This window comes from Phytohabitans kaempferiae, assembly GCF_042433955.1.
Lineage (GTDB): Bacteria > Actinomycetota > Actinomycetes > Mycobacteriales > Micromonosporaceae > Phytohabitans > Phytohabitans kaempferiae.
Genome location: NZ_JBHLUH010000058.1, coordinates 1 through 112,487 on the forward strand (window position 1 = coordinate 1; position 112,487 = coordinate 112,487).

General features: G+C 74.4%; 85 protein-coding genes and 2 pseudogenes. 47 read left to right on the forward strand and 40 right to left on the reverse strand.

The window, feature by feature from the left end; all coding sequences use genetic code 11:
* Window positions 1-92 precede the first annotated feature (92 nt).
* The 4 genes from cysT to ACFFIA_RS26745 are packed head-to-tail and all read left to right on the forward strand — an operon-like array spanning window position 93 to window position 3,210.
* Complete coding sequence (cysT, locus tag ACFFIA_RS26730) at window positions 93-938, forward strand: sulfate ABC transporter permease subunit CysT (protein WP_377255324.1); 846 nt, start codon at window positions 93-95, stop codon at window positions 936-938.
* Entirely contained in the window at window positions 931-1,767 is an 837-nt protein-coding gene (locus tag ACFFIA_RS26735; RefSeq protein ID WP_377255326.1) for a sulfate ABC transporter permease, read from the forward strand. The genes cysT and ACFFIA_RS26735 overlap by 8 nt, the downstream gene beginning before the upstream one ends.
* A 58-nt stretch (window positions 1,768-1,825) precedes the next feature.
* The gene (locus ACFFIA_RS26740; protein ID WP_377255330.1) at window positions 1,826-2,791 is read left to right on the forward strand and encodes a sulfate/molybdate ABC transporter ATP-binding protein; all 966 of its coding nucleotides are present in this window, start codon (window positions 1,826-1,828) and stop codon (window positions 2,789-2,791) included.
* Complete coding sequence (locus tag ACFFIA_RS26745) at window positions 2,791-3,210, forward strand: RrF2 family transcriptional regulator (RefSeq protein WP_377255332.1); 420 nt, start codon at window positions 2,791-2,793, stop codon at window positions 3,208-3,210. Before ACFFIA_RS26740 ends, ACFFIA_RS26745 begins: the two co-directional genes overlap by 1 nt.
* Before the next feature lie 34 nt (window positions 3,211-3,244).
* Here the strand turns inward: ACFFIA_RS26745 and ACFFIA_RS26750 are convergent.
* Window positions 3,245-4,105, reverse strand: a pseudogene (locus ACFFIA_RS26750) (EamA family transporter); the annotation flags it as partial.
* Between the two features lie 40 nt (window positions 4,106-4,145).
* Here ACFFIA_RS26750 and ACFFIA_RS26755 point away from each other — a divergent pair.
* Window positions 4,146-4,640, forward strand: coding sequence for a MarR family winged helix-turn-helix transcriptional regulator (locus ACFFIA_RS26755; RefSeq protein ID WP_377255335.1), 495 nt, complete (start codon window positions 4,146-4,148; stop codon window positions 4,638-4,640).
* A 35-nt stretch (window positions 4,641-4,675) separates the two neighbouring features.
* A complete protein-coding gene (locus ACFFIA_RS26760) occupies window positions 4,676-5,356 on the forward strand; it encodes a BON domain-containing protein (RefSeq protein WP_377255338.1) in 681 nt (226 codons plus the stop codon).
* Here the strand turns inward: ACFFIA_RS26760 and ACFFIA_RS26765 are convergent.
* Window positions 5,340-6,383, reverse strand: a complete 1,044-nt coding sequence (locus ACFFIA_RS26765; protein WP_377255341.1) for a LuxR C-terminal-related transcriptional regulator — start codon at window positions 6,381-6,383, stop codon at window positions 5,340-5,342. The genes ACFFIA_RS26760 and ACFFIA_RS26765 overlap by 17 nt on opposite strands.
* 339 nt (window positions 6,384-6,722) lie before the next feature.
* On the opposite strand from ACFFIA_RS26765, the gene ACFFIA_RS26770 reads away from it, so the two are divergent.
* The 3 genes from ACFFIA_RS26770 (at window position 6,723) to ACFFIA_RS26780 (ending at window position 8,411) form a co-directional block, all read left to right on the forward strand.
* Entirely contained in the window at window positions 6,723-7,082 is a 360-nt protein-coding gene (locus ACFFIA_RS26770; RefSeq protein WP_377255344.1) for a hypothetical protein, read from the forward strand.
* A 162-nt stretch (window positions 7,083-7,244) separates the two neighbouring features.
* Complete coding sequence (locus ACFFIA_RS26775; RefSeq protein ID WP_377255347.1) at window positions 7,245-7,922, forward strand: BON domain-containing protein; 678 nt, start codon at window positions 7,245-7,247, stop codon at window positions 7,920-7,922.
* A 63-nt stretch (window positions 7,923-7,985) separates the two neighbouring features.
* On the forward strand, window positions 7,986-8,411 hold the full coding sequence (locus ACFFIA_RS26780; RefSeq protein ID WP_377255350.1) for a DUF2267 domain-containing protein: 426 nt from the start codon (window positions 7,986-7,988) through the stop codon (window positions 8,409-8,411).
* Window positions 8,412-8,473: 62 nt separating this feature from the next.
* On the opposite strand, the gene ACFFIA_RS26785 is transcribed toward ACFFIA_RS26780, so the two are convergent.
* Window positions 8,474-8,686: a DUF6458 family protein gene (locus ACFFIA_RS26785; RefSeq protein ID WP_377255353.1), complete on the reverse strand. Its 213-nt coding sequence runs from the start codon at window positions 8,684-8,686 to the stop codon at window positions 8,474-8,476.
* A gap of 126 nt (window positions 8,687-8,812) precedes the next feature.
* Here ACFFIA_RS26785 and wrbA point away from each other — a divergent pair, with 126 nt between their 5' ends.
* On the forward strand, window positions 8,813-9,442 hold the full coding sequence (wrbA, locus tag ACFFIA_RS26790) for an NAD(P)H:quinone oxidoreductase (RefSeq protein ID WP_377255356.1): 630 nt from the start codon (window positions 8,813-8,815) through the stop codon (window positions 9,440-9,442).
* Complete coding sequence (locus ACFFIA_RS26795) at window positions 9,439-9,903, forward strand: YflT domain-containing protein (RefSeq protein WP_377255359.1); 465 nt, start codon at window positions 9,439-9,441, stop codon at window positions 9,901-9,903. Before wrbA ends, ACFFIA_RS26795 begins: the two co-directional genes overlap by 4 nt.
* 1,530 nt (window positions 9,904-11,433) lie before the next feature.
* Here the strand turns inward: ACFFIA_RS26795 and ACFFIA_RS26800 are convergent.
* Both ACFFIA_RS26800 and ACFFIA_RS26805 read right to left on the reverse strand, forming a co-directional pair.
* The gene (locus ACFFIA_RS26800; protein WP_377255362.1) at window positions 11,434-12,966 is read right to left on the reverse strand and encodes a sigma-70 family RNA polymerase sigma factor; all 1,533 of its coding nucleotides are present in this window, start codon (window positions 12,964-12,966) and stop codon (window positions 11,434-11,436) included.
* Between the two features lie 82 nt (window positions 12,967-13,048).
* Window positions 13,049-15,079, reverse strand: coding sequence for a serine hydrolase (locus ACFFIA_RS26805; RefSeq protein ID WP_377255365.1), 2,031 nt, complete (start codon window positions 15,077-15,079; stop codon window positions 13,049-13,051).
* Between the two features lie 159 nt (window positions 15,080-15,238).
* Here ACFFIA_RS26805 and ACFFIA_RS26810 point away from each other — a divergent pair, with 159 nt between their 5' ends.
* On the forward strand, window positions 15,239-15,820 hold the full coding sequence (locus ACFFIA_RS26810) for an LURP-one-related family protein (protein WP_377255368.1): 582 nt from the start codon (window positions 15,239-15,241) through the stop codon (window positions 15,818-15,820).
* A gap of 159 nt (window positions 15,821-15,979) precedes the next feature.
* On the opposite strand, the gene ACFFIA_RS26815 is transcribed toward ACFFIA_RS26810, so the two are convergent.
* Genes ACFFIA_RS26815 through ACFFIA_RS26825 form a run of 3 tightly spaced genes read right to left on the reverse strand, consistent with a single transcriptional unit; the run spans window position 15,980 to window position 17,281 of the window.
* A complete protein-coding gene (locus ACFFIA_RS26815; protein ID WP_377255371.1) occupies window positions 15,980-16,492 on the reverse strand; it encodes a class I SAM-dependent methyltransferase in 513 nt (170 codons plus the stop codon).
* Window positions 16,489-16,854, reverse strand: coding sequence for a DUF2255 family protein (locus tag ACFFIA_RS26820; RefSeq protein ID WP_377255373.1), 366 nt, complete (start codon window positions 16,852-16,854; stop codon window positions 16,489-16,491). Before ACFFIA_RS26820 ends, ACFFIA_RS26815 begins: the two co-directional genes overlap by 4 nt.
* Window positions 16,855-16,888: 34 nt before the next feature.
* Window positions 16,889-17,281 carry an SRPBCC family protein gene (locus ACFFIA_RS26825; RefSeq protein WP_377255566.1) on the reverse strand — a complete coding sequence of 131 codons (393 nt, stop codon included), beginning with the start codon at window positions 17,279-17,281 and terminating at the stop codon, window positions 16,889-16,891.
* On the opposite strand from ACFFIA_RS26825, the gene ACFFIA_RS26830 reads away from it, so the two are divergent.
* The 6 genes from ACFFIA_RS26830 to ACFFIA_RS26855 all read left to right on the forward strand — a co-directional run bounded on the left by ACFFIA_RS26830 (window position 17,201) and on the right by ACFFIA_RS26855 (window position 21,504).
* A complete protein-coding gene (locus ACFFIA_RS26830; protein ID WP_377255376.1) occupies window positions 17,201-17,590 on the forward strand; it encodes a hypothetical protein in 390 nt (129 codons plus the stop codon). The genes ACFFIA_RS26825 and ACFFIA_RS26830 overlap by 81 nt on opposite strands.
* A 96-nt stretch (window positions 17,591-17,686) precedes the next feature.
* Window positions 17,687-18,508, forward strand: coding sequence for an alpha/beta fold hydrolase (locus ACFFIA_RS26835; RefSeq protein WP_377255379.1), 822 nt, complete (start codon window positions 17,687-17,689; stop codon window positions 18,506-18,508).
* A gap of 44 nt (window positions 18,509-18,552) precedes the next feature.
* A complete protein-coding gene (locus ACFFIA_RS26840) occupies window positions 18,553-18,894 on the forward strand; it encodes a hypothetical protein (RefSeq protein ID WP_377255382.1) in 342 nt (113 codons plus the stop codon).
* Between the two features lie 309 nt (window positions 18,895-19,203).
* On the forward strand, window positions 19,204-19,878 hold the full coding sequence (locus ACFFIA_RS26845) for a TetR/AcrR family transcriptional regulator (protein ID WP_377255385.1): 675 nt from the start codon (window positions 19,204-19,206) through the stop codon (window positions 19,876-19,878).
* Window positions 19,879-19,891: 13 nt separating this feature from the next.
* The gene (locus ACFFIA_RS26850; protein ID WP_377255388.1) at window positions 19,892-20,962 is read left to right on the forward strand and encodes a YndJ family transporter; all 1,071 of its coding nucleotides are present in this window, start codon (window positions 19,892-19,894) and stop codon (window positions 20,960-20,962) included.
* A complete protein-coding gene (locus ACFFIA_RS26855; RefSeq protein ID WP_377255391.1) occupies window positions 20,959-21,504 on the forward strand; it encodes a DUF1990 domain-containing protein in 546 nt (181 codons plus the stop codon). The genes ACFFIA_RS26850 and ACFFIA_RS26855 overlap by 4 nt, the downstream gene beginning before the upstream one ends.
* Before the next feature lie 43 nt (window positions 21,505-21,547).
* On the opposite strand, the gene ACFFIA_RS26860 is transcribed toward ACFFIA_RS26855, so the two are convergent.
* The 3 genes from ACFFIA_RS26860 to ACFFIA_RS26870 form a co-directional block, all read right to left on the reverse strand.
* Window positions 21,548-21,742: a hypothetical protein gene (locus ACFFIA_RS26860; protein ID WP_377255394.1), complete on the reverse strand. Its 195-nt coding sequence runs from the start codon at window positions 21,740-21,742 to the stop codon at window positions 21,548-21,550.
* A gap of 80 nt (window positions 21,743-21,822) precedes the next feature.
* Entirely contained in the window at window positions 21,823-22,524 is a 702-nt protein-coding gene (locus tag ACFFIA_RS26865; protein WP_377255397.1) for a 4a-hydroxytetrahydrobiopterin dehydratase, read from the reverse strand.
* 2 nt (window positions 22,525-22,526) lie between these two features.
* Window positions 22,527-22,787 carry a hypothetical protein gene (locus tag ACFFIA_RS26870; protein ID WP_377255400.1) on the reverse strand — a complete coding sequence of 87 codons (261 nt, stop codon included), beginning with the start codon at window positions 22,785-22,787 and terminating at the stop codon, window positions 22,527-22,529.
* A gap of 310 nt (window positions 22,788-23,097) precedes the next feature.
* On the opposite strand from ACFFIA_RS26870, the gene ACFFIA_RS26875 reads away from it, so the two are divergent.
* Window positions 23,098-23,388, forward strand: coding sequence for a DUF2795 domain-containing protein (locus ACFFIA_RS26875; RefSeq protein WP_377255403.1), 291 nt, complete (start codon window positions 23,098-23,100; stop codon window positions 23,386-23,388).
* Window positions 23,389-23,397: 9 nt separating this feature from the next.
* On the opposite strand, the gene ACFFIA_RS26880 is transcribed toward ACFFIA_RS26875, so the two are convergent.
* Complete coding sequence (locus ACFFIA_RS26880; RefSeq protein WP_377255406.1) at window positions 23,398-23,742, reverse strand: DUF3140 domain-containing protein; 345 nt, start codon at window positions 23,740-23,742, stop codon at window positions 23,398-23,400.
* A 70-nt stretch (window positions 23,743-23,812) separates the two neighbouring features.
* Here ACFFIA_RS26880 and ACFFIA_RS26885 point away from each other — a divergent pair, with 70 nt between their 5' ends.
* Window positions 23,813-24,799, forward strand: coding sequence for an AEC family transporter (locus tag ACFFIA_RS26885; RefSeq protein WP_377255409.1), 987 nt, complete (start codon window positions 23,813-23,815; stop codon window positions 24,797-24,799).
* A 48-nt stretch (window positions 24,800-24,847) separates the two neighbouring features.
* Here ACFFIA_RS26885 and ACFFIA_RS26890 read toward each other — a convergent pair whose 3' ends face one another.
* The gene (locus tag ACFFIA_RS26890; RefSeq protein WP_377255412.1) at window positions 24,848-25,333 is read right to left on the reverse strand and encodes a universal stress protein; all 486 of its coding nucleotides are present in this window, start codon (window positions 25,331-25,333) and stop codon (window positions 24,848-24,850) included.
* Window positions 25,334-25,360: 27 nt separating this feature from the next.
* Window positions 25,361-26,944, reverse strand: coding sequence for an MDR family MFS transporter (locus tag ACFFIA_RS26895; protein WP_377255560.1), 1,584 nt, complete (start codon window positions 26,942-26,944; stop codon window positions 25,361-25,363).
* A 187-nt stretch (window positions 26,945-27,131) separates the two neighbouring features.
* Here ACFFIA_RS26895 and ACFFIA_RS26900 point away from each other — a divergent pair, with 187 nt between their 5' ends.
* Window positions 27,132-27,731 (forward strand): TetR/AcrR family transcriptional regulator, encoded by a 600-nt coding sequence (locus ACFFIA_RS26900; protein WP_377255415.1) that lies wholly within the window; start codon window positions 27,132-27,134, stop codon window positions 27,729-27,731.
* Here the strand turns inward: ACFFIA_RS26900 and ACFFIA_RS26905 are convergent.
* Window positions 27,724-28,314, reverse strand: a complete 591-nt coding sequence (locus ACFFIA_RS26905; RefSeq protein WP_377255418.1) for a hypothetical protein — start codon at window positions 28,312-28,314, stop codon at window positions 27,724-27,726. The two genes, ACFFIA_RS26900 and ACFFIA_RS26905, sit on opposite strands and share 8 nt — an antisense overlap.
* A 273-nt stretch (window positions 28,315-28,587) precedes the next feature.
* Here ACFFIA_RS26905 and ACFFIA_RS26910 point away from each other — a divergent pair, with 273 nt between their 5' ends.
* The 3 genes from ACFFIA_RS26910 (at window position 28,588) to ACFFIA_RS26920 (ending at window position 32,977) form a co-directional block, all read left to right on the forward strand.
* Complete coding sequence (locus tag ACFFIA_RS26910; protein ID WP_377255421.1) at window positions 28,588-30,759, forward strand: bifunctional diguanylate cyclase/phosphohydrolase; 2,172 nt, start codon at window positions 28,588-28,590, stop codon at window positions 30,757-30,759.
* A 438-nt stretch (window positions 30,760-31,197) separates the two neighbouring features.
* Window positions 31,198-32,022 (forward strand): hypothetical protein, encoded by an 825-nt coding sequence (locus tag ACFFIA_RS26915; RefSeq protein WP_377255424.1) that lies wholly within the window; start codon window positions 31,198-31,200, stop codon window positions 32,020-32,022.
* Between the two features lie 319 nt (window positions 32,023-32,341).
* Window positions 32,342-32,977, forward strand: a complete 636-nt coding sequence (locus ACFFIA_RS26920) for a hypothetical protein (RefSeq protein WP_377255427.1) — start codon at window positions 32,342-32,344, stop codon at window positions 32,975-32,977.
* An 869-nt stretch (window positions 32,978-33,846) separates the two neighbouring features.
* Here the strand turns inward: ACFFIA_RS26920 and ACFFIA_RS26925 are convergent.
* Complete coding sequence (locus ACFFIA_RS26925; protein ID WP_377255430.1) at window positions 33,847-34,518, reverse strand: GntR family transcriptional regulator; 672 nt, start codon at window positions 34,516-34,518, stop codon at window positions 33,847-33,849.
* A 77-nt stretch (window positions 34,519-34,595) separates the two neighbouring features.
* Between ACFFIA_RS26925 and ACFFIA_RS26930 the strand changes: the two genes are divergently transcribed.
* From ACFFIA_RS26930 to atzF, 5 genes are read left to right on the forward strand one after another with little or no spacing between them, the layout of a single operon-like run.
* Window positions 34,596-36,134, forward strand: coding sequence for an ABC transporter ATP-binding protein (locus ACFFIA_RS26930; RefSeq protein ID WP_377255433.1), 1,539 nt, complete (start codon window positions 34,596-34,598; stop codon window positions 36,132-36,134).
* Window positions 36,131-37,189, forward strand: a complete 1,059-nt coding sequence (locus ACFFIA_RS26935; protein ID WP_377255436.1) for an ABC transporter permease — start codon at window positions 36,131-36,133, stop codon at window positions 37,187-37,189. The genes ACFFIA_RS26930 and ACFFIA_RS26935 overlap by 4 nt, the downstream gene beginning before the upstream one ends.
* Window positions 37,186-38,115, forward strand: coding sequence for an ABC transporter permease (locus ACFFIA_RS26940; protein WP_377255438.1), 930 nt, complete (start codon window positions 37,186-37,188; stop codon window positions 38,113-38,115). Before ACFFIA_RS26935 ends, ACFFIA_RS26940 begins: the two co-directional genes overlap by 4 nt.
* A 10-nt stretch (window positions 38,116-38,125) precedes the next feature.
* Window positions 38,126-39,268 carry a BMP family ABC transporter substrate-binding protein gene (locus ACFFIA_RS26945; RefSeq protein ID WP_377255441.1) on the forward strand — a complete coding sequence of 381 codons (1,143 nt, stop codon included), beginning with the start codon at window positions 38,126-38,128 and terminating at the stop codon, window positions 39,266-39,268.
* Window positions 39,265-40,902, forward strand: coding sequence for an allophanate hydrolase (gene atzF, locus ACFFIA_RS26950; protein WP_377255444.1), 1,638 nt, complete (start codon window positions 39,265-39,267; stop codon window positions 40,900-40,902). Before ACFFIA_RS26945 ends, atzF begins: the two co-directional genes overlap by 4 nt.
* Window positions 40,903-40,959: 57 nt before the next feature.
* On the opposite strand, the gene ACFFIA_RS26955 is transcribed toward atzF, so the two are convergent.
* Entirely contained in the window at window positions 40,960-41,523 is a 564-nt protein-coding gene (locus tag ACFFIA_RS26955; RefSeq protein ID WP_377255447.1) for a DNA mismatch repair protein MutL, read from the reverse strand.
* A 77-nt stretch (window positions 41,524-41,600) separates the two neighbouring features.
* Here ACFFIA_RS26955 and ACFFIA_RS26960 point away from each other — a divergent pair, with 77 nt between their 5' ends.
* From ACFFIA_RS26960 to ACFFIA_RS26995, 8 genes are all read left to right on the forward strand, one after another.
* Complete coding sequence (locus ACFFIA_RS26960; RefSeq protein WP_377255450.1) at window positions 41,601-42,296, forward strand: response regulator transcription factor; 696 nt, start codon at window positions 41,601-41,603, stop codon at window positions 42,294-42,296.
* A complete protein-coding gene (locus ACFFIA_RS26965) occupies window positions 42,293-43,567 on the forward strand; it encodes a sensor histidine kinase (RefSeq protein ID WP_377255453.1) in 1,275 nt (424 codons plus the stop codon). The genes ACFFIA_RS26960 and ACFFIA_RS26965 overlap by 4 nt, the downstream gene beginning before the upstream one ends.
* A 46-nt stretch (window positions 43,568-43,613) precedes the next feature.
* A complete protein-coding gene (locus ACFFIA_RS26970) occupies window positions 43,614-44,387 on the forward strand; it encodes a lytic polysaccharide monooxygenase (RefSeq protein WP_377255456.1) in 774 nt (257 codons plus the stop codon).
* 4 nt (window positions 44,388-44,391) lie between these two features.
* Window positions 44,392-44,994: a DUF305 domain-containing protein gene (locus ACFFIA_RS26975; RefSeq protein ID WP_377255459.1), complete on the forward strand. Its 603-nt coding sequence runs from the start codon at window positions 44,392-44,394 to the stop codon at window positions 44,992-44,994.
* Between the two features lie 197 nt (window positions 44,995-45,191).
* Entirely contained in the window at window positions 45,192-45,932 is a 741-nt protein-coding gene (locus tag ACFFIA_RS26980; RefSeq protein WP_377255462.1) for an SDR family oxidoreductase, read from the forward strand.
* 100 nt (window positions 45,933-46,032) lie between these two features.
* The gene (locus ACFFIA_RS26985) at window positions 46,033-46,221 is read left to right on the forward strand and encodes a hypothetical protein (RefSeq protein ID WP_377255465.1); all 189 of its coding nucleotides are present in this window, start codon (window positions 46,033-46,035) and stop codon (window positions 46,219-46,221) included.
* A gap of 89 nt (window positions 46,222-46,310) precedes the next feature.
* Window positions 46,311-47,111 carry an SDR family oxidoreductase gene (locus ACFFIA_RS26990; RefSeq protein ID WP_377255468.1) on the forward strand — a complete coding sequence of 267 codons (801 nt, stop codon included), beginning with the start codon at window positions 46,311-46,313 and terminating at the stop codon, window positions 47,109-47,111.
* 70 nt (window positions 47,112-47,181) lie between these two features.
* Complete coding sequence (locus tag ACFFIA_RS26995) at window positions 47,182-47,979, forward strand: M4 family metallopeptidase (protein ID WP_377255470.1); 798 nt, start codon at window positions 47,182-47,184, stop codon at window positions 47,977-47,979.
* A 78-nt stretch (window positions 47,980-48,057) separates the two neighbouring features.
* Here the strand turns inward: ACFFIA_RS26995 and ACFFIA_RS27000 are convergent, their stop codons facing one another.
* Entirely contained in the window at window positions 48,058-48,429 is a 372-nt protein-coding gene (locus ACFFIA_RS27000) for a hypothetical protein (protein ID WP_377255473.1), read from the reverse strand.
* Window positions 48,430-48,711: 282 nt separating this feature from the next.
* On the opposite strand from ACFFIA_RS27000, the gene ACFFIA_RS27005 reads away from it, so the two are divergent.
* The gene (locus ACFFIA_RS27005; RefSeq protein WP_377255475.1) at window positions 48,712-49,053 is read left to right on the forward strand and encodes an ArsR/SmtB family transcription factor; all 342 of its coding nucleotides are present in this window, start codon (window positions 48,712-48,714) and stop codon (window positions 49,051-49,053) included.
* Window positions 49,054-49,070: 17 nt separating this feature from the next.
* Here ACFFIA_RS27005 and ACFFIA_RS27010 read toward each other — a convergent pair whose 3' ends face one another.
* From ACFFIA_RS27010 to ACFFIA_RS27020, 3 genes are all read right to left on the reverse strand, one after another.
* On the reverse strand, window positions 49,071-49,694 hold the full coding sequence (locus ACFFIA_RS27010) for a hypothetical protein (RefSeq protein WP_377255478.1): 624 nt from the start codon (window positions 49,692-49,694) through the stop codon (window positions 49,071-49,073).
* The gene (locus ACFFIA_RS27015; protein ID WP_377255480.1) at window positions 49,694-51,193 is read right to left on the reverse strand and encodes a hypothetical protein; all 1,500 of its coding nucleotides are present in this window, start codon (window positions 51,191-51,193) and stop codon (window positions 49,694-49,696) included. Before ACFFIA_RS27015 ends, ACFFIA_RS27010 begins: the two co-directional genes overlap by 1 nt.
* A 238-nt stretch (window positions 51,194-51,431) precedes the next feature.
* On the reverse strand, window positions 51,432-52,640 hold the full coding sequence (locus ACFFIA_RS27020; protein WP_377255483.1) for a PucR family transcriptional regulator: 1,209 nt from the start codon (window positions 52,638-52,640) through the stop codon (window positions 51,432-51,434).
* 659 nt (window positions 52,641-53,299) lie between these two features.
* On the opposite strand from ACFFIA_RS27020, the gene ACFFIA_RS27025 reads away from it, so the two are divergent.
* On the forward strand, window positions 53,300-53,620 hold the full coding sequence (locus ACFFIA_RS27025) for a TraR/DksA family transcriptional regulator (protein ID WP_377255486.1): 321 nt from the start codon (window positions 53,300-53,302) through the stop codon (window positions 53,618-53,620).
* A gap of 406 nt (window positions 53,621-54,026) precedes the next feature.
* Here the strand turns inward: ACFFIA_RS27025 and ACFFIA_RS27030 are convergent, their stop codons facing one another.
* From ACFFIA_RS27030 to ACFFIA_RS27065, 8 genes are all read right to left on the reverse strand, one after another.
* Window positions 54,027-55,037, reverse strand: a complete 1,011-nt coding sequence (locus ACFFIA_RS27030; RefSeq protein WP_377255489.1) for an ABC transporter substrate-binding protein — start codon at window positions 55,035-55,037, stop codon at window positions 54,027-54,029.
* Entirely contained in the window at window positions 55,034-55,915 is an 882-nt protein-coding gene (locus ACFFIA_RS27035) for an ABC transporter ATP-binding protein (RefSeq protein ID WP_377255492.1), read from the reverse strand. The genes ACFFIA_RS27030 and ACFFIA_RS27035 overlap by 4 nt, the downstream gene beginning before the upstream one ends.
* On the reverse strand, window positions 55,908-56,975 hold the full coding sequence (locus tag ACFFIA_RS27040) for a FecCD family ABC transporter permease (protein WP_377255495.1): 1,068 nt from the start codon (window positions 56,973-56,975) through the stop codon (window positions 55,908-55,910). Before ACFFIA_RS27040 ends, ACFFIA_RS27035 begins: the two co-directional genes overlap by 8 nt.
* Entirely contained in the window at window positions 56,972-58,015 is a 1,044-nt protein-coding gene (locus ACFFIA_RS27045) for a FecCD family ABC transporter permease (protein ID WP_377255563.1), read from the reverse strand. Before ACFFIA_RS27045 ends, ACFFIA_RS27040 begins: the two co-directional genes overlap by 4 nt.
* 144 nt (window positions 58,016-58,159) lie before the next feature.
* Window positions 58,160-60,178, reverse strand: a complete 2,019-nt coding sequence (locus ACFFIA_RS27050; protein ID WP_377255497.1) for a multicopper oxidase family protein — start codon at window positions 60,176-60,178, stop codon at window positions 58,160-58,162.
* Complete coding sequence (locus ACFFIA_RS27055; RefSeq protein WP_377255500.1) at window positions 60,175-69,627, reverse strand: non-ribosomal peptide synthetase; 9,453 nt, start codon at window positions 69,625-69,627, stop codon at window positions 60,175-60,177. Before ACFFIA_RS27055 ends, ACFFIA_RS27050 begins: the two co-directional genes overlap by 4 nt.
* A gap of 14 nt (window positions 69,628-69,641) precedes the next feature.
* Entirely contained in the window at window positions 69,642-70,070 is a 429-nt protein-coding gene (panD, locus tag ACFFIA_RS27060; RefSeq protein WP_377255503.1) for an aspartate 1-decarboxylase, read from the reverse strand.
* A 252-nt stretch (window positions 70,071-70,322) separates the two neighbouring features.
* A complete protein-coding gene (locus tag ACFFIA_RS27065; RefSeq protein ID WP_377255506.1) occupies window positions 70,323-71,117 on the reverse strand; it encodes a siderophore-interacting protein in 795 nt (264 codons plus the stop codon).
* 147 nt (window positions 71,118-71,264) lie between these two features.
* Between ACFFIA_RS27065 and ACFFIA_RS27070 the strand changes: the two genes are divergently transcribed.
* The 3 genes from ACFFIA_RS27070 to ACFFIA_RS27080 are packed head-to-tail and all read left to right on the forward strand — an operon-like array spanning window position 71,265 to window position 75,569.
* On the forward strand, window positions 71,265-73,007 hold the full coding sequence (locus ACFFIA_RS27070; RefSeq protein ID WP_377255509.1) for an ABC transporter ATP-binding protein: 1,743 nt from the start codon (window positions 71,265-71,267) through the stop codon (window positions 73,005-73,007).
* Entirely contained in the window at window positions 73,004-74,815 is a 1,812-nt protein-coding gene (locus ACFFIA_RS27075) for an ABC transporter ATP-binding protein (protein ID WP_377255512.1), read from the forward strand. Before ACFFIA_RS27070 ends, ACFFIA_RS27075 begins: the two co-directional genes overlap by 4 nt.
* Before the next feature lie 10 nt (window positions 74,816-74,825).
* A complete protein-coding gene (locus ACFFIA_RS27080; protein ID WP_377255515.1) occupies window positions 74,826-75,569 on the forward strand; it encodes a class I SAM-dependent methyltransferase in 744 nt (247 codons plus the stop codon).
* Window positions 75,570-75,702: 133 nt separating this feature from the next.
* On the opposite strand, the gene ACFFIA_RS27085 is transcribed toward ACFFIA_RS27080, so the two are convergent.
* From ACFFIA_RS27085 to ACFFIA_RS27125, 9 genes are all read right to left on the reverse strand, one after another.
* Entirely contained in the window at window positions 75,703-89,688 is a 13,986-nt protein-coding gene (locus tag ACFFIA_RS27085) for a non-ribosomal peptide synthetase (RefSeq protein WP_377255518.1), read from the reverse strand.
* A complete protein-coding gene (locus ACFFIA_RS27090) occupies window positions 89,685-100,397 on the reverse strand; it encodes a non-ribosomal peptide synthetase (protein ID WP_377255521.1) in 10,713 nt (3,570 codons plus the stop codon). The genes ACFFIA_RS27085 and ACFFIA_RS27090 overlap by 4 nt, the downstream gene beginning before the upstream one ends.
* Window positions 100,394-100,612, reverse strand: coding sequence for an MbtH family protein (locus ACFFIA_RS27095; RefSeq protein WP_377255524.1), 219 nt, complete (start codon window positions 100,610-100,612; stop codon window positions 100,394-100,396). The genes ACFFIA_RS27090 and ACFFIA_RS27095 overlap by 4 nt, the downstream gene beginning before the upstream one ends.
* Window positions 100,613-100,649: 37 nt before the next feature.
* Entirely contained in the window at window positions 100,650-101,282 is a 633-nt protein-coding gene (locus ACFFIA_RS27100) for an isochorismatase family protein (protein WP_377255527.1), read from the reverse strand.
* Window positions 101,279-101,527 carry a phosphopantetheine-binding protein gene (locus tag ACFFIA_RS27105; RefSeq protein ID WP_377255530.1) on the reverse strand — a complete coding sequence of 83 codons (249 nt, stop codon included), beginning with the start codon at window positions 101,525-101,527 and terminating at the stop codon, window positions 101,279-101,281. Before ACFFIA_RS27105 ends, ACFFIA_RS27100 begins: the two co-directional genes overlap by 4 nt.
* Entirely contained in the window at window positions 101,521-103,239 is a 1,719-nt protein-coding gene (locus ACFFIA_RS27110) for a (2,3-dihydroxybenzoyl)adenylate synthase (protein ID WP_377255532.1), read from the reverse strand. The genes ACFFIA_RS27105 and ACFFIA_RS27110 overlap by 7 nt, the downstream gene beginning before the upstream one ends.
* A gap of 3 nt (window positions 103,240-103,242) precedes the next feature.
* Window positions 103,243-104,403, reverse strand: coding sequence for an isochorismate synthase DhbC (gene dhbC / locus ACFFIA_RS27115; RefSeq protein ID WP_377255535.1), 1,161 nt, complete (start codon window positions 104,401-104,403; stop codon window positions 103,243-103,245).
* 74 nt (window positions 104,404-104,477) lie between these two features.
* The gene (locus ACFFIA_RS27120; protein WP_377255537.1) at window positions 104,478-105,233 is read right to left on the reverse strand and encodes a 2,3-dihydro-2,3-dihydroxybenzoate dehydrogenase; all 756 of its coding nucleotides are present in this window, start codon (window positions 105,231-105,233) and stop codon (window positions 104,478-104,480) included.
* A 229-nt stretch (window positions 105,234-105,462) separates the two neighbouring features.
* The gene (locus tag ACFFIA_RS27125; RefSeq protein ID WP_377255540.1) at window positions 105,463-106,821 is read right to left on the reverse strand and encodes an acyltransferase family protein; all 1,359 of its coding nucleotides are present in this window, start codon (window positions 106,819-106,821) and stop codon (window positions 105,463-105,465) included.
* A gap of 228 nt (window positions 106,822-107,049) precedes the next feature.
* Here ACFFIA_RS27125 and ACFFIA_RS27130 point away from each other — a divergent pair, with 228 nt between their 5' ends.
* A complete protein-coding gene (locus tag ACFFIA_RS27130; RefSeq protein ID WP_377255543.1) occupies window positions 107,050-108,042 on the forward strand; it encodes a helix-turn-helix transcriptional regulator in 993 nt (330 codons plus the stop codon).
* A 37-nt stretch (window positions 108,043-108,079) separates the two neighbouring features.
* Here ACFFIA_RS27130 and ACFFIA_RS27135 read toward each other — a convergent pair whose 3' ends face one another.
* Window positions 108,080-108,505 (reverse strand): VOC family protein, encoded by a 426-nt coding sequence (locus tag ACFFIA_RS27135; protein WP_377255546.1) that lies wholly within the window; start codon window positions 108,503-108,505, stop codon window positions 108,080-108,082.
* Window positions 108,506-108,727: 222 nt separating this feature from the next.
* Window positions 108,728-108,922, reverse strand: a complete 195-nt coding sequence (locus ACFFIA_RS27140; RefSeq protein WP_377255549.1) for a hypothetical protein — start codon at window positions 108,920-108,922, stop codon at window positions 108,728-108,730.
* 86 nt (window positions 108,923-109,008) lie between these two features.
* Here ACFFIA_RS27140 and ACFFIA_RS27145 point away from each other — a divergent pair, with 86 nt between their 5' ends.
* The 4 genes and pseudogenes from ACFFIA_RS27145 to ACFFIA_RS27160 form a co-directional block, all read left to right on the forward strand.
* Complete coding sequence (locus ACFFIA_RS27145; protein ID WP_377255551.1) at window positions 109,009-109,959, forward strand: hypothetical protein; 951 nt, start codon at window positions 109,009-109,011, stop codon at window positions 109,957-109,959.
* A 171-nt stretch (window positions 109,960-110,130) separates the two neighbouring features.
* Window positions 110,131-111,390: a S1 family peptidase gene (locus tag ACFFIA_RS27150; protein WP_377255554.1), complete on the forward strand. Its 1,260-nt coding sequence runs from the start codon at window positions 110,131-110,133 to the stop codon at window positions 111,388-111,390.
* Between the two features lie 73 nt (window positions 111,391-111,463).
* Entirely contained in the window at window positions 111,464-111,904 is a 441-nt protein-coding gene (locus ACFFIA_RS27155) for an META domain-containing protein (protein ID WP_377255557.1), read from the forward strand.
* 387 nt (window positions 111,905-112,291) lie between these two features.
* A pseudogene (locus ACFFIA_RS27160) lies at window positions 112,292-112,487 on the forward strand (hypothetical protein); the annotation flags it as partial.

A 112,487-nucleotide genomic window follows, 5' to 3' on the forward strand; every position in this document is an offset into this window, starting at 1 on the left:
GCACGAGCGAGCGAACCAGGAGGCACAGTGAGCGAGCGAGTTGGCGCGGCGGCGCCTTCAGCGCCGCACGAGCGAGTGGACCAGGGGGCGGAGTGACCTCCGCGACCCTCGCCCCGGACCGGTCGGGCTCAGCGCGCCGATCGGCCCGGGGCGGCCGCCTCACTCGCGCCTCCGGCCTCGGCCTGGGGATCGCGATGCTGTGGTTCAGCCTGCTCGTGCTGATCCCGCTGACGGCCGTCGTGGTGACCGCCTCCGAGGGCGGCTGGAGCCGCTTCTGGCAGGCGATCACCAACGAGCAGACCGCCGCCGCGATCCGGCTCACGGTCGGCACCGCGTTCGGCGTCACGCTGGTCAACATCGTGATGGGCACGCTGATCGCGTGGGTACTCGTACGGGACCGGTTCTTCGGCAAGCGCCTGCTGGAAATCCTGATCGACATCCCGTTCGCGCTGCCCACGATCGTCGCCGGCCTGGTGCTGCTGTCCCTGTACGGCCCGACGAGCCCGCTCGGCATCGACATCCACAACACGCGGATCGCCGTCTTCATGGCGTTCCTCTTCGTCACGCTGCCGTTCATCGTCCGCACCGTGCAGCCGGTGCTGGCCGAGCTCGACCGCGAGGTGGAGGAGGCGGCGGCCTCGCTGGGCGCCAGCCGGTTCACCACGTTCCGGCGGATCATCCTGCCCAGCCTGACCCCGGCGATCGCCGCCGGCGCCGCGCTCTCCTTCGCGCGGGGCGTCAGCGAGTACGGCTCGCTCGTGCTCCTCTCCGGCAACCTGCCGATGCGCACCGAGGTCACCTCGGTCCGCATCCTCAGCAGCATCGAGAACGACAACCTGGACAGTGCCGCCGCCGTCGCCTCGGTGCTGCTCGCCATCTCGTTCGCGGTGATCGTGATCCTCGACGTCATCCAGCGGAAGGTGATGCGCCGTGGCTGAGCCGGTGACCGCGTCCCGGCCGCGCACGCCGCGCGGCCCGGGCCGCTACGTGGCCCGCGTGATCGTGATCGCGTACCTGTTCTTCCTCGTCGCGTGGCCGCTGTCCCTCGTCGGGCAGAACACGTTCGAGGGCGGGCTGGACAACCTCCGGGGCATCCTGGAGGACCCGGACGTCGTACACGCGCTGCGGCTGAGCCTCCTGGTCGCGGTGCTCGCCGTCGTGATCAACACGCTCTTCGGGGTCGGCGTCTCGCTGCTGCTGGTCCGCTACCAGTTCCCCGGCAAGCGGCTGCTCAGCGCGCTGCTCGACGTACCCCTGTCGGTGTCCCCGATCGTCGTGGGCCTCGCGCTCGTGCTGGTGTACGGCGGCCGCACCGGCTGGTTCGGCCCCACGCTGGAGAGCGCCGGCTTCCAGGTCATCTTCGCCACGCCCGGCATCGTCATGGCGACGGTGTTCGTGGCGCTGCCACTGGTGATCCGCGAGGTCGTGCCGGTCCTGGAGGAGGTCGGCGACGAGCAGGAGCAGGCCGCGCGGAGCCTCGGCGCGGGCGGGTTCCAGACGTTCTGGCGGATCACCCTCCCCGCGATCAAGTGGGGCGTCATCTACGGCGTGGTGCTGAGCCTGGCCCGGTCGCTCGGCGAGTTCGGCGCGGTGAAGGTGGTCTCCGGCAACGTGCTCGGCGAGACCCGCACGACCACGCTCGTGGTCGAGGAGAAGTACCTCAACTTCGACAAGGGCGGCGCCTACGCCGCCGCGTTCCTGCTCGCCCTCGTCGCGGTCGCCGCGATCGTCGTCGTCTCCGCGCTCCGGCCCAAGGAGCACAAGTGAGCGCCGCGCGAGCCGGCGGGCGAGCCACCACATACAGGTCTGCGAGGCGAGGACGGCCGTGAGCATCGAAATCACCAACGTCGGCAAGCGATTCGGGAGCTTCGTCGCGCTCGACGACGTCTCCGTGAGCATCCCCTCCGGGCAGCTCACCGCGCTGCTCGGCCCGTCCGGCGGCGGCAAGTCCACACTGCTGCGGATCATCGCCGGGCTGGAGCAGGCCGACACCGGCCGTGTGGAGATCGAAGGCGTCGACGCCACCAACCTGCCGCCGCAGAAGCGCAACGTCGGCTTCGTCTTCCAGCACTACGCCGCGTTCAAGCACCTGTCGGTACGCCGCAACGTCGCCTTCGGACTGGAGATCCGCCGACGCCCCAAGGCGGAGATCCGCGAGCGGGTCGACGAGCTGCTCGCGCTGGTGCACCTGGAGCAGTTCGCCGACCGGCTGCCCGCGCAGCTCTCCGGTGGCCAGCGGCAGCGGATGGCGCTGGCCCGCGCGCTCGCGGTGGAGCCGACGGTGCTGCTGCTCGACGAGCCGTTCGGCGCACTGGACGCCAAGGTCCGCAAGGAGCTGCGTGACTGGCTGCGCCGCCTGCACGACGAGGTGCACGTGACCACGGTCTTCGTGACGCACGACCAGGAAGAGGCGCTCGAGGTCGCCGACGAGATCGTCGTGATCAACGAGGGGCGGATCGAGCAGATCGGCTCCCCCGACGAGCTGTACGACGCGCCCGCCAACGACTTCGTGATGCGCTTCCTCGGCCCGGTCACGCAGCTCGGCGAGCGGCTCGTACGCCCGCACGACCTGGTCCTGCACACCGGCGACGCGGAGCCGGGCGCGGTGACCGGGCGGATCACGCGGATCACCCGGATCGGCTTCGAGATCCGGGTCGAGGTGACCACCGACGACCAGGTCGTCGTCGTGACACTCACGCGGACCCGCTTCCGTTCGCTCGACCTCGACGAAGGCGCGACCGTGCGGGTCGCGCTGGCGCCGGAAGCGCTCGCCGCGACCGTGGAGGCATAGTGCACATCTCCGCCCGGAGCGACTACGCCCTCAGGGCACTCGTCGCCACCGCTGGCTTCTCCGACGGAGGTCCGGTCTCGGCCACGAAGCTGGCCGAGGCGCAGGCGATCCCGCTGGGCTTCCTGCACGACATCCTGTCCGACCTGCGCCGTGCCGGCCTGCTCACGAGCCAGCGCGGCACGGACGGCGGGTACACGCTGGCCCGCCCGCCGTCCGAGATCACGGTGGGCGACGTGCTGCGCGCGATCAACGGCTCGTTGAGCACGGTCCGCGGGCTCCCGCCGGACCAGGTCAACTACCACGGGGTGGCGAGCAGCCTGCCGGAGCTGTGGCTGACCCTGCACGAGGCCATCGCGGACGTCGTGGACCGGACGACGCTGGAGGACCTGCTGCCGTCGCAGTGGCGGGCGACCGCCTGACCCGGGCGGCCGCCTGCCCGGCCAGCACGCCGGCGAGGACGAGCGCGATCCCGGCGACCTGGGCCGAGGTGAGCGCCTCGCCTGCGACGGCCGTACCGAGCAGGACGCCGGTCACCGGGTTGAGCAGCCCGACCAGCCCCACGGTCGCGGCGCCGAGGTGGCGCAGCCCGGCGAACCAGGCGGCGAAGGCGATCGCGGTCGCGACCACGGTGACGTACGCGAAGCCCCACAGCGCCGGCGCGTCCAGTGCCGGCGGCGCGCCCTCGACCGCGACCGCGAACGGCAGCAGCAGCACTCCCCCGGCAACGAGCTGCCACGACGTACCGGCCAGCACGTCCACGTCCCGCCCCCAGCGCTTGGTGAGCACGTACCCGAGCGACGACATCACCATCGCCGTCGCCGAGGCGGCGACACCCCGCCAGTCGACCGGCCCCGAGCCGCGGAAGAGCATCAGCCACACGCCGGCGAGGCCCACCACCGCGCCGGCCACCGTGAGCGCGCGCGGCCGCTCGGCGATCAGGGCCCAGGCGATCAGCATCATCATCACCGGCGCGGCCGCCATGATCGTCGAGGCGACGCTGGTGGCGAGGAGCTGCGAGGAGAGGTAGATCAACACGAAGAACGCGCCGACGTTGAGCGCGCCGAGCAGCAGCGAGCGCCACCACCACGCGCCCCTCGGCCGCCGCCGGCTCAGCGCGAGCAGGAGCAGCCCTGCCGGCAGCGCCCGGATCGCGGCGCCGTAGAGCGGGGCGTCCGGCGGCAGGTACTCGCGGGTCACGAAGTAGTTGCTCCCCCACGCGACCGGCGCGACCGCGCAGACCAGCGACCACCGCCAGACGGCGCCCGAGCCCCGGCCGGCCCGCTCCCCCTCGGCCGGCACCGCGCGAGTCACCATGATCCCGATAATAGCTTCCCAGGAAGGTATCCTGTCTCGTGTGACCGATCACGTGTCCCGCATCCAGCGGGAGTGGGCCCGCGAGCGCCCCGACCTCGACGTCTCCCCGCAGGGGGTGATCGGGCGGCTGCACCGGCTCGCCGCCCTCCTGACCGAGGAGCTGTGCGTGGTGTACCGCCGGCACGGGCTGAGCGAGGGCGAGTTCGACGTGCTCGCCACGCTGCGCCGGGCCGGCGAGCCCTACGAGCGGGCGCCCGGCGAGCTCGCCGCGTACACGATGGTCACCACCGGCGGCATGACCAAGCGGATCGACCGCCTCGAGCGGGCCGGCCTGGTGACCCGGCGGCGCAGCCTCCGCGACGGGCGCGGCCGTGTGGTGGCGCTGACCGAGGCCGGACGGGAGCTGATCGACCGGGCGTTCACCGAGCACATGCACAACGAGCGGCGGCTGCTCTCCGCCCTCAGCCCGGAGGAGGCGGCCCAGTTGGAGGCGCTGCTGACGGCCTGGCTGGCCCGGGCCGCCCCCGGCGGGTGATGGAGCCTCACCCGGTCGCGCCGGAACATGCCGGCATGACGACGACACCGGAGGTACGTACCGACGAAGAGGTCCAGCGGGACGTCCTGGCGGAGCTGCGCTGGGACGCGCGCGTGCAGCCCAACGAGGTCGCCGTCGCGGTGGGGGACGGCATCGTGACGCTCGCCGGCTGGGTGGACAACTACGTCAAGCGGTGGGCGGCCGAGCGGGCGACCCAGCGGGTACGGGGCGTGACGGCGGTCGCCAACGAGATCGAGATCCGCCCGCCGGGCGGCGGGGGTGCGCCCACCGACGCGGACGTCGCCGGCGCGGCGGCCCGCACGCTGGAGTGGAACGCGCTGGTCCCGCCGGGCCAGATCGAGGTCACCGTCTCCGACGGCCGGGTGATCCTGCGCGGCGAGGTCGAGTGGGAGTACGAGCGCCGCGAGGCCGAACGCTCGGTGCGGGCACTGGCCGGCGTGCGCGGCGTGACCAACTCGATCGCGGTACGGCCGCGCCAGCGCACCGAGCCGAAGGCCCTGGAACAGCGGATCGCGCAGGCCCTCAGGCGCAGCGCGGAGACCGACGCCGAGCGGATCATGGTGGAGCAGGACGGCGACAAGGTGATCCTGCGCGGTGCCGTACGGTCGTGGCCGGAGCGGCGGGACGCGGAGCGGGCGGCCTGGTCGGCACCGGGCGTGCGCTACGTGGAGAACAACATCAGGATCGGCCCGTAGCCAGCTCGATCGGCACGTAGAGCCCCTGCCGCAGCGCGCGCAGCACCGCCTGCGTGGCGCTCGGCGCGCCCAGCCGCGCCTGGATCGCCTCCAGGTGGGCGGCGACGGTGCGCGGCGGCACCGCCAGGGCGGCGGCGATCCGCGGCAGCGACCAGTCTTCGATGAGCCGCCCGAGGATCTCCAGCTCGATCCGGCTCAGCCCGTGCAGCGGGCCGGGCGGCGACAGCACCGCGACGCCGGCCAGGTGGCGCGGCACCGAGGCGGTGCGGGCGAGCACCGTGACCCGCAGGTGCCGGTCGCTGCGCGCCACGGCGGGACAGCGCGACGCCGGCTGCGGGCACAGGAACGTGCTGTGGTCCTGGCGGCCCGCGTGTGCCGCGGCCGCCCGGAGCACCGGCGAACCGGGGCGCAGCAACGGATGGCCGGGCAGGCCGGGCAGGGGCAGCGTGCCGTCGGCGGCGGTGAGCACCACGCCGGCCCGCGCGTCCCGCACGATCAGCGCGGCGGCGCCCAGCGAGCGCATCGGATCCAGCGCCCGGCTGACGGTGCTGACCAGGCTGGTGAGCAGGTCGCGGGCCGCCGCGGTGGGATGGTCGTCGGTGTCGGTGCTGAGCCCCAGCACCCCGAGGTAGCGCCCGTCGTCGGCGAACAGCCCGGTGGCGAGCCCGTTACGGAAGCCGGCGGGCTTGAGAAACTCCGCCCACGAACGCACCTCGTCCAGCGGCACCGCCGCCTCGCTGAGCCGGATCGCCCGCCGCTCGCGGGTCAGGCCGACCAGCTCCACGTCGGCGACTCCGGCGGGACCGCTCATGTGCTGGTCGAAACCGTCGGGATGGCCGCGGCTGACCAGCGGCGACTGCTCGCCGTGTCGCGGGTCGAGCAACGAGACCCAGGCCGCGCTGTATGGCACCAGCCGGTGCAGCGGCTCCAGCAGCGCCTCGGCCCGCTCGGTCAGGTCGCCCCCGCCCGAGGCGATCGCGACGATCTCGCGGACCACGCGCAGCGCGCCCAGAGTGCGGTCGGCCACGGTCACACCTCGCTTTACCCGCGGTAGGTTACCGCCAGTCCGCGCCTCGAGCCGCCCAATCCCGCGGGCACGCTGTGAATATACGGCCCGCCGTGCGGCGTCGATGGCATCTATCAGGAGTTTGCCGGCGCGAACCGGGATACCAGAGGCCAGCGCGTACCGGCGATGATGTCGCGAACGGCCGTCCTCTTTGCTCAGACGCGGGTGCACCGCCGTGTCGTCCGTCCGAAGTGGATCAACTCAGCGGCGGTCGCGGCGCCGCCACGACGCGGGGTCGGCGCCATGGATCGGTAATCCTACGGATTGGCAGGCCACTCCGGACAGTGTGGAATCAGTCACGTGCTGCAAATGGTGGTCGACTCCCGCGAACTTGTCGAGCAGGCGTGCCGGTCCATCCGCGCCGATCCGTGGTTGGCACCGGCACTGGGGATGGCGCGTCACACCGCGCGCGATTCGTTGAAGAACGCGCTGACCCTGCTGGTCGGCGGCACGCTGGCCCGGCGGGCCGAGCACGCCGTGGCGGGTTTCATCGCCTACCTGGGGCCGCGCGGCCTCACCAACGACGAATACGACCGGCTGGCGCACTACGTCCTCTCCGCGGCGCTTGCCCGGAGGGTCGGTCCGGAGCGGCTGATCCTCATCGGCGCGGCGCTCACGACCGTCCGCATGGCGCTGCTGCCCGGCACCTGCCGCCGCTGACCGTCCCGCACTCCCCCGCGGCGCCGATCCCGCCTCCTCATCGCCGACGGTGCCCTCCGCCCGGATGAGCCCCGGATCACCCGTCCCGCGCGAGCCCGCCTCACCTCATCCCACGCCAGCCTGGACGGTGCACAGGTCATCTTCGTGGGAAGGACGGATCGCATGACCACCGCCGTTGCTATACGTAGCGACGAGGAAATCCAACAGGACGTGATGGCGGAGATCCGGTGGGATGCCCGGCTCCAGCCGAACGAGGTCGGGGTCGCCGTCAAGGACGGGATCGTCACCCTGACCGGCTGGGTCGACACCTTCATCAAGAAGTGGGCCGCCGAACGCGCGGCCCAGCGGGTACGCGGCACACGCGCGGTGGCGAACGACATCGAGGTGCGGCTGCCGAGCTCCGCCGAGCGCTCGGACTCCGACGTCGCGGCGGCCTCCACGCGCGCCCTGGAGTGGGACGCCCTGGTGCCGACCGACCGGATCGACCTGACCGTCTCCAAGGGCTGGATCACCCTGCGCGGCGACGTCGAGTGGGAGTACCAGCGCCGGGCCGCCCACCGCGCGGTCCGCGGGCTCTCCGGCGTGCGCGGCGTGACCAACCTGATCTCGGTACGCCCGCGGGTCCAGCCAGCTCCCGACGAGTTGCAGCGCCGGATCCAGGACGCGCTGGTGCGCAGCGTCGAGACCGACGCCAACAACCTCCAGGTCCGGATCGACGAGGGCGGGGTCACGCTGACCGGCATCGTGCGGTCGTGGATGGAGAAGCAGGAGGCCGAGCGGGTCGCCTGGTCCGCGCCGGGCATCACCTCGGTGATCAACCGGATCACCATCGAACCCTGACCGTGTACGCGAGCTGAGGGCTCGGACCTGTCGTGGTCCGGGCCCGGCCGGGAGGGCAGCCGGATGGGTAACGCACACGCGTACGTCGCCGACACGATCGAGAAGACCGACGTACTGCTGAAGGACATCGAACGCGCGCTGGACATGCCGAAGGAGCGGCGCAACCTGTCGTACAAGGCGCTCCGCGCGGTACTGCACGCACTGCGCGACCGTCTCTCGGTGGACGAGTCCGCGCAGCTCGCCGCCCAGTTGCCCACGCTGGTGCGGGGCATCTACTACGAGGGCTGGCAGCCGGGACAGGTACCGGTGCGGATGAGCCTCGACGAGTGGCTCCAGCAGGTGCGCGAGGAGTGCCCGATCGACGTCGAGGGCGGCACGCCGCGGCTGGTGCGGTCGGTCCTCTTCGCGCTCAGGCGCCACGTCACGCCGGGCGAGTGGGACGACGTGCGGGCCAGCCTGCCGGACGAGTACTCCCCGATGATCCCGTAGCGCCTGTACGCAGCGGCGCCGCGACCCCACACCGGGTCGCGGCGCTATCGTCGTGGCTCACCTCACTCCGGCGGCGGCAACCGGGGCTCGGCGGCGGCGGCCGCGCGGCGTCGCCGGTCCTGCCAGTACCAGAGCGTGACGAGCACGACCGCGGCACCGGCGAGCATCACGATGACGCCGGTCGCCCGCAGGTCGATCCACCAGGGATTGACCTGGATCGCGAACGCCAGCACGGCGCCGAGCGCGATCAAGAAGATTCCCCCGCCGATGCCCAATGGTCAAGGCCTCCGCCGCTAGGCTGCCGATCCCACCGAACGTACCGCGCCCCAATGGCCCGGATCGGCGCCGCTCACCCAGCCCGGGTGGCGTGCTTTCACCCGACCACGGCAAAGCGTGGACGTATGGCCAAAGACGTCAACATCGCCGTGATCTACTACTCGGCCACCGGCAACGTGCACAGTCTCGCCGAGGCGCTGGCCGAGGGGGCGGTCAAGGCGGGCGCCCACGTACGGGTACACCGCGTGCCCGAACTGGCGCCGGACACCGCCATCGACGCCAACCCCGATTGGCGGGCCCACGTCGACCGGACGCGCGAGACGGTCCCGGAGGCGAGGCTGGACGACCTGGCCTGGGCGGACGCGTACGCGTTCGGCACGCCGACCCGGTTCGGCATGGTGTCGGCGCAGCTCAAGCAGTTTCTGGACCAGGCCGGCGGGCTGTGGCTCAACGGCGTGCTCACCGACAAGCCGGCGACCGCGTTCACGTCGAGCATCAACCGGCACGGGGGGCAGGAGACGACGCTCGTCTCGCTCTTCAACCTGTTCAGCCACTGGGGCTCGATCATCGTGCCGCCCGGGTACACCGACCCGGTCCTCTACGAGGCGGGGGGCAATCCGTACGGCGTCTCCTGGCCCACCGGCCAGCCGCCGGAGCTGCCCGACGACCAGACCCTGCGCGCGGCGCAGTACCAGGGGCAGCGGCTCGCCGAGATCACCCAACGGCTGCGCCCGAAGGAGGAGTCGACCCGATGACGCAGACACTGGTCGACGGCCGCCCGACGGTGACCGTCGCCTCGTACACCGACTACCCGGTCGCGCAGCACGCCGTCGACCACCTCTCCGACAACGGGTTTCCGGTCGACCGGGTCGCCATCGTCGGCACCGGCCTGCGCATGGTCGAACGGGTGACCGGCCGCATGACGGTGGCCAAGGCGGCGCTCTCCGGCGCGGCCACCGGTGCCTGGATCGGTCTGCTGATCGGCCTGCTGCTGGGCATCTTCGCCGACCGGAACTGGTGGTGGGTGATCCTCACCGCGCTGGTCCTCGGCACCATCTGGGGCGCCATCTTCGGCGCGGTCGCGCACGCCCTGACCGGCGGCGGGCGCGACTTCTCCTCGGTGACCGGGCTACAGGCCAGCGAGTACGCGTTGATGATCGACGCGGACCGCGCCGACGAGGCGGTCCGCCTGCTGGACCGGATACCGGCCCACTGACGCCGGCGTCAGGACGGTCGGGCGGGCTGTCCTGACGCCGGCCCCAGACCCGGACCCGGCGGACGGCGCCGCCGGGTCCGGCCACGCCCCGCTGAGCCGCCGCCGCGGCTGCGTGACGGCTCAGCGCCCGCCTCGGCCCCGCGCCCGCCTCGGCCCCGCGCCCGTCCGGCAGCAGGGCCGCGTTGGCCGAGCGGGCCCGCTCGTACGCGGTCTCCGGCGCCCAGGTCCCGGCGGCGACCTTCGAATCCGCGTAGCGCCGCGCGAGAAGGTCCTCCCACTCCACGAACTCCGCGTGCGTCATGGGCCGTACGGACACCTCCGGCATGGCAAGATCGTGGCACATGCCTCCGCCGAACGCCTCTCCATTACCGCCGGCCGACCCGCACCGGGAGCGCCGGCGGGCACTGCTGTCCGGCGTCGCCGGGCGGCTGCGCGCGGCCGGGATCGAGACCGAGTTCGCGGAGCTCGAGCCCTACCAGGACTTCTACGGGTCGCTGCCGCCGGGCACGACCGGGCTGGTGTGCGATCAGCCGCCGACCACCGCGCGCTTCCAGGTGACCGTGGTCCGCGTGCGGCGCACGCTGCCGCCCGGCGAGGGCGGCCTCTCCGCCGACCGCCGCTCGTGGGTGCGCGACGCCGACGTGACGTACGACCTCGACAGCGCGGGCGAGCCGGCGTTCGAGGTGACGATGCTGGAAGACCCGGACGACGGGCTCGGCCACGACCGCGACACCTCCGCCGAGCGCACGGTGACCGGCGACGAGCAGGCCGTCGTCGACACGGCCCGACTCTGGTACGGCTACCGCCACACGCTGCGCAGCACTCCCCCGAAGGCCGACCCGCGCCGCGAGCGCAACCGGCTGCGGCGGGAGATCGAAAAGCGTGACGCGGCCGCGGCGGCGCCCGACCTGCACACCGACGTGGCGGGCGCGCTGGTGACCCCGCGTGACGCGCTCGCCGGCGATCTGGCCCGCCTCGACGCGGGGCTGCTGTGCTGGCACTTCCCGCGCGAGCGCAGCGGCCGGTACGCCCGGCGCGCGGTGGTGGCGCTGGCCCGCTACGGCCCCGACCCGGGCAAGCGCGGACCGTGGCTGACCGTCCGGGTCCGCGACGGCGCCCTCACGCTCGGGATCGAGCCGCTGATCGGCGTCAACCAGGACCACCGGTGGGACGCCACGCCGTGGCTGTGGAGCACCGCCGGCCGCACCGCCACGCCGGCCGAGCGGTGGCAGGTGGCGAGCGCGGAGGAGGCCCGCCCGCTGGCCGCGCTCCTCGACGAGCACGCGGTCGCCGCCGCGCTGGAGAGCGCCGGGGTACAGGTCGACACCGACGTGGCCGCGCTGCTCGACGGCTTCCCGACCCGCTACCTGCGCGCCGCGTACACCGACGCCTGGGTCGCCGCCCTCTACGGCCAGCTCGCCCGGTCGGCGCCGTGGCGCTTCGCCGCCGCGTACGACGCCTGGCGGCGCGAGCGCACCGCGCTGGGGCGGTCGGGCACCGGTCCGATACCCCTCTTCGGGCTGACCGGCCTCAACCAGCAGCGCCGCCCGATGCTCGCCCTCGACGTGCGGCGCGGCGCCCCGGTGCTGCGGATGGTCTGGACCGGCAGCAACACGCGGCTCTCCCGGGCCCTGTGGGAGCGCCCGGCCGACCTGGACGCGGCGCTGTCCGGCCTGGCGACGCCGGTGCCGTCGTCCGCACAGTGAAGCCGCTCGGCCCGCCGACGCGGCAGGGGTTGGCGGAGGTGGCGCGCGGGCTCTCGCCGGTGGTGCCGTCGGCCGCGGTGCCGCGGACCCACCACACGACCCGTGGATGGCGCAGGGCGGCCCGGCTGCCCCGGGCGGAGCTGGGGCCGGTCGCGGTCATGGCGGCGCTCTCTGTGCCGGAGTCGGCGCCGCGCCAGTAGAGCCTGGCGGCGGTCATTTCGCGGTTGGCGACCGCCTCGACGGAGAGCGTGTACGAGAAGCCGTCCGAGCCGCACCGCACGCCGCCGCTCACCGTGATCGTGATGCCCGACCCGGGCGGCTCCGGCGCCGGCGGCTCCGGTGTGGACGGTCCCGGCGGCGCCGGGTCGGACGCGGTCGGGGCGACGGCGACCGGGCCGGGCGACCCGCCGAGCGCCGCCGCGGTGGGAGTGGTGGACGGTGCCGGGGTCGGTGTGCCGCCGGCGAGCGCGGGCGCCGGGTCGGGCTCGCCGGGTCGGGTCAGCGCGATCACCACCAGCACCGCCACCACCGCCGCCGCGGCACCGGCCACCGCCCAGGTCCCACGCCGGCGGGTCGCCGGGAAGCCGTCCCGGTCGAGCCGGATCTCCGGTGCCTCGCCGGGGCGCCAGGCCGGGACCGGCAGGGCGGCGAACGGCGCCGCCACGTACCCGCTCAGCAGCGCCGCCGGGCTGAGCAACGCGCCCCGGCTGGCCAGGCACCGGGCGCAGCCGTCGACGTGGCGGCCCAGCCGCTTGCGCAGCAGCGGGTCGAGCCGGCCGTCCCAGCCGGCGACCAGCTCACGCAGCGTGGGGCAGGCCCCCGCCCGTGCCACCAGCAGCACGCCGAGCGCCCGTTCGAGCTGGGCGCGGGCGCGGGAGAGGCGGGCGTGCGCGTGGTTGGCGGAGATGCCGAGCACCGCGCCGATGTCCACCGCGGACATCCCGTGCCGCAGCGCCAGCTCGATCACCTCGCGGTCGCCCGCGCCGAGCCCCGCGGCGGCCGCGTGCACCAGCTCGCGCGCCTCGGCGGCGCGCAGGCCGGCACCGAGGTCGGCCGTGTCGGCGGTGGTGTCGTCCAGCTCGGCCGGCGTCTCCCGGCGGCGGTCCCGGAGCTGGCGCAGGCACTCGTGGCGGGCGATCGCGTACAGCCACGGCAGCAGCCGCTCCGGCTCGCGCAGCTGCCCGGCCCGCCGCCCGGCGACGACGAACGTGTCCTGCACCGCGTCGGCGGCCAGGTCGGCGTCGCGCAGGATCGACCGGCAGTACGCGTACAGCCGGGGCGCGTAGCGGCGGTAGGCGCCGTCGAGCCCGCGCGGGTCGCCGGCGACCATCGCGGCCACCAGCGAGGTGTCGTCCATCTCCGGCACGGTATCCCCCTTTCGCACGCGGGCCGGTGGCCCCGGAACGCGTACGTCCAGGGCCACCGGGTCGCGGGGGTGGTCAGACCATCAGCGCGCCGATCTGCTTGGCGATCGCGCTCCCGTGGTCCGCCGAGTTGGTGAGCTCCTCCCGGTTGATGAGCACGGCGATCGCGATGCCGTCGTCCGGGTACAGCAACAGGTGCGCGTCGGAGCCGAGTTGCCCGCCGGACTTGCTGGCGAAGCGGTGGCCGCCGTCGGTACCGACGTTCCAGCCGTAGGCGTAGCCCCAGTTGTGCGCGGTGCCGTCCCAGATGTGGTCGGTGTCGTTGACGATCTTGCCGTCGATCAGCGCGGTGCCGAAGCGGGCCATGTCCCGCACGTCCGACTCCAGCCCACCACCGAGCGTCTTCCAGGTGATCTCGTCGGGGTCGGCCTCGGCGTTGGCCGCGCCCGAGTAGATCTTCGCGCGGCGCACCGGCGGGCCGCCCAGTTCCTCCTGGCGCAGCGTCTCCAGGCCGAGCGGGTCGCTGATCTCCTGCCGCACGAGGTCCTTCACGCCCACGCCGGTCGCGCCTTCCAGGGCGGCCCCCAGGATGGTGTACCCGTGCGTGCTGTACAGCTCGCGCGTGCCCGGCTCGCAGTCGGTGTGGACGACCCCGCCCTCGTACCAGCGCAGCGGGTCGTCGTGGAAGGCGTACGCGGCCGCTGTCGCGTTGGCGTACCAGGTCTGCGCCATCAGGGCGTCGGCGTCCTTCTCCGCCTCGTACTGCTCGGGGTCGGTCGCCTTCAGTGACGACGACTTGCTGCCCGCGTAGTGCCGCACGCAGCCGCGGTTGCTGGCCAACTGCTCCAGCGTCGCCTCGTGGTGGCCGGGCAGGTCGTCGAAGTGGTCGCCGGCCTGGCTGTCCCGGCCCAGCGCGCCCAGCTCGCCTTGCTCGTGCAGGCGCATGGTGAGCGCGCCGCCGACCGCCTTCGCCACCGAGGCCCAGCGCATCACGTGGCCCGAGTCCATCCACTCGTCCTCGGCGATGTCCGCCCTGCCGAAGCCGCGCGTGTACCGGAAGGTGCCGTTCTCCATCACCGCGACGGCGACGCCGGGCACGTCGTCCTCGGCCATCTCCTGCTCGACGATCCGGTCGACCTGCGGCTTCCGCCGCCAGTCGGGGCGGTCGTTGTTCTGCCGCCAGATCGCCGCGTACCGCACCTCGGAGCCGACCTGGTACCGGCCGACGAAGATCTGCCGGTAGCCCTGGTCCACGTAGTTGTGCCACCAGTTCCCGTACTCGTGCTGGGTCATCGCGCGCCGCATCCGCCAGCCTCGGTCGTTCGCGTTCTCGACCCAGATGCCGCCGTACAGTTGCTCGTCGCTCGGCGCCGAGTCGAAGGAGAGCATCCGGAAGCCGTCCGCGTCGTACTCGTCGAACGTGGTCGAAAACTCCGCGCTGCTCAGGTCGCCGTGCAGGTGCCAGTCGAGGTTCTCCTTGTTGTCCAGGAAGATGGCGCCGTACCGGACCCCCTCCGAGGTCTTGAACATGTCGAAGTCGATCGGGATCCGCTTCGCCCCGCGCTGCTCCTTGGCGTAGTCGTCGAACTCGTCGAGCGTGAGGCCGAAGCGCGCGTGCCAGCCGAGCTTCTCCTTGTTGGCGACCCAGGCCGCGCCGATGTGCCACTCGCCCTTGTAGAGGTAGACCTCGCGGTCCACCAGCCGCAGCCCGTCCTTCTTGGCCTGCTCGAACTTCGCCTCGTACTCGTCCTCGGTCATCACGGTGTCGACAAGCCAGGCCCGCTTGTCCACGTTGTACTGGAAGGCGCCGCCGAAGGTCGGCGCACCGGTGAACGTGTCCACCTCGATGTCGACCGGGTAGAAGCCGCGCTTGCCCCATTCCTCGAGGTCCTGGTCGAATTCGACCATCGTGCGGTCGCGCAGGCCAGCCCAGCCGACCTCGTTCGGGTCGAACACGGCCGACGGCTGGCCGGGATGCGCGTTGGCCACCGGTCCCCCGGCGACGAGCGCGGCGGCGACGCCGGCCAGCGCGACGCCGGCGACCGCGAGGCGGGTGCGGCGGCGCGACCGGCGAGCCCGCCGCCACGCCTTGGACAGATAGATCATGATCCCCTCCTGGTGTCGTGGCTTACACCGGAAACGAGGGGGCGGCGCGACGGCCACCAACACCTTTCGGCTGTCACCTACCTGACAGCGGGCGGGCCGCGGTGGCCGGCTTGACAGCGGGCGGCGGTTCTTGTGCGTCTGTGGCAGACTCGCGCACCTATGAGCACTCAACAGCTACAGAGCCTGCAAACTCTCGTCGTGCGGCAGCGGATCCGCATGATGGTCAACCAGTACGAGGTGCACGCCGCCGGCCCGGACGGGTCCGAGGCCGGGATGGTGGCGTTCGCCCAGCAGAAGCGGATGGCCTTCAAGGAGCAGGTCACGCTCTACGCCGACGACACCAAGCAGCATCCGGTGCTCGGGTTCAAGGCCCGCAAGGTGATGGACCTCGCCTCGACGTACGACGTGACCGACCCCTCCGGCGCCCCCATCGGGTTGTTCCGCAAAGACTTCGCGAAGTCGCTGCTGCGCTCGACGTGGATCCTCGAGCAGCCCGGCCTGCCGCCCGCGACGGGACAGGAGCGCAGCCAGTGGGTCGCGATCCTGCGCCGCTTCGCGGAGTCGCTGTCCTGGCTGCCCTACCACTTCGACTTCGTCTTCGAGGGCGGCCAGCCGGCGTTCTCGGTGGTGAAGAAGTGGGGCCTGCGCGACCGGTACGTGGTCTCCATCCACGATCCCAACATCGACCGGCGGCTCGTCATCGCGATGGCGGTGGCCCTCGACGCGTTGCAGGGCCGCTGAAACTCCGTTGCCGAAACAGACCGGGCGGCTTACGTTCGGTATCGACAGCTTGTGGCTAGCTGCGGCCGGCGCCCTCGCGGGCCGGCCCCCCGCGGCCGGCGGCATCTCTCTCCCGCCGGCCGCTTCCGGGGTCGCTCCACATCTGACAGTCCACAGTGGTCAGCGGGCCGCCACCACCGCCGCCCGGTTGCGCGTGACCGAGGCGGTCACCGGGTCGAAGCCACCGGCCCGCAGCGCCCGCGCCGTCTCGCCCGCGATCGCCGCCACCGCCGCGCGGGTCGGGCGCTCGGCGAAGACGTAGAGCGTGCCGCCGGGAGCCAGCAGGCGGCGCACCCGCTCGACCAGCCCGGCCGGCGTGGCGAGCCAGAAGAGGCTCAGGTTGACCGCGAAGACGCGGTCGAACTCCCCTTCCGGCAGCTCGGCGGAGGTGATGTCGGCCTGCCTCACCTCGACCGTACCGGCATAGATGCGGGCGGCGTTGCGCTCGCGCGCGGCCCGTACCGCGGTGGCCGACCGGTCGATCGCGAGGACCCGGCCGCTGTCGAGGCGTGCGGCGACCAGCGACGTGGCCGTGCCCCCACCGCAACCGATCTCCAGGACGCGGTCACCGGCGGCGACCGCCATGCTCTCCACGGCCCAGCGCTGCCGGTCGCCGGCCGCGCGCGGTGTCACCGCGGCGTGACCCGCATGGTGTATCCGCGCACCTCCGGCGCGAGCATCGCGCGCAGCGGGCCGCCATACCGGGCGTACTTGGCCCGGAACGCCTCGTCGACCCGCGCGATCGCCCGCTCGTCGTGGACCGCCTCGACGCTCGCGGGGTAGCGCTGCCGCCCGTCGACGAACGTGGCCCGGCCGGTGCGCCGCACCCGCCGGTACCACTTCGAGGTGTCGCCGTAGCCGCTGCGCACGTACGGCACGCCGTCGACCACGACCGCCCAGATCGGGGTGACGACCTCGCCCCCGTCACGCAACTCGGTGGCGATGCGCACGGTGTCGGTGCGCGCGAGGTAGTCGACCGCGTTGTCACCCACCATGCGCCCGAGCCTACGCGCCGGGCGGGGCGGGCGCTCAGCCCGTGTTGAAGTTCTCGTCCACGTCGCTGCACAGGGCGCTCATGGTCTCGGCGAGCACGTCGCGCACGCTCTCCGGGTCCAGGTCGACGCCCTCGGCGCTCACCACCACGTGCACACGGCTGCCGCCGGCGGGGTCGTCCTCGACCGTGGCGGTGCCGTGTACGCCCGGCGCGTCGATCGACCGCAGCGTCAGCCGCTTGTCGTCCACCGCCGTGTCGATCTCGCACTCGGTCGACCCCACCGGCGCGATCAACAGGATCCGCTCCGCGCTCCGCCGCTCCACGTGCAGGCCGATGGGAAGCCACCGGTGCACCCGGTCGGGGTCGGTGAGGTTGTTGAAGACCACCTCGGACGGCGCGTGGAACCCGTACCTGCCACTGATCTCCATGCCTGTCTCATACCCAGCGTGGCGGAGGTTACCGCGAGCGGTCGCGGGTATCCGTGCCGCATGGCTGAGCGCATTCCTGGCGAGAGCACCGAGACCTTGGACGAGGAGACCCGGCGTGACGGCGGCCCCACGCGCGGCCACGGCGCGGTGACGACCACGGGCGGTACGGCCGGCCCGGCGAGCGTACGCCGCCTGGCGAAAAAGGACAGAAAGGGCCGAAAGGTGGCACCGACCACCACCGGTGACGCGACGAGCGGCGGGATGAGCAGGCCGGCGGGCGGCACCACGAGCGACGCCACGAGCGGTTGAACGGACCTGATCTTTTTCTCCGGCGAGCGATGAGTTCGCCGTCGCCGCGGAGTCTGACCCGACAAGATACGAGCCAGACTTCGAGGGAGCGGCACCATGAGCGACACCACCGGCCAGTACGCCGACGTCAACGGCATCAACCTGTACTACGAGACGCACGGCACCGGCCGGCCGCTGATCCTGCTGCACGGCGGTCTCGGGTCGGGCGAGATGTTCGCCCCGATCCTGCCCACGCTCACCGAGCGCCACCGGGTGATCCTGGTGGACCTCCAGGGGCACGGCCGCACCGCCGACATCGACCGCCCGATCGACCTCAGGCTCATGGCGGACGACGTCGCGGCGCTCATCGACCACCTCGGCCTCGACCGGCCCGACGTGGTCGGCTACTCGATGGGCGGCGGCGTGGCGTTGCAGGTCGCGGTGAGGCACCCCGAGAAGGTCGGCAAGCTGGTCAGCGCCTCGGCGCACGTGCGCACCGACGCGATCCCCGCCGAGATGCGCGAGCAGCAGGGCCAGGTCAACGCGGCCGCGGCGGAGTTCATGAAGGACACGCCGATGTACCAGACGTACGAGAAGGTCGCGCCCCGCCCGGAGGACTTCCCGCGGCTGCTCGACAAGGTCGGCGAGGCGATGGCGCACGAGTTCGACTACAGCGAGGATGTGCGCGGCCTGCGCGTACCGACGATGCTCGTGGCCGGCGACGCGGACATGGCCCCGCCGAGCCACTACGTCGAGGCGTTCAAGCTGCTCGACGGCGGACTGCGCGACGGCGGCTGGATGGGCGAGGGCCGGCCCAAGGGAGGTCACGCGCTCGCCATCCTGCCCGGCCTCACGCACTACAACCTCTTCGGGTCCCCCCTCTTCGCGGCGGTAACGCTGGCGTTCCTCGACCCCGAGCCGGCGGTCTGGGCCAGCTGAGCTGTTTCCGGCATGAAACGCTCGCCAGTGGGTACGGTCAGGGCGTGGAGGCACTTGGCGAACCGTTGGCGTACACCGTCCTGCCCGACGGCGTGCCCGTGTACGACAGCAACGAGGTCCTCGTCGGCGAGGTCGAGCACGTCCTCGCCGACGAGGGCCCGGACATCTTCCACGGCCTGATCGTCGACACCCCGGACGGGCACCGCTTCGCCGACCGCGAGCAGATCGCCCAGCTCCGCCGCCGCGGCGTGATACTGGCCGTGCCCGGCACCGACCTGCGCGACCCCCACGCCGACCCGATCGCGGCCGAGGCCGGGCGCCCGGTGAGCGAGCAGGTCCAGCACGGCCTGCGGCGGGCATGGGAGTGGATGAGCCAGCCTCGCTAGCCCTCGTGCCCTGCCCGGCGCGTCCGTGAGCCTTGAGCCTGCCCGCGGCGCGGGCGCCTCGCACGCAGGCCGGTGAAGCCCTGAGCCTGCCCCCTGCGCGGCCCCTCGCGTAGGCGTGGCGTCCGCGACTGGGCAAGCGCCTCGTGCGGGGGCGCCTCGTGCGGGGCGCCTTCGCACGCCTGAGCCTGCGCTCCTCCCTCGTGGGACACGAGTCCCGTGCCACAGTCGCGACGGGCGGTCTTGAACAAGTTCAAATCGCGGGCTACGTTGAGCGTGATTTGAACATGTTCAAATCCGGAGGTGCGTGGGATGTCCAAACCGGCCGGTGCGCCGCCCGCGCACGGTGAGCGGACGCGCGAGCTGATCGTCCAGACCGCGCTGCGGCTGTTCGCCGAGCGGGGCTACGAGCGCACGACCATGCGCGCGATCGCCGACGCGGCAGGGCTGTCGGTGAGCAACGCGTACTACTACTTCCGCTCGAAGGATCACCTGGTCCAGGAGTTCTACGCGCAGATCCAGCGCCAGCACCGCGAGGAGGCGGCGGAGGCGTTGCGGCAGAAGGGTTTCGTCGACCGCCTGCGTGGCGTACTGCACGCCGGCATCACGGTGATGGCGCCCTATCACGACTTCGCCGGCTCGTTCATTGGCGTGGCGATCAACCCGCGTTCGCCGTCGAGCCCGTTCAGCACGGAGTCGGCCGTGGCGCGGGAGGCGGCGGTGGGGCTCTTCCGCGAGGTGGTCGAGGGTTCGAAGCCGGCGGTCGACAAGCAGTTGCGCGACGACCTGCCGGAGCTGCTGTGGCTGGGCCACCTCGCGCTCACGCTGCACTGGGTGCACGACACGTCGCACGGGCAGGACCGGACGCGCCGCCTCATCGACCTCGCGACGCCGCTGCTGGGGCGCCTGATCCGGGTCACCCGGCTGCCCGGCATGCGCGCGGTGACCGCCGACCTGCTGTGGCTCGTGCGCAAGGTCCGCTCATGAGCCGGCCCCGCTCGTGAACGCCTGGAGCCACGCCCTGCTCGACCTGCTGATCTGCGCCGGCCTGCTGGTCGTCATGCCGCTCGGCCTGCGGCTGGTGGAGGCGCCGGGCATCGCGTGGATACGGCGGTGGTGGCTGGTCTGCGCCGCGCCGGCCGCCGCCTCGGTGTGGCTGCCGCGCGGTTGGCTGGCCATCCTGCTCGCCGCCGCCTACCTGCCGGCCACCACCGCGCTCCTGGTGACCGCCGCGTCGCTGCTGACCGCCACCGCCCGCACCGGCAGCCGCCCCGCCCGCACCTCGCCGCCAGCCCGCACCTCGCCGCCAGCCAGCATGGCACGCGCCGGCACCGACGGCACGCCGCGAGCGGCCGGCGGGGCACCGGGCGGGAGCGCGCGCGTCGCCGGCCCGCTGACGCCGGGGTTGGTAGCCGTCGTCACCGCGCTGGTGGCGCCCACCGTGGCCGCCGTCGCGCTGGTGGCGGAGCGGGCCGGGCGGGAGCTGTTCGGCTTCGAGCTGGATGTGCTCGCGCTGACCGTCGCCCACTTCCACTACGCGGGCTTCGCGGCCGCACTGATCGCGGGGCTCGTCCACCGGCTGGCGGGCGCGGGAGCGGCGGGGCGGCTGGCGGCGCTCTCCGTACCCGTGGGGGTCGCTGTGGTGTTCGTGGGTTTCTTCACCGGCGAATGGGTGGAGCTGGCCGGCGCGGCGGTGCTCACGGCCGGCATGTGGCTGGTGGGATGGGTCATGTGGTGGGCGGCCGGCGGGCGGGACCGCACCACCGCGGTGCTGCTCGGCGGGTCGGCGCTCACGCTCGTCGCCACCATGTCGCTGGCGCTCAGCTGGGCGCTCGGGGAGGCCGTCGGGCTCCCCCACCTGTCGCTGTCCTGGATGGTCGCCACGCACGGGCTGGCCAACGCGCTCGGCTTCGCGCTGTGCGGCCTGCTCGCCTGGCGGCGCCTCACCGCCGAGACGGACGCCCCCAATGCCGGGGCGGGCGACATCGCCGCCGGCACGCACAACCCCAACGCTGGCACGGACATCGCCGCCGGCGACGCCGGCACCGACCACATTGGAGTGAGCAGATGACTGACGCCACGCCCACGACGTATCCGGAAGTCGGGCACACGCGGCGCGGACCGCTCCCGGCCGGCTACCGGCACATGCGTCATCGCACGCGGCTCGGCGCGGGCGACGCGGTGTTCGCGGTGGCGGCGCAGGCCGTGCTCTCGTGGCGCATGCACCGCGCGATGCGTGTCGGCATCGACCCCTCCGCGCCCCGGGCCGATGCCGGCGTCACCGTCGTCACCCGCCCCGGCGTCGGGCCGTTGCGGCTGACCGCGCCGTGCGTGGTGGTCTGGGCGGAGGATGGGCCGGAGCGGGCCGGGTTCGGATACGGGACGACGGCCGGGCATCCGTTCAGCGGCGAGGAGGCGTTCGTCGTCACGCGCGACGCGGACGGCTCGGTGTGGCTGGACGTGGTCTCGTTCAGCCGCCCGGCTCAGCCGTGGGTGCGCCTGGCGGGGCCCGCCGCGCCGTGGTTTCAGCGCGCGTACGCCGCATGGTGCGGGGTCACGCTCCGCCGCCTGCTGAAACACGCCGCCCCGGCGCCAGGCGAGGCCGCCGCCTGAGCTGAAACACCCCGCGCCGGCGCCAGGCGAAGCCGCCGCCTGATCAGACGTACCGGAAGTTCCACACGCCGGTCGGGTCGGCGACCGGCTCGGGCACGTCGCGCTTGGGATCCACCTCGACCAGCTCGACCCGGTCGACGGGGAGCACGCGCTCCGGCAGATGCCCGAACCGCAGGTAGCGGAAGAGCGCCGCCTCCTCGTCGGTCATCGGACCGATGTGGTCGGACTCGATGCTCATGCCGCCTCCTCCGGGGCCCGCTCGCGCACACCTGACCGTGCTCGCTCAGGGCTCCATCGTGGCGCACCGGCAGCCCTCTGTCACGAGGAGGCCATCCCCGCGCCCGCCTCGACAATCGCGTCGTCGACCCGGTGGGCGAGGTCGACATCGAGATGGGTCACCGCGTCGACCGCGCTCGTCGAGACGGTGAGCGTCGCGCTGTCCCCGTCCCGGTCGATGTCCGGCGCCCGCCCGTACTCCTCGCGCAGCCGCTCGAGGCGGTCGAGTACGCGGCGCAGGTTGGCCTCGGGCAGCTCGATCGTGCGGTGGATGGCGCGGTGGTTGCCGACCCAGTACGGCAGGTTGACCAGCGCCGCCGCCAGCTCGTTGTCGGTCAGCGGGGCGGTCTGGCCGCGCGGGCCGGTGACGCCGCCGCCCGGCCCGGGATCGGTGATGAGGTCGCGGATGTCGCCGGGCAGCTCCAGTGCGCCGACCAGCTCGGGCTCCTGGCGGGACAGGACGAAGAGCACCGCCTGCGCCCGCGCCCGCGCCTCCTCGGGCACCATGCCGGTGAGCCACGACACCTCGGCGACGAAGTCTCCCTCGTCCCAGGCGGGGCCGGGCGCGGCGGGCACGTTCTCCGTCAGCAGCGCCGGTACGGCGTCGATGACCTGCTGCCGCTGCGGCTCCGCCACCGTGCGTACGAGCGTGGCGATGGTCGCCTCCGCCGCCCGCCGCGCCTCGTCCACGCTCACGCCGATGCGCTCGGCGACGCTCGTGACCAGGTCTCGGTGCTGTGCCACTGTCACCAACTCCCTCCGGGTCGCGGCCCGCCGGGCTGGTCGCCCGTGCCGGAGGTACCGGCCTCGTCGGGCTCGCGGAACAGTTCGGGCTCGCCGTCGAGGTCGTCCGGTGCCAGATCTGGTACCGGCCCCTCGTCCTCGACCGCCGCGACGGTCCGGTCCGACTCCTCGACCGGGCGGACCGGCGGCTCGTCCGGCTCGGCGCCCAGCTCGCGGGCCGCCTCCCCGACGTCCTCGTAGTCGCGACTCCCCGCCTCGGTCACCTGGACCCCCTCCCTCGTCGCGCGCCGTCAGCGCGGCCCGCTCGGATCGGTCGGTGAGGGCCCGGGCGGCGGCGGTGGGCCTGGTGCCGGGTCAGGTGCCGGCCCCGGCGGCCGCGGCTCACCCGGCGACGGGGGCCGCGGCGGCGGACCCGGCTGGGGTGGCGTCGGCGGTGCCGGTGGGTCGGTCACTCCGCTCATGCCAACCGGGTACCCCGGCCACGCCGCCCGAACCCCGCCGCTGGCGCCCGGCGGCTCCCGCCGGTACGGCCGCGCGCCGGTTGGGGCGGGCCGCAGCGGGTAGCCCAGCACCATGGACGAGACCGGCTGGAACGACGTGCGAGACGCCCTCACCGACCTCGACTTCCCGGCGGACAAGGAGCAGATCGTGGCGCACGCCGAGGGGCGCGGCGCCGCCGCCGAGGCGTTGCGGCTGGTGCGCGGGCTGCCCCTCCAGACGTACCGCAACATCTCGGAGATCCGCAGCTCGGTGCCGCTCGACCCGGCGGACGACGATCGCCAGACGGTCGACCAGAAGGCCCGCCGGGCGCGCTCGCCGCACACTCACCGGATCGCCGAGCACCTGCGCGACCTGCGCACCTGACCGGCCCGGCTACGCCAGGTCGCGCCAGGGGTCGTGGCCGACCGCCATCAGGCTGTGCCGCCACGGCTCCTGGTCGGCGTCGTCCACCGGCCGCTGCGACAGGCGCCGGTTGATCAGCTCGGTCACCTCGCGCATCAGCGTGACGTCGGCGTCGTTGAGGTCGACCCGCCGCTTGCCCAGCACCTGGAGTACCCGGTTGCCGAGCACGGTGATCTCCATGCCGGGCTCCGGGTCGTACGTGTCGTTGAGCGCGGTCTCGGCCAGCAGCCAGTCGCGCAGTTGCGGCGACGTCATGTTGACCGCCCGGTGGAACTCCTGCCACACGCGTTCCCGCTCGGGATCCGCACCTGCCATGTGTGGTCACCCCCTCACCGCACGCCTACCCCGTTTTGGCCGCCGCAACCGCCCCGCCATGCTTACCCCCGTGCGTGGCGTACTGACCGGCTTCGCGGCGATCTGGATGGTCACCCTCGTCGGGTACCTGATCGGCCGGTACGAGCTGCTCGGCCCGTCCGGCCCGACCGTCCTCGCCCGCCTGGTCTTCTTCGTCGCCGCGCCGGCGCTGCTCTTCACCACGCTGGTCCGCTCCTCGCTGGCCGAGGTGTTCACCGGGGCGCTGGCCGCCTTCGTGCTCAGCACCGTGCTGGCGGGCGCCGCCTACCTGGCCGTCATGCTGCTCGTCCACCGCCGCCGCCGCGCCGGGCCACGCCAGCGCGACCCGGACGCCCCGGACAGTGACGCGGCGGGTCGCCCCGACGCCGGCACCCTCACCATCGGCACGCTCGCCGCCTCGTACGTGAACGCCGGCAACCTCGGCATCCCGGTGGCCGCGTACGTGCTCGGCGACGTCTCGTTCATCGCGCCCGTGCTGCTCTTCCAGACCCTGGTCGCGGCGCCGATCGGGCTCGCCGTCCTCGACGTCACCAGCGGTGGCCGCCGTGCCTCGCCCAAGGCGCTGGCCGTGCTGCCGCTGCGCAGCCCGATCACGCTCGCCTCGGCCGCCGGCATCGCGGTCGCCGCCACCGGCTGGCGGCCGTCGGACGAGGTGCTGCGCCCGTTCGACCTGGTGGGCTCGGCCGCCGTGCCGCTGGCCCTGCTCGCCCTCGGCATCTCGCTGCGGGGCAGCCGCCCGTTCACGCCGGGGCTGGACGGGCGGGACCGGTACACGGCGGTGGTGCTGAAGGTGGTCGGGCAGCCGGTGCTCGCGTACCTGATCGGGCGCCACGCCCTCGGTCTGGACGGGCCGGCACTGCTCGCCGCGGTCGTGACCGCGGCCCTGCCCACGGCGCAGAACATCTTCGTCTTCGCCAGCCGGTACGACCGCGCGGTGGCCCTGGCCCGCGACGCGATCGTGCTCTCCACGCTGGCCGCCTGCGCGACACTCGTGCTGATCGCCGCCTGGCTCGGCTGAGCGCCGCCTTTGCGCCAAGCCCGACGAACGCCGGCGAAGGAAGCCTGCTCAGGGCACCACCGTGATCGGCCAGCGCCCCAGCCGTACGAGGCGGCTGGCGACCGAGCCGCCGAAGAGCCGGCGGGACGGCGTCGAGGCGCCGACCACCACGATGTCGGCCTTGACCTCGGCCGCGACCGAACGGAGGCAGCCGTACGGGTCGCCGTGGCGGCTCACGAAGCACACCGGGATCCGCATCTCCTCGGCCAGCTGCCGGATCTCGGCCCGCAGCTCGGCCGCCACCTCCTGGTGCGCGGCGTGCAGTACGGGCACCGCGCCGGGGAGTGCCCAGGCCCAGGTGAGCACCGGCGCCGCGTACGCCACGACCAGTCGGCAGCGTTGCCGCCGGGCGAGGCCGCAGGCGTACGCCGCGGCCCGCATCGACGTGTCCGAACCGTCCACGCCGACGAGGATCACGCGCGGCCCGTCGGTGCCGCGTTCGAAGGGGGGCGGCGCCCAGCGCGGCCCGTACTGCTCGACGGCGGGTTGCGTCACCGGTCGCTCCCTTCGCCGGCCGCGCGCCTACCGGTCCGAGCCGGGCCGCGTGGACACCGGGTCGGCCGGCACACCGGCGGCGACCTCCGGGACCACGCCGCTCACGTCCGGCTCCCCGCTGTCGTCGTCGAGGCTGGTACGCAGCGGCGCCGGCTTGAGCAGCGCGGCCGCCACCACGCCGAGCACGCCGATCGCGGCGGAGATGAGGAAGATGTGGCCGGTCGCGTCGCCGTACGCCGCGCGCACGATCTGCTGCACCGCCTCCGGCAGCGCGTCGAGGTTGAGCGTGCTGGTGCCGCCGCCCGAGGTGGGGAGGCCGGCCGCCGCCAGGTCGTGCGTGATGCTGGCGCTGACCCGGTTGGCGAGCACCGCGCCGAGCACCGAGACGCCGATCGTGCCGCCCAGCGAGCGGAAGAACGTCACCGACGAACTGGCCGCGCCCACGTCGCGCAGGGCCACGGTGTTCTGCACGGCGAGGATGAGGTTCTGCATCGACATGCCCACGCCGGAGCCGACCAGGAACATCGCCACACCGATGATCACCAGCGAGGTCTGGTGGTCGACGATGGAGAGCAGGGCGAAGCCGGCGACGAGCAGGACGGTGCCGGCCAGGATGTACGGCTTGACCCGCCCGGAGACGCTGATCAGCCGTCCGGCGACGATCGAGGTGAGCAGCACGCCGGCCATCATCGGGATGGTGAGCAGGCCCGCCTCGGTGGGGCTGTAGCCGCGGCCGATCTGGAAGTACTGGCCGAGGAAGACCGCGCCGCCGAACATCGCCGTGCCGACCGCGAGGCTGGCCACGATCGCCAGTGCGGTGGTCCGCTCGCGGATGATGCTGAGCGGGATGACCGGCTCGGCGGCCCGCGCCTCGACCCGCACCGCCAGCGCGAGCAGCACGAGCGCGCCGCCGACCATAGTGAGGCTCGGCCAGGAGAACCAGCCGAACGAGTGGTCGACGAAGGAGACCCAGATCAGCAGCAAGCTCACGCCGGCGGCGATGAGCGTGGCGCCCAGGTAGTCGATCCGCACCTTGCGGCGGATGGTGGGCACGTGCAGCGTGGCCTGGAGCAGCAGCAGCGCCAGGATCGCGACCGGCACGCCGACGAAGAAGCACCAGCGCCAGCCGAGCCACGAGGTGTCGGCGATCAGGCCGCCGAGCAGCGGGCCGCCGACGGTGGCGAGGGCCATGGTGCCGCCGAGGTAGCCGTTGTACCGGCCCCGCTCGCGCGGCGGGATGATCGCCGCGATCACGACCTGGACGAGGGCCTGCAGGCCGCCGACCCCGATTCCCTGGAACGCGCGCGCGGCGATCAGCTCGCCCGCGTTCTGTGCCAGGCCGGCCACGATCGAGCCGACCACGAAGATGCCGATCGCGATCTGCACCAGCAGCTTCTTGTTGAGCAGGTCCGCCAGCTTGCCCCAGATCGGCGTGGACGCGGTCGCGGTCAGCAGCGTGGCGGTGACGACCCACGTGTACTGGGTCTGGCTGCCGTTGAGCGCACCGATGATCTTGGGGAGCGCGGTGGAGACGACGGTCGAGCTGAGCAGGGCGACGAAGAGCACCAGCAGCAGGCCACTGAGGCTCTCCAGCACCTGGCGGTGGCTCATCGCCTCCGGCTCGGCGGCGGCCTTCGAGGCGCCGGAAGCGGGCACGACATCAGGGCGGGACGCGGGCATACGCGCGGCCTCCAGGGAGCGGGACGGATTTGTTCACTCAGAGCATCCCGCCAAACCTGCTCACTGCGCAAGTTTTCTCACTGGGAATTGCGTCACTCCAGGCGGTACGCTCCGTGTGATGACCGTGACGACCAACCCGCCCGGCCTGCGGGAGCGGAAGAAGGCCGCGACGCGCCAGGCCCTGCACGAGGCCGCCGTGCGGCTGGCGGCCGAGCACGGCGTGGAAAACGTCACCGTCGAGGCCATCGCCGACGCGGTCAACGTGTCCCGGCGCACGTTCTCCAACTACTTCAGCGGCAAGGAGCAGGCGCTCCTGCACACCGACTATGTCCGGATGGCGCGCCTGGTCGAGCTGGTCCGCGAGCGGCCGGAGGGCGAGCCGGCGTGGACCGCGCTGACCCGCGGCATCGAGGCGTCGGTCGCGGAGAACGCCGACGAGGACCCCGAGTGGCGGGCGCTGTACCGCACGCTGCGGCGTGACCCGGCGCTGGTGGGCGAGCTCGTCGCCTCGTACGCGGTGGCCGAGCGCGAGCTGGCCGGCGTGATCGCGGGGCGCCTGCCCGCCGAGACCGGTGCGGCCCTGCGCGGCCGGCTGCTGGCGGCCACGTTCCTCGTCGCGGTACGGGTCGCCAACCAGGTGTGGCTCGAGCATCCGGACGAGTCGCTCATCGACCTGATCCGGCAGGCGCTGGCGACGACGGCGGAGCCGTTCACATAGCCGGCCCGCTCCTCGGCGGCAGGGCGCGCGACCGGGCCCGCGCCACGTCGAGGAGGAGCACCGCGGCGTTGGCGGCGAGCACCGCGCCGAGGATCGCGGTGACCGAGCCGGCCAGCCCGCCCAGCGCGTGCCCGCCCAGCCAGGCGCCGGCCAGTCCCCAGGCCAGCGCGGCGGCCAGCCCGCCGTACCGGACTCCCGGCGCCGCGTCCCGCCGTACCCAGGCCAGGAAGACGCAGAGCCCGGCCGCGATCCCGGCCCCGACCGTCGCCGGCCCCCAACCGGCCAGCAGCGCCGGCCAGAGCGCGGCCACCACGAGGACCGCGAGGAACCATCCGCCGAACCCGACCCCGACCGCCGCGACGCTGCGCAGCACCGCGCTGGCCGCGACACCGAAGCCGCCCCGGCGGTTTACCCACCGCGCCATGCCGCCGAGCGCCACCACCGCGAGCAGCGCCACGCCGGCGAGCCCGCCGAGGAGTACGCGCGCGGTCCCCGGCAGCCGCGCGTGGCCGGACCATCCCAAGTAGACAAGACCGAGCGCCAGGAGCCCGATCACCGACAGGGCAACCGCTCTTCTCCCCATGTTTGTCGAGTCTGGAGTGGATCGGCCGCCGAATCACTGGTGTCTCCCGCCGTATCGGGGGTGGGGACAACCCCACCCCCGGCGCGCCTCGCCAGGGCTGGCGCCTGAGTAAGCGCCGTTGCGGACGGGGCCTGTGTCGTCGCCTGAGCCGGGAGATGCACCCCCCGCACCCACATTTGTGCGTGATCGGGGGTACACAGGACGTGAGCGTGTGATCCACAATACTTTTCCTGCGGCCAGCCGGTGCCGCGGGCGAACCAGACGGAGGCGGACGTGCGGGTCGAGGTGGAGCAGCGGCGCTCCATGCGCCTGGCCGTGGCCGCGGCGGCGGCGTGGCTCGCGCTGTACGCCCTGCTCACGGCATTGAGCCAGGGGTCGGAGCCGCTCGGCCGCTTCGTCGCCAACGTGGTGTACGTCGTCCCGCTCGTACTGCTGGCGCCACTCTCCTACGCCGCCGCCCGGCGCGCCCGCGGTCGCCTGCGGCGGGCCTGGGCGCTGCTCACGGTCGCCAACGTGCTCTGGCTGGTCGGCGAGCTGATCTGGTCGGCGTACGCCTACCTGCGGCCGGGTGGCGTGCCGAGCCCGTCCGTGGCCGACGCCTTCTACCTGACCTCGTACGCCGCGGCGCTGCCGGCCATCGCGATCGGCTTCGGCGGCACCTGGGCCCAGCGGCAGGTGCGGTGCCTGCTCGACGCCGCCCTGGTCACGCTCGGTGTGGGCGCGGTCGGCTGGGCGCTCGTGATCGGCCCGCTCTTCCCCGGCGCGCCCAAGGCCGCCGCGGTCATCGCCTTCACCCAGCCGCTCGTCTCGGTCGCGATCGTCACGGTGCTGGTCGCGGCGGGGCTCTGCGGCCACCGCGCGGTGCCGCCGTCGTTCCTGCTGGCGGGGGCGGGCTTCGCGGTGGCCGCGCTCACCGACGCCGGCTACGCCTACCTGGTCAGCACGCACTCGTACGGCGACGCGAGCTGGGTCAACCTCGGCTGGCAACTGGAGGCCGTCCTGCTCTGCCTGGCCGCGGCCGTCGCCGCCCGCCGTCCGGAGGGCGAGCCGCAGGTACGCCAGCTCGACCGGGATCTGGCGGTGCTCCCCGCCGCGGTGGCCGTACTCTCGATCGTCGGCATCGCCACCGCCGACCGCCTCTCCGACGGGCGGCTGACGCTGTCCACATTGGTCATCTCGGTGCTGCTGGTCAGCGGGCTGCTCCTGCGGCAGGTTCTGGTCACGCGCGACCGCACCCGCCTCGCCGAAGCGCTCGACACCGCGCTGCGTGAGCAGGAGCGGCTGGCCGTGACCGACGGGCTCACCGGCCTCCACAACCGCCGGTTCTTCCAGGAGATGCTCCGCCTGGAGGCCGAGCGGGCCGAGCGCGACGGCGCGCCGCTGAGCATCGTCATCGTCGACCTCGACCGCTTCAAGAAGGTCAACGACACCTGCGGCCACCCCGCCGGCGACCGCGTGCTGACCGAGGTCGCCGACCGGATACGCCGCGCGGTGCGCCCCAACGACCTGGTCGCCCGCTACGGCGGCGAGGAGTTCGTGTGCCTGCTGCCCGGCGCCGGCGAGGAGACCGCGCTGGAGGTGGCCGAGCAGGTACGCCGCGCGCTGTCCCGCAGCCCGTTCGCCGTGCCCGGCGGCCGCGAGGTGCGCCTCACCGCGTCCCTCGGCGTGGCCAGCGCCGGCACGCGCGGCGGCCGTCCGCACGGCGACCTCGAAGGACTGATCCACGACGCGGACGGCGCGCTCTACCGCGCCCGGACCCGCGGCCGGGACCAGGTCGCCGCCGCCAGCCGCCTCGCCGACCTGGCGCTGGACACCGACCCCGACCTGCCGCCCGCGCTGGTGTGGCTGGCCGACCAGATCGACGCCAAGCTCGGCAGCCACGAGCACAGCACCGCCGTGTCGAGGTGGGCGCTGCTCACCGGCGCGCGGCTCGGCCTGCACCAGGCCGCACTCCGCCGTACGGCCGCCGCGGCCCGCCTGCACGACATCGGCAAGATCAACGTCGACGACGCCATCCTCACCAAGCCCGGCCGCCTCTCCCAGGCCGAGTGGGATGTGCTGCGCCGCCACCCCCAGGAAGGCGCCCGCCTGCTCACCGAACTCAGCGACCGCGCCGACCTCGCCCCGCTGGTCGGCGCCCACCACGAACGGTTCGACGGGGCCGGCTATCCGCAGGGCCTGCGCGGCGAGGGCATCCCGATCGAGGCCCGCATCATCGCGGTCTGCGACTCCTGGGCCGCGATGCGCGCCGACCGCGCGTACGCGGCCGCGCGCAGCGAGACGGAGGCGAGGCACCAGATCGAGCGCGGCCGGGGTACGCAGTTCGACCCCGAGGTGGTGGACGCCTTCCTGGCACTCCTCGACGGGGGCGCCATCGACGAGCTGGCGCTGCTGCGCCACACCGCCCCCGCCCCGAACCCCGTCGTGTCCACAGTGGTCCCTTGACGCGAAGACCCAGAAGATCTGGGCTACCGCGACGTGCGTCGTGCTCCAGACCGCTGCTCCCGCAGCCTCACCCTCCGCTCTCCGCGCCCAGGCCGGCGCTCGGCGCCCCCGCCGTCGCCACCGCCGGTCGCGGACGGCGGGCGCCGACGCGCCCGCGACTGCGGGCGCCGCGCGTCCGTGGCGATTTCTTGACCCCATAGAGCCTGTTGCAGAATCGCCAAATTCGAGCAAGGCGAGGGTCGCCTTGACCCTCGCTGGCCGCCGTTCGGCGGCCAGCGGCCGACACAGCCGTGTTTTTCTCAACACGTCCCGCGATCAGGCCATTTTGCAACAGGCTCCATAGGGTCAACTTCTCGCCACCACGGACCCGGACCGTTCGGTCTGGATGTCGCGGTCGAGGATCTTCGCGCTGACCGCCCCGGTGGCTACCCTGCTCTCGTGGCGGTCGATCGTTCCCTTCCCCATGGCGGCATCGAGTTCGGCGGCAACGGCATTCCGCCCATCTCCTGGCCACACTGGTTCGCCGCGGCGGCGATCCTCGGCGTGGCGTTCGGCTGCTTCGTAGGTTCCGTCATCGGAGGCGCCCCCGGCGCGGCCTACGGGAGCGGCATTGGGATCTTCCTCGCGGGGGCGACGCTCGCGATGCCGTACCGGGTGCGCGACTACCGCCGTCCCGAGCCGTCGGCGCTGCGCGTGGCCCGCGACGGTCTGCACGTGTACACGGTGACGAAGCAGGGCCGGCGCGTCCGCACCTACGTCTACCTGCCGTGGCATGCCCTCGGCGCGCTCACGCTCACCGGCCCGCCACCGGCCTCGGGAGCCCGCCCGGCGCTACGCGTCGAGCTGACCGACACCGGTCCGGGCATCGTAGCGGGTGGGTCCGCCGACGCGCGGCGCGTGCTCGGGGACGGTGGCACGCTGACGGTGCCGGAGGTCGGCACGGCTGAGCTGATCGAGGCGGTGGCGCGATACTCCGACGGCCGTCACCAGGTCGTCCAGCGACACGATGCGGCAGCACGGGTCGCGCCCCGGTTCGGGGTCGTGCTCTACGGCTACGACATCGACCATGTCGACGCGCTGGTGCGGCGCGTCGAGGCGGCCCTGTCGCCCGGTGGCGAGGCGTCGCGCCCCGCCGTCCGGGACGAGTTGACGGCGGGTCCGGCGCTGCCCGAGCGACCGCGCGGCTACGAGCGGGCCCAGGTCGACGACTTCCTGCGACGGGCGAGGCTGGACCTGGACCTGGACCGCCGCGACGCGACCTGAGAAAGGTCGCCACCGGGCCGATCGTCGACGCCCCCGCGTACACCGCCGAAAGGCGCGTGCCGTCCACACGCGCGACGCCTCCGGCGCGGAGCGGGGTGAGGTCGCTGTCCACGTCGCGATCGCGCGGCGCGGCGACCTCGTCGCGGTCGTCACCAGCGACCCGTCCGACCCGCGGCTGGTCGACCGCCTGGCCGCCGCGCCCGCCCGGCACCTTAGCGCCGCCGGCCGAGCCCGCCGACCATCGACGTGGAGCCCGCGGCCGGCGGGCGGGAGGCCGGGCACCTTGACGACGTTGGCTAATGACATTAGCTTTAATGCTATGACTCGTAGCAACAAGCTCGGCGCCTTCGCGCTCGCCGCCGCCGGCGCGCTGTTCCTGCTCTACCCCGCCATCCGCCCCTGGCACGACGAGTCCACGGTGGACGGAGCGGCCGCGTCGATGGGCTCGGGCGCCTGGGTCGCGTCGCACACGTTCGCCATGTTCGGGTTCGTGCTCGCCTCCCTCGGCCTGTTCGCCCTCCGCGACGCGATCCGCACCCGCCTCACCACCGCCGCCGCGCTCATCACCGGGGTCGCCGCCGGCCTCGTGCTGCCGTACTACGGCGCCGAGACCTTCGGCCTGCACGGGCTCGCCCAGCGATACGCGGAGGGCGACCGCTTCGACCTGCTCGCCGCCGTCGACGCGGTCCGCGACCAGCCGTTCGCGATCACGATGTTCGGCGTGGGGCTGCTCGCGCTCGCCGCCGGCGGCGTGCTGGCCGCGCTGGCGGTGCGCCGGTCGGGGGCCCTGCCGCCGGCCAGCGGGCTGCTCTTCGGGCTCGGCCTGGTGCTGTTCCTCCCCCAGTTCTTCACGCCGGCCCCGGTCCGCATCGCACACGGCGCGCTGCTCGCCGCCGGCTGCGTCTGGCTCGCGGCCGCGCTGTGGCGCGCACCGACCGCGCCACAGCGGCGCTGACGAATCCGGCGCCGCGCGCACCGCCACCTGAAAGCAGATCCAGATCTGGCAGGGCCTACGGGTTGGTGTCGCTTCGCGGCGCGGGTTCTCGTCGTGCGCGCGGCGGACGCTGCGGACGCTTAGGCCGCGGGCCGGGGTAGGCGCGGCTGGGCCTGTTGGTCGAAGGCGTATCCGCGTGTTCGGGGGGCGGGGATGCTCACGGGCATCAAGATCCAGGTCGTGCGTGGCGAGAAATTCACTCTCCGAGGGCAGTTGGTCGCCACGGACGGACCGCACTGGCCCCACTCCCGCCGAGCGCGCGTCCACACCGACCCCTGTTGCCACGCCGCCGCCCGCGCCTGGTCACTTCGCAAGGGGCCCATATCAGGGACACAGCCCCTCGCGGCCGGATCGAAAGGGCCATGTCCCCGACAACGCCCACGCACCCGCCGAGGTCCGGCGCGGCTGGCCCACCGGACCCGGCATCCACACCACCAGCCGCACATCCGGCGACCGTCCCGGGGTTGGGCGCACCGGTGCGCCCAGCTCGACAGCTCTCCCACACCACACCGGGTCCGAACGCAGCCCAGCCACGCGACCACCCCGCCACCGAAATCTCTCCAGGTACGCGTCCAGCGTGGCCCTGTTCCCGGAGGTCACCGAACCGGATGAACCGATTGAAAGTGGCCGTTCACAGGGGTCATCGTGGGCAGGCCCGAGGCCCTGACTCCGAAACCGCGGAGGGCGAGGCCGCGGGGGTCGTGGTCGTTCATGGACGGTCGCCCACGGGTCGCGGAAACTGGCGCGGGCGGGCGCGTTGGTGCGCGCACGTCGACAGCGTGACCCGTGCGATCACCTCGACCCCGGAAGCTCTCCAGATCTGGCCGGGGCTACGGTGCGGGCGGGGTGATGAGGGCGCGCAGGTCCTGGCGCGTGGTGGCGACGTGGGCCCGGCCGATCCGCTCGGCCTCGGCGGCGTCGCGGCGTCTCAGGGCATCGACGATCGCGCGGTGGTCGGCGAGGGACGCCTCGCGGCGGCTGGGCGCGACCGCGGAGAAGTAGAACCTGGCGCGCATGCTCAGCGAGCGCACGAAGCCGGCCATCAGCGTGTTCTGCGAGCAGGCGGCCACCGCGATGTGAAACTCGGCGTTGAGCGCGGCCAGCAGAAGGGGGTCGTCGGTGGCGGCCTGCCGCTCCAGGATCTCGTCGAGCGCGGCGAGCTGGTCGGCGGTGCGGCGCTCGGCGGCGAGGGCGGTGGTGCGTCCCTCCAGCTCCAGGCGCGCCTCGAAGAGGTCGGCCAGCTCCTGCTCGGTGCGCTCGCGTACGTACGCCCCGAGGTGCGGGCGATAGTCGATCCAGCCGTCCGCCCCGAGCGACCGTAGCGCCTCGCGCACCGGGATGTGGCTGACTCCCATCTGCTTGGCCAGCCCGTCGGCGTTGAGATGCGTGCCGGGCGGGAGGGCGCTGGTGAGGATGGCCTCGACAAGTGTGTCGCGGACGCGGTCGCCGGTGTTGCCGGTGCCGGCCTCGCGGTGCAGCCGGGGCAGACCGGTGAGGCTCATGGCCCCATCCTATAGGGCACCGAGAGCTTTACGATCGCGACACAGGGGCGTAACGAAGCACTCGTCCTATAGGACGCATGCAGGGAACAGCGGTCGCCGCGGCCACTCCCCTCCTCACCGTTCGCGGGCTCACGTGCCGGTTCGGTGAGGTGGTCGCCAACGACGCGGTCGACTTCGAGGTGGCACCGGGCGAGGTGCACGCGGTGCTCGGCGAGAACGGCGCCGGCAAGAGCACGCTCATGAAGCTGATCTACGGCGTCTACCGGCCGGACGCCGGCGAGGTGCGGGTCGAGGGCGTACCGACGGCGCTCGGCTCGCCGGCCGCCGCTCGCGCCGCCGGCATCGGCATGGTCTTCCAGGACATGCGGCTGATCCCGGCGCTCACCGTCGCGGAGAACATCGCGCTCGCGCTGCCCCGGGGGCGTACCGCCCGGCGTCGCCGGATCGGCCGGCAGGTGGCCGAGGCGGCCGAGCGGTACGGCCTGCCGGTGCACCCCGACGCGCTGGTCCGCCACCTCTCGATCGGCGAGCGGCAGCGGGTCGAGATCCTCAAGGTGCTGATGAGCGGCGCCCGCCTGCTGATCCTCGACGAGCCGACCAGCGTGCTCGCTCCGCAGGAGGTGGACGCGCTCTTCACCGCGATGCGGGCGCTGCGCGCGGCCGGGCTGTCGCTGGTCATCATCACGCACAAGCTGGGCGAGGCGCGCACGATCGCCGACCGGGTCACCGTGCTGCGCGGCGGCAAGGTGGTGCTGCGCGACGCCGACCCGGCCGGCCTCTCCGACGCCGAACTGGTGGAGGCGATGGTGGGGCGGGCCGTGCCGGCCCTGCGCCGCGGGAGCCCGCCCGCGACCGCCGGCCGGCCGGGCCACACACCGGCACCGTCCATCGTGGAGCTGCGCGGCGTGGGCGCGGTCGGCGACCGGAGCCACACGGCGCTGCACGGAGTCGACCTGGAGCTGCACCCCGGCGAGCTGGTCGGCGTCGCGGGCGTCGCCGGCAGCGGCCAGCGGGAGCTCTGCGAGGTGGTCCTCGGGCTGCGCAAGGCGAGCACCGGCACGGTACGCCTGGCCGGCGAGCTGCTGCGCGGCCCCCGGCAGGCGTGCGCGGCCGGCGCCGTGGGCGTGCCAGAGGATCCGGTCACCGACGCCGTGGTGCCCGGGATGACCGTGCTCGAACACCTGGCGCTCGGCACCGCGTCGACAAGGCGGCTGGGGATCGACTGGCGGGCGGTGGGCGCCGAGGCCGACCGCCGGGACGCCGCCGCCCGGCTGCGGATGGCCGCCCGCCACCGGGTCCTCGGCGAGCTGTCCGGCGGCAACATCCAGCGGGTCGTGCTGACCCGGGCGCTGGGCGCGCCGGCCACGGTGGTGGTCGCCGCGTACCCGAGCCGAGGGCTGGACATCGCCACCACGCGGCGCACGCAGGAGCTGCTGCTGGAGCAGCGGGACGCGGGCGCGGCCGTACTCGTGGTCTCGGAGGACCTGGACGAGCTGCTGTCCATCTCGGACCGGATCGCGGTGCTGCACGACGGGCACCTCGCCGGTGTGGTGCGGCCGGGCGAGACCGACCGGTACGCGATCGGGCGGCTGATGCTGGGCGGTGCGGCGGCATGACCAGCACCGCCGAGGCACCGGCCGAAGCCCGCGCAGAGATTGTCGACAATCGACCGAAGGAACGCCCGTGGCTGCGGTGGGTCGGTGCCATCGTCGCCGCCCCGGTCGTCTTCGGCGCGTTCGCGGCAGCCAGGGGCGTCGACCCGCTCGGCATGTACGCGGACATGATCGTCTCGCTCGCCGACCCGGCGCAGGCGCAGACCGTGCTGGTACGCGCGGCGATCCTGCTGCTCGCCGGGCTGGCCGTGGCCGTACCCGCGCGGGCCGGCCTGCTCAACGTCGGCGGCGAGGGCCAGATCGTGATCGGCGCGGTCGCCGCCGCCGGTGTGGGGCTCGTGGCCGACCAGCGGCTTCCCGGCGGACTCGTGCTGGTCCTGATGATCATGGCCGCGATGGCGGCCGGCGCGGCGTGGGCCGGGCTCGCCGGCGTACTCCGGCTGACCGTCAACGTGAACGAGGCGATCAGCACGCTGCTGCTCAACTTCGTCGCGATCGACATCATGCTCGGGCTCATCTACGACCCGTGGAAGGACGCCTCCGGCTTCGGCCAGCCCTCCTCCCGCCCGCTCGAGGAGACCGCCCGGCTGCCGCTGTTCACCACCGGCGGCACCGTCAACGCCGGCATCCTGCTCGCCCTCCTCGCGCTGGCCGGCGTGTGGTTCGCCCTCCGCCGCACCGCGTGGGGGTTCCGGCTGCGGGTCGTCGGCGGCAATCCGGAGGCGGCCCGCCAGGCCGGCATGCGGGTCGGCCCGCTCCTGCTCTCCGCCATGCTCGTCGGCGGCGCGCTCGCCGGGCTGGCGGGGCTGGTCCACTTCGCCGGCACCGAGTTCAAGCTACGCCCGGGCATGACCACCACCTTCGGGTACGTCGGCTTCCTCGCCAGCTGGCTCGCTCTGCACCGCCCGGCGCGGGTCGGCCTCGCCGCGCTGCTGCTGGCGGCGATCGCGATGGGCGGCGACAGCCTCCAGATCGACTCGGGCCTTCCGGCCGCCTCGCTCAACGTCCTGATGGCCGTGGTGCTGCTCGTCGTGCTCGGGATCAGGAGGAAGTCATGATCGTTGTCGACGTGCTGGCCGGCGGCGTGCGCGGCGGCACCGCCATCCTGTACGCGGCGCTGGGCGAGACCCTCGCCGAACGGGCCGGCGTCATCAACCTCGGCACCGAGGGGAGCATGCTCACCGGCGCGCTCGCCGCGTACGCGGTCACCGCCGGCACCGGCGACCCGTGGGCCGGCGTGCTGGCCGGCGCGTTCGCCGGCGGGCTGCTCGCCGCGGTGCACGCGTTCATGGTGCTGACCCGCGGCGCCAACCAGCTCGCCACCGGACTCGTGGTGCTCTTCCTCGGGCTGGGGCTCACCTCGATGTTCGGCGCCGCGTACGTGGGCCGGGCGATCAGCCCCTTCCAGCCGTACCCGATCCCGGGCCTCGCCGAGATCCCGTGGCTCGGACCGGTCCTCTTCGACCACGACCCGCTGGTCTACGCCTCGTACCTGCTCGCGCCGGCGCTGTGGTGGCTGCTGTTCCGCACGCGGCCGGGCCTGGTGCTGCGCGGTGCCGGCGAGCGGCCCGCGGTGCTCGCCACGTACGGGCACTCGCCGGCGTTCGCGCGCTACCTGGCGGTGGTCGGCGGAGGGCTGCTGGCGGGCATCGGCGGCGCCCACCTCTCCACCGCGTACGCCAACGCCTGGTTCGAGAACATGACCGCCGGCCGCGGCTTCATCGCCGTCGCGCTGGTCATCTTCGCCGCCTGGCATCCGCTGCGCGCGGTCGGCGGCGCCTACCTCTTCGGCGCCGCGCTCGCCCTCTCCCCCGCGCTCCAGGCCCGCGGGTACGGCTTCAACCAGTTCGTGCTCGACGCGCTGCCGTACCTGGTGACGATCGCCGCCCTGATCGTGCTGGGCCGCCGGCAGGTCAATGCGGCCCCCGAAGACCTTTCCCGCCAATTCGACGCACGCGTGTTCGACCTGACCCCGACCCGATAGAGGTGCGACCGTGAAACCCTTGAGAATCCTGGCGGTCGCGGCGTCCGCCGTGTTGCTCGCCGCCTGCGCCACCAACAGCACCGAGAGCACATCCAGCGGTACCGGCGGGAGCGCGCCGGGCACCGGCGGCACGAAGATCGGCTTCATCTTCGTGGGTCCCAAGGACGACTACGGTTACAACCAGGCAGCCTACGAGGGCAGCCAGGCCGTGGCGGAAGCGTACCCCGACCTGGAGGTGCTCACCGCCGAGAACGTGCCGGAGGACGACAACGCCGCGCGGGTCATGGAGGGCATGATCCGCAAGGGCGCGAAGATCATATTCGCCACCTCGTACGGCCACCGCGACCCCGCGCTCAAGGTCGCCGCCGCCAACCCCGACGTCGTCGTGCTCCAGCAGGGCAACATCGTGGACGGCGCGATGCCGCCCAACTTCGGCACCTACTTCGGCACCGTCTACGAACCGGTCTACCTGGCCGGCATCGTCGCGGGCAAGGCCACCAGGAGCGGCAAGCTCGGGTACGTGTACGCGTTCCCGATCTCGCAGACGTTGGACAACATCAACGCCTTCCAGCTCGGGGCCGCCTCGGTCAACCCCGCCGCGAAGACCTACGTGGTGAACACCTCCAACTGGTGCGACCCGGCCAAGCAGGCGGAGGCGGCCAAGAGCCTGCTCTCCCAGGGCGTCGACGTGATCAGCCAGCACCAGGACTGCACCGCCACCGTCATCCGGGCCACCGAGGCGGCCGGCGCGTACACGGTCGGCTACCACGCGGACGCCAGATCGCTCGCGCCGAAGGGCTGGCTCACCGGCTCGGAGTGGGACTGGGGGCCGCTGTACACGGCGATGGTGAAGACGACCGTGGACGGCTCGTTCACCGGCTCGCCGTACAACGCGAACTTCCGGGTCGGGCTCAAGACCGGCGACAACCCGTTCGTCCAGTCGCCGTACGGGCCGGCGGTCACCGACGACACCAAGAAGCTGGTCGAGGAGGCGAAGGCGAGGATCAGCACGGACGGGTCGCCGTTCCTCGGGCCGGTCGTCGACCAGTCCGGCACGGTACGCGTCCCCGCCGGCACGGTGCCCGACTACAAGACGATCGAGTCGATCGACTACTTCGTGGACGGTGTCGTCGGCAAGATCCCGGCGTCATGACCGACCAGCCACTCTGGACACTCCAGCTCGGACACTCCGAGGTGGACGAGCTGGCCGCCCGAGCCGATCCGGAGGCGCCCCTGGCCGGCGTGCGCTTCGCCATCAAGGACAACATCGACCTCGCCGGCCATCCCACCACCGCCGCCTGCCCCGCGCTCGCCGCCAAGCCGGCCGGTGCTTCGGCCACCGCGGTGCGGCTGCTGCTGGAGGCGGGCGCGGTACCGGTGGGCAAGACCAACCTGGACCAGTTCGCGACCGGACTGGTGGGCACGCGCAGCCCGTACGGCGCCTGCCACAGCGTCGCCAGCCCGGCGCACGTGTCCGGCGGAAGCAGTTCGGGCAGCGCGGTCGCGGTGGCGAGCGGGCTGGTGCCCCTGGCGCTGGCGACGGACACGGCCGGGTCGGGGCGGGTACCGGCCGCGTGCAACGGGATCGTGGGGGTCAAGCCGACCCGCGGGCTGGTCTCCACCACCGGCGTGCTGCCCGCGGTCGCCGACCTCGACTGCGTCACCACGCTCACCGCCACGGTGTCGGCGGCCCGCCCCGCGCTGGCCGCCCTCACCTGGGCCGACCCGAACGACCCCCGGTCGCGCCCGATGCCGCCCCGAGCGCCAGCCGCCGTCGCGGCCCGGATGCGCGTCGTGGCCGTACCAGATATGGCGTTGGAGCTGGACCCACCGCACCAGGAGGCCTGGACCGCGGCGCTCGACCGGCTGCGCGGCGTCGCCGCGCACGTGGTGCCGGTGGACGTGGCGGCGTTCCTGGAGGCCGGACGGCTGCTGTACGAGGGGCCGTGGCTGGCGGCGCGGTACGCGGCGGTCGGCGGCCACCTCGAGCCCGACGGCCCGCACCTCGACCCCACCGTGCGGCGGATCGTGCTGCGCGGGCGGGACATCGCCGGCGCGGAGGTATTCGCCGGCCTCGAGCGCCTCGCCACGCTCCGCCGCCAGACCGAGCCGGTGTGGGCCGACGTCGACGCGCTGATGCTGCCGACCACGCCGGGCCATCCCACGATCGCCGAGGTGGCCGCCGACCCGGTCGGCGTGAACGCGCGGCTGGGGCGGTTCACCACGTTCGCCAACCTGCTCGACCTGTGCGCGGTCGCGGTGCCGGCCGGCGAGCGGGCCGACGGGCTGCCGTTCGGCGTGCAGTTCGTGGCGCCCGCCTTCGCCGACGCGCCGCTGCTCGACCTGGCGGCGGCGTGGTGCGGCGAACCGGTCGCCCCGCCCGCCGCGACCGCCGGCTCGACGCTGCTCGCGGTGGCCGGCGCGCACCTCTCCGGCCTGCCGCTCAACGGCGAGCTGCTCGCGGCCGGCGGGCGGCTGGAGTTTCGGGCGCGCACGGCCCCCGGCTACCGCCTCTACCGGCTCAGCGGCCCCGGCGTGCCCCGCCCCGGGCTCGTCCGCACCGGCGACGGCCCGGCCGGCGGCATCGCGGTCGAGGTGTGGCAGGTGCCGCACCAGGCGGTGGGCCTGCTGCTGGAGACGGTACCGGCGCCGTTGGGGCTGGGGCGGATCGCGCTCGACGACGGCACGGCGGTGGTCGGCTTCCTGGCGGCCGAGCACGGCGTGCGCGACGCCCGGGACGTGACGGCCGCCGGCGGCTGGCGGGCCGCGCTGGGTCAGCTCCCCTGAGCCGCGCGCCAGGTACGCGACCCGGCGGACGAGCGGCGCGAAGCGGGCTCCGCGCGATCAGCCGCCGACCTCGGAGACCTGGGCCACCGGCTTGCCCTGCCACACCGTGTGGATCACGAAGTAGTGGTTGGGCTCGGTGAACTGGACGGCGAGGTTGCCCGGCTCGTTCTGGACCGTGTCGACCGTGTACCCCGGATTGGGCGTGGCGGTGACCAGGTGGACGCGGCCCGGCGTCATGCGGATCACCGCCTGCCCGCCGCCGACGCGGAAGGAGCGCGTGTACGTGGTCTGGCCGTCGGCGCCGGTCGTGACCGTCCAGCCGTCGACGACCACGGGCGGGCTCTGCGGCGGCCTGGTGGTGGCGACGGGCGGTGGCGCCGCCGGCCGGGACGGCGTGGCCGAGAGCGACGGCGACGGTGTGGGCGAGGGCGGAGCCGGCGGGCTGGAGGCGGGCGGCGCGGTGGCGGCCGGCGGCGCCTCGACGGCCCGGTCGAGCGGGGCGGAGGCGAGGTCGGGGGTGGCCGTGCGCAGCACCGGCTGGAGCGCCACCGTGGCCACGCCGATGCTCGCCAAGGTGGCCGCGCACCAACCCAGCACCGGAACCCAACCGCGCAGCCGCATCCGGCCATTCAACCACCGCCCGCGGCCGGCGGCGGCGCCCACACCGTGGCGGGAGCGGAGCCCCTATGGTGAACCGCATGGCCATGATCCTGCTCGTCGAGGACGACCGCATCGTCGCGGCGGCGTTGACGCGCGCGCTGGTCGACGCGGGACACGTCGTGCGGGGCGCGGCACAGGCGGTGGACGCGCTGCGCATCGTCAACGACGACCGGCCCGACCTGGTCATCCTCGACCTGGGGCTGCCGGACATCGACGGTGCCGACGCGCTGCGGATGATGCGGAGCGTCTCCGACGTACCGGTGATCGTGGCGACCGCCCGCCGGTCCGAGGTGGACATCATCAACCTGCTCAACGCGGGCGCGGACGACTACGTGACCAAACCCTTCTCCAGCGGCCACCTGCTGGCCCGGATCGCGGCGGTGCAGCGGCGCGGCCGTCCGGCGCCGGCGGAGGTGCCGAGCATCACCGTGGGTCCGCTCGTCATCGACCCACAGCGACGGGAGGTGCGGCTGGACGGGGCGCCGATCCGGTTGACGCGGCGGGAGTTCGACGTGCTGGCCTACCTGGCCGGGCGCGTGGGCCGGGTCGTCAGCCGGCGGGAGCTGCTGGCCCAGGTGTGGCAGCAGGACCGGATCGGCGAGGAGCAGACGATCGACGTACACATCTCGTGGCTGCGCCGCAAGCTCGGCGAGACCGCCGCCCGGCCACGGTTCCTGCACACCGTACGCGGTGTGGGCGTGAAGCTTGTCGAGCCGGGCGAGCCACGCGGATGAGGCTCACCCTCACTCGCCTCGCGCTGGCCATCACGTCGATGGTGGCGCTGGCGTTCCTGGTGCCGCTGGCGATCCTGACCCGACAGATCGCGCACGACCGGGCGGTGGGCGACGCGCGGCAGCAGGCGACCGCGATCGTGGTGGCGCTGGCCGTCGACACCGATCCGGCCCTGCTGGAGCAGGCCGTGGCGAGCACCGCGGCGGGCAGCGACGGCCGGCTCGCCGTACACCTGCCAGACCTTGACGCGATCGGATCGCCGCGCGCCGCGGCGGCCGACATCGACGCGGCGTCGCGTTCCCGGCGGCCGACCATGGCCGAGTACGACGGTGGCCTGGCCTACCTGCAACCGAGCGTGCTGGAGGGCAACCGGACCGCGGTGATCGAGGTGTTCGTGCCGGACGAGCAGATCAACCGGGGCGTGTGGCCGGCGTGGCTGGCCCTGGCCGGGCTGGCGGTGGTGCTGGTGGCCGGTTCGACGCTGGTCGCCGACCGGCTCGGCGCCCGGCTGGTACGGGCCACGCGGGAGCTGGCCGCCGGCGCGCGCCGCCTGGGCGGGGGCGACCTGAGCGTACGGGTCGAGCCGGCCGGCCCGCCGGAGCTGAGCGACGCGGCGCGCTCGTTCAACACGATGGCCGACAACATGCGGCAGCTCATCGACAACGAGCGGGAGCTGGCGGCCGACCTGTCGCACCGGCTGCGCACGCCGCTGACGGCGCTGCGGCTGGACGCCGAGGCGCTGCCCCGAGGGCCGGTGGCGGACCGGATGGCGCAGGCGTTCGACCTGCTCGACGACGAGCTGGAAGCGATCATCACGGGCGCGCGGCTGAGCTCCGGTACGCGGGCCCACCACTCGACGGACCTGGTCGAGGTGCTGGCCGACCGGCTCGCCTTCTGGTCGGTACTCGCCGAGGACCAGGGGCGTCCGACCACAGTGGTCGGTGGTGAGCGGCCGGTGCCGGTGCCGCTGCCACGCGGGGAGCTGATCCTGGCGATCGACGCCTTGGTGGGCAACGTCTTCGCGCACACGCCGGAGGGGACGGCGTTCATCGTGGGCGTTTCCGGCGAGGGCCTGGTGGTGGACGACGCCGGGCCGGGCATCGCCGACCCGGCGGCCGCGGTGCGGCGCGGCGTGAGCGGCAGCGGCTCGACCGGGCTCGGGCTGGACATCGCGCAGCGCATCGCCCAGTCGGCGGGCGGGCGCCTGGAGATCGGCCGCGGCCGGCTGGGCGGGGCGAGGGTCGCGCTGCTGCTGCCAACGCGCGATTTATGACCTCTTTAAGGTCCGTTTATGGTCACCGTCCATAGCGTCCCGGGACATGCGTAAGGTTCTTGTCTATCCCCTGGTGGTCGCCGGTACCGCCGCCGCGGGCCTGGTCGCGACCGGCACCGCCGCATCCGCCCACGGGTATGTCTCCGCCCCGCCCAGCCGCCAGGCGCTCTGCGCGTCGCGCGCCGTCCCCGACTGCGGACCGATCCAGTTCGAGCCGCAGAGCGTGGAGGGCCCCAAGGGGCTGCGCAGCTGTGACGGCGGGCTGTCCCAGTTCTCGGTGCTCAGCGACAACAGCCGCGCCTGGCCGGCCCGCTCGGTCGGGTCGTCGGTGACGTTCACGTGGGTCTTCACGGCCCGCCACCGGACCTCCAACTGGGAGTACTTCGTCGGCAACACTCGCGTCGCCACAGTGGACGGCGGCAACCAGCAGCCGGACGCGGTGGTGTCGCATCAGGTCGACCTCTCCCGCTTCCCCGGCCGCCAGACGGTGCTCGCCATCTGGAACATCGGCGACACCCCGATGGCCTTCTACAGCTGCGTCGACCTGAACGTGGGCGGCGGCGGTGGCGGTACCACCCCGACCAACCCGCCGGCCACCGCTCCCCCGTCGACCGCGCCGACGACGGCCCCGCCGCGGACCACCGCGCCACCGCCGCCCGCCAACGGCGGTGGCGGAGGCACCTGGGCCACCGGCACGGCGTACCGGATCGGCGACGAGGTGACCTTCGACGGCAAGCGGTACCGCTGCCGCCAGGCACACACGTCGCTGGCCGGCTGGGAGCCCTCGGTCTTCACGCTCGCGCTCTGGCTGCCGGTCTGACGCCGTGGGACGCATCCGACCCGCTCTGCTGGCCATCGTGGCGGCGCTGCTCGTCGCGGGCTGTGGCACCGCGCCGGAGACGCCTCCGCCGGCTCCGCCCGCCGACGCCGCGCCGGCGGCCGACTCCCTCCCGGCCGCCGACCCGGCACACAACTCGGCGGACGTGATGTTCCTCCAGATGATGATCGCGCACGGCGGGCAGGGGCTGGAGCTCACCGCCCTCGCCGCTGACCGGACGGTCAGCGAGGAGGTGCGGCTGCTGTCCGCCGCGATCGACACCACGCAGCGCGAGGAAATCAAGATCATGGAGTCGTGGCTGACCGGCTGGAACGAAGCCACCGAGACCAGCCAGGACATGTCCGCGCACGCCAACCACGGCGGCCTCCCGGCCACCGGCCCCGAGCAGATCAAGGCGCTGCGGGACACCGCGGACGCCGACTTCGAGGTCACCTTCCTCACGCTGCTCACCGGGCACCAGAACAGCGCCGTCGAGCTGACCAACCTGGCCGACGACGGCGTGAACCCGCAGACCCGCGACCTGGCCGAGCGGATCAAGCAGTCCCGCGCCGACCAGGTGGCGCAGATGCTCCGCATGGTCGGCGGCTAGCGGTCTTCGGCCGCTGATCGCCCGGCCCGGCGAGGCCGGCAGAGGTCGGTGGTCGCCGCGCCAGGGCCGTCGCGCCGCCGGGCCGGTCGAGGCCCGGCGGCTCTGGCCACACACCGGGAGAAGGGGTGGGACGGGACGGCACGCCCGTCCCACCTCTCCGGCGCTTCGCACCGCTGCTCCACAGTGGAAGGAACCGAATGGGCAACACGCAGCAGAGGGTCGCCGTCGTCACCGGCGGCTCGCGGGGCATCGGGCGGCAGGTCGTACGCTGGCTGGCCGTCGAGGGCTTCGCCGTGGTGGTCGGCTACGCCAACGACGCCGACCAGGCCGGACTGGCCGTCAAGGAGATCGTCGAGGCCGGCCGCAGGGCCATCGCGGTACGGGCCGACGTCGCCGACGAGACGGCGGTCGCGGCACTTTTCGACCGCGCCGAGCAGGCGTACGGCGGCGTGGACGTGGTGGTGCACGCGGCCGCCCGTACCAGCCTCGCACCGATCGCCGACCTCGACCTGGCCGAGCTGGACGACCTGCACCGCACCAACGTCCGGGGCACGTTCGTGGTCAACCAGCAGGCCGCCCGCCGGGTCCGGGCCGGCGGGGCGATCGTCAACTTCTCCTCGTCCGACGTGGCCCTCGCCCCGGTGGGGCACGCCGCGTACGCGGCCAGCAAGGCGGCGGTGGAGGCGATCACGCTGATCCTCGCCCGCGAGCTGCGCGGGCGGGACGTCACGGTGAACGCGGTCGCGCCCGGCCCGACCGCCACCGACCTCTTCTTCGACGGCAAGGACGAGGAGACGATCGCCCACCTCGCCGCGCAGCCGCCACTGCAACGGCTCGGCACGCCCGAGGACATCGCCGAGATCGTCACGTTTCTCGCCAGCCCGGCCGCCCGGTGGGTCAACGGGCAGGTACTGCGCGCCAACGGCGGCATCGCCTGAGGCGCCGGCAAATAGTCGCCGTTTCCCTGCAACGCGACCACCGGCCCAATTGTCTAACTGAGGAGTGGCGGGACGATCGGGGGGACGGCGAGGTGGGCCAGTGGTCGAAGAATCGGGGCGGTCGAAGGCGGGGCCGGTGGGCGTCGTGGACGTGGTGCTCGCCGCGCTGGCCATCGCCGCACTCGGGCTCGCCATCGCGGCCGTCGCCTACCTGGCCCGCCATCCGATGGTCGGCGAGGAGCCCACCGAGCCTCCGCGCCCGGTCACCCAGGTGTCGGTCCGCTCCTGAGCCGGGCTGACTCTTCAGGGAGGGCGGTCCGCGAGCGATGGGGAAATCGCGTTGCGCGTGACCGCTCCGGCCGGGCAGACTGCCCCGCTATGAGCGGACACGTCGCGATAGTCACCGGGGCCAACCACGGGATCGGCGCGGCGACCGCCGAGGCGCTGGCCGCCGCCGGCTGCGCGGTGCTCTGCGCGTACTGGCGGGTCCACGATCCCGTGGATCCCGCAGTGCCACAGCGCTACCGGGACAGCCGCGAGCGCGACGCCGACCACGTCGTGGCCGCGATCGAGACCGCGGGCGGCCGGGCCACCGCCGTCGAGGCCGACCTCACCGACCCCGCCGCGCCCGCCCACCTCTTCGACCTCGCCGAGGAGCGGCTCGGCCCGGTCGACGTCCTGGTCAACAACGCCACCGGCTGGATACAGGACACGTTCACACCGGCCGAGACCGACCACCATGGACGCGCACTCGGGCCGGTGACCGCGGCGACCTGGTCACAGCAGTTCACAGTGGACGCGCTGGCGCCCGCACTGCTGATCGCCGAGTTCGCCCGCCGCCACGCCGCCCGCGGCGCCACCTGGGGCCGGATCGTCGGCCTGACCTCCGGCGGCGAGCTGGGCTTCCCCGAGGAGGTCTCGTACGGCGCGGCGAAGGCGGCCCAGACCAACTACACGATGTCGGCGGCGGTCGAGCTGGCACCGCTCGGCATCACCGCAAACATGGTCCATCCCCCGGTCACCGACACCGGCTGGGTCACCGACTCGATCCGGGACGTGGTGGCGGGCAGCCCCCGACTGGTCCACGTCGCCACACCGGCCGAGGTCGCCGAGGTCATCGCCTACCTCGCCTCCGACGCGGCCGCGCTGATCACCGGAAACGTCATCACGCTGCGCTGAACGGTTTCGCGGACCGGTAACGACGATCGCAGAATGTCAATGAAGCCGAATTGAAGGCATCTTCGGCAGCATGGTCGAGTCGTATGCCAACCGTCCGAGCGGCGACCGGCCGGATTACCTGTTCGGCGACTACCAGTTCGACCGGTCCAAGCCTTCGTACTCGAATCCGTGGCCCATGGCCAATCCCGGACGGCGCGTGGCGGACGGCGGTTTGTTGAGGGATCCGAAGCAGGTCAGTTGCTGGTCCGCTCAACTGGCCGGCCTTTCCCGCGAGTGGAGATCGGGACCGGCCGACTATTTCTATTACCTGCTCGCGGCCGGCAGCAGGTCCCCGCTGCTCGGGGCGGTGCCGACCTGTGACGGCCGCCCGGTCACCGGTATCGGCAACGCCAAGGCCGAGAAGATCTGGTATCGGGCGCTCACCGCGCACATGAACGTGAACACCGACTACCGGGCGGCGCGGATCGCCACCTTGCGGGCCGCCGCGGAACTGTACGGCGACCACGGTGTGGAGTACAACACGGTCAACTCGGCCTGGGCCGCGGTTTCGGTCCGTGGCGCCGATCCGTTTCCGGGCGGGAGCGCGCCGCGCCTGACCAATCCCGGCGACCAGTCGACGAGGATGGGCAGCCCGGTCAACCTTCAGATCGAGGCGTCCGACCCGCGTGGCCTGCCGCTGAAGTACACCATCGAAATGCTCGACAGCAACATGGAGGAGGTCGGGCCGCCCGCCGGTCTGTCGATCGACGCCAGCACCGGTCTCATCACCGGCGCCCTGGCGGCGAAGGGCACATACCAGGTAGCGCTCACCGTGACGAACAGCATCGCCGAGGCGACCAACACCTGGTTCCAGTGGACCGTCACCTGATCCACGATCGCCCGTAGCGACGAGCGGGAGGGTTCGGGCCCGTGCCGGCCCTCCCGCCCCGTCCGGCTGTCCGGTCGTTCAGATGTGGATCTCGGCCTCGATCCGCCGCAGCTGGTGACGGGCGAGGCCCAGATTGGCCCGGGTCTTGTTGAGGGCGAGATAGAGGAAGAGCCCGTGGGCCCCTCGGGCGTTCAGCGGGCGGATCAGGTGATACTGCGTGTCCAGGGTGATGAGGATGTCCTCGATGCCGCCGGCGAGGCCGAGCAGCTCCATCGCACGCATCTCGGCTCGCACCACGTCGGTGTTTCCGGCCGCCGCGACCGCCATGTCGAGCTCCGCCGAACCGCCCGCGGCACCGAGGGTCATCCCGCTGGAGTAGTCGACGAGGGCGACACCGACCGCCCCCTCGATGGTCATCGCATCCTTGAGTGTGGTTTCTATCGAGCCCATCGCCAGCCCGCCTCTCCTAACTCCTGCCGGTAAGGGGCGTGACACGGCGAATCGCCCCCGCTCGGCTGGCAGCGTGGCATGGCGTCGCGCCCGCGCAAACCGCGCCGCGCGGCTTCTGGCCGACCGGCCCGGCAGGCAGATCCGAACACCTCCAGAATGCTGCCGTTCTTACTACTTGCTAAGCTTCGCAACTTGTGAAGCTGGCAGTTGTGGCCGCTCGCGGCGCGGCGGCCCAGGCCGGGAGCGGACCCGTAGCGTGTCCCCCTGGAAAGGGGTGGTTCTGTGAGCGCGCCGCTGTACCAGGTCAAGGCCGAGTTCTTCAAAACGCTGGGGCATCCGGCCCGGATCCGGGTCCTGGAGCTGCTGGCGATACGGGAGCACGCCGTCTCCGAGTTGTTGCCCGAGGTGGGCATCGAAGCCGCGCACCTGTCGCAGCAGTTGGCCGTCCTGCGCCGGGCCAACCTGGTGGTGACCCGGCGGGACGGGGCGGCGGTGTACTACTCCCTGGTCAGCCCGCAGGTCGCGGAGCTGCTGGCGGTGGCGCGGCGCATCCTCACCGAGGTCCTGGTCAGCCAGGCGCAGTTGCTGGGCGACCTGCGGGCCGGGGCGGAGCAGCCCGGCTAGAGCCGGTCCGCCGGCGCTCAGCTGGACGCCCGGCCACCGCGCCGGCCGCCGGCTGGCCCACGACCCGGCGGCCTGGGCCGCGCGCGCGAAGGCGGCCGTGGAGCGGGGCACGAGCGCCGGCTCCTGGCCAGAGCGACGACGCCCAACGCGCCGGCTGCCACCGCGGCGGCACCGAGCAGCACCGCCCCCACGGGCAGTTGGCCACCGCCGGCCTCCGGGGCGGCCCCGGCCGACGCGGGTGTGGGCGGAGGCGAGCAGGTGACGGCCGTCGCGGATGCCGCGACCCGTACCTCGGCCTGGCACCGGGCCACGGCGGGGCTGGCCATCTCCGCGGTGACCGTCCACCGGCCCGGCCGAAGCTGGCCGGAGTACGTCAACGTCCCCAGACCGTCGCCGGCCGCGCGCAGCGGTGCCGGGCCGATCCGGTCGCCGGTTGGCGTGGTGGCGGTGACGATCGCGCTGGCCGGGCCGGTCACCGGATGCCCGTCGACCCATCGAGCGGTGATCCAGAGCGAGCCGGCGCCGTCCGAGTGGATCGTCAGGACGGCTCCGGCGTGCGCTTCCGCCGGCCGGCCGCCCAGGACCAGGGCAGCCGCGGCCGCGAGTCCTATGTAGACCAGCCGGCGGAGCGTCGTCGTCATCAGCTGCCGTACGCCTTGACTTCCAGCAGCCCGACCGAGCCGGCGCCGCTTTGCAGCAGTACCCGGAGCCGGGTCGTGCTCACACCGCCGAAGGTGACCCGGTTGTACTGGTTGAGCGCGGTCGGGTAGCCGCTGGCGCCAGGCACGTCGACGTAGGTGCTGCCGTTCCAGTACTGGAGCCGCCACGACGCCGGGACGCGTACACCGCCGTTGTCGTCGAAGAAGTAGACCTCGGCGGAGGTGAGCGCCTGCGCCGACGCCCAGGTCAGCATCGCCCACTGCTGCCCGGTGTTGGGCCAGGTGCCCCAGCGCGGATTGACGGTGTCGTTGGACTGCGTGGGCTCGGCGCCGTCGTTGATGGCGGCGACGCTCTCCCACGACGAGGTGTACGACGCCGACGCGGTCGCCGTCAGCGCCCGGTTCTGGCCGGGCTGCGGCCCCGGACCGGACCCGCTCCCCCTGATGAGGAAGAGGTTGTCGGCGACGTTGAAGTACTGCGCCAGGTACGAACCAGCCGGCGGGTTGGTGTGGTAGTAGTCGTCGTGGTTGCAGTCGAGCCGCTGGTCGTGCGCGCGGTCCGGGCACTTGGTCTGGATGACCACGTTGGGGCCGTCCTTGTAGCACATGACGTCCCACTCGTCGGTGCAGTGCGCCTGGCCCGAGGCGTTGGGGGCGTTGTTGTTGACGGCGCCGAGCGTGTGGCCCAGTTCGTGCGCGGCCACGCCGGCGGTCCAGCAGCCGTTGTCGGCGCGGGCGTACTCGGGGCCGCTGTTGGAGCGGTTGGCGTCGCTCTTGCGAGTGTCGCCGGCGAAGCCGCCGATTCCACAGTAGACATTGGCGTCGACGAACTGGAGGTACTTGCGGTCGGTACGCGCGTAGCCGGCCGCCTTGACCGCGTTGAGCAGCGGTGCCCAGTCGTTGGCGTGCAGCGCCGAGTCGGGGATCTGCACGTCGCGGACGACCGGTCGGCAGGCGCCGTTGACGTTCTCGGTCACGTACCGCACGTGCCGCTCGCCACCGGTCTCCCGGGCGCTCTCGTTGAAGATGACGTCGACGCCCTCGGCGAGCGTGCGGAAGGTCTCCAGGTACTGCGCGTACCGGCTGGTCGAGCCGCGCACGTACAGGACCTCGACCCGGCGGCCGGAGGTACCGTCGCCCTCGCAGACCGCGAGCGCGTTGGTGGTGGCGCCGGCGGGCGCGGCGGCGAACGGCTGGATTCGAGTCTTGACCGACAGCCCGACCGGCACGGCGTCGGGGCCGTGCGTGCACATGGTCGGCGTGACGCCCTTGACCTCGAACAGGCCCGCGCACGGGCCGTCCTTGGCGGACTTCAGGCCCTGGTACACCAGGCCGCGAGCCGGGTCGTCGGCGGGCAGGCCGGCGGTGCCGGCGGTCTCGCCGGCGAAGGCGCTGCCGCCGAGCAGCCCGACCAGGAGAGTGATGGCGGTTGCGCCGGCGGCGAGCACCATCCGTTGCCGGCGTTTGGGACGAGCGAGCATCCGCGGTTTCCCTTCACGAGAAACCCGCGCGCCGCCCGGAGGACGCGGGAGGTGGATTTGGCGACCGTGCGCGCGTGCGCTTCCCGATGCGGAGGGCGGGACAGCCCGCTCCTCTGGAAGTCATCGCGGCGGTCTGTTGAAAACTCCCGCAGAGTATTCAGCGCCTCGCATCGATGTCAAGGATGTCGATGCCGACATCTCTGGATGAAGCACATCCGGGTCACGGCCGGCGACTCGCCTAACCGGTCGGGGGCAGCGGCTGGGCGGGCCAGTCGAGCGCCCGGGCGCCGAGGACGGCCGCCTGGAGCGTGAACCGCTGGTCGGGATCGACCGGCGTGTAGCCGGTCAGCGCCTCGATCCGGGCCAGCCGGTAGGTGACCGTCCGCACGGATATCCGGAGGCGGCGGGCCGTCTCCGTGGCGACGCCGCCGGACGCGAAGTATGCCTCCAGCGTGTCCAGCAGTGGTCCCGCGCCGCCGCGCGCGTGTCGCAACGGGGTGAGCACGGCCGACACGAGGTCGGCGATCGCGGGCTGGTCGCGGAGCAGGACCCGATAGATCAGCAGGTCCTGAGCGTCGACGACGGGCTTGTCGAGGTGAAGGCGGCGGGCCATGGCGAGGGCCTCGCGGGCCTCCTCGTAGGAACGGGCGATGCCGTACAGCCCGGGGTGCGGCCGGCCGACCGCGACCTGCCACGGACGGCCGTGCCGGAGGCGGTCGAGCGCGCCGTGCACCAGCTCGCCGAGGTCGGACCGGGCGACGCCGGCCGGAGCGGCGGTGGCCGCCTCGGCCGGGGCCAGGACGACCAGCAGCCCCTCCTTCGTGGCGACCAGCACGTCACGGTCGCCGAGCCGCTCGAAGACCGTGCTCTCCAGCGCGCCGATGGCCGCGTCGGTGTCGGGCAGCCGCCGGCTCGGCGCGGCCAGGGCGACCTGGTGCACGCGGGCCAGGTCGAGGCCGAACGGCTCGGCCCGCTGCACCAGCCCGCCGAGGTCGGAGTCGCCCCGGAGCAGGTCGTCGACCAGCTCCCGGCGCAAGGTCTCCTCCCGCCGGATCAGGTCGCGGCGGGCGACCGCGTAACCCTCGGCGAGCGTGGCCACCGCGTCGTCGATGACGTGCAGGACGGCCGCTGCCGCCGCCCGGACCTCCCGGTCGCCGGAGCGGGCGACCGCGGGCAGATCCTGCCAGAGCCGACGGGCCGCGGACAGGTACAGCTGGACGACTCGGCCGGCCGAGATGCCCTGCTCCGCGGCCTCGCGCCCAAGCCGCCCCACCGCGTCGAGCTCGGCGCGCCTGGGCCGGCGACCGGTCGCCGCGGCGTCGGCCAGCAGCGGCAGGTAGCCGCCGAGCAGGTGCACCGGCACACCACCGGCGTCGCGGCTGGCTCCCTCGGCGACCCCGTCCAGCCACGCCTGCCGCGGTGCCGTCGCGGGGGGACGGCGTGCCATGCCTCGCTCACCTCCGGACGTCGGCCGACTCTGGCTCGGCCGGCCTTCGTTGCCGGCTACCGGAAGCGTACCGCCGGGCGCGGCTGCCCGGTCCGGACCGGGCTGGCGGGGCCGAAAGACCCGAAGGTTTCCGCGCGGCCGGCGGGGCGGGGCGGGCGCAGGGCTGCCGCCGTACCTTGCCGGCGGTCGGCAACATGGGCCGGCGCACACTTCCGGCCGCCGCCGATGCGGAAAAGCGCCGGACGGCGGAGCCTGGAGGTTCCAGCTTCGGTGGCCGGTCGAAAGGCGGTGACGACGATGCGCGCAGGCTTGTGCTGCCCGGTGGCGGTCGCGGCCGCCGTGAGCGGCCCGTTCGGGCGGTCGTCCCGGCGGCAGGGGCACAGCCTGTCGCGGCGCGGGGCGGCACCGCCGGGCCACTGTCCGGGCCGGCGCTGACCGCCGGCCCCCTGCCCGCCGCCGCACGCCACCACACCTAGCCCACGCCCACCGCCACACCGGCGGTGGGCGCCGCCGCATACCCCGAAGAACCACCGCAAACCCGAGAACGTCGCGTACCCGAGAACGTCGCATACCCGAGAACGTCGCATACCCGAGAACGTCGCATACCCGAGAACGTCGCGTACCCGAGAACGTCGCATACCTGAGAACGGAGTGTCGAGATGACCGTCAACGCCAACAGCCGGATGCCAGACCTGCAGGTGGCGTTGGAGGAGCAGGTCCAGCGCTACACGGAGGAGCTGGCGGCCCTCAGCACGCACGGCGCCTCCCCGGAGAACGCCGGGCTGGACCGGGCGACCGTGACCGCCCGCGCCGACACGACCCGGCAGGCACTCGCCGACGCGGCCCAGGCGCTGAAGCGGATGGCCGACGGCACCTACGGCCGGTGCGAGCGCTGCGACGGGCCGATCCCGGCCGAACGGCTCGAGATCCGGCCGCACGCGCGGTTCTGCGTACCCTGCCAGCAACTCGCCCGCGGCTGAGCCCTCCAGAGGATCTATTCCAAGGCATAGACCTGGGCTACCGCGATGTCCGCCGCGCTCAAGACCGCCGCTCCCGCGGCCGCACCCTCCGCGGTACACAACCAAACCCGCCCTCGCCCCACGATACCGAGAGGGCTACTTCAGGGAAACAGCCCCTTCGCGCCGCCGGCAAAGGGCTGTTTCCCCGAAAGAGCCCTCTCGGTGGCCAAGCGCGGCGAGAAGTTGCCCCTACGGGGGTCACGCGCGGCGAGAACCGGAGCCGGGGCTTGAGACTACGGTGGGCGAGGCTGCGGGAGCGACGGTCTGGACCACGACGAGCGTCGCGGCAGCCCATCTGTCCCTTGGAATGGATCGTGTAGGGCGAGTGGTGTGCCGGCCGGCCCGCACCGGCCGGCACGACACGGGATCAGCTCGCCGAGGAGAGCTCGGTGAGCACGGTGTCCATCCGGGTCACGAGTTCGAGGCCGGTGCCCAGCGACGCGGCGCCGTAGACGATCGGGAAGACCCGGTTGGCCTTGACCGCGCCGAGCTGCTTCCACAAGGGCTTGCCGACGAGCGCCTCGTTGGCCGGGTCGAGGGTCTTGCCGTCCGGGCCGGCGGGCACCAGCAGCACGCCCGCGCTGTCGAGGTCGCCGATCTTCTCCATGGAGACCTCGGCCGTCGGCTCGGCCTGCGACTTGGCCGGCTCGGCGAGCTGCACGCCGCTGTCCAGCAGCACGGTCACGTCGGTCCACTTCGGACCCATGACCCAGAACGTGGTGTCGGAGGCCTGCTGCACGAAGGTGAACGTGTACTTCCCGAGCACGGCCGCGTGCTTCCGCTTCACCTCGGCGGTACGGGTCCGGTAGGTCTCCAGCAGTTGCTCCGCCTCCGCCGTGCGCCCCAGCACCTCGCCGATGCGCGTGGCCACCTCGGGCAGCAGCAGTTGCTGGAACGAGATGACGACCGTCGGCGCGATCTGGCTGAGCTGCTGGTAAAGCGCGTCGGGCGTGTCGATGGTCCGGATGATCAGGTCGGGGCCGGCGGCGGCGATCTTCTCCACGTCCGGTTCGGTCCAGTCGCCGATCAGCGGCACGGAGGCGAGCTTGGGCGCGTACGACGGTCCGGTCGCGTCGTACCCGCCGCCGCTCACGCCGACCGGGACCAGGCCGAGGTCGACCACCGCGAAGGCGCCGTAGTAGTCCGCGGTCACCACCTTGGACGCCTTGCCCGGTACGGTGACCGGACCCTTGTCGGTCCGCACCTCGCGCTCGGTCGGCGCCTGGGACGCGGAGCCGGCCGGTTCGTCGCCGTCGCCGCAGCCGGCCAGGATGACCGCGCCGGCCAGTCCGAGGCCACCGGCGAGCAGCCCGCGCCGGCTGAGCGCCGCGGTGGGGCCGAGGTCGACGCGGGCCGGGCGGTTACGCAAAAGGGTCATTGATCAACCTCTCTCCGCGCCGTGTGGCGCGATAACGAAGCGATATCCGTAGGGGCGGCACCGTTGCCGCGGTGGTGGTGGCGACCTATGGGCACGACCATCGGCGTGCCGGAGACGGGGTCGGGGACGACCTGGTTGGCCAGCCCGAACACCTCGGAGACCAGGGCCGAGCTGATGACGTCGGCGGGGGCTCCCTCGACGACCAGCGCGCCGTCCCTCATGACGATCAGGTGGTCGGCGTAGCGGCTGGCCAGGTTGAGGTCGTGCAGGACGAGCACGATGGTGACGCGGTCCCGGCGGTTCAGGTCGGTGAGCAGGTCGAGGACCTCGACCTGGTGGGTCACGTCGAGGAACGTGGTCGGCTCGTCCAGCAGCAGGATGCCGGTGCGCTGGGCCAGTGCCATCGCGATCCATACCCGCTGCCGCTGCCCGCCGGAGAGCTGGTCCACCGGCCGGTCGGCCAGGGCGAGCGTGTCGGTCGCGAGCAGCGCCGCGGCGACCGCGTCCTCGTCGTCGTCGCTCCACCGGCGGAACCAGCCCTGGTGCGGGTACCGGCCCCGGCCGACGAGGTCGGCGACGGTGATCCCCTCCGGCGCCACCGGCTGCTGCGGCAGGATGCCCAGTCGCGTGGCGACCTCGCGGGTCGAGACGGTCTGGATGCTCACGCCGTCGAGCAGGATCGCTCCCCCGGCCGGGGCGAGCAGCCGGGCAAGCCCGCGCAGCAGAGTGGACTTGCCGCAGGCGTTCGGCCCGACGATCACCGTGATCCGCCCGGCCGGGATGTCGACGGAGAGCGCCCGCACGACGTCCCGCCCGCCGTAGCCGAGCGTGACCTCGCGGGCGCCCAGGCCGCGCCGCTCCTGCCCCGGCTCAGCCACCGCGACCGACCCGGTTCGCCGTGGCCAGCAGCCACAGCAGGTACGGCGCGCCGACGATCCCGGTGACCACGCCGACCGGGAACTGTCCACGGTCGAGCAGGTGCTGGGCGACCAGGTCGGAGGCGACCATCACGATCGCGCCGACGAGGGCGGCCGGCACCAGCGCGGTGCCGTGGTCGCGGACCAGCCGGCGGGCGATCGGTGCGGCGACGAACGCGACGAACGGCACCGGCCCGGCGGCCGCGGTCGCCACGGCGGCCAGCCCGACCGCGGTGAGCAGGATCGTCAGCCGCAGCCGCTCGACCCGTACGCCGAGACCGCCGGCGGTGTCGTCGCCAAGCCGCAGCGCCTCCAGTCCGCGTAACAGGATCAGGGCCAGCGGGACGAGCAGGGCCAGCGCGACGGCCAGCGGCCGTACGTGCGTCCAGGCCCGGGCGTTCAGGCTGCCGGTCAGCCAGATCAGCGCCTGCTGGGCGCTGGTGATGCCGGCTCTGGAGATCAGGTACGACACCAGGCTGGCCAGCGCCGCGCCGACCCCGATCCCGACGAGCACGAGCCGGTAGGCGCTCACCCCGTCGCGCCAGGCCAGCAGGTAGATCAGCGCGGCGGTGCCGAGCGCGCCGGCGAACGCCGCGACCGAGACCGCCGCGCCGACCACGCCGAACACGACGATGCAGACGACCGCGGACGCGCTCGCGCCCATGGTGATGCCGATGATGTCCGGGCTGGCCAGCGGGTTGCGGACCAGGCTCTGGAAGATCGCGCCGGACAGGCCGAAGGCCATGCCGGCCAGGAGCCCGGTCAGCACGCGGGGCAGCCGTACGCCGGTGACGATGAACTCGTCGCGCCGGCTGCCCTCGCCCAGCAGAGTCCGCAGCACGTCGCCGAGCGGGATCGGGAAGCTGCCCACCGACAGGGCCAGGAAGAAGAGCGCCGCCGCCACCGCGCAGAGCCCGAGGGTCACCGCGAGCGCGCGGCGCCGGCCGCGGTGCCGGACGGCGCGGACCGCCCGGCGGGCCTCGGCGAGCCGGTCGGCGGGCGGGGCGAGGGTCGCGCTCACAGCTCGGCCAGGTGGCGTCGGCGGACCAGTACGACGAAGATCGGCGCGCCGATGGCCGCGGTGACGATGCCGACCTGGACCTCGGCGGGGCGGGCCACCACGCGGCCCACGACGTCCGCGACCAGCAGCAGCGTCGGCGCCAGGACCGTCGAGTACGGCAGGATCCACCGGTGGTCGGGGCCGGTGATCATCCGGGCGACGAGCGGGACGGTGAGCCCGATGAAGCCGATGGGACCGGCCAGCGCGGTCGCCGTTCCACACAGGACGACGACCGAGGCGGCGGCCAGGGCGCGGCCGGCGGCGACATGCTGGCCGAGCGCGCGCGCCATGTCGTCGCCGAGGGAGAGCACGTTCAGCAGCCGGCCGCAGGGCAGGGCCAGCAGCACGCCGACCGCGACGAACGGCAACGCCTGGGTCACCAGCGTGCCGTCCCGGCCGGCCAGCGAACCGACCTGCCACAGCCGGAACCGTTCGAACGCGTCGTTGTCGGTCAGCAGCAGCGCGGTGGTGAGCGAGCCGAGCGCGGCACTGACGGCGGCGCCGGAGAGGGCCAGCTTCACCGGGGTCGCGCCGTCCCGGCCCAGCGCCCCGATCGCGTACACCACGACCGAGGTGACCGCCGCGCCGGCGAAGCCGAACCAGACGTACCCGGTGAGCGTGGTGACCCCGAACAGGCTGATGCCGGCCACCACGAACAGCGCCGCGCCCGCGTTGACGCCGACGATGCCCGGGTCGGCCAGCGGGTTTCGGGTCACGCCCTGCATGATCGCCCCGGCGAGCCCGAGCGCCAGCCCGGCGAGCATGCCCACCTCGGTGCGCTGCACCCGCATCGTCCGCACGACGAGATGGTCGGCGTTGGCCGGGTCGTAGTGCAGCAGGCTGTCCAGCACGACGCCCGGTGCGATCGACTTCGCTCCGACGGCGACGCTGGCCAGCGCGGCCACGCCCAACGCCACGAGCGCGAGCACCAGACCGGGAGCCAGCAGCGCGCCGCCGCGACCACGCACGGTGGCGGCACGCCGGGGGCGGTCGCGGTGCATGACGGGTGCGGGCGCCGATCCGGACGCCACTCCGCCACCAGCCAGCCCCACCACCACCCCCGGCCAGGTCAATCGATCAAACGGAAACTCAGCATAGGCTAACCTAAGTTGCCCCGAGGGCAAAGACCCGGCCAGCCGCGTTGATCAGTGCCCCGAGTGCCCAGGGCCGGCCATGGGGTGTCCCCCCTGGTGCTCGATCTTCAGCACCTGCGCCGGCATGACCACGAACGGGCGCATCATCCCCATGTCCTCGTGGTCGCGCATGTGGCAGTGGTGCAGGAACCGTCCACTGTGCTCGAACCGGGCCGCGACGGTGACCGCCTCGCCGTTGTTGACGTGCACGACGTCCTTCCATCCGGTGTCGACCGGCCCGATCGGCACGTCCTCGACGTACTCGATCGGGGCCACCGTGCCGCCGCCGACCGTGCGCCCCTGCTCGTCCAGGATGAACTCGAACTTCTCCGCCACGTCGTAGAAGTGGCGCTGCCGCACCTGGAAGTGCGTGCCGTGGATGTGCTGCGGATGCGGCCAGCCGCCGACGTCCAGGTTGATCCAGGTCCACCGCTCCCAGTCGCCGGTCTCGACCATGAACCTGACCGGGTCGTGGAACCGACGGGCGACCCGTTGCCAGGTGCGTACCCTGCCGTCCTTCCCCTTCACCTGCACCACGCCGTCCACCGGCAGCGGGCCGGGCGGCGCGTCGATCTCCGCCATCTCCCACTGCTCGATCTGGCCGGTGCCGAGCGGCGGGAACATCACCATGCGCTCCGGCGAGCCCTTCAGCGCGGCCTCGTCCGCCTTGGGGTACCGCGTGTCCAGCTTGGACGGTGGCGTGAAGCGGTCGCCGCCGTGCCGGCCGACCCGAAACTGCATCACCTGCGGCCACGGTCCCGGGTCGTAGTCGACGTTGACGAGGTTGAGCGCCTTGCCCTTGAAGGGCGCGAAGTTGACCAGGATGTCGGCGCGCTCGGCGGCGACCACGCTGAGGACCCCGTCGACGGAGACCGGGGCGGGCAGCAGGCCGCCGTCCGTGCCGATCAGATGGATCGCGTCCGCCGGTACCGGGCTGCCGTCCTCGAACGTGAGCTGGAGGTGGTACGGGCGCACGTTGGAGAGGTTCGCCACGCGGAACCGGTACCACCGCGGCTCCACGTCCAGGTGCGGCCAGATCACCCCGTTGACGGTGGTGAACGGCCCGGAGAAGGAGGTCGCCTGCAGTTCCGGCTCGGTGGCGTACATGACCGTCTTGTAGAGTTGCGTGCCGGTGAGCCGGCCGGACGCGTCCAGGTCGAAGTTGCGGTCGCACAGCAGCAGCGGCACCTCGTACCGCCCGGACGGCAGGCCCAGCCGTGCCTCGTTGTCGTCCCGGATGATGTACGCGCCGCTCAGCCCGGCGATCGTGTTCCAGCGCGACACCGGCATCGCGTGGTCGTGGTACCACAGCGCGGTCGCCCGCTGGTGGTTGGCGTACTCGGCGACCTGCGCCTGTCCCGGCGGGATGCCGGCCTCGGGCCAGCCGTCGTTGTCCATGCCGGTCTCCGCGCCGTGCAGGTGCACCACCGTCCACGGTGGAAGGTTCGAGACGTCGGCCAGCGCCGGTGCGCCGTCCCGGCCCGGACGGTCCCACAGGGGCGGGTCGGCCCAGGCGATCATCGGCGCCACGGCGACCAGCGGCATCTTGCCGGTCAGCTCGTTCACCCAGCGGACCAGCACCGGCTGGTCCCGCCGCACCTCGATGGTGGGGCCGGGCACCGTGCCCTCGTACCCCCAGACGGTGGTCGGCGGCAGTTGCGAGTGCATCCGTACCGTGGCGGTGCGCATCCGCACGGTCAGCTCGCCGGGCCGGCCCGGCGCCGGGCGCAGCACGCGGGGAATCGGCAGCCGGTCGCGGTACGGCTGTAGCGGCGTGGGGTGGGTCGGCGCGGCGGTCTTCGCGGCGGTGCGCCCCGCGCTGCCCCGCCGAGGCTCGTCCGGCCGCACCCCACGGCCGGGCAGCCGCAGGTCGTTTCCGACCGGCCGCTGCCGCGGCGCCGCGCTGGCCCGACTGCCGCCCAGCCATTCCCGGGCCCGGTCGTTGGCCAGCAGCGCCGGCACCGCCACGCCGGCCACGACCGCGCCGGCCAGAAGCCGGCGGCGGTTCACGGGCTGTTCCGATTCTGTCATCGACGCTCCTCTGTGGAATGTGGAAGGGGATGGCGGGCCGCGCCGGCCAGCGCGGCGACCGTCCGGTGCGTGAAGACCTCGCGGGCGGAGACCTCCACACCGGCCGCCCGCGCGAGCGCGACCAGCCGGAGCGTGACGAGGCTGTCCCCGCCGAGGGCGAAGAAGTCGTCGTCCACGCCGACCCGGTCGACGCCGAGAGCCGCCGCGAACGCGTCGCGGAGTGCCGCCTCCACCGGCGTGCCCGGTGCCCGGTAGCCCGCCCTCGGCGACAGGTCGGGGCGGGGCAGGGCGGCGCGGTCGACCTTGCCGTTGGACGTGAGCGGCAGCGCCGCCAAGGGGACGAAGGCGGCCGGGACCATGTGCTCCGGCAGCCGCTCGGCGATCCACGCGCGCAGCCGCGCGGGCTCCGGTCGCCGGCCCGCGCGGGCCACCACGTAGCCCACCAGCATCCGGCCGTCGAACGCCCGGACCGCCGCCGAGGCCACGTCCGGATGCCCCGCCAGCGCCGCCTGCACGTCGCCCAACTCCACGCGGTACCCGCGGATCTTCACCTGGTCGTCGGTGCGGCCCAGGTAGTCCAGGGCACCGGTCGGCGTCCAGCGCACGAGGTCGCCGGTGCGGTACATGCGCGCCCCTGGCACGAACGGGTCGGCCACGAACCGGGCGGCGGTCTGGCCGGGCGCGCCCAGGTACCCCCGGGCCAGGCCGGCGCCGGACAGGTACAGTTCGCCCGGCACGCCCGGCGGCAGCACCGCCAGGTTGGCGTCGAGCACGTAGGCGCGGGCGTTGTCGACCGGGCGCCCGACCAGCGGCCGCTCGCTGTCCGCGACGAACGCGGCGAGCGAGTCCACTGTGCACTCGGTGGGGCCGTAGAGGTTGACCGCGTCCAGTCCGGGCACGGCGGCCAGTTGCCGCCACTGCGCCTCGCCGACCGCGTCCCCGCCGAAGCCGACCAGCGAGAGCGGACATCCCGGCGAGCCGAACAGGCCCAGCTCGCCGAGTGCGGCCAGCATCGCGGGCGCCACCTCGACGAAGTCGATCCGGCCGGCCTCCAGCAGCGCGGCCAGCGCGGCCGGGTCGGTGCGCTCGGCGTCGCCGGCCAGGTGCACGGCGTGCCCGTCGAACAGCCACAACTGCGGCTGCCAGGCGGCGTCGAACGAGAACGGCCAGGCGTGCGCCACGCGCAGCCGCTCCCGTCCGGCCCGGGCGGCCGCGCGCCGGTACAGGTGCCGGCGATGGCTGTGGAAGAGGTTGGCGATCGCCCCGTGCGTGACCACGACGCCCTTGGGCGTGCCGGTCGACCCCGAGGTGTAGACGACGTACGCCGGATGCTCGGGACGCGGCACCACCGGATCGGCCGGCGGGGGCGCGCCCTCCCCCGGGTCGAGCACCGGGTGACCGGCCGGCGCGGTGTACCCCGGCTCGACGACCACCGCGGCGGGCCGGGCGTCGGCCAGCAGCCGCTGGACCCAGGCCGCGGGCTGGGCCGGATCCACGGGCACGTACGCCGCGCCGGCCCCCAGCACGCCGAGCATGGCGAGCATCGCGTACGGGCCCCGGCCGGCGAACACCGCCACGCGGTCCTCCGGCCCGATGCCGCGCGCCCGCAGCGCCCCGGCGATCCGGCCAGACTCCCGCGCGGCCGCCCCGAACGTCCACACCTGGTCGCCGTGGACCAGCGCCGGCTCGTCCGGACCGCGCCGCACCTGGGCTTCGAACAGCTCCGGCAGCAGCGCTTGGCGGTCCCCGGTGGCGGTGTCGTTCCAGGCGCCGAGGGCCAGGGAGCGCTCGGCCGGCGCGGCGGACGGCAGGGCCGCCACCGGCCGGTCCGGGCCGGCGGCCAGCCCGTCCAGCACCGCGAGCAGCCGGTCCATGATCCGTGCCGCGTCGTCCGCGGTGAACAGCTCCGGCAGGTACTCCAGAACGAGGCCGACGCCGTCGCCGGGCAGCACCGTGAGGGTCAGCGGGTAGTGCGTGACCGACCGGCCCCGCACCACCTCGACGTCGAGGCCGCCGGCCCGCTCGGCCTCCCGCAACCGCTCCTCGTCGACCGGGTAGCTCTCGAACACCAGCAGCGTGTCGAACAGCTCACGCCGCCCGATCCACCGCTGGATCGCGACCAGCCCGGCGTGGTGGTGGTCGAGCAGCCGCGCCTGTTCGCGTTGCAGCCGGCCCAGCGCCGCCCGGACCAGCTCCCGGCGGTCGGTGGTGACCCGTACCGGCACCGTGTTGATCAGCAGGCCGAGCGCGGTGGCGGCGTCGGGGATGTCCGCGTCCCGGCCGGAGACCGTCACGCCGAAGACGACGTCGTGGCGCCCGGTCGCCCGACCGAGCACGGTGCCCCAGGCCAGCTCCAGCACCGTGTTGAGCGTGACGCCGGCGCCCCGGGCGAGCCGCGCCAACGCCACCGCGAGTGGTTCGGGCACGCGTACCGGCAGCAGCGCGGCGTGGCCCGTGCCGGCCGCGGCACCGCCCGGCGCGAGCAAGGTCGGCCCGTCGAGCCCGTCGAAGGCGGCGCGCCAGGCGGCCCTCGCGGCGGCGGTGTCCCGGCCGGCGAGCCACTCCAGGTGGGCGCGTTGGCCGCCGGTGGGCAGCTCCGCACCGGGCAGCCCGCCGTACGCGGCGAACAGCTCCCGGGCCAGCAGCGGCACCGACCAGCCGTCCAGGATGAGGTGGTGGTTGGTCAGCACCAACCGGTGTTCGCCGGGGCCGAGGTGGACCAGGTCCAGCCGCAGCAGCGGCGGCGCGGACAGGTCGAAGCGCTCCTCCTGGCGCCGGCGCAGCAGCCCGGCCAGGCCGGCTTCGTCCATCGTGGACACGTCGAATCTGGCCGTCGCGGCACGCCGGACGAGCTGCACCACGTCACCACCGTCCCGCCGCACGAAGCCGGTGCGCAGGACCGGATGCCGGTCCACCAGGCGCTGGGCGGCCGCGCGCAGCCGGTCCGGGTCCACCGCGCCGCGCACGGCCAGCGTGAGCTGCATCGTGTAGACGTCGGTCCCGGTGCCGTCCGCCTCGTACGTGGACAGGAAGTACATGCCCTCCTGCAACGGAGTCAGCGGCAGCACGTCGTCCACATCGGAGTGTGCGAGCAGGTCGGCGCGCTCCCGCCGCCACCGCTCCAGCACGGCGGCGCCGTCGTGCCCGGCGTCCGGCGCGGCGGCGCGGGCGACGGCGGCGAGCGCGGCCACGGTGCGGTGCTCGAACACGTCCCGGGGCCGCAGCGGCAGCCCGGCGGCGCGGGCGCGACTGACCAGCCGGATCGAGGAGATGCTGTCGCCGCCCAGCTCGGTGAAGCCGTCGTGCACGCCGACCTCGGGCAGCCCGAGCACCTCGGCGAAGATGCCGGCCAGGACCCGTTCGTCCACGGTGCGCGGCCGGTCCCCGCCGGTGGCCGCGGCCGGGTCGGGGGCGGGCAGCTCGCGCCGGGCGACCTTCCCGGTGGCGGTGGTGGGCAGCCGGTCCAGCCGGACCAACAGCGACGGGATCTGGTGCGCGGCGAGCCGGGCCGCGCAGTGCGCCCGCACCGCGGCCACGTCGATCTCGGCGCCGCCGCTGGTGACCAGGTAGCCGACGACCCGCGTGGGTCCGTCGTCGACGGTGTGCACGGCCACCGCGGCCTCGCGTACGCCCGGAGCCGAGGTCAGTACCGTCTCGATCTCGGCCGGCTCGACCCGGAAGCCGCGGATCTGCACCTGCGCGTCGCCCCGGCCCAGGTACTCCAGCTCCCCGCCGGCACGCAGCCGTACCAGGTCGCCGGTGCGGTACATCCGGCCGCCGCCGGGGCCGTACGGGTCGGCGACGAACCGGGTCGCGGTCAGCCCGGTGGCGTTCAGGTAGCCGCGGGCCAGGGCGTCGCCGGTCAGGTACAGCTCGCCGACCCCGTCCACGGGCACCGGCCGCAGCCACGCGTCCAGTACGCGCAACGCGGTGTCCGCGACCGGGTCCCCCATCCGCCGCGGGCGCACCGCGTCCGGGCAGTAGAGGCTGTCGCTGCTCGCCTCGGAGCAGCCGTACTGGTTGGCCAGCCGGCCGCCGGAGACGGCGGTGAGCGCGGCGGAGTGCGCCTCGGTCAGCGGCTCTCCGCTGGAGACCCAGAGCCGCACCGAGTCCAGCCGCCCGGCGCCGCTCTCCGCCATCGCCCGCAGCAGGCTCGGCACCGCGGTCAGCCGCGTGATCTGGTGCTCGTGCACGAGGTCGACCAGGGCCAGCGCGTCCCGGCGGGCCTCGGCCGGCGCGAGTACGGCGGTCGCCCCGCCGGTCAGCGCGTCCAGCAGCTCCAGCGAGCCGTCCACGAAGCTGATCGAACTCTTGGCGAGGACCTTCTCGCCGGGGCGCATCGGGTCGGTCTCGCGCAGCCAGAGCAGTCGGTTCACCAGCCCGCCCCGGGTACCGAGCACGCCCTTGGGGACGCCGGTCGAGCCGGAGGTGTAGAGGACGTAGGCGGGATGGTCGGGCCGGTGCGGGACGGCCGGGTCGCCGTCCGGGTAGCCGGCCAGCTCGGCGAGCACCGCCTCGTCGGTCAGCGAGAGCCGCGCCACCGCGCCGGTCACCTCCGGCGGCGCGTCGGGCCCGGCCGTCAGGAGCAGCCGCGGGCGGGCGTCGGCCACCATGTGCCGCAGCCGCTCCGGCGGAAACCCGAGGTCGAGCGGCAGGTACGCGGCACCGGTCTTGAGCACCGCGAGCAGCCCGACTACCAGTTCCATCCGGTATCCGGTGGCGAGGCCGACGACCGACTCGGGCCCGACGTCCCGGGCGAGCAGTGCCCGGGCGAGCCGGTTCGCCGCCGCGTTCAGCTCGCCGGCCGTGTACGCGACCCCGTCGCAGACCAGCACGACGGCGTCCGGCTCGCCGGCTGCCCGGCGCGCGAACAGCGCCGCCACGTCCCCGTCGGCGGCCGTCGCGAGCCGGCCGGTCAGCGCCGCGCGGGTCGCCTCCTCCTCGCCGGGGAGGTCCAGGCCCACCTGGTCGACGGGCACCTCCGGCTCGGTGGCCACGCGGCGCAGCACCAGGTGGAGCCGGTCGAGCAGCGCCGCCGCGGAGTGTTCGTCCAGGATTCCCGGCTGGTACTTCAGCTCCAGGCGCAGCGCCCCCGCCGCCGGTACGACCGTGAGCATCGCCGGGTAGTGCGTGCCGTCGCGCCCGCTGACCTGCTCCAGGCGCAGGCCCGTACCGGTCTCGACCTCGGCCAGCGCCGCCTCGTCGACGGGATAGTTCTGGATCACCAGGATCGTGTCGAACAGCTCTCCGGCGCCGGCCTGGGCCACCACCGAACCCAGGTCCAGGTACTGGTGGTCGAGCAGCTCCGCCTGCTCGGCGTGGTGCCGCCCGAGGAGGTCCGCGAACGCCTCGCCGTGCCGCAGGGTGACCCGGACCGGGACCGTGTTCAGGAACAGCCCGATCATGTCCTCGACGTCCGGCAGGTCGGCCGGGCGACCGGAGACCGCCTGGCCGATCACGATGTCCGGTGTCCCGGTGACGCCGGCGAGCACGGTCGCCCAGGCGCACCGCACGACGGTGTTGAGCGTGACCCCGCGACCTCGGGCCAGCTCCGCCAGCCGGTCCCCCTCGACCGTGCGCGTGACCTCGCCGGTGCCTTCCGCCGGCCGGGCGGCGGAGGTGAACGGCGTGCACGGGCGGACGCCGTCCAGCGCCCGGCGCCAGGCGTCCAGTCCGGTGCCGCGGTCGCGTCCGGCCAGCCAGGCCAGGTACTCCCGGTACGGCGCGGGCGCGGGCAGCGCGGACCGGTCCCCGCCGGCCTTGTAGAGCGCGATCAGCTCCCGCACCAGCAGGGCGTTCGACCAGCCGTCGAGCAGGATGTGGTGGGTCGTGACCAGCAGGCGGTGCCGTTGCTGGCCCGGGTCGCCGGTGCGGCCCAGCCGCAGCAGTTGGAAGCGGAACAGCGGCGCGCCCGACAGGTCGAACGGCGCCTCCCGTTCCCGGGCGGCGACGGCCGCGGCGGCGGCGAAGGGGTCCGCCTCGCCGGACAGGTCGCGCACCTGCCACGGCACGTCGACCCGCCCCGGTATCACCGCGACTGGCTTCGTCGTCTCTGTCCAGCGAAACGCGGCGCGCAGGTTCGGCCGCCGGGCCAGCAGTCCCTCCACCGCCAGCCGCAGCCGTACCGGGTCGAGGTCGCCGGTGAGGTCCACCGCCAGTTGCACCAGGTACGGGTCGGCGCCGCCGTCGTAGCCGGCCAGGAAGAGCAGCCCCTCCTGGAGCGGCGTGAGCGGCAGGACGTCGTCCACATCGGACGCCCCGAGCAGGTCGGCGTGCCGCTCCCGCCACCGTTCGAGGGCGGCGTGGCCGTCGTGCGCGCGCTCCTGGGGGCGGGTCGCCCGCGCCACGGCGACCATCCCGGCCACCGTCTTCTGCGCGAACACGTCCCGGGTACGCAGCGGCAGGCCGGCCGCGCGGGCGCGACTGACCAGCCGGATCGAGGAGATGCTGTCGCCGCCCAGCTCGGTGAAGCCGTCGTGCACGCCGACCTCGGGCAGCCCGAGCACCTCGGCGAAGATCCTGGCGAGCAGCCGTTCGTCGGCGGTGCGGGGCCGCTCCCCGCCGGCCAGCGCGGCGAGGTCCGGGGCGGGCAGCTCGCGCCGGGCGATCTTCCCGGTCGTGGTGACCGGGAGCCGGTCCAACCGGACCAGGATCGACGGCACCTGGTGCTCGGCCAGCCGGCCCGCGGCGTGCGCGCGGACGGCGGCGGGGTCGACGGGGACGCCGCCCTCGGTCACCAGGTAGCCGACGACGCGGGTCGGCCCGCCGTCGGCCGCGTGCACGGCCACGGCCGCCTCGCGTACGCCGGGCGCCTCGGCGAGCACCGCCTCGATCTCGGCCGGCTCGACCCGGAACCCGCGGATCTTGACCTGCTCGTCGGCCCGGCCGAGGAAGTCCAGGCTCCCGTCGGCGCGGACCCGGACCAGGTCTCCGGTCCGGTACATCCGGGCCCCGGCGGGGCCGTACGGGTCGGCCACGAACCGCCCGGCGGTCAGCCCCGGCGCGCCCAGGTATCCGCGGGCGAGGCCGGCGCCGGCCAGGTACAGCTCGCCCGACCCGCCGCGCGGCACCTCCCGCAGCCAGCCGTCGAGCACGCGGGCGGCGGTGTTGGCGACCGGGCCGCCCAGCGTGCCGAGCTTGCCGGCGTCGGGGCAGTACAGGCTGTCGCCGCTGACCTCGGAGCAGCCGTACAGGTTGACGATCCGCCCGCGCGACGCACCGGCCAGCGCGGACGTGTGGGCGAAGGTCAGCGCCTCGCCGCTGGAGACCCAGAGGCGTACCGACCCCAGCCGCCCGGCGCCGTGCTCGGCCATCGCGCGCAGCAGGCTCGGCACGCCGGTCACCCGCGTGACCTCGTGCGCCTCGACGAGGTCCACCAGCGCCAGCGCGTCCCGCCGCGCGTCCGCCGGGGCGAGCACCACGGGTACGCCGGCGACCAGCGCGCCGAGCAGCTCGGTGGAGGCGTCCACGAACCCGATCGCGCTCTTGGCCAGCACCACCTCGCCGGCCCCGAACGGCTCCGCCTCGGCCATCCAGCACAGCCGGTTGACCAGCCCGCCGCGCGTACCCACCACGCCCTTCGGCGCCCCGGTCGAGCCGGAGGTGTAGACGACGTACGCGGGATGGCCGGGCCGGTGCGGCAGTCCGAGGTCGGTGTCCGCAAGGCCGGCCAGCTCCGCCCGGACCACGTCGTCGGTCAGGTCGAGCGCCGGTACGCCCTCGACGGCGCCTTCGGCGGTGAGCACCAGGTCCGGCCGGGCGTCGGCGAGCAGGACCTGCCGGCGCCCGGCCGGCAGGTCCGGGTCCAGTGGCAGGTAGGCGGCGCCCGCCTTGAGGATCGCGAGCAGGCCGACCACCAGCTCGGGCCGGTATCCCGTGGCCAGCCCCACCAGCGACTCCGGCCCGATGCCCCGGGCCACCAGCGCGCGGGCGAGCCGGTTGGCGCCGGCGTTCAGGTCGGCGGCACGGTGGGCCGTACCGTCGAAGACCAGCGCCGTCGCGTTTGGCGCCGCGGCGGCCCGCTGCTCCACGAGCGCCGCGACGTCCCCGTCCGGGGGCGGTGCCGCCGGGCCGGTCAGCGCGTCGCGCACGTCCCGCGCCTCCCGCTCGGTGGCCAGGGCGACCTGCCCGACCGGTGTGGACGGCTCGGCCACGACCTGCTCCAGCAGCCGCTCCAGCCGGCGCAACAGCGCGGCCGCGCCGGCCGGGTCGAGCGCGGAGAGCCGGTACTTCAGCTCGAAGCGCACCGCGCCGCCACCGGGCGCGGCGGTCAGCATCACCGGGTAGTGGGCACCGTCCTGTCCGGACATCCCGGCGACGCGCAGCCCCGTGCCTTCCTCGGCGGCGGCCAGCTCCCGCTCGTCGACGGGGTAGTTCTGGATGACCAGCAGCGTGTCGAACAGTTCGCCGTGGATCCCCGCCTCGGCCACGACCGTGGACAGGTCGAGGTACTGGTGGTCCAGCAGGGCCGCCTGCTCGGCCTGGTGGCGGCGCAGGAACGCCACGAACGGCTCGTCCCGGCGCAGCCGCGCGCGTACCGGCACGGTGTTCAGGAACAGCCCGATGACGGACGCGGAGCCGGGCAGCTCCGCCGGACGGCCGGCGACGGCCTGCCCGGTCACCACGTCGGTGGCCCCGCAGACCGCGCCCAGCACGGTGAGCCAGGCGCACTGGAGCACGGTGTTCAGGGTCAGCCCTTGGGCACGCGCGAAGCCGGCGAGCCGGTCGTGTGCCGGCCCGGACAGCACGCTGGTAGCCCGCTCGACCCGGTCGTCCACACGGGACGGTCCGGAGAACGGCGTGCACGACCCCACGCCACGCAGCGCCTCCCGCCACGCGGCCGCGCCCGCGTCCCGGTCCCGCTGCGCCAGCCAGGCCAGGTAGTCCCGGTACCGGCCGGGCGGGGGCAGCGCGCCGGGGTCGCCGCCGGCCCGGTACAGGCCGATCAGCTCCCGCACGAGCAGCGCGTTGGACCAGCCGTCGAGCAGGATGTGGTGGGTCGTGACGAGCAGCCGGTGCCGCAGCGGGCCCGTACCGCCGGTGCGGCCCAGCCGCAGCAGGTGGAAGCGAAACAGGGGCGGCTCGGCGAGGTCGAACCGGACCGACCGCTCGGCGGCGGCGATCCGCTCCGCCTCGGCCAGCGGATCCGCCTCGCCGGTCAGGTCGGACTCCCGCCACGGCGGGTCGAAGGGCTCGGGGATCAGCGCCACCGGCCGGTCCACGTCCTCGGTCCAGAAACAGGCGCGCAGGTTGGGGTACCGGACGAGCAGTGCCGCGACGGCGGCGCGCAGCCGTACCGGTTCCAGGTCGCCGTCGAGGTCGACGGCGAGCTGGACGGTGTAGGGGTCGATGCCCTCGGCGAAGTCGCTCAGGAACAGCAGCCCTTCCTGCAACGGCGAGAGCGGCAGGATGTCCGCGAGCGCCGGGGGCGTGCTGGTGGCCGCTCCCACCGTGCCCACCCTCCTCAGTGGATCGCGGCGCCGACGGTGGCGCCGTCGATCTGGCCGGCCGCACCGGGAACCGGCTCGGACGGGGACTGGCCGAGCGCCACGATCCGGTTGTCGCCGTCGACGTGCACCACGCGCGGGCGGTGCCGGTCCAGTTCGGACTCGTCCAGGACCACGTACGCCATCACGATCACCAGGTCACCGGGATGGACCAGGTGGGCGCCCGCGCCGTTCACACCGATCACGCCGCTGCCGGCGGGCCCGGTGATGGCGTACGTCTCGATCCGGGCGCCGTTGGTGATGTCGACCAGCTGGATCCGTTCGCCCTCGCGGATGTCAGCGGCCTTCATCAGGTCCTCGTCGATCGTCAGCGAACCCACGTAGTGCAGGTCCGCCTGGGTCACCGTGGCCCGATGGATCTTTCCGTTGAGCACGATCCGCTGCACCGATCCTCCTGATGGCAGTCTGTTGTGGACTCAGCCCGCACGGGCGGCGCCACCGGCGTCGGTGGCGTCGCGGACGGCGGGACACGCGGGAAAGGGCGCCGCGCGCCGCTCGGACGTCAGCGAGCCTCAGCCGTGACCGGCCATGCCCATCCCGGCTTGATCATTAGGTTAGGCTAACCTAACAGAACATCGACGTAAAGGACTTCCCACCGGTGTGACGAACCTGGCCCGCCGCCCGCGGCGGCGGAACACTCAGGCCGGACCGACGCGCCAGTAGCCGCAGAAGTAGACCCGCTCCTTCGCCATGCCCCGCTCCCCCACCAGGTGCCGGCGCACGGCGGTGACCATGCCCGACTCGCCCGCGACGAAGGCGTACGGCGGGCCCGCCGGGAAGGTCGTGTCGCGCAGTGCCCGCAGCACCACGTCACTGCGCCCGGCCGGGACGGCGCCACGGTGCAGCCAGGTGAGGCGGACACCGGCGGGGACCATGATCTCGATCTCGTCGGCGGCCTCGCCCACCTCCAGCAGCGCCACCGCCGGCGTGCCCGGGGGCAGCGCCTCGACGATCGCGGCGAGCGCCGGCAGGGCCGTCTCGTCGCCGACGAGCAACTGCCACCGCGTGTCCGCCGGTGGCGCGTACTCCGCGCCGTCGCTGAGCACGCCGATCCGGTCGCCGGGCCGGGCGGCGCCCGCCCACCGGGAGGCCGGACCCTCGTCTCCGTGCAGGACGAAGTCGATGTCCATCTCGCGGCGGTCGGCGTCGAGGCCGCGGACCGTGTAGTTGCGCACGACCGGGCGGCGCTCGACCGGCATCGCCTGGACCGCCGGCCACCAGTCGTCGACGTCGGGCAGGTGCAGCTCGCCGCCGGGCTCCGGCGCGAAGAAGACCCGAGCCAGGTGGTCGGGACCGTCGTAGCCGAACCTGTCCAGCTCCGGACCGGCCAGCGTGATCCTGACCATGTGCGGGCTCAGACTCCGGACGGCCACGACGGTCGCGACCATGGGCCTCCGGATGCGGGCCGGCGAGGGTACGGTGCCTGCTGCCATGGATATCGATCCTTCTTCTCGGCCAGGACTTAGGTTAGCCTATGCTGAGTTTGATCGGCTGGGACAGTTTCGCGGGGAGGTTCGTATGCCCGGTCCGCAGTGGACCGACATCGTGCTGGCGCGGCTCACGAGCGCCCGATCCTCGGCATGACAGCGCAAAGCACGCCCGGCGACGTGGCGGCGACGGCCAAGGCGATCCTGCGTCGCGCCCTGCGCCGGCAGCGTTCCCGGGTCGTGCCCGGCGTGCTGCTGCTCTGCGCGCACCAGGCCGCCGAGGCACTCGTCCCGGTGGCGATCGGTGTGGTCATCGACCAGGCGGTGGCCAGCGGGAGCGGCACCGCGCTGGCGATCTCGGTGCTGGCCCTGGCCGCCCTGTTCACGGTGCTCGCGCTGGCCTGGCGGTTCGGGGCCCGCTTCGCGTACGCGGCCGTCGAGCGGGAGGCACACGCCCTGCGCGTCGAGATAGCCCGCAAGGCCCTGGACCCGCGCGGGCAGCGCAGCGGGATGCGCGACGGCGAGCTGCTCTCGGTCACCTCCTCCGACACCGAGCTGACCGCCCTTGTCGTGCGGGCCGCCGGACTCGTCGCGTCCGCGCTGACCGCGCTTCTGGTCGCCGCGGTGGCGTTGCTGGCCATCGACATCCCGCTCGGCCTCGCCGTCCTCGTCGGCGTACCCGCGATCGTGCTGGCCCTGCACCGCCTGGCCCCGCTGCTGACCCGGCGCAGCGCGGCCCAGCAGGAGGCGATGGCCGCCACCACCGCGCTCGCCACCGACCTGGTCAGCGGCCTTCGGGTCCTGCGCGGCGTCGGCGCCCAGCACAACGCCGCCCGGCGGTACGCGGCCGAGAGCCAGCGCGCACTGGCGGTGACGCTGCGGGCGGCCAACACCAAGGGCCTCTACCGAGGGCTGACCACCACCGTCAACGGCCTGTTCCTGGCGGTGGTGGCCGGGCTCGCCGGCTGGCTGGCGCTGCGCGGGCAGATCACCGTCGGCGAGCTGGTCGCCGTCGTCGGCCTCGCCCAGTTCGTCGCCGAACCGGTGCAGGCGCTGGGCTTCTGCCTCCAGTTGTTCGCGACGGCGCGGGCCTCCGCCGGACGCGTCGCGCGGGTCCTCGGCGCCGCGCCGCGGGTCGTGCCCGGCGACGAGACAGTGGCGGAGCCGGGAGAGGTACGGCTGCGCCTGGACGGCATCACCTACCGCGGCCTCGACGGGCTCGACCTGAGCGTACGGGCCGGCGAGGTGCTCGGCGTGGTGGCGTACGACCCGCGCGACGCCGAAGCGCTCCTCGCGCTGCTCGCCGGACAGGTGCCACGCGAGGAGTACACCGGCTCGCTGGCCGTCGACGGCGTACCGGCGGAGGCGCTGGACCTCGACACCGCGCGCCGTACGGTGCTGGTCGAGCAGCACGACGTCGCGCTCTTCGAGGGGACGCTCCGCTCCAACCTGCTGGCCGGCGCCCGCGACCCGGCCGGGGCCGGCGAGCTGGTCGAGTCGGCGATCCTCGCGGCGGCGGCCGACGACGTGGTCGCCGCCCATCCGGACGGTCTCGACCGCCCGGTAGCCGAGTCCGGCCGAAACCTCTCCGGCGGCCAGCGGCAGCGGATCGGGCTCGCCCGGGCCCTGGTCGCCGACCCGCCGGTCCTGGTCCTGCACGACCCCACGACGTCGGTCGACGCGGTGACCGAGGGGATGATCGCCGACCGGCTGCCGGCCGTACGCGGCGACCGCCCCACGGCCGCGCCCGGCACCGTACTCGTGACCAGCAGCCCCGTGCTGCTCGGCCGCGCGCACCGGGTCGCGGTGGTCGACGCCGGGCGGGTCGTGGCCGAGGGCACGCACGCGGACCTCGTCCAGGGGGACGCCCGCTACCGAGAGGCGGTACTGCGGTGACCGATCCCGCGCCCGACCGGACGCTGCTGCCGACCGCGACCGCCCGCCGCACCTGGTCGGTGCTGTGGGCCGAGCTGAGGCGGCTGCCCGGCCTCACCGCGGGCGCCCTCGCGCTGCTGGTCGCCGCGAGCGCGAGCGGCCTGGTCGCCCCGTGGGTCCTCGGCCGGATGGTCGACGACGTCATCGCCGGCGCCGGCCTCCGGCAGGTGGTCGTCTCCGCCCTGCTCATCGGCGGCGCGGCCCTGCTCGCCGGGGTCTTCACCGCCCTGGGCGCCGCCCTGATCGCGCGGCTCGGCGAAACCGTGCTGGCCCGGCTCCGCGAACGCGTGCTGGACCGGGCCCTGCACCTGCCGTCGGCGACCCTGGAGAAGGCCGGCACCGGAGACCTGGTCTCGCGCGCCGGTGACGACGTGCCGGTCGTCGCCAACGCCATCACGACGACCGGACCGGAGCTGACCGGCGCGCTGCTGGCCGTCCTGCTCACCGTCGCGGGGCTGTTCGCGCTGGACTGGCGGCTCGGCCTCGCCGGCCTGCTCGCCGCGCCGATGTACGCGCTGGCGCTGCGCTGGTACCTGCCCCGGTCGGCGCCGTTCTACGCCGAGGAGCGGATCGCGACCGGCGAGCGTTCCCAGGCCATGGTCGGCGCGCTGCGCGGGAGCGCCACCGTGCGGGCGTACCTGCTGGAGGACGAGCACGTCCAGCGGATCGCCGACCGCTCCCACCGGGCGATGGACCTGTCGCTGTCGGTCTTCGGCACGTTCACGCGGTTCGCCTCCCGGATGAACCGGGCCGAGTTCGTCGGCCTCACCGCCGTGCTGGTCGTCGGGTTCCTGCTGGTCCGGGGCGACCTGGCCACGGTCGGCGCGGTCACCGCGGCGGCGCTGTACTTCCACCGGCTGTTCAACCCGATCGGCACGCTGATGCTGGAGGCCGACTCGGCGTTGCAGGCCGGCGCCGCACTGGCCCGCCTCGTGGGCGTGGCCGACCTGCCCCCGCCGCCGCCCGCCACCGCGCCGGCGCGGCCCGCCGGCGCCTCGGTCGAGATCGAGGTGACCAGCCACCGGTACGACGGCGGGCCGCCGGTCCTGCACGACGTCACCCTGACGATCGGGCCGGGCGAGCGGGTCGCCCTCGTCGGCGCGAGCGGTGCGGGGAAGTCGACGCTCGCCGGCATCGCCGCCGGCGTCATCGAGCCCTCCTCGGGATCGGTCCGCCTCGGTGGCGTCCCGCTGGCGGCGCTCGGCGACGAGCAGGTACGGCGCCGGATCTGCCTGGTCAGCCAGGAGGTGCACGTGTTCGCCGGCCCGCTCGCCGACGATGTCCGGCTGGCCCGCCCGGAAGCCGGCGACGAGCAGGTGGCGGCCGCGCTGGAACAGGTCGGCGCGCTCGGCTGGGCCCAGGCCCTCCCCGACGGCCTGCACACCGCGGTCGGCGAGGGGGCGCACCAGCTCACCACCGCCCAGGCGCAGCACCTCGCGCTGGCCCGGCTGGCCCTGGCCGACCCCGCGGTCGCCGTACTCGACGAGGCCACCGCCGAGGCGGGCAGCGCCGGCGCCCAGGAGCTGGACCGTGCCGCCCTGGCCGCGACCGCCGGACGGACCACGCTGATCGTGGCGCATCGGCTGACCCAGGCGCTGAACGCGGACCGCGTCGTCGTCCTCGACCAGGGCCGGATCGTCGAGATCGGATCGCACGCGGAGCTGGTCGCCGCCGGTGGCCGGTACAGCCACCTGTGGCACGGCTGGAGCGGCGGGCAGGACTGGACGGCCACGCCCGGCGCCCCGGTCGCCGGCGGCACGCGGAGCTGAGGAGGCGACGATGAGCGCGGAGACCGCGGAGCGCCGGTACGGCGACTTCTACACGCACCAGCCGGAGAGCCCGACGCTGCGCCGCATCTACCGGGACGTCTACGCCGACGACTACCCCGACGAGCTGGAGCCCTTCGGCTTCGTGACCCGCCGCGACCTGGCCCGCTTCGGCGAGCTGCTCGCGTTGCGCGGCGGAGACCTGCTGGTCGACATCGGCTGCGGTCGCGGTGGCCCCGGCATCTCCGTGGCGAAGGCGGCCGGCGCGCGCCTGCTCGGGCTCGACGTCGTCGCGTCCGCGGTGGCCGGCGCCGGCCGCCTCGCCACCGCCCTCGGCCTGCCGGACGCGGAGTTCCGCCAGGCCAGCTTCACCGACACCGGGCTGCCCGGGCGCGGCTGCGACGCCGTGATGAGCGTCGACGCGCTGTGGATGGTGTGGAACAAGCCGGCGGCGGTCACCGAGGTCGCGCGCGTGCTGCGTCCCGGCGGCCGGTTCGTCTTCACCACCTGGGAGCCGGCGTACCTCGACCACGCCCGGATGCTGGCCAAGGCGGGGTTCACGGTGGAGGCGCGGGAGGAGACCGCCGGCTGGCTGGAGCGGCAGCGCGCCGTGTACGAGGCGATCCTCGCCAACCGCGAACGGCTGGAGGAGGAGCTGGGCCCGGGGGCCGAGGTCATCCTCGCCGAGGCGCGGGACACGCCCGCGGTCCTGGCCGACACGCCTCGGGTCCTGCTCGCCGCCGTACTGTCCGGCTAGGACCTTCCGCGGTCGCGCTCGACGGACGCTGTCCGGCGCCTGGTCGCGGACGCACACGCGGCCGACTGACACGCACCGTCCAACCAGGACGATCTGGCCGGCACCGGATGTCGCCATCCGGTGCCGGCCGCTGTCACCGCCGGATCCACCTCGCCTGGATCCGGTCGAGCTGGGCCTGGTCGAGCCGGGCCAGCGGCACGTCGGCGGGCGTGAACCGGTGCGGCCCGGCGTGGTCGGCGCCGGCGGTCACGGCGCGCAGCGCCCGAAACCACAGCGCGGCCAGCTCGTCCACATCGGACCCGGCGAACATGCCGGAGGCGTACGCCCAGGTCGCCCGGAGTTCGGTGCCGTGGCCGGTCTCCACCGCGGTCACGTCCACGACGAGGGGATGATCGGCCGTCCGGTGCCCGTCGACGGTCCCGCCGATCCCGCCGTCCCCCGGCCGCCAGGCGTCGTCCGGCGCCGCGCCGAGGTCCGCGCCGACCCGCCCCAGGTAGTTGAAGGCGAGCCACGGTTCGGGCAGGCCGCCCAGCGGGTCACCGGGCGCCAGCTCGCGCAGCAGGCCGAAGCCGACACCGCGGTCCGGTACGCCGGCCAGCGAGTCCTTCACGGCGGAGAGGACCCGCGCGGCCGCGGCCGGGTCGCGTTCCGCTTCGGGCACGCCGACCCCGGCGGTGGGCAGCCGCACCGGGTACACGCTCGTGAACCAGCCGACCGTGCGGGACAGGTCGGCCCCCGGGACCAGCTCCTGCTGACGGCCGTGGCCCTCGAGGTACACCACCGGGGCGTCCGCGCCGGTCCAGGTCCGTACGGCCAGCGCGAGCGCGGTCAGCAGCACGTCGTCGACCCGTGCCCGGAACCGGCTCGGCACGCCGCGCAGGAGCGGGTCGGTCTCCTCGGCCGGCAGCGTGCGGGTCAGGTTGGCGATCGTGGCGACGGTGTCCCGGCCCGGTTCCAGCGGGCGCAGCCAGTCCGGTGCCGGTACGGCGGCCAGCACGTCGCGCCAGTAGCCGGCCTCGCCGCCGGCCGCCTTGGCCTCGGCCACCGCCGGAAGCGCCCGCGCCCACCGCCCCAGCGAGGTGGGTACGGGCTGGAGCCGGGGAGGCCGTCCCGCCGCCGCCTCCGCGTACGCCACGCGCAGATCCGGTACGAGCACGCGCCAGGAGACCCCGTCCACGACCAGGTGGTGCACCAGCAGCAACAGTTCGGAGGGCTCGGCCGGCCCGTGGTCGAACCAGACCGCCCGCAGCATGGCGCCGGCCCACGGGTCCAGTCCGTCGCGGGCTTGGGCGTACGCCCGCTCCGGCAGCGGCTCCCCGGCCGGGCAGCCGACCCGGACCAGCACCTCCCCCGCGCCGGCCCCCGGATCGACGACCAGGCCGGACGCGTCCGGTGCCAGCCGCGCGCGGAGGACGTCGTGATGTGCCAGCACGGCGTGCAGCGCGGCGCGCAGCGCGTTCTCGTCGACGCCGGCCGGCAGGCGGAGCAGCATCGCCTGGCCGAACTTCGCCACCGCCGCGTCCCGGGTCAGGAACCGCCGCATGACGGGCGTCAGCGGCACCTCTCCGGCCCCGGCGTCGTGTGCGGCGGCGGCCGCCTCGGTCACCACGGCGGCCAGCTCGCGCGGAGTCGGACGCTGGAAGACGTCGCGCGGGGAGAAGCGCAGCCCCCGCTCCCGCGCCCGGGCCACGAGCTGGATGGAGAGGATGCTGTCGCCGCCCAGCTCGAAGAAGCCGTCGGTGGCGCCGGCGCTGTCCCGGCCCAGCAGCTCGGCGAAGAGCTCGACCAGCAGCGCCTCGACCGGGCTGGCCGCTGGCTCGGCGGCCGCCGGCCGCGCGAAGTCGGGCGGCGCGAGCCGGCCCCGGTCCAGCTTGCCGGCGACGGTCATCGGCAGTGCGGGCAGCTCCACCCACGCGGAGGGCACCATCGCCTCCGGCAAGGCCGCGGCCGCCGCCCGGGTCAGGGCCGGCGGGTCGAAGTCGCCCGCGCCCGCCGGCACCACGTAGGCCACCAGCCGGTTCCGGCCGTCCGGGCCGGGGTGGGCGGCGACCGCCGCGGCGGCCACGCCCGGCCGCTCCAGCAGGACCGCCTCGACCTCGGCCGGCTCGATCCGCAGCCCGCGCACCTTCATCTGGCCGTCGGCCCGGCCGAGGTACTCCAGCAGCCCGTCGCGGTTCCACCGGACCAGGTCGCCGGTGCGGTAGAGGCGGGCGCCGGGCGGCCCGAACGGGTCGGCGACGAAGCGCCCCGCGGTCAGCGCCGGCTGGCCCAGGTAGCCGCGGGCCAGGCCGGTGCCGCCCAGGTACAGCTCGCCGGTCACGCCGGGCGGCACCGGGGCCAGGTCCGGGCCGAGCACGTACGCCGCCTTGTTGACGTCGGCGCGGCCGATCGGCAGTACGGCGGCGGCCCAGTCCGGGTCGGCGGGCCAGAGGGTCGAGTTCACAGTGGACTCGGTCGGCCCGTACGCGTTGAGCAGCAACCGGCCGCGCGCCCAGCGGCGTACCAGGTCGAGCCGCAGCGCCTCGGTGCCCACGATCAGCGTGGTGCCGGATGGCAGCGCGGCCGGGTCGTCCAGGGACGACACCACCGACGGCGGTATCACCAGGTGGGTCAGTTCGTGCCGGGTCGCGAACCGACCCAGCTCGGCGCCGGCGCGGGCGTGCTCCGGCAGCAGGTACAGCGCCGCTCCACAGAGGATGGAGATGCTCAGCTCGGCGAGGCTGACGTCGAAGGAGAACGACGCGAACTGGCCGACCCGGGCGCCGGGGCCGCTGCGCGAGCCGCCGGCCATGGTGCGGACCAGGCTCGCCAGGCCGCCGTGCGGGACGGCCACTCCCTTGGGCCGGCCGGTGGAGCCCGAGGTGTAGATCACGTAGGCGAGCGTGTCCGGCGACGGCTCGGGCCGGTCGGCGGCGGTCGGCGCGGCTACCGGCGGCCCGTCCGCCCAGGCCAGCGCGACCGGGATCGCGGGTACGCCGCCGAGCGGCACCGGATGCGCCGCCGACGTGACGGCCAGGACCGGCCTGGCGTCGTCCAGCACGTGCCGGACCCGGGCGTCCGGATGGTCCGGGTCGATCGGCAGGTACGCGGCACCGGCCTTGGCGACCGCGAGCAGGGCGGCCACCAACTCGGCGGACCTCGGCAGCGCCAGCGCCACGATCCGCTCGGCGGCGGCTCCGGCCGCGAGCAGCCGGTGCGCCAGCCGGTTGGCGGCCTGGTCGAGCTGCCGGTACGTGAGCCGGCGTTCCCCGTCCACCAGGGCGAGCGCGTCGGGGCGGGCGGCGACCTGGGCCTCGAAAAGGGCGGCCAAGTGGTCCGGGGTGACGTCGGCGGCCGTGTCGTTCCAGCAACGCAGCACCAGCCGCCGCTCGTTGTCGAGCAGCGCCGGCAGGCCGCTGATCCGCCGCTCCGGCGTGGCGACGGCGGCGGAGAGCAGCAGGACCAGCCGGTCCAGCAGCCGTCGCGCGGTGGGCGGGTCGAACAGGTCGAGGGCGCAGGTGAGCGACAGCGACATGTCCCCGCCCTGCGCGGCTGGGCGTTCGGTCACCACGAACGTCAGGTCGAACTTGGCCACGTCGAAGCCGATGTCCTGAGTGGACGTCGCCACTCCGGGCAGCCCCAGGTCGGCGTCGTCGGCGTACCGGTGGGTCGCCATGACCTGGAAGAGCGGATGCCGGGACAGTGACCGCGGCGGCGCCAGCCGGTCGACAAGCTCCTCGAAGGGCAGGTCCGCGTGGGCGAAGGCGGCCAGGTCGGCGGCGCGTACCCGGGCCAGCAGCTCCGCGAACGTCGGGTCGCCGGAGACGTCGGTACGCAGCACGAGCGTGTTGACGAAGCAGCCGACGAGGTCGTCCAGGGCCGGGTCGGCGCGCCCGGCGACCGGGGTCCCGAGGGGGATGTCGGTGCCGGCGCCGAGCTTGCGCAGCAGCACCGCGACGGCCGCCCGCACCAGCATGAAGACGGTGATACCGCCCCGGCCGGCGGTGGCGCGGACCGCCGCGGCGAGGTCGGCCGGGAGAGCCCGGTGGGCGGTCACGCCCCGGTAGGTCGCGGTGGCCGGCCGGGGATGGTCGGTGGGCAGGTCCAGCTCCTCGGGGAGCCCGGCCAGGGCGGTGCTCCAAAAGTCCACCTGCCCGGCGTGCAGCCCGGTGCGCTCCTCGCCGGCACCGAGCAACTCCTGCTGCCACAGCGCGTAGTCGGCGTACTGCACCGGCAACGGCGGCCAGGCCGGCGCCGTCCCGGCCCGCCGCGCGGCGTACGCGGTGGCGAGGTCCTCGAAGAGCGGGCGCGCCGACCACTCGTCGGCGGCGATGTGGTGCAGCACGACCGTGACCGCCCAGTCGTCGTCGGCCAGGCGGAACGCGTCCACGCGGACCGGCGGCTCCGCGTCGAGGCGGAACGGATGGCGGGCGGCCTCGGCCAGCCGGCGGTCCAGGTCGGCCGGGTCCACAGTGGCCACCGCGAACGGGACCGCCGACGGGTCCGCGGGCAGTACGGTCTGCTCCGGCCGGCCGCCGCCGTCGGGGTAGACGGTGCGCAGGATCTCGTGCCGGCCCATGATGTCGCCGACGGCGGCGCGCAGCGCCTCGGGGTCGAGGTGGCCGCGCATCCGGGCCGCGAACGGGATGTTGTAGGCGCCGCTCGGGCCGTCCATCCGGTGGATGAACCACAGCCGCAGTTGCGCCGGTGAGAGCGGGACCCGCCCGGGACGGGGCATCGGCCGTACGCGGGGCCGGTCGCCGCCCTGGCGGATGCGCCCGGCCAGCGCCCGTACCGTCGGCGCGTCGAACACGTCGGCGACGCCGAGCCGAGCGTCCAGGTGCGCGCGGATCCGGGAGACCAGGCGCACGGCGAGCAGCGAGTGGCCGCCGAGCGTGAAGAAGTCGTCCTCGACCCCGACCCGGGGCAGCCTGAGCAGTTCGGCGAAGAGACCGGCGAGAAGCTCCTCGGTGGCCCCGCGCGGTGCCTCGGTGCCGGTGGGGGCCAGCGCCGGCGCCGGCAGCGCGGCGCGGTCCACCTTGCCGCTCGCGGTCAGCGGCAGGGCCGCGAGCACCGTGTAGCTGGCCGGCACGAGGTACTCCGGCAGCGTGGCGGCCAGACCCGCGCGCAGCCGGGCCGGGTCCGCCACCGCGCCAGCGGCCGGTACCACGTAGGCGGCGAGGCCGTCACCGGCGGCGGTCACCACCGCGGCGGCGACGCCGGGAAGGGCGGTCAGCGCGGCCTCCACCTCGCCCGGCTCGACCCGCAGGCCGCGCACCTTGACCTGGTGGTCGGTGCGGCCGAGGAAGTGGAGTGCGCCGTCGGCCCGCCAGGCGGCCAGGTCGCCGGTGCGGTAGAGCCGGCTGCCCGGTGGCCCGTACGGGTCGGCGACGAAGCGCTCCGCGGTCAGCGCCGGCCGGTTGGCGTACCCGTGGGCGATCTGCGCGCCGGCCAGGTACAGCTCCCCCGGTACCCCGTCGGGCACCGGACGCAGGTGGCGGTCGAGCACGTGGGCGCGCGTGTTCCAGACCGGCCGCCCGATCGGCACGGTCCCGCTCCCGGCTTCGGGGGTCGCGGCGACCGGCCAGGCCGTGACGTCCACTGTGGCCTCGGTGGGGCCGTACAGGTTGTGCGCCGCCGCGGCCGGCAGCGCCCGTGCGCACCGCGCGGCCAGGTCCGCCGGCAGCGCCTCACCGCTGGCGAAGACCAGGCGCAGGCTGTCGCATCCCCGGGCCGCGCCGGCGTCCAGGAAGGCGCGCAGCATCGACGGTACGAAGTGGACGACCGTGACGCCCCGCTCGCGGATCAGGCCGGAGAGGTACGCCGGGTCGCGGTGCCCGCCCGGCTCGGCGAGCACCAGCTCCGCGCCGACCAGCGCGGGCCAGAAGAACTCCCACACCGACACGTCGAACGTGGACGGTGTCTTCTGGAGCACGCGGTCGGCGGCGCCGAGCCGGTAGGCGTCCTGCATCCAGGCGAGCCGGTTGGCCAGCGCCCGGTGCGGCACGACGACCCCCTTGGGACGGCCGGTCGAGCCGGAGGTGTAGATGACGTAAGCGGGCGCGTCGGCGTGGAGCGGGCCGTCCGGTGGCGCGGACGCGTCCGTAGCGGTGGTGGCGGTCGACCAGGCCCGCACGTCGCGCTCGGTGACCGCCAGGACCGCGCCAGCGTCGGCGCGGACGAACGCCGCCCGCTCCTCGGGATGGTCGGGGTCGACCGGCAGGTACGCGGCACCGGCCCGCAGGACGCCCCACAGCGCGACGACCAGCTCGACACCGCGCGGGATCTGGACGGCCACCACCTGGCCCGGCCGGACGCCCCCGGCGGCGAGCGCGGCGGCCACGGCGGCGCTGCGCCGGTCCAGCTCGGCGTAGGTCAGCGTCTCGGCGCCGGAGAGCGCGATCGCCTCGGGGCTGGTACGGGCGGTCCGGCGCAGGTGGTCGACGACGGTCTGCGGCGGCACCGGCCGCTCGGTGGCGTTGCGGGCGGCCAGCGCGTCCCGCTCGCCGGGCAGCAGGACGTCCAGCTCCGAGACGCGGCGCTCCGCTCCCCCGGCGGTCACCTGCCCGAGCAGCGCGACAAGCCGGTCGAGCAGGGCCGTCGCGGTACCGGCGTCGAACAGGTCGGTCGCGTAGTTGACCGCCACCGCCAGCTCGCCGCCGGGGCCCTCGTCGAGCAGCAGGCTCAGGTCGAACTTCGCGGTGCCGGGCGGCCTCGGTACCGGCTCGGCCACCGTGCCGGCCAGGCGCGGCCGGTCCACCTCGCGGCGGTGGTGGTTGACCAGTACCTGGAAGAGCGGATGCCGGGCCCGGGAGCGGCGCGGCCGCAGCTCCTCCACCAGCCGCTCGAACGGGATGTCCTGGTGCGCGAAGGCCGCCAGGTCGGTGTCCCGGACCCGGCGCAGCAGCTCCGCGAAGGTCGGGTCGCCGGACAGGTCCGTCCGCAGCACGACCGTGTCCACGAAGAACCCGACCAGCCGGTCCAGGGCCGGGTCGGTGCGCCCGCCGACCGGCGTGCCGAGCGGCACGTCGTCACCGCCGCCCAGCCGGGAGAGCAGCGCCGCCGCGGTGGCCTGGAAGACCATGAACGGCGTGACGCCCGCCCGCAGCGCGAGCGCGCGCAGCCCGTCGGCCAGCCCGGCGGGCAGGTCCCGGGCCACGTCGCCGCCGCGGTAGCTCATGGTGGCCGGGCGGGGCCGGTCCGCCGGCAGGGCCAGCTCCTCCGGCAGGCCGGCCAGCTCCCGCCGCCAGAAGTCCAGATCCGGCGAGCGGTCCAGCAGGTCCCGCTGCCAAAGGGCGTAGTCGGCGTACTGGACCGGCGGCGGCGACCAGGTGGGCGCGTGACCGGCGAGCCGCGCCTCGTACGCCGAGGCGAGGTCGTCGAAGAGCGGGCCGGTCGAGAGCGCGTCGGCCGCGGTGTGGTGCACGACCACGACCAGGTACGCCTCCCGCTCGGCCACGGTGACGAGGTCGACCCGCAACGGCGGCTCCTCGGCGAGCGCGAACCGGTGTGCGGCCAGCGCGTCGACCAGCGCCTCGGCCTCCGCCTCCGGCCTGTGGTGCGACGCGAACGGGACCGGCGGCTCGTCCAGGACCCGCTGGTACGGCTCGCCGTCGTGCTCCACCAGCAGCGTGCGCAGGCTCTCGTGGCGGGCCATCACGTCCCCGACGGCGGCGCGCAGCGCGTCCGGGTCGACGGTGCCGCGGAGCCGGGCCACGTACGGGATGGTGTAGACGGTCCCGGGCCCTTCGAGGCGGTCGAGAAACCACAGCCGCCGCTGGGCGTACGACAGGGGCGTCCGGGCCGGCCGGTCGGCGGGGCGCGGCGGCGGCCGGTCCGAGGGCGCGCTCAGGTGCCCGGCCAGCTCGCGTACCGTCGGCGCCTCGAACACGGCCCGCAGCGGCAGGTCGGCGCCGAAGACGGCGCGCACGCGGGAGACCAGCCGCGTGGCCGAGAGCGAGTGGCCGCCGAGGTCGAAGAAGTCGTCGTCGGGCCCGACCGAGGGCAGGTCCAGCACGCCCGCGACGATCTGCGCCAGCAGTTGCTCGCGGACTCCGGCCGAGGCGCCCGTGGTGCCGTGCGGCACCGGCTGGTCCGCGCCGAGCCGGACCAGCGCGCGCCGGTCCACCTTGCCGTTGGGCAGCAGCGGGAGCGCGGCGACCGGCACGAACGCGGCGGGCACGAGCTGGCTGGGCAGGTCGCGGCGCAGGCTCCGGCGCAGCGCGGGCACGTCGAGGGGCGCGCCGTCCGGCACGACGTACGCGACCAGCTCGCGGTCGCCGCCGGGGCGCTCCCGCACCGCCACCGCGGCGGCGGCCACCGCGCCGGTCGCGGTGAGGGCGGACTCGACCTCGGCCGGTTCCACGCGCACGCCACGGATCTTCACCTGCGCGTCGACGCGCCCCAGGATCTCCACCGTGCCGTCGCGGTGCCGGCGGGCCAGGTCGCCGGTCCGGTACCGGCGGGTCCCGTCCGGCGCGGCGACGAAGCGGGCCGAGGTGAGCCCCGCCGCCCGCCAGTATCCGCGGGCGAGGCCGGCGCCGGTCAGGTACAGCTCGCCGATCGCGCCGGTCGGTACCGGACGCAGCCGGGAGTCCAGCACCTCGGCGCCGGTGCCGTCGACCATGCCGTCGAAGCGCTGGGCGGGCCCGCCGTCCGCGTCGAGCAGGGCCAGGCTGTCGCCGCTCGCCTCGGAGCAGCCGTACAGGTTGGACAGTCGGGCGGCGGGCAGCGCGCCGGCGAACGCCCGCGCCAGGTCGGCGGGGAGCGGTTCGCCGCTGGAGACCCAGTGCCGTACCGGTGCCAGCAGGGCGTGGTCGGTCTCGGCCAGCAGGGCCCGCAGCTGGCTGGGCACGACGGTGAGCCGCGTGGCCCGCTCGGCGCCGACGAGCCGCGCCAGCGCGTGCGTGTCCCGGCGCCGACCCGTGCCGGCGATGACGACCCGGGCACCGGCGACGAGGGCGCCGAGCAGCTCGGTGGTCCCGTCGATGAAGCTGGGCGAGCTCTTCGCGACGACCGTGTCGTCCGGCCCGATCCCCAGTGCCCGGCGTCCCCAGGCGAGCCGGACGGCGAGGCCACCGTGTGTGCCGGTGACCCCCTTGGGCTGGCCGGACGAGCCGGACGTGAAGATCACGTACGCCGGATGGTCCGGCCGGACCGGTCCGGCCAGCGGGTCGGGCGCGTGCCGGGCCAGCTCGTCCCGGGTCGCGGCGGCGTCGACGACCACGCGCCGACCGGACCAGGAGCCGACCGGGCCGTCGGCGGACACCTCGGCCGTGGTCACCAGCAGCCCGGGCGCGGCCTCGGCCAGCATCGTCGCCAGCCGCTCGGCCGGGTAGTCCGGGTCGAGCGGCAGGTACGCCGCGCCGGTGGCGAGGACGGCGAGCTGCGCCACGACCTGCTCGGCCGAGGGCGGGCAGGCGAGCGCGACCAGCGACTCCGGCCCGATCCCGCGGGCGGCCAGGAGCCGGGCCAGCCGGTTCACCCGGGCGGCCAGGTCGGCGTACGCGATCCGCGTGCCGTCCGCGTCCACCAGGGCGACCCGGTCCGGGTACGCGGCGGCGGCCGCCGCGAACTGCTCGGGCACCGGCGGGTCGGTCCGTACCGGCACGGGGACCGTCGCGGCGGCGCGCTCGGCGTCGGTCCGCGCGTCGAACCCGCCGATCGGCGCGTCCGGCTCGGCGACCAGCCGCGCCAGCAGCTCGACCAGCCGCCGGGCGAGCTGTTCCACCGTCGCCCGGTCGAACAGCGCGGTGGCGTACTCGATGCCGGCGCCGAGCGGGCCGTCGCCCGCGGTGCCGCCGTCGCTGAAGAAGCTGAACGTCAGGTCGAACTTGGCGGTGTCGAGGCCGAACGGCACGGCGGTGGTCTGCAGCCCGGCGACCGACAGGTCCATGTCGAGCCGGTGCTGGTGGGTCACCATCACCTGGAACAGCGGGTTGCGGGACAGTGAGCGGGCCGGGCGCAGCACCTCGACCAGCCGCTCGAACGGCAGGTCCGCGTGGTCGTACGCGGCCAGGTCGGTGCGGCGGACCCGGCGCAGCAGCTCCGCGAAGCTCGGGTCGCCCGCGGTGTCGACCCGCAGCACGAGCGTGTTGACGAGGAAGCCGACGAGGTGTTCCAGCTCCGGCTGGGTCCGGCCGGCGATCGGCGAGCCGAGGGGCAGGTCCTCGCCCACGCCGAGCCTGGTGAGCAATGCGGCGACCGCCGCCTGGACCGCCATGAACGGGGTCGCGTCGGCGGCCCGCGCCAGGTCCACCAGCGCGCGGTGCACCTCGGCGGGGATCTCGTACATCACGTAGTCGCCGTGGTAGCTGGCGTCCCGGCCGCGCGGCCGGTCGAACGGCAGCGCCAGCTCCTCCGGCGCCCCGTCCAGCGCCTGGCGCCAGAAGGTGAGCTGCCGGCTCGCCTCGCTCTCCGGCTGGTCCTCGGCGCCCAGGTGGTCGCGTTGCCAGAGCGCGTAGTCGGCGTACTGCACGGGCAGGGGCGCCCACTTCGGGGCCCGCCCGAGCCGGCGGCTCTCGTACGCCTGGCGCAGGTCGGCGAAGAGCGGCCCGACCGACCACTCGTCCCCGGCGACGTGGTGTGCCAGCACGAGCAGTACGTGTTCGTCCGGTCCGAGCGTGAACACGTCCGCCCGCACGGGGATCTCGGCCGCCAGGTCGAAGCGGTGCGCGGCGGCCCGCGCCAGCAGTCCGTCCACTGTCGACGGTGTGGCGGCGGTGACGGTGAACGGCACGGTGACCGCTCCGGCCGGCAGCACCTCCTGGAGCCCTTCGCCGTCGCCGACCCGGAAGACGGTGCGCAGGCTCTCGTGCCGCGCCACCACGTCGCCGAACGCGGCGCGCAGGGCCGGTACGTCCAGGTCGCCGGCGATCCGCAGCACGGCGGGGATGTTGTACGTCTCGCTCGGCCCCTCCAACCGGTGCAGAAACCACAGCCGGCGCTGGGCGTACGACAGCGGCTGCGGGCCGGTCCGCGCGCGGGCCACGAGCGGTGGCCGGCGCCGCTCCCCGTCCAGCACGCGCACCAGGGCGCGCGGGGTCGGCGAGTCGAACACGTCCCGCATGGACACGGCCGCGCCGAACACCTCGGCGATCCGGGCGACCAGCCGGGCGAAGAGCAGCGAGTGGCCGCCGAGGTCGAAGAAGCTCTCCTCCGGGCCGACCTCGGGGCTGCCCAGCACCGCGCCGAAGACCCCGCACATCAGCTCCTCGCGCGGGTCGCCGCCGTCCCGTGGCCGCACGGCGGGCGTACGGGCCGGTTCGAGGCCGGGCAGGGCGGCGCGGTCCACCTTGCCGTTGGGCGTGAGCGGGAACGCGTCCATGACGACGAACGCCGACGGCACCATGTGCTCCGGCAGCGACCTGGCCAGGAACTCGCGCAGCTCGCGCCGGAGCGAGGCGGCGTCGGCGGGCCCGGCGGCCGGCACGACGTACCCGACCAGCCGCGCGCCGACCACGTCGTCGTCGATCGCGACCGCCAGGGCGGCCGCCACCTCGGGATGGGCGGCGAGTGCGGACTCGATCTCGCCCAGCTCCACGCGGAAGCCCCGGATCTTCACCTGGTGGTCGGCCCGGCCGAGGAACTCCAGCTCGCCGTCCGGCCGCCAGCGAACCAGGTCGCCGGTCCGGTACAGGCGCTGGCCGGGCGTGAACGGGTTGGCCACGAAACGGGCGGCGGTGAGGGCGGGCGCGCCCCGGTAGCCACGGGCCAGGCCGCTGCCGCCCACGTACAGCTCGCCGACCGCGCCGGCGGGCACCGGGCGGAGCAGTTCGTCCAGCACGTACACCTGCGTGTTGTGCACCGGGCCGCCGATGGGCAGCGCCGGGCCGCTGACGGCGTCCGGTTCGCCGGCCCGCCAGAGGGTCGCGTCGACGGTCGTCTCGGTGGGGCCGTACGAGTTGAAGAAGGTGTGACCGGCCTCGATCCAGCGGCGGGCCAGGGCCGGCGGGCACGCCTCGCCCGCGACGACCACCACGGCTCCCCGGGCGACGGCCGAGGTGTCCAGCTCGGCCAGCGCCGAGGGCGGCAGCGTCAGGTGGGTCACCGCCCGCTCGGCGAGCAGCCTGGCCAGCTCGCCGCCGAGCCGCCGCTCCGGCGGTGCGATGACGACCGCCGCGCCGGCGGCCAGCGCCATGCACAGTTCCCAGATCGAGGTGTCGAAGCTCTGCGAGGCGAACTGGAGGACGCGGTCGCCGGGGCCGGGCCGGAAGTGGGCGGCGACGGTGTGCGCGAGGCTCGGCAGCCCGTCGTGGGTCACCACGACGCCCTTGGGCTGGCCGGTGGAGCCGGAGGTGTAGATGAGGTACGCGGCGTTGTGCGGCCGCAGCGGGGCGACCCGTTCGGCGTCGTCCAGGTCGGCACCGGGCAGGTCGGCGGCGGCGCGCTCCGCCTCGGCCAGCGCCGCGACCTCGACGCCGTCCGGGATCGCGGCGGCGTACGGTGCGTCGCCGAGCACCAGCGCGGGACGGGAGTCGGCCAGCAGGTAGGCAACGCGTTCGGCCGGGTAGTCGGTGTCGACCGGTACGTACGCCGCGCCGGCCTTGACCACGGCCAGCATCGCGACGACCTGCTCGATCGAGCGCGGCAGGGCGACCGCCACCGCCTGCTCCGGCCCGATCCCCCGGCCGGCCAGGTGCCGGGCGAGCCGGTTGGCCCGGGCGTTCAGCTCGCCGTACGTGAGCTGGTCCCGCTCGTACACCACCGCCGGTGCGCCGGGCAACCGGGCGGCGCACCGCTCGACCAGCCCGCCCAGCGTCAGCGGCGGCACGGGCGTGGCGGTCCGGTTGCGCTCGACCACCAGGTCGGCGTGCTCGGCGGCGGAGAGCAGCGCGGTACGGGCGACGCTCCGCCCGGGGTCGTCGACGATCGCGGCCAGCAGCTCGGCCAGCCGCCCGCTGACCCGGCGGGCGACCGTCTCGGGCACCGCCTCGGCGCGGTACCGGACGTCCAGCCGCAGCCGCGCCCCCGGCGTGGCGATGACCCCGAGCGGGTAGTGGCTGGCCTCGGTCGAGCCCACCTCGACGACCCGCAGCCCGGCCAGCCGGCCCAGCTCGTCGAGGACCGCGCCGTCGAGCGGGTAGTTCTCGAACACCGCGTACGTGTCGAACAGCTCGCCGCCGCCGTGGCCGCTCTGCAACTCGGCGAGGCGTACGTGCTGGTGGTCGATGAGTCGGGCCTGGTCGCGCTGTACCTCGCGCAGCACCTCCGCGAGCGTGTCCCTCGGCCGCAGCCGTACCCGGGCCGGGATGGTGTTGACGAGCAGGCCGATGATCTGCCCTGCCCCGGGCACGCCGGCCGACCGCCCCGACCCGGTCAGCCCGAACACGACGTCACGGCGACCGGTCAGCTCGGCGACGGCCAGCGCCCAGGCGACCTGCACGACGGTGTTGGCGGTGACCTCCAGCCGGCGGGTCAGGTCGCGCAGCGCGGCCGTGCGTTCCGCGCCGAGGTGGGCGGTGATCTCGGCGGGCGTGGCCGGTGCGCGCAGGTCGGCCGAGGGCGCGACGAGGGTCGGCCCGTCGAGGCCGGCCAGGTACCGCCGCCAGGCCGCGATCGCGCCCTCACCGTCCTGCTTGGACAGCCAGGCCAGGTGGTCGCGGTACGGGGCGGGCGGCGGCAGTACGGCCTCTCCCCCGGCGCCGTAGTGCGTGAGGAGTTCCTTGACCAGCAGCGGTGTGGACCAGCCGTCGAGCAGTACGTGGTGGAAGGTGAGCAGCAGCGTGTGCCGCTCGGCGTGGTGCCGGACCAGCGCCAGCCGCAGCAGCGGTGGCCGCCCCAGGTCGAAGGGGCGGTGCCGCTCCCCGTCGGCGACCCCGGCCAGCCGGGCGGCCCGCTCGGGCTCCGGCACTCCGGCCAGGTCGTGTACGGCCCAGGGCAGCTCGACCGTGCTCGGCACGAGCGCCACCGGGTCGCCGGAGCGGCGGAAGCGGAAGCCGGCCCGCAGGTTGGGGTGGCGCCGCAGCAGGCTCTCCCCCGCGGCCCGCAGCGCCGCCGGGTCGACCGGGCCGGCCAGCTCGATCGAGCGCTGCACCGCGTAGATCTCCACGGCCGCGCCGCCGTACGAGGACCACACGAGCAGTCCGTGCTGGAGCGGGGAAAGCGGCAGGATGTCTTCCAGGCCAGGCTGGCCGCTCATCTCGTCCTCCACAGTTCCTCGAGTTCGTCGATCTCGGCCTGCTCGATGTCCACAAGCGACACATCCGACGGGCGGAGCCCGGCGGCCGCGCTCGGGGCGGCACTGGCCAACGCGCGCAGCGCGGCGGTGAAATCGTCGGCGAGCGCCCGGGCCCGCGCGGTGGTGACGTGGTGCCCGGCCCAGGCGAGGCGGATCCGCAGCCGCGGGCCGTCCGCGCCGCTCACCGCCGCCGCGGTCAGGTCGAGCGGGTACGGGATCGGCATGGCGTCGTCGACGTGGCCGCCCAGCGGCTCGGCCGTCTCGACCGGCTCCCACGCCCGGCCGGTACCGGCGGCGAAGCGCCCCAGGTAGTTGAAGCGGACCTGCGGCGGCGGCGCGGAGGCCAGGGCCTCGGCGGTCTCCGGATTGGCGTGGCGCAGCAGCCCGTACCCGATGCCCCGGTCGGGCGTGGCCCGCAGCGGCTCGGTGACCGCGCGCACGGCAGCGGCGGCGGCCACCGCGTCACCGGCCAGGGCCGCCGCGACGTCGAGGCCGTCCAGGTCGAGGCGGACCGGATACATGGTGGTGAACCAGCCGACCGTCCGGCTGGTGTCGGTGCCGAAGAGTTCGTCGGCGCGGCCGTGTCCCTCGAGCATCACCGACGCGGCCGGTACGCCACTCCAGCGGCGCAGCGCCAGGGCGAGCCCGGCCAGCAGCAGCTCCTCGGGACCGGCGCGGTGGGCCTCCGTGGCAGCGCCGAGCAGCGCGCCGGTCTCCGCCTCGGTCAGGGACACCGCCAGCTCCCGCCGGCTGCCCGCGACGTCGGTCGCCGGGTCGAGCCGGACGCCGGGCAGCGGTGGCGGCGCGTCCAGTGCCCGGGCCCAGTGTGCCCGCTCGGCCAGCCGCCGGGCCGTGCCCGCCTCGGCGGTGAGCAGGCCGGTCCAGGCGTGGAAGGTGGTAGCCGGCGCCGGCGGCGGGACGCCCTGCCAGGCGGCGGCGAGGTCGGCCAGCAGGACCCGCCAGGAGACGCCGTCGACCGCGAGGTGGTGGATGGTGACCAGCAGGTCGCCGTCCAGCCGGACCCACTGGCTGAGCACTCCCGCCGCCGGGTCGAGCCGGGCGGCCGAGGCGCGCGCCACCTGGCCGCGGTCGGCGGCCGGCTCGGCCGTCGTGAGCAGGTCGGCGGCGCGTACCGTGCCGGGCGGCCGGACGGTGAGCCGCCATCCCTCGTCACCCTCCTCCAGCCGGGCGCGCAGCATCGGATGCGCGTCCAGGACGTGCTGGACGGCGGTGGCCAGCCGGTCCGTGGTGGCGCCGTCAGGGAGCCGCAGGAGCATCCGCTGGCTGTAGCTGGCGACCGGCCCGCCGGCCTCGCGCAGCCACCGCATGATCGGCGTCAGGCCGGCCGACCGGTGACCGTCCCCTCCGGACGGTGCGGGGGCGACGGCCCGCCCGCCGAGCGCGGCGAGCGCGGCCGGGGTGCGGTGTTCGAAGACGTCCGCGGCGGTGAAGGTCAGCCCGGCCGACCGGGCCCGGGCGACGAGCTGGATGGCCAGGATGCTGTCCCCGCCGAGGGCGAGGAAGCTGTCCGTGACGCCCGCCGCCGGCACCTCCAGCACCTCCGCGAAGAGTGCCACCAGGGCGGCCTCCGCGTCCGTGGCCGGCTCGGCGGCGGCCGGTTCGGTCGCCGCCGGTACGGCCGCCACGGGCTCGGGGTCGGGGTCGGGGTCGGCGGTGACGACGCCGGCCTCCTCGACCGGGGCGTCCGGCCGGGCGGCGATCAGCTCCAGCAGGCCGCGCAGTTCGCCGAGCAGTTCGCCGGCGCGCTCGCGGTCCAGCAGGTCGGGCCGGTACGCGAGCGCGAGGCCGAGCCGCGGGCCGGGGAAGACGGTGAGCGTCGCCGGGTAGTGCGTGGCGTCGGCCGCCTCGACGGCCTCGACCCGCGGGCCGGCGCCGTCCAGCGGGCGCAACAGCGCCGCGTCGTCCAGCGGGTAGTTCTCGAAGACCACGAGCGTGTCGAACAGGGGGCCGAGGCCGGCGGCCCGCTGGATGGCGGAGAGGCCGGCGCGGTGGTGGTCGGCGGTGGCGGCCTGGCGTCGCTGGAGGCGGTCCAGTGCGGCGCCGACCGTCTCCCCGGGACGCGGCTCGAACCGGGCCGGCACCGTGTTGACGAACAGGCCGATCGCCGTCTCGATGCCGTCGATCCCCGGTGGCCGCCCGGCGACCGTCACCCCGAACACCACGTCGCGGCGACCGGTGTGCCGGGCCAGCAGCAGCCCCCACGCGCCCTGGACGAGCGTGTTGAGGGTCAGGCCGCGGGCGGCGGCCCGGCCGCGCAGGTCGGCGACGAGCTGCTCGTCCAGCTCGATCCGGTGCTCGTCGGGCAGGGACGTGCCGGGGCCGGCCGCGACCGGGAGCAGCATCGTCGGAGCGGCCAGCCCGCGCAGGTGCTCGCGCCAGGCGGCCAGGTCGGCCTCCGGGTCGCGGGCGGCCAGCTCGCGCAGGTACGCCAGGTGCGCCCCGGTGCCGGCGGCGGGCAGCGCGCGGCCGGCGTACCGGTCCAGGATCTCCCGCACGAGCAGCGGCGCCGACCAGCCGTCCCAGGCCGCGTGGTGACCGGTGACCAGCAGGACCGACCGGCCCTCCGCGACGGTCACCAGGTCGAACCGGAACAGCGGCGGCGCGGCCAGGTCGAACGGTTCGTACCGGCGCCGCCGGGCCAGCCCGTCGAGCGGGCCAGCCTCACCGGTCGCGTTCCCGCGCGGGTCGTGGAGGTCGCGCGGGTCGTGGAGGTTCAATGGCACCGGTACCGGCGCGTGCACCACGCCCACCGCCCGGCCGGAGTCGAGGTGGCGCAGCCCGATCCGCAGCCCGACGTGCCGGGCGAACACCTCGTCCAGCGCCGTACGCAGGCGGGCCGGGTCCAGCTCGGCGGTCAGGTGCAGGCGCAGTTGCACCGTGTACACGTCGGGATGGGCGGACGGGTCGTGGAACGCGGTGTGTGCCAGCGCGAGCAGCCCTTCCTGGAGCGGGCCGGCCGGCACCACGTCGAGCCAGCCGGGCGCGGCCAGGTCGAGGGCGTCCAGGTCGGCCTGCGCCAGCCCGGGCAGCACCAGGTCCGCGGGGGTACGGCCACCGGCGGGTCCGGCGGCGACGTAGCCGGCCAGGTCCGCGAACGCGGCGGCCAGCTCGTCCCGGAAACGCTCGGCGGTGCCGGCCGCGTACCATCCCGCCGGGTACGTCAGGTGCCCGCGCAGCGCCCGCCCGCCAGGCGTGTCCACTGTGTACGCCAGCAGCTCCGGCCCGCCCACCGCAGGCCCCGCGTCGAGCAGGTCGGGGTCGAGCCCGCCGGGCCGGTGGCCGAGGTAGTTGACCAGCAGCTCGGGCTCGCCGGCGGCGGCCAGCCCGGCGGCCGTCTGCGGGTTGAGGTAGCGCAGCAGGCCGTAGCCGATGCCGCCGCCCGGTACCGCGCGCAACTGCTCCTTCACCGACTTGAGCGCGGGCCCGGCGGCGGGCGGCCCGGCGGCGCCGGTCTCGCCGAGGTCCAGCCGCACCGGGTACAGGCTGGTGAACCAGCCGACCGTGCCGGCGGTCTCCGGGCCGGTGCGCCCGTGCCCCTCCAGGGCGAGCGTCACGTCCCGGCGCCCGTCCGGCCCGCGGACCGCCAGGGCGGCCAGTGCGACCGCCGTGACCAGCAGGTCCTCGCCGGTGAACCGGAACCGCCCAGCCGCCCAGCTCCACAGTGGATCGAACGTCGCCGCCACCACTGCCAGGTCGGCCCGTCCCGGTGGCCGGTCCGCGCCCTCGCGGCCCGGCAGCAGCGGCGCCCGGTCGGTGACGGCCGTGAGCCAATGGCCGTACTCGGCGAGGACGGCCGGGCTGGTGGCCCGCTCGCGCAGACCGGCGGCCCAGGCCCGGAACGGCGGCGGGGGCGGGCCCGCCGGGAGTTCGCCGCGGAGGGCGGCGCGCAGGTCGGCCCAGAGGATCGGCCAGGAGGCCGCGTCCACGGCGAGGTGGTGGACGGTGGCGAACACTCGCGCGGGCTCGCCGGGGCCGCCGGTGACCAGGCACCAGCGGGAGACGACGCCGCGCTCCGGGTCCAGCGCCGCCGTCGCCGCCCGGGCCTCCGCGCGGACCGCGGTCTCGTCCCGGCCGGCGGCCACGACGCTGCGGACCAGCGCGTCGGCCGGTACGGCGTCGCCCACCGGCGGCACGTCCAGCGACCAGTGCCCGTGCGCCGAGACGCGCAGCCGCAGCCGCAGCATGGGATGCCGGGCGAGCAGGGCGGAGACGGCGCGGACCAGGTCCTCGCGGCCCGTACCGGCCGGGACCTCGGCGGTGTCGCTCTGGCTGAACGCGGCCACCGGCCCGCCGCGCTCGCGCAGCCAGTGCGCGACCGGGGTCAGCTCGACCGGGCCTTCGGCGGCCACGCCGCCCGTGGCGTCCGCCGGGGGTCGGCCGGGTTCGGCGACGAGCCCCAGCTCGGCCGGGCTCTGGTGGGTGAACACGTCGGCGACACGAATCCGCAGCCCGGCCTCGCGGGCCCGGGCGACGAGCTGGACGGCCAGGATGCTGTCCCCGCCGAGCGCGAAGAAGCCGCTGTCCGGGTCCACCTCCGGCCGTTCGAGCACCTGCGCGAAGAGCCGCCGGACGGTGTCCACAGTGGAGCTTGCCGGGTCGGGCGCCGGGCCGGGGCCGGCCCGGTCGGCGGCGGGCGGGGCGGGCAGCGCACGACGGTCCAGCTTGCCGCTCGGGGTCAGCGGCAGCGAGTCGAGCAGGCCGACGGTGGCGGGCACGAGGTGGTCCGGGACGATGGTGGCGAGAAACTGGCGCACCTCGTCCGGGTCGGGGGCGGCGCCGGGGGCCGGCACGGCGTACCCGACCAGCCGCACGTTGCCGTGGCCGTCTCGCCGGACGGTGGCCGCCGCGGCCCGGATGCCCGGATGGCGCAGCATCGCCTGCTCGACCTCGCCCAGCTCGATCCGGACGCCGCGCACCTTCACCTGGTCGTCGACGCGTCCCAGGTACTCCAGCGCGCCGTCGCGCCGCCAGCGCACGAGGTCGCCAGTGCGGTACATCCGGGATCCGGGCGGGCCGTACGGGTTGGCGACGAACCGCTCCGCGGTCAGGCCGGCCCGACGCAGGTAGCCGGTGGCGAGCTGGACACCGCTGAGGTACAGCTCGCCGGGGACGCCGGGCGGCACCGGGCGCAGCCACCGGTCGGCCACGTGCGTGCCGGTGTTCCAGACCGGGGCGCCGATCGGCACCGGTACGCGGACGTCGGCGTCCGTGGTCGCCCAGGCGGTCACGTCGACCGCGGCCTCGGTCGGCCCGTACAGGTTGTGCAGCTCGGCCGGCAGGGCGGCGCGGAAGCGGGCGACCAGCTCGGACGGGAGCGCCTCGCCGCTGCAGAAGACCCGCCGCAGGCCGGTGCAGGTGGCCGCCCCCGGGTCGGTGAGGAAACCGGCCAACATGGACGGTACGAAGTGGAGCGTCGTGATCCGGTGCTCGTTGATCGCGCGGACCAGGTACGCGGGGTCGCGGTGGCCGCCCGGTTCGGCCACCACCAGCGTGGCGCCGGCCAGCAGCGGCCAGAAGAACTCCCACACCGAGACGTCGAAGCTGGCCGGCGTCTTCTGCAGGACCCGGTCCGTGCCGTCCAGCGGGTACGTGTCCTGCGTCCAGGCGAGCCGGTTGACGATCGCGCGGTGCGGGACGACCACTCCCTTGGGGCGGCCGGTCGAGCCGGAGGTGTAGATGACGTACGCGGGGTCGTCCGGGGTGAGCCGCCGCCCGCCGCCGCACGCGGGCCATGCCCGCGCGCCGAGCGCCCGCACCGCCGCCATGTCCAGCTCCGCCGCCGGTCGGGCGTCGTCCAGCACGAGGGCGATCCGGTCCGTCGGGTAGTCCGGGTCGACCGGCAGGTACGCGGCACCGGCCTTGTGCACCGCGTACAGCGCGACGACGAGTTCGACCGAGCGCGGGACGCGCACCGCCACCACCGCGCCCGGCCCGGCACCTCGCGCCCGCAGGCCGGCGGCGACCCGCTCGGCGTACGCGTCCAGCTCGGCGTAACTGAGCGTGCCGCCGGGTCCGGTGACGGCGGGCCGCTCCGGATGCCGCGCCACGGCCAGCCGGAACAGGTCGGGCAGCGTGGCGCCGGGCACGTCGACCGCTCGCCCCTCGGTCCAGCGCGCCACGGCCCGGCGCGCGGCGGGCGGCAGCGGGTCCAGGTCGAGGGCGGGCCGGTCGGCGGCGCCCGGCAGCCGCGTCAGGGCGGTCAGCAGGCAGTCTCCGATCGCCTGGACGGTCGCCTCGTCGAACAGGTCGGCCGCGTACTCCAGCCGCACGTCGATGCCGGCCCCGGCGGGGCGCTCGGTGAACTTGGCGGTCAGGTCGAACTTCGCCGTACCGGTGTCCACAAGCGACACCTCACCGGCGGCCGGCCCGAGCCGTACCCGCTCCGGCCCGCCGTGCTCGTGGATCACCATGACCTGGAAGAGCGGATGCCGGCCCGGTACGCGCGGCGGGTTGAGCGCCTCGGCGACCCGGTCGAACGGGACGTCGGCGTGGGCCAGCGCCGCCGCGGTCATGTCCCGCACGCGGGCCAGCAGCTCGGCCACGGTCGGCGTGCCGGAGAGGTCGACGCGCAGCACCACGGTGTTCAGGAAGCAGCCGACGATCCCCTCCAACGCCTCGTCGGGACGGCTGGCGACCGGCGTGCCCAGCGGCAGGTCCGCTCCGGCACCCATGGCCGACAGGGCCAGCGCGGTCGCGGTCTGCAGGACGGTGAAGAGCGTGACCCCCTGCCCCCGGGCGTACGCCAGCAGGCGCTCGTGCTCGCCCGCCGGCACGCCGAGCGTGAGCACAGCCCCGGCACCGGTACGGGCGGCCGTCCGCGGGCGGTCCAGCGGCAGCGGCAGCTCCTCGGGGGCGCCGGCCAGCCGTTCCCGCCAGTGGTCGAGTTGCGCGGCGGCGAGGCTGCCGGTGGCCGCCGGGTCGCCGAGCAGCTCCGCGTGCCAGCGCGTGTAGTCGCGGTACCGCACCGGCAGCGGCGGCCACTGCGGCGCGCGCCCGTCCAGCCGCGCCGCGTACGCGGCCGACAGGTCCGCCAGCATCGGTCCGGTCGACGCCTGGTCGCCCGCGATGTGGTGCAGGACCAGGACGAGGACGTCGGCGCCGGTGCCGCGCAGGAGCGTGGCCCGCAGCGGGGGCTCGGCGGCGAGGTCGAAGGGCTCCCGCACCGCCGCCGCTACGGCGTCGTCGACGGCCGAACCGGCGTCGAGGGTACGTACCGTCAGCCGGCCGCCGGCGAGCGCCGGGTCGCCGGGGTCGAGGACCCGCTGCCACGGCCCGTGGACGTCCACCGCGACGGTGGTGCGCAGGCTCTCGTGGCGGGTGACGAGGTCGGCGAGCGCGGCGGCCAGCGCCCGCTCGTCGAGGTGGCCGTCCACGTGCACGGCCAGCGGGATGTTGTAGACCGGGCTCGCGCCGTCCCGCTGGTCGACGAACCAGAACCGGGTCTGCGCGGGCGACAGCGGCACGCGGTCGGCCGGCTGGACGGTGGCCCGCGGCGCGGGGCGGGCCGGTGGCCGCTCGCTGTCGACGGCGCGGGCCAGCGCGGCGACCGTCCGGTGGGCGAAGACGGCCCGCAGGTCGACCTCGACGCCGATCCGGGACCGCAGGGCGGCCAGCAGCCGGCCGGCGAGCAGCGAGTGGCCGCCCAGGGCGAAGAAGTCGTCGTCGAGCCCGACCCGGTCGGCGCCGAGCAGCTCGGCGTAGAGGTCGCAGAGCACCGTCTCGGTCGCGGTGACCGGGGGCCGGTAGGGATGGCCGGCGAGGTCCGGGGCGGGCAGCCGCGCCCGGTCGAGCTTGCCGTGCGCGGTCAGCGGAAGCCCCGCCATCGGTACGACGGCCGCCGGGACCAGGTAGTCCGGCAGGGCGGAGCGGGCGTACGCCAGCAGGGCGTCCGGATCGGCCTCCGTGTCCGTCCGGAAGACCACGTACGCGGTCAGGTACGGGCCGGCGCCGCCTTCCCGGGCCAGGACGGCGCACTGGGCGACGGCGGGGTACGCGGCGAGCGCGGTCTCCACCTCGCGGGGCTCGATGCGGTACCCCCGGATCTTCACCTGGTCGTCGGCGCGTCCCAGGTACTCCACCTGGCCGCCGAAGCGCAGCCGGACCACGTCACCGGTGCGCAGCAGCCGGCCGCCGGGCGGGCCCCACGGGTCGGCCACGAACCTCGCCGCGGTCAGGCCGGGCCGGTTGGCGTACCCCCGGGCCAGGCCGGGCCCGCCCAGGTACAGCTCGCCGACCGCGCCGGTGGGCACCGGACGCAGCTCCTCGTCCAGGACCAGCGCCCGGGCGCCGGCCACCGGCGTGCCGAGCACCGAGGTGACCGCCGAGGCGACGTCGGCGCACATCGCGTCCACTGTGTACTCGGTCGGCCCGTACGCGTTGAAGCACACCGGCGCGGCTTCGGCGGCCAGCCGGTCGCGCAGCCTGGACCAGAGCGCGGCGGAGGCCGGTTCGCCGCCGAAGACCACCACCGACGGCGTGTGCCCGGTGCCGTCCAGCAGCCCCGCGTCCAGCAGGTACTCCAGGTGGGTCGGCGTGCAGTCGACGTAGTCCAGGCGGTCCTCGCGGACGGCGCGGGCCAGCGCACCGGCGTCCCGGTACACCTCCTCGGGGACGAGCACCAGCTCGTGGCCGGCGACCATCCACAGGATCGGGTCCAGCGCCGCGTCGAACGAGAGCGCGGCGGTGTGCGCGATCCGCAGCCGCGCGCCGGGCGCGACCCGCAGCATGAGGCCGCGGCGGTGGCTGTCCAGCAGGTTGGCCAGCGCGCCGTGGGTCACCTGCACCGCCTTCGGCCGCCCGGTGGAGCCGGAGGTGTAGATGAGGTAGGCGAGGTTCGCCGCAGGTACGGGCGGCCAGTCCGGCGCGGGCGTGGCGCCGCGCGGCGGGGCGGGCTCCAGGGCCGGATCGAGGGTCAGCACCGGGACCTCCGGTGCCGGCTCCGGCAGCGCCCCCGGGTCCGCCACGACCACGGCCGCGGGCGCGCTGTCGCGCAGCATGTGGGCGAGGCGGTCGGCCGGCTGGTGCGGGTCCAGCGGCAGCCAGGCACCGCCGGCGCGGGCGACCGCGAGCATCGCGACGACGTGTCCGGCCGAGCGGGGCAGGACCAGCGCGACCACCTTCTCCGGCCCGACGCCGGCCCGCCGCAGCCGTACCGCCAGGCGCGTGACGGCCGCGTCCAGCTCGGCGAAGCTCCAGGCGCGGTCGCCGTCGCGCAGCGCCACCGCGTCCGGGGTACGCCCGGCCTGGGCGGCGAGGGCGGCGGGCAGGGTCGGCGGGTCGGCGGCCGGTGCGGCGCCGCGCAGGTGGCCGCCGGCCGCGCGGGCGCGGGCCTGGTCGGCCAGCTCGATGCCGCGGACCGGGCCACCGGCGCCGCCGGCGAGCTGCTGGACGAAGGCGTCGAGGTAGTCGGTGAACCGCGCCAGGTGGCCGGCGACGTCCCGCTCCTCGTACGTGCGCGCGTTGCCGTCCAGGTCGAGCCCGAATCGGCCGTCCTGGTGCCGTACCGACAGGGTCAGGTCGTCGACCGGGCCGGCCGCGATGCTGTGGAAGACCGCGTCGAGCCCGCCGAAGGTGAGCCGGTAGTCGAAGAACTTGATGTTGACGCTCGGCCCGTACAGGCCGTGCGCGGCGCCGACCGCGCCCAGCTCGCGGGCCAGCTCCTCGCCCCGGTACCGCTGGTGCCGGCGCACCTGGGCCAGCTCGGCGGCGACCGCGCCGACCAGCTCGCGGCAGGTCACGCGGGGACCGACGCGGACCCGCAGCGGCAGGACGTTGGCGGCGTCGCCGGGCACGCGCAGCAGTGGGCCGGTCCGCCCGGTCATCGGGATGCCGATGGTCAGGTCGCCGGTGCCGGTCATCCGGCTCAGGTACGCCGCGAACGCCGCCACGGCGACGTCGGCCCACGTGCCGCCGGCCCGGCGGGCGTTCTCGGCCAGTGCCCGTGCGGTGCGCTCGGGCAGCTCGGCGTCGTGGCGCAGGAAGCCGCCGGGCGGTGCCGCGCCGCGACCGCTCAGCGTCCGTACGCCGTCCACGCCCGCCATCCGGTCGAGCCAGAACGCCCGGTCGCGCGGGAAGTCGGCGGAGTCCCGGTACTCCGCGTCCGCCTCGGCGAGCAGCCGGTACGGCGCGAACGGGCTGGGGGCTGGCGCCGCGGTGCCCGCCAGCGCGGTGTAGACGTCGGCGACGCGGCGGCAGACCAGGGGCAGGCTGTAGCCGTCGATGACCAGGTGGTGGCTGCGCACGTACCACCAGTGCCGGTCGGCGCGAAGGCGCAGCAGTGCGACGCGAAACAGCGGGTCGCGGGTCGGGTCGGCCGGCTCGGCCAGGTCGCGGCGCATCCACTCCCGCGCGGCCCCGGCCGGGTCGGAGGTGCCGGTCAGGTCCACTCTGGACAGCCGGACGTCGAGGCTCGGCCGGATGGTCTGTACGACCGTGCCGCCGGAGTCGTCGAACCGGACCCGCAGCGCCTCGACCTCCCCCACCGTGGTCGCGCAGGCCCGCTCGAGCAGGCCCGCATCGAGGGCGCCGCGGATCTCGGCGTAGCCGCCGACGTCGTAGGCGGGACTGCCCGGACTCAGGCGCAGGGCGTACCAGATTCCCGCCTGCGCGCCGGTCAGCGGGAGGGTCGCGGCGCCGGTGTCGCCGCTCACGCCCGGTCCCGCTCCATGGCCTCGGCGAGGCTCTTGGGGCGCATGTCGGTCCAGTTCCGTTCCACGTACGTCACGCACTCCTCGCGGTCGCCCGGGCCGTGGACGATCCGCCAGCCGCCCGGCACCGGCGCGAACTCCGGCCACAGGGAGTGCTGGTTCTCGTCGTTCACCAGGACGAGGAAGACGCCGTCCTCGTCGTCGAAGGGGTTGGTCATGGCAGGGCTCCTTCACTGAGCGAAATGGACTGTGCCGTTACCTCGCGTCACCGAGGACGCCGTCGACGGTGGTGACCGAGGCGCACCGACCGGCCATGTAGGACAGTGCGGCGTCGTGCTCGGCGCGGGAGAAGTCGGCGACCGCGTCGGCCACCACGAAGGTCCGTACGTCCCGCATGAACGCCTCGGCGGCGGTCGCCTGCACGCCGATGTGCGCGTACACCCCGCAGACGACGAGTTGGTCGCGGCCGTGTGCGCGGAGCAGGTCGGCCAGCTCGGTCCGGTGGAACGCGCTGTACCGCCACTTGGTCATCAGCACGTCGTCCGGCCCCGGTGCCAGCTCGTCGACGACCGAGGCGGCCTCCGCCCCGCGCAGGCCCGGTCCCCAGAAGTCGGTCAGCAGGCCGCGCTGGCCCGGCGTCTGGTCCGCGGGCTGGGCGGAGTAGACGACCGGCACGCCGCGTGCCGTGCAGTGCGCCCGCAGCCGGGCGATGTTGGCCACCAGCGAGGTGACCGGCTCGGCACCGGGCTGGAAGAACCCGACGAAGTGCCGCTGCATGTCGTGGACGAGCAGCAGGGCGCGGGACCAGTCGAGCCGCCACGCCACGCGGGCGCCGGGCAGCTCCGCTGTGGAGGGCAGGGGGTACGGGCGGATCACCGGGATCGTCACGGCCGCTCGCCCGCACGCTCGCCGGCCCGCGGGTCCAGGACCGCCCACCATTCCCGCAGCGTCGGCCGCTCGGCCAGGTCGGGGAAGCTGACCACCACGCCGTCCCGCTGCCAGCGCTCGACGAGCATCATGATCCGGATCGAGTCGAGGCCGGCGTCGTACAGGTTGTCGTCGTCGCCGATCGGTCCGGCGTCCCCGCCGAGGACGTCGGCGATGTCGGCCCGCAGGCCCTCAGGGGTCAGCATCCACTTCCTCCAGTCGTCGTGGTCGGCCCGCCTCCGGTCGGCTCCGTGACCGACCGGTCGGGCGGCGTGGCCGGCGGCGGCACCGCGGGCCCGCCGGCGGCCAGCGCGGCGGCCAGCCGGGAGCGCAGCACGGACTTGCTGACCTTCCCCACGCCGGTCAGCGGGAACGCCGGCACCAGCTGCACGCGGTCAGGGATCTTGAAGTCGGCCAGGCCGCGCCCGCGCAGGAAGGCGCGCAGGGCAGCGGGCGCGGGCGGTTCGCCGCGGGGCACGACGACCGCGCAGGTGCGCTCGCCGAGGACCGGGTCCGGCACCGCCACCACGGCCACGTCCAGGACCGCGGGATGGGCCAGCAGGTGGTTCTCCACCTCCTCGGCCGCGATCTTCTCGCCGCCGCGGTTGATCTGGTCCTTGGCCCGGCCCTCGACCACCAGGTGCCCGGTCGGGGTGCGGCGGACCAGGTCCCCGGTGCGGTAGAAGCCGTCCGGGGTGAACGCGACCGCGTTGTGCTCGGCGGCCCGGTAGTAGCCCCTGACCGTGTACGGGCCGCGGGTCAGCAGTTGCCCGGTCTGCCCCGCCGGTACCTCGTCGTCGTGCTGGTCCACGATCCGGATCTCGTCGTCCGGGCTGATCGGTCTCCCCTGCGTCGTCACCACCAGCTCGTCCGGGTCGTCCAGCCGCGTGTAGTTGACCAGCCCCTCGGCCATGCCGAAGACCTGCTGGAGGGCGCAGCCGAACGTCGGGCGGACCCGGGCCGCGACCTCGTCGCTGAGCCGGGCACCGCCGACCTGCACCACGCGCAGGCTGGACAGGTCGGGGCGGCGGTGCGGCACCGCGTCCAGCCACACCTTGGCCAGCGGTGGTACGAGCGCTGTGATGGTCACCCCTTCCCGGGCGATCAGCGGGAACGCCTCCTCCGGCGCCGGCCGGGCGGCGAGCACCACGCGCCCGCCGGCGTGCAGGGCACCGAGGACGCCCGGCGAGCTGAGCGAGAAGTTGTGGGCGACCGGCAGCACACACAGGTACACGCCGCTCTCGTCCAGGCCGCAGATGCCGGCCGAGGCGCGCACGCTGTACAGGTAGTCGTCGTGCGTGCGCGGGATGAGCTTGGGCAGGCCGGTGCTGCCGCCGGAGATGTTGAGGAAGGCGACGTCGGACGCCTCCGGCCCGGCCGGCAGGTCGGCCGGCTCGGCGTCCACGTCGGAGAGTGCGGTGAACTCGCCGGGATCGCCCGCCACCAGCACGTGGGCCAGCCCGGGCGCGGCGGCGTGGACCTCGCGCGCGAGGCCCCGGTAGTCGAACCCCGCGTACCGGTCGGCCACGGCGTATCCCACCGCTCCGGTCAGCTCCGCGAAGTACGAGATCTCGCTGCGCCGGTGTGCCGGCAACGCGAAGACAGGCAGCGCGCCCAACCGGAACAGCGCGAAGACCACCGCGAAGAACTCGGGGACGTTCGGGAGCTGCACGATGAACCGGTCGCCCCGCCGCACGCCCCGCTCCCGCAGGCCGGCGGCCAGCCGGTCGGCGCGCCGGGCCAGCTCCCGGTACGTCCAGCGGGCTTCGCCGCCGACCACCGCGACGCGGTCGCCGTGGCGCGCCGCGAGGTCGCGCAGCCACTGGTGCAAGGGCTCGCCGCGCCAGTAGCCGGCGCGCCGGTACCGCCGTGCCACGTCCGGCGGCCACGGCGTGAAGTCCGGACCCGGGTAATGCATCGCTCACACCTCCACCGCGACGCCCATGGCGTTCAGCAGCGTCTGGAACTTGGCCGTGGTCTCGGCCAGCTCGGCCGCGGGCGTCGAGTCGGCCATGATGCCGGCGCCGGCGAAGAGCCTCAGCAGGCGCTCGTCGGCCTCCGCGCAGCGGATGCCGACGACCCACTCACCGTCCCCCTCCGCGTCGACCCAGCCGACCATGCCCGCGTAGAAGCCCCGGTGGAACGGTTCGAGCTCGGCGATCGCCGCCTGCGCGGCGCCCACCGGCGCACCGCAGATGGCCGGTGTGGGATGCAGCGCCGCGGCCAGGTCCAGGGCGGAGGTCGACCGGTCGGCGATCTCGCCGGTGACCCTGCTGGACAGGTGCCACATCGCCGCGGTCGGCACCGCGGCGGGCGCGTCCGGCACCTCGATCCCCTTCAGGTACGGGCGCAGCGCCTCCACCACGGCCTCCACGACGACCGCGTGCTCCCGGGCGTCCTTTGTGGACTCCCGCAGCGCGGCGGCGCGGCGGCCGTCCTCCACCGGATCCGGGTCGCGCGGGAGCGACCCGGCCAGCGGGTTGGCCACGACCCGGTCGCCGACGCGGGAGACGAGCAACTCCGGGCTCGCCCCGACCAGCGTGCGCCCGCCGGGCAGGTCGGCCGCGTACGTGTAGCCGCGGGGGTCGCGCCGGGCCAGCCCACGCAGGACCGGGCGGAGGTCCACCGGCGCTTCCGCGGTCACGTGCAGGGAACGCGCGAGCACCACCTTCTCCAGGTCGCCGTCGCGCAGCAGGGTCAGGGCGCGCTCGACCCCGCGCAGGTAGTCGTCCGGCTCCGGTACGGGCCGCACCTCGTGCCGGGGCAGGCTCGCGGCCGTGTCGGGCAGGCCGTACAGGCCGGCGGGGTCGGCTCGGCGGACGCTGGCCGGTACGACCAGGTGCGCGCCGGGCGCCCCCTCGAACGGCACCGCGCCGACCACGACCGGATCGGGCACGCTGTCGCCCACGGCGTCGAGCAGCGTCGAGACGTACGCCGGCAGGTCCACGGCACGCTCGGGGACCACCACGGCGGCCCCGGTGGCGAGCAGCACCTGGCGGGGAGAGGAGAAGAAGAAGGAATCGCCCGGATGGTAGTCGGCAAGCAGGTCGGCGGCCCGGTACGGCGGGTCTGTGCGGGTCACGGGCGGGGCTCCTCCTCCGGCGTGGTCACAGGGCTCCCCGGTGCGTGTCGCGCCGGGAGCGGTGGCTGGGGTGATCACATCCGTAGGGCGGCACCGCCGTCGACGTACAGGTTCTGCATGGTGATCTGCCGCGCCATCGGCGAGACGAGAAACGCGACCGCGTCCGCCACGTCCGCCGGGCATCCGATCCGGCCCAGCGGTATGCCGACCCGGAACTGCTCGGGGTCGCCCTCGACAGTGCCCTCCGGGCCGCCGCCGTCCGTCCACAGTGCCCTCAGCATCGCCGTGTCGGTGGAGCCGGGCGAGACCACGTTGCACCGGATGCCGTACCGGGCGACCTCCAGGCCGAGGCAGGTGGTGAAGGCGACCGCCGCGGCCTTGGACGCCGCGTAGGCCGCCATGCCGGTGCGTGGCACGCCCGCCGCGTTGGAGGCGACCGTCACGATCGAGCCCGCCCGCCGGGGCAGCATGCGCGCGACCACCGCGCGGCAGACGTGGAAGACCCCGTTCGCGTTGACCGCGAAGGTGTCCCGCCACCGGTCGTCGGAGAAGGAGACGACGGGACCGGGGTGCAGCACGCCGGCGACGTTGACCAGCACGCCGATCTCGCCGAGCTCCGCCTCGACCCGCCCGACGACCGCCTCGGCCTGGTCCGGATCGGCGACGTCCAGCGCGTACGGCACGGCCCCGACCCGGCGGGCCGTCGCCTCGACCGCGGGCCCGTCCCGGTCGGCGGCGGCCACGACCGCGCCGCGCGCGACCAGAGCCTCGGCCACCGCGACGCCGATCCCGCGCGCCGCGCCGGTGACAACCGCGACAGAGCCAGCCAACGACTGATCCACGACAACCCCCAGGTCAACGCCCCTGTGCGTAGATTAGGCTAGGCTAACCTTCCATAGATGACAACTGTGGTCCTGTAGACACGAACTCACGACCCGCGGCGTCTTGACGTGTGATTTGGTTAGGCTAACCTAATTGGACCTCTCGCCGGGCGGCAAGGCCACTCGCGGTCGCCCGCCGGGCGGCCGATCGCGTCCGAAGTGGAGGGTCGTGCCGCGGTCAGGTCGGCGTGCGCCTCGCCGGCAGCGAGCGCAGCAGCCGCAGGACCAGGGCACCGGCCAGGTACGCGGCGAGCGCGCCCAGCGGGATGCCCAGCAGTGCCTGGTGAAACCTCGATGCCGTGCTGTTGGCTATCAGCCCCGCGACCACGGCGAGGTATCCGGCGACGGTCAGCGACACGCGCGGTACGGGCGCGGCCAGCAGGCGGTGTGCTCGCGCCGGCAGCCAGCCGGGCCTGGCGTCGGGGCGGTGGAAGGGGCGCGTCTCGATCCGCCCGAAGATCGCGACCAGCCCCGCCAGCACGAGGCTCAGCAGGAGCAGCCACGGCACGCGCCAGAGCCACCAGAAGGTGGTGTCCACCTTCGGCGTCGGCAGCAGGCCGGCCAGGGAGAGGCCGGCGGCGAGCACGATCACGGCGCTCATGTGCCACAGGAAGATCGTCAGCAGCACCGAGTTCGCCGCGACCACCAGGCGCCACGGCCAGCGCCGACCCAGCCAGCGCCGCGCCCGTTCGTAGCACAACATGATCAGCCCGAGCTGCGCGGCGGCGGTGGCGAGCAGCGCCAGCGACGGCGGCGAGGCGTTCTTGACCTGCGTGCCGGCGATGTCGATCATCGATACCGGGTACGGCCCCACGACGGTCAGCAGGACCAGCGCGAGCACCCCACCGAGCAACAGCGGCAGTGCCCAGCGGGGCCCGGACCGCAGCCGGCCGTCCCGCCAGAAGTACCCCACCTGGTGCAGCAGCAGCCAGCCGAAGAGGTAGTTGCCGGCCGCCCGGGCGGAGGGGCCGGACAGGCGCGCGACATCGCCCAGCGCCACCAGCGCGAGCAGGACCAGCGGCACGGCGACGCCGAACCGCCGGTGCAACGCGTACGTCAGCGGCGCCAGGAGGACGACGATCAGGTAGGCGGCGAGAAACCACAGCGGTATCGACGCCGTCCACACGGCGGTGCGGATCAGGGTCGGGCTGACGCCCAGCGGCCGGGCGACCAGCGCCGCCGCGGCGAGCACCAGGAACAGCGTGGTCGTGGGGCGCACCAGCCGGGCGGCCCGGCTCAGCAGCCAGGCGACCGTGTCCTCACCCCGGCGGCGGTGCGAGGCCAGCGACGTGGCGTTGGCGAAGCCGCCGACCATGAAGAACACCGGCATGACCTGGAACAGCCAGGTCAGCGGGTACGCCCAGCGGATGTAGTCCAGCGCCGAGCGCCCGGTCAGCCGTCCCTGTGCGTCGTAGCCGACGACGCTGACCAGCCAGTGCCCCAGGACGACCAGCAGCAGCGCCATCGCGCGCAGCAGGTCGACGTAGCGGTCCCGCGATGCCGGCGTCCGCTCGGCGAGCTGCCACAGAGGCCGCATTACGCCAAGGTAGCCGCGATCGGACCGGCCCGGATCGGCTCCCGGCGACTTTCCCGCGCGGCTGTGGGACGTTCACCGGACACGACGGCCGCTCGCGCGCGCCTAGCCTGGGCCGCGGGGAGGCACCGCCCCGTGGCGGTTGCCGGGGACTGTCGGCGGGCCCCCGGCAACCTCCACTCCCTGTAAGAGGACACATCCTGTCCTCCTTCCGCTGGCATCGTGCTTGTCATGCGTCATCCATCAGGCCGGCTGCTGACCCTGCTCTCCCTGCTGCAGGCCCGTCGTGACTGGCCCGGGCAGCTCCTGGCCGAGCGACTCGACGTCAGCCAACGCACCGTGCGCCGCGACGTCGACCGGCTGCGCCAGCTCGGCTACCGGGTACGAGCGACGAAGGGGCCGGACGGCGGCTACCGGCTCGACGCGGGCGCCGAGCTGCCGCCGCTGCTGTTCGACGACGACCAGGCCGTGGCCATCGCCGTGGCGCTGCGGGTCGCGGTCACCTCCGGCGCCGGCATCGGCGAAGCGGCCGAACGCGCACTGGCCACCGTTCGCCAGGTCATGCCCGCGCGGCTGCGGCACCGGATCGACGCTCTCCAGGTCACCGCGGTCGAGCGCGGGACGCGACCGGCCCCGCGGGTCGACAGCGCGGTGCTCGTCGCGCTTGGCGCCGCCGTGCGCGCCCAGGAGGTCCTGCGGTTCGACTACGGCACCGGGTCACCCGATCTGGCCGACCGCGACGACCGGAGCTTCCCGCCGGCCCGCCGGGTCGAGCCCCATCACCTCCTCGCGCGGGCGGGGCGCTGGTACCTCGTCGGCTGGGACCTCGACCGGAAGGACTGGCGCACCTTCCGCGCCGACCGGATCAGCCCGCGTACCCCGACCGGCCCTCGGTTCACCCCGCGCGAGATCCCGGGCGGCGATGTCGGTGCCTTCGTGCACGCCCGGTTCCGCGGATCCGGCGAGAACTCCGGCGGCTGGCCCTGCCAGGGCGAGGTGATCCTCGACCTGCCCGCCGCTGGCGTGGCGCCGTACGCCGGCGACGGAATCGTCGAGGAGGTCGGGCCGAACCGCTGCCGGCTCGTCCTCGGCTCGTGGTCGTGGATCGGGCTCGCCGCCTCGCTCGGCCGCTTCGACGCCAACCTCCAGGTCGTCACCCCCGACGAGCTCAGAGACGCCTTCGCCCAGCTCTCGCGCCGCTACGCCGACGCCGCGACCGGTTGAACCGGCGAACGTCGCGTTCGGGACGGCTCCGCACGGGTCAGGACGTGGTGTGCTCGGCCGCGACGTCCACGACCCAAGTGATGCCGAAGCGGTCCTTCAGCATCCCGTAGAGGGGCGCCCAGCGCGCCGGCGCCAGGGGCGCGATGACGGTCGCGCCGTCGGCGAGCCTCTCCCAGAGCGCCGTGATCTCGGCGGCCGAGTCGCCGCGCAACGATACGAAGAACGGGTCGTCGCCCCGGCTCCACGGACGCGCGGACGGCACGTCGTAGGCCATGACGTGGAAGCCGTCGGCGGCACGGACCTGTCCCCACACGACCTGGTCGGCCTCGGCGGGATCCGGCACGTCGCCCATGTCCTTGTAGGTCACGACCGCCAGTTCGCCGCCGGACACCGACTGGTAGAACTCGAGCGCCGCGCGGGCGTCGCCGCGGAAGTTGAGGTGAGTGACAGTGCTGACGGTCACGAGGGCTCCTCGGTGAGAGTGATCAGTGTTGGCTGTTCGGCCCCCGACTCTCCCGTCGGAAGAGGACAACCAACGACCTCTACCGCCGGCACCTCGTATGGCGTGGGTCACGTCGCCGCCGCCCGGCCGCGTCCGCGGTGACGGTGCCGATCTGGCAAGGCGCCAGGCCCCGCGCCGCTCGTGCGGGGGCCGGCGCGGGGTCCGCGATGCCTACGCCGGGCGTCAGTAGGTGAAGGACCAGAGGAAGTAGAGGCCGGGGTTGCTGGGGTGGTACTGGCGGTACTCGCAGTAGAACCAGTCCCACCTGCCGGCCTGGACGCCATCGATGCCGTAGTTGGTGATGTACGGGTCGTGCCCGCCACTCGGGTCGGCCGTGAGCAGGGAACAATGCTCGCCGAAAATCGCGTCGTGACCCACGCGGAAAGCATACGGACGGGGGTACGCGATGGACCCGATGGCGCCGTACGCTGCGGCGACGTTCATACCGACCGGCGAGGAAGCACATGATCCGATTCGCGGCCACACGGTGGCGCCTGCCGATCACCATGAACCCGATCAACTGGGCGTACGGCACATCGCTCGTCCCGATTCCGGACACGACCTCGGTCCTGATGAGTCTGCCCTCGGGCGGTCGCCCACGCTGGTGCGTCGTCGACCTCGTCACCGGCCAGATGACCGGCGGCACCGGGATGCCCGGGCACCTGCGTGCCGCCGCCTTCCCGACACCGGGACGCGGCGACGACCGGCCGTGGGTCCTGGGCACACATGGCCTGGGCCGGCTCGAGCTTGCCCCCAAGTCGACGATCACCGAAGTGACCCGCAAGGGCATCGGCACCTACCCGAGCACGCTGCTGCCTCTCGGCGACGGCCTGCTCGGCATCGGCCACCGGCACGGACGCTCCCTGCTGCTGGTGTCCACATCAGACGGTGCTCCGGTCATCCGCCTGAAGGTGGCCGGTCCGGACATCGCGTACCCGCTGTCGGACCAGCGGATCCGGATCCTCGGCCCGCACCACGCCCAGGCCACCGACGTCGACGTGACCACCGTCAAGGTTGTCGCCCGCCATCAGATGCCGTACGGCAAACACGTCCACCACGCGAACAGTGCCGTCACCGCACTGCTCGGAGAGCGCGCCGGTTACGAGAATGCCGGCGGCGTCTGGCACATCGTCCCGCGGCGCGTGGCCGTCCTCGACCCGCAGAGCCTCACGACAGGTCGGGAGGCACCAGCACCGCCCGACGCCGTGGAAGTGCTCGGCTCCGACCAGGACGACCGCCTCGTCATCACCAACCACCACGGCCTCGTGCTGCTGGATCCCGCGACGCTCGCCCCAGCCGCCACGTACCAGCTCAGCAGGCGGATCCGCGGCGCCGCGCTGTGCCCCGGCCGCAACCTTGCCGCGCTACTTGGCGGCGATGACCAGGACGATGCCCTGCACATGGTCACCTGGTAGCCACATCCGTGGCCAGGTTCTGGTCCGTACCTCGGCAGCATTCGGTCGCACTGTCGGATCAAAGATGAGTGTCTATCGATAGGCGTCCTGCACCCACGACACTCCCTTGTGGAGGCAGCTACTTCGCGGCCTCGACAAGGGAGGGGACCCCTTTTGAGCATCAGACATCCCGTGACAAGCACGTCCCGCCAAGCCGGTCGGGCGACCCGGCTGCTCGCCGCCGCCGGCGCGGCCCTGCTCGCGGCCGCCCTGCTCGCGGCACCGGCCGGGGCGGCGCCACCGCGCCAACTGGCGACGGACACCGGCCTGGGCGCCGACCCGCTGGAGGCGGTCGCCAACGCCTACCTCGCGACCCATCCCGACCTCTCGCCCGTGGCCGCCCTGGCGGCGGCCACGGCACAGGCGAACAGCGAGAAGCTCAAGCTCGCTCTCGCCGACCGCCTCAGCACCTTCGGCGGCGGCTGGTTCGACCCGTACACGTCGGCGTTCCACATCGCGGTGACCACCCCGGCCGCCGCCGGTGACGCGGCCGCGCTCGGTCGCGACCTCGGCCTGAAGGTCAAGACCCACCAGGTCGCGCGCAGCCTCGACCAGTTGAAGGAGCAGGCCGAGAAGCTCCGCGGCGGCGGCGACGCGCTCGGTCGCGCGGCCGCCGGCCACGTCGGCATCGACGTCAGGACCAACGAGGTCGTCGTGGCCCTGCCGCCGCCACAGCTGAGCGGCTTTGCCAGCGCGGCCGTACCGGCCGGCGTCCGGCTGGAGGCGAACACCGGCACACGGACCCAGAACGACGCCTGCACCTCGCGGGAGGACTGCGACAACAACCTGCGCGCCGGGCTGCGCCTGCGCCGCTCCGGAGCGCTCTGGTGCTCCGCCGGCTTCACCGCCCGCGGCAGCACCGGTATCCGCTGGCAACTGACCGCCGGGCACTGCGTCGGCACGATCGGGGAGACCTGGTCGAACGGCACCACCACTCAGCGGAACATCGGCCCGCTCACGGACTCCATCGACTCCGGCGTGGTCGACGCCTCCGCCATCCAGGTGACCAACGCCTTCTACAGCGCGGACACCGTCGGCCGGATCGCCACCGGAGCCTCCAGTTTCGCGCCCGTGACCGGCGAGACGTTCCTGCTCGTCAACGACGTGGTCTGCCTCTCGGCGAGCACCACCGACCCGACCCGGTCGGGCAACCCGTGCGGCACCGTCACCTCGCTGAGCGACTCGGCCCGGCGCGGCCAGGTCCGCGTCGAGGGCTACGACGCCTGCGGCGGCGACAGCGGCGGCGGCTGGTACTGGCTACCGGGCAGCGGCAACCGATGGGCCGTCGGCCTGCATAGCGGCAGCCTCACCGGCTGCAACGTGACCCCCGGCGTGTCCTGGCTGAGCCCGCTCGACTCGTTCTGGACCGCGCTGACCTACGAGACCGGCTGACCCGTCACACTCCGTGCCCCGCCTCCGGTGGCGGGGCACGGAACGGCCGAGGGCTGGGGGGCGTCTCATCGCGATGCGGTACCGAACACTCCTGGCCACGCTGACCGCGCTGACCATCACCGCCTGCGGCGATTCCGGCGCCGGCGACACTCCCGCACCGCCCGGACCGCCGGTGGCGGGGACGTTCCAGGCCACCAGCATCACCGAGAACGGGCAGGTGCGCCCGCTCACGCCGGATACCCGGGTCCGGCTGACCTTCGACGGCGACTCCCTCACCGCCGAGTCCGGCTGCAACAGGCTGAACGCGCGAGCCCGCTTCGACGTCGCCACCCTCGCCGTCTCGGACCTGAGCACCACGGACATCGCCTGCCCGCCCGAGCACGCCGAGCTGGAGCGGTGGCTTGCCGCCTTCCTCGAAGCCGGGCCGTCCTGGCGATACGACCAGACCACATACGACCAGACCACACTGGTACTGGCGACACGGACGGCGCGGATCCACCTGACACCGCGGTGACGGCGGGCCGGCATTGGCCGCGCGCACTGTCGTTCCGGGCTTCTCGGCTACTGCGACCGCATGAACGTCGTCCCGACGAACGGGTTCGGATTCAGTAGCAACGTCATTGGCTCGGCTCGGCCGGTTCGCCTTCAGGCGCCGTGGCCCGGTGGTCGTCGTGTGGCTGGTCGTCCTCGCCTACCAGAACGGCCTGGTGTCACCACACCCCGACACCGCCTGACTCCAGACCCCGGACCTCCGCTGACCCTCCACGCATACAAGCTCGGCGGCGGGGTATCGACGGCGTGACCATGACCCCGACATACGGCGGTTCCGGGGCGGGGCGATCACCGTCCCGCCCGTTGGTTCGAGGTCGAGTCGGCCGTAGGTGCCGGAAGGGAGTGTCCCGTGCCCCGCCTGGATGAGAAGCTGCACGCGATCTACGACCAGGTCCTTCGGCGTAATCCTGGCGAGGTCGAGTTTCACCAGGCCGTTCACGAGGTTTTGGACAGTCTGGGTCCGGTGGTGGCGAAGCATCCGGAGTATGCGGAGTATGCGGATGGGGCGGTGATCAGTCGGTTGTGTGAGCCGGAGCGTCAGATCA

What these genes read in the sequence shown, in the direction of transcription:
- ACFFIA_RS26780 (WP_377255350.1), top strand. Translation starts at nt 7,986, where the DNA reads ATGGGTAACGCACACGCGTACGTCGCCGACACGATCGAGAAGACCGAC.
- ACFFIA_RS27095 (WP_377255524.1), bottom strand. Translation starts at nt 100,612, where the DNA reads ATGACCAACCCCTTCGACGACGAGGACGGCGTCTTCCTCGTCCTGGTG.
- ACFFIA_RS26855 (WP_377255391.1), top strand. Translation starts at nt 20,959, where the DNA reads ATGACTGACGCCACGCCCACGACGTATCCGGAAGTCGGGCACACGCGG.
- ACFFIA_RS27110 (WP_377255532.1), bottom strand. Translation starts at nt 103,239, where the DNA reads ATGCATTACCCGGGTCCGGACTTCACGCCGTGGCCGCCGGACGTGGCA.
- ACFFIA_RS27145 (WP_377255551.1), top strand. Translation starts at nt 109,009, where the DNA reads ATGATCCGATTCGCGGCCACACGGTGGCGCCTGCCGATCACCATGAAC.
- ACFFIA_RS27065 (WP_377255506.1), bottom strand. Translation starts at nt 71,117, where the DNA reads ATGGCAGCAGGCACCGTACCCTCGCCGGCCCGCATCCGGAGGCCCATG.
- ACFFIA_RS26925 (WP_377255430.1), bottom strand. Translation starts at nt 34,518, where the DNA reads ATGAGCCTCACCGGTCTGCCCCGGCTGCACCGCGAGGCCGGCACCGGC.
- ACFFIA_RS26940 (WP_377255438.1), top strand. Translation starts at nt 37,186, where the DNA reads ATGATCGTTGTCGACGTGCTGGCCGGCGGCGTGCGCGGCGGCACCGCC.
- ACFFIA_RS26795 (WP_377255359.1), top strand. Translation starts at nt 9,439, where the DNA reads ATGACGCAGACACTGGTCGACGGCCGCCCGACGGTGACCGTCGCCTCG.
- ACFFIA_RS26965 (WP_377255453.1), top strand. Translation starts at nt 42,293, where the DNA reads ATGAGGCTCACCCTCACTCGCCTCGCGCTGGCCATCACGTCGATGGTG.
- ACFFIA_RS26805 (WP_377255365.1), bottom strand. Translation starts at nt 15,079, where the DNA reads ATGATCTATCTGTCCAAGGCGTGGCGGCGGGCTCGCCGGTCGCGCCGC.
- ACFFIA_RS26970 (WP_377255456.1), top strand. Translation starts at nt 43,614, where the DNA reads ATGCGTAAGGTTCTTGTCTATCCCCTGGTGGTCGCCGGTACCGCCGCC.
- ACFFIA_RS27105 (WP_377255530.1), bottom strand. Translation starts at nt 101,527, where the DNA reads ATGCTGACCCCTGAGGGCCTGCGGGCCGACATCGCCGACGTCCTCGGC.
- ACFFIA_RS26935 (WP_377255436.1), top strand. Translation starts at nt 36,131, where the DNA reads ATGACCAGCACCGCCGAGGCACCGGCCGAAGCCCGCGCAGAGATTGTC.
- ACFFIA_RS27015 (WP_377255480.1), bottom strand. Translation starts at nt 51,193, where the DNA reads ATGCTCGCTCGTCCCAAACGCCGGCAACGGATGGTGCTCGCCGCCGGC.
- ACFFIA_RS27020 (WP_377255483.1), bottom strand. Translation starts at nt 52,640, where the DNA reads ATGGCACGCCGTCCCCCCGCGACGGCACCGCGGCAGGCGTGGCTGGAC.
- ACFFIA_RS27030 (WP_377255489.1), bottom strand. Translation starts at nt 55,037, where the DNA reads ATGACCCTTTTGCGTAACCGCCCGGCCCGCGTCGACCTCGGCCCCACC.
- ACFFIA_RS26845 (WP_377255385.1), top strand. Translation starts at nt 19,204, where the DNA reads ATGTCCAAACCGGCCGGTGCGCCGCCCGCGCACGGTGAGCGGACGCGC.
- ACFFIA_RS27045 (WP_377255563.1), bottom strand. Translation starts at nt 58,015, where the DNA reads ATGCACCGCGACCGCCCCCGGCGTGCCGCCACCGTGCGTGGTCGCGGC.
- ACFFIA_RS27155 (WP_377255557.1), top strand. Translation starts at nt 111,464, where the DNA reads ATGCGGTACCGAACACTCCTGGCCACGCTGACCGCGCTGACCATCACC.
- ACFFIA_RS27125 (WP_377255540.1), bottom strand. Translation starts at nt 106,821, where the DNA reads ATGCGGCCTCTGTGGCAGCTCGCCGAGCGGACGCCGGCATCGCGGGAC.
- ACFFIA_RS26760 (WP_377255338.1), top strand. Translation starts at nt 4,676, where the DNA reads ATGACGACGACACCGGAGGTACGTACCGACGAAGAGGTCCAGCGGGAC.
- ACFFIA_RS26980 (WP_377255462.1), top strand. Translation starts at nt 45,192, where the DNA reads ATGGGCAACACGCAGCAGAGGGTCGCCGTCGTCACCGGCGGCTCGCGG.
- wrbA (WP_377255356.1), top strand. Translation starts at nt 8,813, where the DNA reads ATGGCCAAAGACGTCAACATCGCCGTGATCTACTACTCGGCCACCGGC.
- ACFFIA_RS26995 (WP_377255470.1), top strand. Translation starts at nt 47,182, where the DNA reads ATGGTCGAGTCGTATGCCAACCGTCCGAGCGGCGACCGGCCGGATTAC.
- ACFFIA_RS26905 (WP_377255418.1), bottom strand. Translation starts at nt 28,314, where the DNA reads ATGGGGAGAAGAGCGGTTGCCCTGTCGGTGATCGGGCTCCTGGCGCTC.
- atzF (WP_377255444.1), top strand. Translation starts at nt 39,265, where the DNA reads ATGACCGACCAGCCACTCTGGACACTCCAGCTCGGACACTCCGAGGTG.
- ACFFIA_RS26835 (WP_377255379.1), top strand. Translation starts at nt 17,687, where the DNA reads ATGAGCGACACCACCGGCCAGTACGCCGACGTCAACGGCATCAACCTG.
- ACFFIA_RS26810 (WP_377255368.1), top strand. Translation starts at nt 15,239, where the DNA reads ATGAGCACTCAACAGCTACAGAGCCTGCAAACTCTCGTCGTGCGGCAG.
- ACFFIA_RS27050 (WP_377255497.1), bottom strand. Translation starts at nt 60,178, where the DNA reads ATGACAGAATCGGAACAGCCCGTGAACCGCCGCCGGCTTCTGGCCGGC.
- ACFFIA_RS27000 (WP_377255473.1), bottom strand. Translation starts at nt 48,429, where the DNA reads ATGGGCTCGATAGAAACCACACTCAAGGATGCGATGACCATCGAGGGG.
- ACFFIA_RS27025 (WP_377255486.1), top strand. Translation starts at nt 53,300, where the DNA reads ATGACCGTCAACGCCAACAGCCGGATGCCAGACCTGCAGGTGGCGTTG.
- ACFFIA_RS26820 (WP_377255373.1), bottom strand. Translation starts at nt 16,854, where the DNA reads ATGGTGGGTGACAACGCGGTCGACTACCTCGCGCGCACCGACACCGTG.
- ACFFIA_RS26990 (WP_377255468.1), top strand. Translation starts at nt 46,311, where the DNA reads ATGAGCGGACACGTCGCGATAGTCACCGGGGCCAACCACGGGATCGGC.
- ACFFIA_RS27080 (WP_377255515.1), top strand. Translation starts at nt 74,826, where the DNA reads ATGAGCGCGGAGACCGCGGAGCGCCGGTACGGCGACTTCTACACGCAC.
- ACFFIA_RS27085 (WP_377255518.1), bottom strand. Translation starts at nt 89,688, where the DNA reads ATGAGCGGCCAGCCTGGCCTGGAAGACATCCTGCCGCTTTCCCCGCTC.
- ACFFIA_RS26825 (WP_377255566.1), bottom strand. Translation starts at nt 17,281, where the DNA reads ATGGAGATCAGTGGCAGGTACGGGTTCCACGCGCCGTCCGAGGTGGTC.
- ACFFIA_RS26880 (WP_377255406.1), bottom strand. Translation starts at nt 23,742, where the DNA reads ATGGCAGGTGCGGATCCCGAGCGGGAACGCGTGTGGCAGGAGTTCCAC.
- ACFFIA_RS26875 (WP_377255403.1), top strand. Translation starts at nt 23,098, where the DNA reads ATGGACGAGACCGGCTGGAACGACGTGCGAGACGCCCTCACCGACCTC.
- ACFFIA_RS27130 (WP_377255543.1), top strand. Translation starts at nt 107,050, where the DNA reads ATGCGTCATCCATCAGGCCGGCTGCTGACCCTGCTCTCCCTGCTGCAG.
- ACFFIA_RS26920 (WP_377255427.1), top strand. Translation starts at nt 32,342, where the DNA reads ATGACTCGTAGCAACAAGCTCGGCGCCTTCGCGCTCGCCGCCGCCGGC.
- ACFFIA_RS26960 (WP_377255450.1), top strand. Translation starts at nt 41,601, where the DNA reads ATGGCCATGATCCTGCTCGTCGAGGACGACCGCATCGTCGCGGCGGCG.
- ACFFIA_RS27070 (WP_377255509.1), top strand. Translation starts at nt 71,265, where the DNA reads ATGACAGCGCAAAGCACGCCCGGCGACGTGGCGGCGACGGCCAAGGCG.
- ACFFIA_RS26900 (WP_377255415.1), top strand. Translation starts at nt 27,132, where the DNA reads ATGACCGTGACGACCAACCCGCCCGGCCTGCGGGAGCGGAAGAAGGCC.
- ACFFIA_RS26800 (WP_377255362.1), bottom strand. Translation starts at nt 12,966, where the DNA reads ATGGACGACACCTCGCTGGTGGCCGCGATGGTCGCCGGCGACCCGCGC.
- ACFFIA_RS26775 (WP_377255347.1), top strand. Translation starts at nt 7,245, where the DNA reads ATGACCACCGCCGTTGCTATACGTAGCGACGAGGAAATCCAACAGGAC.
- ACFFIA_RS26895 (WP_377255560.1), bottom strand. Translation starts at nt 26,944, where the DNA reads ATGAGCCACCGCCAGGTGCTGGAGAGCCTCAGTGGCCTGCTGCTGGTG.
- ACFFIA_RS26860 (WP_377255394.1), bottom strand. Translation starts at nt 21,742, where the DNA reads ATGAGCATCGAGTCCGACCACATCGGTCCGATGACCGACGAGGAGGCG.
- ACFFIA_RS26930 (WP_377255433.1), top strand. Translation starts at nt 34,596, where the DNA reads ATGCAGGGAACAGCGGTCGCCGCGGCCACTCCCCTCCTCACCGTTCGC.
- ACFFIA_RS26955 (WP_377255447.1), bottom strand. Translation starts at nt 41,523, where the DNA reads ATGCGGCTGCGCGGTTGGGTTCCGGTGCTGGGTTGGTGCGCGGCCACC.
- ACFFIA_RS27010 (WP_377255478.1), bottom strand. Translation starts at nt 49,694, where the DNA reads ATGACGACGACGCTCCGCCGGCTGGTCTACATAGGACTCGCGGCCGCG.